At 45.1% G+C, this 115,343-nt stretch carries 107 protein-coding genes (2 of these 107 running past the window's edge); 90 read left to right on the forward strand and 17 right to left on the reverse strand.

The genetic code is table 11. The features are described 5' to 3' along the window. From AC1DM9_RS10585 to AC1DM9_RS10610, 6 genes are all read left to right on the forward strand, one after another. Positions 1 to 97, forward strand: partial view of a GNAT family N-acetyltransferase gene (locus AC1DM9_RS10585; protein WP_339208471.1) — the final stretch only. 359 nt of this gene lie to the left of the window's left edge; the window shows 97 of its 456 coding nt (coding positions 360–456); its start codon lies beyond the left edge, outside the window; the stop codon is at positions 95 to 97. A 198-nt stretch (positions 98 to 295) separates the two neighbouring features. Continuing rightward, the gene (locus AC1DM9_RS10590) at positions 296 to 994 is read left to right on the forward strand and encodes an NAD-dependent epimerase/dehydratase family protein (RefSeq protein ID WP_441882011.1); all 699 of its coding nucleotides are present in this window, start codon (positions 296 to 298) and stop codon (positions 992 to 994) included. A 214-nt stretch (positions 995 to 1,208) separates the two neighbouring features. Next, complete coding sequence (locus AC1DM9_RS10595; RefSeq protein WP_477512618.1) at positions 1,209 to 2,879, forward strand: spore germination protein; 1,671 nt, start codon at positions 1,209 to 1,211, stop codon at positions 2,877 to 2,879. Positions 2,880 to 2,881: 2 nt separating this feature from the next. Further along, positions 2,882 to 3,970, forward strand: a complete 1,089-nt coding sequence (locus tag AC1DM9_RS10600) for a GerAB/ArcD/ProY family transporter (protein ID WP_441882206.1) — start codon at positions 2,882 to 2,884, stop codon at positions 3,968 to 3,970. Continuing rightward, positions 3,967 to 5,259 (forward strand): Ger(x)C family spore germination protein, encoded by a 1,293-nt coding sequence (locus tag AC1DM9_RS10605; RefSeq protein WP_477551624.1) that lies wholly within the window; start codon positions 3,967 to 3,969, stop codon positions 5,257 to 5,259. Before AC1DM9_RS10600 ends, AC1DM9_RS10605 begins: the two co-directional genes overlap by 4 nt. Continuing rightward, positions 5,256 to 5,441, forward strand: coding sequence for a hypothetical protein (locus AC1DM9_RS10610; protein ID WP_441882019.1), 186 nt, complete (start codon positions 5,256 to 5,258; stop codon positions 5,439 to 5,441). The genes AC1DM9_RS10605 and AC1DM9_RS10610 overlap by 4 nt, the downstream gene beginning before the upstream one ends. 70 nt (positions 5,442 to 5,511) lie before the next feature. On the opposite strand, the gene AC1DM9_RS10615 is transcribed toward AC1DM9_RS10610, so the two are convergent. Both AC1DM9_RS10615 and AC1DM9_RS10620 read right to left on the reverse strand, forming a co-directional pair. Further along, positions 5,512 to 5,700, reverse strand: a complete 189-nt coding sequence (locus AC1DM9_RS10615) for a hypothetical protein (protein WP_339208474.1) — start codon at positions 5,698 to 5,700, stop codon at positions 5,512 to 5,514. Positions 5,701 to 5,805: 105 nt separating this feature from the next. After that, positions 5,806 to 6,951 carry an MFS transporter gene (locus tag AC1DM9_RS10620; RefSeq protein ID WP_477551623.1) on the reverse strand — a complete coding sequence of 382 codons (1,146 nt, stop codon included), beginning with the start codon at positions 6,949 to 6,951 and terminating at the stop codon, positions 5,806 to 5,808. Between the two features lie 118 nt (positions 6,952 to 7,069). On the opposite strand from AC1DM9_RS10620, the gene AC1DM9_RS10625 reads away from it, so the two are divergent. Together AC1DM9_RS10625 and AC1DM9_RS10630 are read left to right on the forward strand one after the other, a co-directional pair. Then, positions 7,070 to 7,939 carry a LysR substrate-binding domain-containing protein gene (locus AC1DM9_RS10625; protein ID WP_441882025.1) on the forward strand — a complete coding sequence of 290 codons (870 nt, stop codon included), beginning with the start codon at positions 7,070 to 7,072 and terminating at the stop codon, positions 7,937 to 7,939. Between the two features lie 81 nt (positions 7,940 to 8,020). Next, complete coding sequence (locus AC1DM9_RS10630) at positions 8,021 to 8,539, forward strand: GyrI-like domain-containing protein (RefSeq protein ID WP_441882028.1); 519 nt, start codon at positions 8,021 to 8,023, stop codon at positions 8,537 to 8,539. Positions 8,540 to 8,550: 11 nt separating this feature from the next. Here AC1DM9_RS10630 and AC1DM9_RS10635 read toward each other — a convergent pair whose 3' ends face one another. The 4 genes from AC1DM9_RS10635 to AC1DM9_RS10650 are packed head-to-tail and all read right to left on the reverse strand — an operon-like array spanning position 8,551 to position 12,281. Further along, on the reverse strand, positions 8,551 to 9,603 hold the full coding sequence (locus AC1DM9_RS10635) for a Ger(x)C family spore germination protein (protein ID WP_477579912.1): 1,053 nt from the start codon (positions 9,601 to 9,603) through the stop codon (positions 8,551 to 8,553). Next, the gene (locus AC1DM9_RS10640; RefSeq protein WP_477551621.1) at positions 9,600 to 10,670 is read right to left on the reverse strand and encodes a GerAB/ArcD/ProY family transporter; all 1,071 of its coding nucleotides are present in this window, start codon (positions 10,668 to 10,670) and stop codon (positions 9,600 to 9,602) included. Before AC1DM9_RS10640 ends, AC1DM9_RS10635 begins: the two co-directional genes overlap by 4 nt. After that, positions 10,663 to 12,009 carry a spore germination protein gene (locus AC1DM9_RS10645; RefSeq protein WP_477512623.1) on the reverse strand — a complete coding sequence of 449 codons (1,347 nt, stop codon included), beginning with the start codon at positions 12,007 to 12,009 and terminating at the stop codon, positions 10,663 to 10,665. The genes AC1DM9_RS10640 and AC1DM9_RS10645 overlap by 8 nt, the downstream gene beginning before the upstream one ends. A gap of 56 nt (positions 12,010 to 12,065) precedes the next feature. Beyond that, positions 12,066 to 12,281, reverse strand: coding sequence for an alpha/beta-type small acid-soluble spore protein (locus tag AC1DM9_RS10650; protein ID WP_339208485.1), 216 nt, complete (start codon positions 12,279 to 12,281; stop codon positions 12,066 to 12,068). A gap of 181 nt (positions 12,282 to 12,462) precedes the next feature. Here AC1DM9_RS10650 and AC1DM9_RS10655 point away from each other — a divergent pair, with 181 nt between their 5' ends. From AC1DM9_RS10655 to AC1DM9_RS10705, 11 genes are all read left to right on the forward strand, one after another. Further along, positions 12,463 to 13,011 carry a GNAT family N-acetyltransferase gene (locus tag AC1DM9_RS10655; RefSeq protein ID WP_477551620.1) on the forward strand — a complete coding sequence of 183 codons (549 nt, stop codon included), beginning with the start codon at positions 12,463 to 12,465 and terminating at the stop codon, positions 13,009 to 13,011. Between the two features lie 147 nt (positions 13,012 to 13,158). Next, on the forward strand, positions 13,159 to 13,878 hold the full coding sequence (locus AC1DM9_RS10660) for an MORN repeat-containing protein (RefSeq protein WP_441882043.1): 720 nt from the start codon (positions 13,159 to 13,161) through the stop codon (positions 13,876 to 13,878). 180 nt (positions 13,879 to 14,058) lie between these two features. Beyond that, entirely contained in the window at positions 14,059 to 14,325 is a 267-nt protein-coding gene (locus AC1DM9_RS10665) for a hypothetical protein (protein ID WP_441882046.1), read from the forward strand. Positions 14,326 to 14,515: 190 nt separating this feature from the next. Further along, positions 14,516 to 15,133, forward strand: coding sequence for a cyclase family protein (locus tag AC1DM9_RS10670; RefSeq protein WP_477551619.1), 618 nt, complete (start codon positions 14,516 to 14,518; stop codon positions 15,131 to 15,133). Between the two features lie 63 nt (positions 15,134 to 15,196). After that, a complete protein-coding gene (locus tag AC1DM9_RS10675) occupies positions 15,197 to 15,886 on the forward strand; it encodes a metal-dependent hydrolase (RefSeq protein WP_477551618.1) in 690 nt (229 codons plus the stop codon). A gap of 44 nt (positions 15,887 to 15,930) precedes the next feature. Next, entirely contained in the window at positions 15,931 to 16,137 is a 207-nt protein-coding gene (locus AC1DM9_RS10680) for a hypothetical protein (RefSeq protein ID WP_477579914.1), read from the forward strand. Positions 16,138 to 16,354: 217 nt separating this feature from the next. Further along, positions 16,355 to 17,233 carry a TolB family protein gene (locus AC1DM9_RS10685; RefSeq protein ID WP_477579916.1) on the forward strand — a complete coding sequence of 293 codons (879 nt, stop codon included), beginning with the start codon at positions 16,355 to 16,357 and terminating at the stop codon, positions 17,231 to 17,233. 27 nt (positions 17,234 to 17,260) lie between these two features. Further along, positions 17,261 to 18,013 carry an SDR family NAD(P)-dependent oxidoreductase gene (locus AC1DM9_RS10690; protein ID WP_477579918.1) on the forward strand — a complete coding sequence of 251 codons (753 nt, stop codon included), beginning with the start codon at positions 17,261 to 17,263 and terminating at the stop codon, positions 18,011 to 18,013. A gap of 173 nt (positions 18,014 to 18,186) precedes the next feature. Further along, on the forward strand, positions 18,187 to 18,447 hold the full coding sequence (locus tag AC1DM9_RS10695; protein ID WP_076270117.1) for a hypothetical protein: 261 nt from the start codon (positions 18,187 to 18,189) through the stop codon (positions 18,445 to 18,447). Between the two features lie 135 nt (positions 18,448 to 18,582). Further along, entirely contained in the window at positions 18,583 to 18,783 is a 201-nt protein-coding gene (locus AC1DM9_RS10700) for a hypothetical protein (RefSeq protein ID WP_339208498.1), read from the forward strand. Between the two features lie 635 nt (positions 18,784 to 19,418). Further along, positions 19,419 to 19,838, forward strand: coding sequence for a GreA/GreB family elongation factor (locus tag AC1DM9_RS10705; RefSeq protein WP_076270114.1), 420 nt, complete (start codon positions 19,419 to 19,421; stop codon positions 19,836 to 19,838). Between the two features lie 74 nt (positions 19,839 to 19,912). Here AC1DM9_RS10705 and arfA read toward each other — a convergent pair whose 3' ends face one another. Next, positions 19,913 to 21,424 (reverse strand): arabinosylfuranosidase ArfA, encoded by a 1,512-nt coding sequence (arfA, locus tag AC1DM9_RS10710; RefSeq protein WP_477579921.1) that lies wholly within the window; start codon positions 21,422 to 21,424, stop codon positions 19,913 to 19,915. A 159-nt stretch (positions 21,425 to 21,583) separates the two neighbouring features. Between arfA and AC1DM9_RS10715 the strand changes: the two genes are divergently transcribed. From AC1DM9_RS10715 to lacZ, 7 genes are all read left to right on the forward strand, one after another. Beyond that, positions 21,584 to 22,486, forward strand: a complete 903-nt coding sequence (locus tag AC1DM9_RS10715; RefSeq protein ID WP_477579923.1) for an ArsR/SmtB family transcription factor — start codon at positions 21,584 to 21,586, stop codon at positions 22,484 to 22,486. A gap of 51 nt (positions 22,487 to 22,537) precedes the next feature. After that, the gene (locus AC1DM9_RS10720; protein WP_477512630.1) at positions 22,538 to 24,112 is read left to right on the forward strand and encodes a response regulator transcription factor; all 1,575 of its coding nucleotides are present in this window, start codon (positions 22,538 to 22,540) and stop codon (positions 24,110 to 24,112) included. 3 nt (positions 24,113 to 24,115) lie between these two features. Continuing rightward, entirely contained in the window at positions 24,116 to 25,891 is a 1,776-nt protein-coding gene (locus AC1DM9_RS10725) for a sensor histidine kinase (protein ID WP_477512631.1), read from the forward strand. A gap of 174 nt (positions 25,892 to 26,065) precedes the next feature. Continuing rightward, positions 26,066 to 27,367 carry an ABC transporter substrate-binding protein gene (locus AC1DM9_RS10730; protein ID WP_441882073.1) on the forward strand — a complete coding sequence of 434 codons (1,302 nt, stop codon included), beginning with the start codon at positions 26,066 to 26,068 and terminating at the stop codon, positions 27,365 to 27,367. Between the two features lie 189 nt (positions 27,368 to 27,556). Next, positions 27,557 to 28,396: a carbohydrate ABC transporter permease gene (locus AC1DM9_RS10735; protein ID WP_372239025.1), complete on the forward strand. Its 840-nt coding sequence runs from the start codon at positions 27,557 to 27,559 to the stop codon at positions 28,394 to 28,396. Then, positions 28,389 to 29,213, forward strand: coding sequence for a carbohydrate ABC transporter permease (locus AC1DM9_RS10740; protein ID WP_076270107.1), 825 nt, complete (start codon positions 28,389 to 28,391; stop codon positions 29,211 to 29,213). The genes AC1DM9_RS10735 and AC1DM9_RS10740 overlap by 8 nt, the downstream gene beginning before the upstream one ends. A 77-nt stretch (positions 29,214 to 29,290) precedes the next feature. Continuing rightward, positions 29,291 to 32,323, forward strand: a complete 3,033-nt coding sequence (gene lacZ, locus AC1DM9_RS10745) for a beta-galactosidase, LacZ type (protein ID WP_477579926.1) — start codon at positions 29,291 to 29,293, stop codon at positions 32,321 to 32,323. An 82-nt stretch (positions 32,324 to 32,405) separates the two neighbouring features. On the opposite strand, the gene AC1DM9_RS10750 is transcribed toward lacZ, so the two are convergent. Continuing rightward, positions 32,406 to 33,275, reverse strand: coding sequence for a helix-turn-helix transcriptional regulator (locus AC1DM9_RS10750; RefSeq protein WP_477579928.1), 870 nt, complete (start codon positions 33,273 to 33,275; stop codon positions 32,406 to 32,408). Positions 33,276 to 33,395: 120 nt separating this feature from the next. On the opposite strand from AC1DM9_RS10750, the gene AC1DM9_RS10755 reads away from it, so the two are divergent. The 8 genes from AC1DM9_RS10755 (at position 33,396) to AC1DM9_RS10790 (ending at position 40,632) form a co-directional block, all read left to right on the forward strand. Beyond that, the gene (locus AC1DM9_RS10755; RefSeq protein WP_477579930.1) at positions 33,396 to 34,499 is read left to right on the forward strand and encodes a glycoside hydrolase family 172 protein; all 1,104 of its coding nucleotides are present in this window, start codon (positions 33,396 to 33,398) and stop codon (positions 34,497 to 34,499) included. Positions 34,500 to 34,598: 99 nt separating this feature from the next. Next, a complete protein-coding gene (locus AC1DM9_RS10760; protein ID WP_083682390.1) occupies positions 34,599 to 34,916 on the forward strand; it encodes a Dabb family protein in 318 nt (105 codons plus the stop codon). Between the two features lie 31 nt (positions 34,917 to 34,947). Further along, positions 34,948 to 35,397, forward strand: coding sequence for a nickel-responsive transcriptional regulator NikR (nikR, locus tag AC1DM9_RS10765; RefSeq protein WP_339208511.1), 450 nt, complete (start codon positions 34,948 to 34,950; stop codon positions 35,395 to 35,397). Positions 35,398 to 35,652: 255 nt separating this feature from the next. Beyond that, positions 35,653 to 37,194, forward strand: a complete 1,542-nt coding sequence (locus tag AC1DM9_RS10770) for an ABC transporter substrate-binding protein (RefSeq protein ID WP_477580149.1) — start codon at positions 35,653 to 35,655, stop codon at positions 37,192 to 37,194. A gap of 21 nt (positions 37,195 to 37,215) precedes the next feature. Further along, positions 37,216 to 38,211: an ABC transporter permease gene (locus tag AC1DM9_RS10775; RefSeq protein ID WP_441882088.1), complete on the forward strand. Its 996-nt coding sequence runs from the start codon at positions 37,216 to 37,218 to the stop codon at positions 38,209 to 38,211. Next, complete coding sequence (locus AC1DM9_RS10780; protein WP_441882091.1) at positions 38,208 to 39,068, forward strand: ABC transporter permease; 861 nt, start codon at positions 38,208 to 38,210, stop codon at positions 39,066 to 39,068. Before AC1DM9_RS10775 ends, AC1DM9_RS10780 begins: the two co-directional genes overlap by 4 nt. Before the next feature lie 45 nt (positions 39,069 to 39,113). Continuing rightward, positions 39,114 to 40,037 carry an oligopeptide/dipeptide ABC transporter ATP-binding protein gene (locus AC1DM9_RS10785; RefSeq protein WP_477579933.1) on the forward strand — a complete coding sequence of 308 codons (924 nt, stop codon included), beginning with the start codon at positions 39,114 to 39,116 and terminating at the stop codon, positions 40,035 to 40,037. Next, positions 40,027 to 40,632 carry an ABC transporter ATP-binding protein gene (locus AC1DM9_RS10790; protein WP_477511225.1) on the forward strand — a complete coding sequence of 202 codons (606 nt, stop codon included), beginning with the start codon at positions 40,027 to 40,029 and terminating at the stop codon, positions 40,630 to 40,632. The genes AC1DM9_RS10785 and AC1DM9_RS10790 overlap by 11 nt, the downstream gene beginning before the upstream one ends. Here the strand turns inward: AC1DM9_RS10790 and AC1DM9_RS10795 are convergent. After that, positions 40,629 to 41,471: a helix-turn-helix transcriptional regulator gene (locus AC1DM9_RS10795; protein ID WP_339209573.1), complete on the reverse strand. Its 843-nt coding sequence runs from the start codon at positions 41,469 to 41,471 to the stop codon at positions 40,629 to 40,631. The two genes, AC1DM9_RS10790 and AC1DM9_RS10795, sit on opposite strands and share 4 nt — an antisense overlap. Before the next feature lie 127 nt (positions 41,472 to 41,598). On the opposite strand from AC1DM9_RS10795, the gene fabF reads away from it, so the two are divergent. The 3 genes from fabF (at position 41,599) to AC1DM9_RS10810 (ending at position 45,075) form a co-directional block, all read left to right on the forward strand. Beyond that, on the forward strand, positions 41,599 to 42,837 hold the full coding sequence (gene fabF, locus AC1DM9_RS10800) for a beta-ketoacyl-ACP synthase II (RefSeq protein WP_477511224.1): 1,239 nt from the start codon (positions 41,599 to 41,601) through the stop codon (positions 42,835 to 42,837). 231 nt (positions 42,838 to 43,068) lie between these two features. Then, complete coding sequence (locus AC1DM9_RS10805; protein WP_339208517.1) at positions 43,069 to 44,148, forward strand: AI-2E family transporter; 1,080 nt, start codon at positions 43,069 to 43,071, stop codon at positions 44,146 to 44,148. Between the two features lie 96 nt (positions 44,149 to 44,244). Next, positions 44,245 to 45,075, forward strand: a complete 831-nt coding sequence (locus tag AC1DM9_RS10810; protein ID WP_475448546.1) for a uroporphyrinogen-III synthase — start codon at positions 44,245 to 44,247, stop codon at positions 45,073 to 45,075. Between the two features lie 55 nt (positions 45,076 to 45,130). On the opposite strand, the gene AC1DM9_RS10815 is transcribed toward AC1DM9_RS10810, so the two are convergent. Further along, positions 45,131 to 46,021, reverse strand: a complete 891-nt coding sequence (locus AC1DM9_RS10815; protein ID WP_477511221.1) for a helix-turn-helix domain-containing protein — start codon at positions 46,019 to 46,021, stop codon at positions 45,131 to 45,133. A 162-nt stretch (positions 46,022 to 46,183) separates the two neighbouring features. Here AC1DM9_RS10815 and AC1DM9_RS10820 point away from each other — a divergent pair, with 162 nt between their 5' ends. Together AC1DM9_RS10820 and AC1DM9_RS10825 are read left to right on the forward strand one after the other, a co-directional pair. Next, positions 46,184 to 47,215 carry an alcohol dehydrogenase catalytic domain-containing protein gene (locus AC1DM9_RS10820; protein WP_477579936.1) on the forward strand — a complete coding sequence of 344 codons (1,032 nt, stop codon included), beginning with the start codon at positions 46,184 to 46,186 and terminating at the stop codon, positions 47,213 to 47,215. Further along, complete coding sequence (locus AC1DM9_RS10825) at positions 47,212 to 48,195, forward strand: Gfo/Idh/MocA family protein (protein ID WP_477511219.1); 984 nt, start codon at positions 47,212 to 47,214, stop codon at positions 48,193 to 48,195. Before AC1DM9_RS10820 ends, AC1DM9_RS10825 begins: the two co-directional genes overlap by 4 nt. A 102-nt stretch (positions 48,196 to 48,297) precedes the next feature. Here the strand turns inward: AC1DM9_RS10825 and AC1DM9_RS10830 are convergent, their stop codons facing one another. Then, positions 48,298 to 48,993: a GntR family transcriptional regulator gene (locus AC1DM9_RS10830; RefSeq protein ID WP_430061766.1), complete on the reverse strand. Its 696-nt coding sequence runs from the start codon at positions 48,991 to 48,993 to the stop codon at positions 48,298 to 48,300. Between the two features lie 171 nt (positions 48,994 to 49,164). Between AC1DM9_RS10830 and AC1DM9_RS10835 the strand changes: the two genes are divergently transcribed. Then, positions 49,165 to 50,394: an MFS transporter gene (locus tag AC1DM9_RS10835; protein WP_441882115.1), complete on the forward strand. Its 1,230-nt coding sequence runs from the start codon at positions 49,165 to 49,167 to the stop codon at positions 50,392 to 50,394. Positions 50,395 to 50,659: 265 nt separating this feature from the next. On the opposite strand, the gene AC1DM9_RS10840 is transcribed toward AC1DM9_RS10835, so the two are convergent. Beyond that, a complete protein-coding gene (locus tag AC1DM9_RS10840; RefSeq protein WP_477511217.1) occupies positions 50,660 to 51,541 on the reverse strand; it encodes a helix-turn-helix domain-containing protein in 882 nt (293 codons plus the stop codon). A gap of 158 nt (positions 51,542 to 51,699) precedes the next feature. Between AC1DM9_RS10840 and AC1DM9_RS10845 the strand changes: the two genes are divergently transcribed. The 27 genes from AC1DM9_RS10845 (at position 51,700) to AC1DM9_RS10975 (ending at position 82,492) form a co-directional block, all read left to right on the forward strand. Then, complete coding sequence (locus AC1DM9_RS10845; protein ID WP_441882121.1) at positions 51,700 to 52,779, forward strand: Gfo/Idh/MocA family protein; 1,080 nt, start codon at positions 51,700 to 51,702, stop codon at positions 52,777 to 52,779. Between the two features lie 33 nt (positions 52,780 to 52,812). Continuing rightward, a complete protein-coding gene (locus AC1DM9_RS10850; protein WP_441882124.1) occupies positions 52,813 to 53,649 on the forward strand; it encodes a sugar phosphate isomerase/epimerase family protein in 837 nt (278 codons plus the stop codon). A gap of 227 nt (positions 53,650 to 53,876) precedes the next feature. Continuing rightward, complete coding sequence (locus AC1DM9_RS10855; RefSeq protein WP_477579940.1) at positions 53,877 to 56,261, forward strand: glycoside hydrolase family 95 protein; 2,385 nt, start codon at positions 53,877 to 53,879, stop codon at positions 56,259 to 56,261. 5 nt (positions 56,262 to 56,266) lie between these two features. Beyond that, on the forward strand, positions 56,267 to 59,095 hold the full coding sequence (locus tag AC1DM9_RS10860; protein ID WP_477579942.1) for a glycoside hydrolase family 3 C-terminal domain-containing protein: 2,829 nt from the start codon (positions 56,267 to 56,269) through the stop codon (positions 59,093 to 59,095). 142 nt (positions 59,096 to 59,237) lie between these two features. Continuing rightward, positions 59,238 to 59,591, forward strand: a complete 354-nt coding sequence (locus tag AC1DM9_RS10865; protein ID WP_477579944.1) for a hypothetical protein — start codon at positions 59,238 to 59,240, stop codon at positions 59,589 to 59,591. Between the two features lie 207 nt (positions 59,592 to 59,798). Next, on the forward strand, positions 59,799 to 61,601 hold the full coding sequence (locus AC1DM9_RS10870) for a cache domain-containing sensor histidine kinase (RefSeq protein ID WP_477579946.1): 1,803 nt from the start codon (positions 59,799 to 59,801) through the stop codon (positions 61,599 to 61,601). Further along, positions 61,594 to 63,150: a response regulator transcription factor gene (locus AC1DM9_RS10875; protein WP_477511211.1), complete on the forward strand. Its 1,557-nt coding sequence runs from the start codon at positions 61,594 to 61,596 to the stop codon at positions 63,148 to 63,150. Before AC1DM9_RS10870 ends, AC1DM9_RS10875 begins: the two co-directional genes overlap by 8 nt. A 285-nt stretch (positions 63,151 to 63,435) precedes the next feature. Further along, complete coding sequence (locus AC1DM9_RS10880) at positions 63,436 to 64,395, forward strand: ABC transporter permease (protein WP_441882142.1); 960 nt, start codon at positions 63,436 to 63,438, stop codon at positions 64,393 to 64,395. 12 nt (positions 64,396 to 64,407) lie between these two features. Next, complete coding sequence (locus tag AC1DM9_RS10885) at positions 64,408 to 65,301, forward strand: carbohydrate ABC transporter permease (RefSeq protein WP_430061753.1); 894 nt, start codon at positions 64,408 to 64,410, stop codon at positions 65,299 to 65,301. A 70-nt stretch (positions 65,302 to 65,371) separates the two neighbouring features. Then, positions 65,372 to 67,096: an ABC transporter substrate-binding protein gene (locus tag AC1DM9_RS10890; protein ID WP_339208536.1), complete on the forward strand. Its 1,725-nt coding sequence runs from the start codon at positions 65,372 to 65,374 to the stop codon at positions 67,094 to 67,096. 92 nt (positions 67,097 to 67,188) lie between these two features. Further along, positions 67,189 to 69,213 (forward strand): beta-galactosidase, encoded by a 2,025-nt coding sequence (locus tag AC1DM9_RS10895; protein ID WP_477579949.1) that lies wholly within the window; start codon positions 67,189 to 67,191, stop codon positions 69,211 to 69,213. A gap of 67 nt (positions 69,214 to 69,280) precedes the next feature. Continuing rightward, positions 69,281 to 69,628 carry a hypothetical protein gene (locus tag AC1DM9_RS10900; RefSeq protein WP_477579950.1) on the forward strand — a complete coding sequence of 116 codons (348 nt, stop codon included), beginning with the start codon at positions 69,281 to 69,283 and terminating at the stop codon, positions 69,626 to 69,628. 45 nt (positions 69,629 to 69,673) lie between these two features. Beyond that, positions 69,674 to 70,159: a stage V sporulation protein AC gene (spoVAC, locus tag AC1DM9_RS10905; RefSeq protein WP_076270077.1), complete on the forward strand. Its 486-nt coding sequence runs from the start codon at positions 69,674 to 69,676 to the stop codon at positions 70,157 to 70,159. A 1-nt stretch (position 70,160) separates the two neighbouring features. Further along, positions 70,161 to 71,183, forward strand: a complete 1,023-nt coding sequence (gene spoVAD / locus AC1DM9_RS10910) for a stage V sporulation protein AD (RefSeq protein WP_076270076.1) — start codon at positions 70,161 to 70,163, stop codon at positions 71,181 to 71,183. After that, positions 71,180 to 71,530, forward strand: coding sequence for a stage V sporulation protein AE (gene spoVAE / locus AC1DM9_RS10915; protein WP_076270075.1), 351 nt, complete (start codon positions 71,180 to 71,182; stop codon positions 71,528 to 71,530). Before spoVAD ends, spoVAE begins: the two co-directional genes overlap by 4 nt. Positions 71,531 to 71,670: 140 nt before the next feature. Next, on the forward strand, positions 71,671 to 72,627 hold the full coding sequence (locus AC1DM9_RS10920) for an AAA family ATPase (RefSeq protein WP_076270074.1): 957 nt from the start codon (positions 71,671 to 71,673) through the stop codon (positions 72,625 to 72,627). A 4-nt stretch (positions 72,628 to 72,631) separates the two neighbouring features. Continuing rightward, positions 72,632 to 73,879 carry a DUF58 domain-containing protein gene (locus tag AC1DM9_RS10925; protein WP_339208542.1) on the forward strand — a complete coding sequence of 416 codons (1,248 nt, stop codon included), beginning with the start codon at positions 72,632 to 72,634 and terminating at the stop codon, positions 73,877 to 73,879. After that, complete coding sequence (locus tag AC1DM9_RS10930; protein WP_477511207.1) at positions 73,876 to 76,131, forward strand: transglutaminase domain-containing protein; 2,256 nt, start codon at positions 73,876 to 73,878, stop codon at positions 76,129 to 76,131. Before AC1DM9_RS10925 ends, AC1DM9_RS10930 begins: the two co-directional genes overlap by 4 nt. A 116-nt stretch (positions 76,132 to 76,247) precedes the next feature. Then, on the forward strand, positions 76,248 to 76,772 hold the full coding sequence (locus AC1DM9_RS10935; RefSeq protein WP_076270071.1) for a YqeG family HAD IIIA-type phosphatase: 525 nt from the start codon (positions 76,248 to 76,250) through the stop codon (positions 76,770 to 76,772). Next, positions 76,772 to 77,896: a ribosome biogenesis GTPase YqeH gene (gene yqeH, locus AC1DM9_RS10940; RefSeq protein WP_477580151.1), complete on the forward strand. Its 1,125-nt coding sequence runs from the start codon at positions 76,772 to 76,774 to the stop codon at positions 77,894 to 77,896. The genes AC1DM9_RS10935 and yqeH overlap by 1 nt, the downstream gene beginning before the upstream one ends. A gap of 38 nt (positions 77,897 to 77,934) precedes the next feature. Continuing rightward, positions 77,935 to 78,795 carry a shikimate dehydrogenase gene (gene aroE, locus AC1DM9_RS10945; RefSeq protein WP_477580153.1) on the forward strand — a complete coding sequence of 287 codons (861 nt, stop codon included), beginning with the start codon at positions 77,935 to 77,937 and terminating at the stop codon, positions 78,793 to 78,795. A 60-nt stretch (positions 78,796 to 78,855) separates the two neighbouring features. Beyond that, the gene (gene yhbY / locus AC1DM9_RS10950; protein ID WP_076270069.1) at positions 78,856 to 79,161 is read left to right on the forward strand and encodes a ribosome assembly RNA-binding protein YhbY; all 306 of its coding nucleotides are present in this window, start codon (positions 78,856 to 78,858) and stop codon (positions 79,159 to 79,161) included. A gap of 110 nt (positions 79,162 to 79,271) precedes the next feature. Further along, entirely contained in the window at positions 79,272 to 79,862 is a 591-nt protein-coding gene (gene nadD / locus AC1DM9_RS10955) for a nicotinate-nucleotide adenylyltransferase (RefSeq protein ID WP_477579952.1), read from the forward strand. Next, on the forward strand, positions 79,852 to 80,406 hold the full coding sequence (gene yqeK, locus AC1DM9_RS10960; RefSeq protein ID WP_477579954.1) for a bis(5'-nucleosyl)-tetraphosphatase (symmetrical) YqeK: 555 nt from the start codon (positions 79,852 to 79,854) through the stop codon (positions 80,404 to 80,406). The genes nadD and yqeK overlap by 11 nt, the downstream gene beginning before the upstream one ends. Before the next feature lie 21 nt (positions 80,407 to 80,427). Continuing rightward, a complete protein-coding gene (gene rsfS / locus AC1DM9_RS10965; RefSeq protein ID WP_054027809.1) occupies positions 80,428 to 80,775 on the forward strand; it encodes a ribosome silencing factor in 348 nt (115 codons plus the stop codon). Continuing rightward, the gene (locus tag AC1DM9_RS10970) at positions 80,772 to 81,728 is read left to right on the forward strand and encodes a CvfB family protein (RefSeq protein WP_339208547.1); all 957 of its coding nucleotides are present in this window, start codon (positions 80,772 to 80,774) and stop codon (positions 81,726 to 81,728) included. The genes rsfS and AC1DM9_RS10970 overlap by 4 nt, the downstream gene beginning before the upstream one ends. Further along, a complete protein-coding gene (locus AC1DM9_RS10975) occupies positions 81,725 to 82,492 on the forward strand; it encodes a class I SAM-dependent DNA methyltransferase (protein WP_076270065.1) in 768 nt (255 codons plus the stop codon). The genes AC1DM9_RS10970 and AC1DM9_RS10975 overlap by 4 nt, the downstream gene beginning before the upstream one ends. Before the next feature lie 706 nt (positions 82,493 to 83,198). Here the strand turns inward: AC1DM9_RS10975 and AC1DM9_RS10980 are convergent. Then, positions 83,199 to 83,432 (reverse strand): hypothetical protein, encoded by a 234-nt coding sequence (locus AC1DM9_RS10980; RefSeq protein ID WP_477579956.1) that lies wholly within the window; start codon positions 83,430 to 83,432, stop codon positions 83,199 to 83,201. A gap of 265 nt (positions 83,433 to 83,697) precedes the next feature. Here AC1DM9_RS10980 and nrdI point away from each other — a divergent pair, with 265 nt between their 5' ends. The 11 genes from nrdI to AC1DM9_RS11035 all read left to right on the forward strand — a co-directional run bounded on the left by nrdI (position 83,698) and on the right by AC1DM9_RS11035 (position 93,148). Continuing rightward, positions 83,698 to 84,057 (forward strand): class Ib ribonucleoside-diphosphate reductase assembly flavoprotein NrdI, encoded by a 360-nt coding sequence (nrdI, locus tag AC1DM9_RS10985; RefSeq protein WP_076270063.1) that lies wholly within the window; start codon positions 83,698 to 83,700, stop codon positions 84,055 to 84,057. Further along, entirely contained in the window at positions 84,044 to 86,128 is a 2,085-nt protein-coding gene (gene nrdE / locus AC1DM9_RS10990) for a class 1b ribonucleoside-diphosphate reductase subunit alpha (RefSeq protein WP_076270062.1), read from the forward strand. The genes nrdI and nrdE overlap by 14 nt, the downstream gene beginning before the upstream one ends. 142 nt (positions 86,129 to 86,270) lie before the next feature. After that, a complete protein-coding gene (nrdF, locus tag AC1DM9_RS10995) occupies positions 86,271 to 87,227 on the forward strand; it encodes a class 1b ribonucleoside-diphosphate reductase subunit beta (RefSeq protein WP_076270061.1) in 957 nt (318 codons plus the stop codon). A gap of 157 nt (positions 87,228 to 87,384) precedes the next feature. Next, positions 87,385 to 88,362 carry an ABC transporter ATP-binding protein gene (locus tag AC1DM9_RS11000; RefSeq protein WP_477579958.1) on the forward strand — a complete coding sequence of 326 codons (978 nt, stop codon included), beginning with the start codon at positions 87,385 to 87,387 and terminating at the stop codon, positions 88,360 to 88,362. After that, positions 88,362 to 89,165 (forward strand): ABC transporter permease, encoded by an 804-nt coding sequence (locus AC1DM9_RS11005; RefSeq protein ID WP_477579960.1) that lies wholly within the window; start codon positions 88,362 to 88,364, stop codon positions 89,163 to 89,165. Before AC1DM9_RS11000 ends, AC1DM9_RS11005 begins: the two co-directional genes overlap by 1 nt. 5 nt (positions 89,166 to 89,170) lie before the next feature. After that, positions 89,171 to 89,953 (forward strand): ABC transporter permease, encoded by a 783-nt coding sequence (locus AC1DM9_RS11010; RefSeq protein ID WP_076270058.1) that lies wholly within the window; start codon positions 89,171 to 89,173, stop codon positions 89,951 to 89,953. 42 nt (positions 89,954 to 89,995) lie between these two features. Further along, positions 89,996 to 90,904 (forward strand): HPr(Ser) kinase/phosphatase, encoded by a 909-nt coding sequence (gene hprK / locus AC1DM9_RS11015; RefSeq protein WP_441909840.1) that lies wholly within the window; start codon positions 89,996 to 89,998, stop codon positions 90,902 to 90,904. Positions 90,905 to 91,038: 134 nt separating this feature from the next. After that, a complete protein-coding gene (locus AC1DM9_RS11020; protein WP_076270056.1) occupies positions 91,039 to 91,491 on the forward strand; it encodes a GyrI-like domain-containing protein in 453 nt (150 codons plus the stop codon). Between the two features lie 127 nt (positions 91,492 to 91,618). Continuing rightward, a complete protein-coding gene (locus AC1DM9_RS11025; protein ID WP_477579962.1) occupies positions 91,619 to 92,101 on the forward strand; it encodes a hypothetical protein in 483 nt (160 codons plus the stop codon). Continuing rightward, the gene (locus AC1DM9_RS11030) at positions 92,098 to 92,889 is read left to right on the forward strand and encodes a PhzF family phenazine biosynthesis protein (RefSeq protein WP_477579964.1); all 792 of its coding nucleotides are present in this window, start codon (positions 92,098 to 92,100) and stop codon (positions 92,887 to 92,889) included. The genes AC1DM9_RS11025 and AC1DM9_RS11030 overlap by 4 nt, the downstream gene beginning before the upstream one ends. 4 nt (positions 92,890 to 92,893) lie before the next feature. Further along, complete coding sequence (locus AC1DM9_RS11035) at positions 92,894 to 93,148, forward strand: DUF2164 domain-containing protein (protein ID WP_076270054.1); 255 nt, start codon at positions 92,894 to 92,896, stop codon at positions 93,146 to 93,148. 164 nt (positions 93,149 to 93,312) lie between these two features. Here the strand turns inward: AC1DM9_RS11035 and AC1DM9_RS11040 are convergent, their stop codons facing one another. Continuing rightward, entirely contained in the window at positions 93,313 to 94,485 is a 1,173-nt protein-coding gene (locus AC1DM9_RS11040; protein ID WP_430061726.1) for a GGDEF domain-containing protein, read from the reverse strand. A gap of 123 nt (positions 94,486 to 94,608) precedes the next feature. Here AC1DM9_RS11040 and AC1DM9_RS11045 point away from each other — a divergent pair, with 123 nt between their 5' ends. From AC1DM9_RS11045 to AC1DM9_RS11055, 3 genes are read left to right on the forward strand one after another with little or no spacing between them, the layout of a single operon-like run. Next, entirely contained in the window at positions 94,609 to 95,736 is a 1,128-nt protein-coding gene (locus tag AC1DM9_RS11045; protein ID WP_339208561.1) for a glycosyltransferase family 4 protein, read from the forward strand. Between the two features lie 32 nt (positions 95,737 to 95,768). Further along, positions 95,769 to 97,055, forward strand: a complete 1,287-nt coding sequence (locus tag AC1DM9_RS11050) for a metallophosphoesterase family protein (RefSeq protein WP_477511198.1) — start codon at positions 95,769 to 95,771, stop codon at positions 97,053 to 97,055. 55 nt (positions 97,056 to 97,110) lie between these two features. Beyond that, positions 97,111 to 100,431 carry an AAA family ATPase gene (locus AC1DM9_RS11055; RefSeq protein ID WP_477579967.1) on the forward strand — a complete coding sequence of 1,107 codons (3,321 nt, stop codon included), beginning with the start codon at positions 97,111 to 97,113 and terminating at the stop codon, positions 100,429 to 100,431. A gap of 24 nt (positions 100,432 to 100,455) precedes the next feature. Here the strand turns inward: AC1DM9_RS11055 and AC1DM9_RS11060 are convergent, their stop codons facing one another. Beyond that, positions 100,456 to 101,496, reverse strand: coding sequence for a YkvI family membrane protein (locus AC1DM9_RS11060; protein ID WP_076270049.1), 1,041 nt, complete (start codon positions 101,494 to 101,496; stop codon positions 100,456 to 100,458). Positions 101,497 to 101,709: 213 nt separating this feature from the next. Further along, on the reverse strand, positions 101,710 to 102,423 hold the full coding sequence (locus AC1DM9_RS11065) for a hypothetical protein (RefSeq protein WP_477511196.1): 714 nt from the start codon (positions 102,421 to 102,423) through the stop codon (positions 101,710 to 101,712). A gap of 266 nt (positions 102,424 to 102,689) precedes the next feature. Here AC1DM9_RS11065 and AC1DM9_RS11070 point away from each other — a divergent pair, with 266 nt between their 5' ends. The 3 genes from AC1DM9_RS11070 (at position 102,690) to AC1DM9_RS11080 (ending at position 104,023) form a co-directional block, all read left to right on the forward strand. Beyond that, positions 102,690 to 103,259, forward strand: a complete 570-nt coding sequence (locus AC1DM9_RS11070; protein ID WP_076270047.1) for a xanthine phosphoribosyltransferase — start codon at positions 102,690 to 102,692, stop codon at positions 103,257 to 103,259. An 82-nt stretch (positions 103,260 to 103,341) separates the two neighbouring features. Beyond that, a complete protein-coding gene (locus AC1DM9_RS11075; RefSeq protein ID WP_076270046.1) occupies positions 103,342 to 103,662 on the forward strand; it encodes a hypothetical protein in 321 nt (106 codons plus the stop codon). Between the two features lie 136 nt (positions 103,663 to 103,798). After that, complete coding sequence (locus AC1DM9_RS11080; RefSeq protein WP_076270045.1) at positions 103,799 to 104,023, forward strand: hypothetical protein; 225 nt, start codon at positions 103,799 to 103,801, stop codon at positions 104,021 to 104,023. Here the strand turns inward: AC1DM9_RS11080 and AC1DM9_RS11085 are convergent. Then, on the reverse strand, positions 103,998 to 106,595 hold the full coding sequence (locus tag AC1DM9_RS11085) for a transglutaminase-like domain-containing protein (protein ID WP_477579970.1): 2,598 nt from the start codon (positions 106,593 to 106,595) through the stop codon (positions 103,998 to 104,000). The genes AC1DM9_RS11080 and AC1DM9_RS11085 overlap by 26 nt on opposite strands. 135 nt (positions 106,596 to 106,730) lie before the next feature. On the opposite strand from AC1DM9_RS11085, the gene AC1DM9_RS11090 reads away from it, so the two are divergent. From AC1DM9_RS11090 to AC1DM9_RS11115, 6 genes are all read left to right on the forward strand, one after another. Next, complete coding sequence (locus tag AC1DM9_RS11090; RefSeq protein ID WP_430061718.1) at positions 106,731 to 107,873, forward strand: GntR family transcriptional regulator; 1,143 nt, start codon at positions 106,731 to 106,733, stop codon at positions 107,871 to 107,873. Positions 107,874 to 108,280: 407 nt separating this feature from the next. Next, positions 108,281 to 109,687, forward strand: coding sequence for an ABC transporter substrate-binding protein (locus AC1DM9_RS11095; protein ID WP_076270042.1), 1,407 nt, complete (start codon positions 108,281 to 108,283; stop codon positions 109,685 to 109,687). Between the two features lie 68 nt (positions 109,688 to 109,755). Continuing rightward, the gene (locus AC1DM9_RS11100) at positions 109,756 to 112,707 is read left to right on the forward strand and encodes an extracellular solute-binding protein (RefSeq protein WP_477579972.1); all 2,952 of its coding nucleotides are present in this window, start codon (positions 109,756 to 109,758) and stop codon (positions 112,705 to 112,707) included. A 111-nt stretch (positions 112,708 to 112,818) separates the two neighbouring features. Continuing rightward, positions 112,819 to 113,703, forward strand: coding sequence for a carbohydrate ABC transporter permease (locus AC1DM9_RS11105; protein ID WP_256711010.1), 885 nt, complete (start codon positions 112,819 to 112,821; stop codon positions 113,701 to 113,703). A 4-nt stretch (positions 113,704 to 113,707) separates the two neighbouring features. Beyond that, positions 113,708 to 114,580, forward strand: coding sequence for a carbohydrate ABC transporter permease (locus AC1DM9_RS11110; protein WP_076270040.1), 873 nt, complete (start codon positions 113,708 to 113,710; stop codon positions 114,578 to 114,580). A 17-nt stretch (positions 114,581 to 114,597) separates the two neighbouring features. Then, on the forward strand, positions 114,598 to 115,343 hold the beginning of the coding sequence (locus AC1DM9_RS11115; RefSeq protein ID WP_477579974.1) for a YIP1 family protein. Its footprint extends 1,312 nt past the window's final position; the window shows 746 of its 2,058 coding nt (coding positions 1–746); it begins with the start codon at positions 114,598 to 114,600; the stop codon falls past the right edge of the window.

The raw sequence follows: 115,343 nt of genomic DNA on the forward strand, positions 1-115,343 counted from the left end.
GAAGCTTTACTCAAAAGCTGGTTTTAAAGAAGAAGGTTATGCTCCTTGGGGAGAAGTACTTGCGAAGTATAGCTTCAAGCAAGCTGTTCACAAATAACGAGAATAAAATTTCGCACAGCAAAGGCTGCCGTCCTAAACGAGACGGCAGCCTTTGCTGAGTTCATATGAAAGAATGTTTAAGAATTATGATACCTAAATCATAATATCGATATGATTATTGAGGATGGATCGTTTAATATAAGCATAGGAGTGTCGAAGCTGTAACCAGCTCTGATTTTCAAGAGGAGGAATTGTGATGTCCATGCCGACTAGCGATACATTGGCGAGAAAGAAAGTTAGAGCCATTATTACTGGTTCTACTGGAATGGTGGGAGAGGGGGTGCTCCATGAATGCCTTAATCACTCTGAAGTGGAGCAGGTATTAGTCATAAATCGCAAGCCATGTGGCGTAACCCATCCAAAACTAAAAGAAATTATATTACCGGACCTCTTTGATTTATCTAGTATTGAATCCAGGTTAAGCGGCTACAATGCCTGTTTCTTTTGTCTAGGCGTATCGTCTGTAGGTATGAAAGAGGCTGAATACAGCAGAATTACATATGATTTAACCTTATATATAGCTAATCTGCTCTCCGAATTAAACAAGGATATGACCTTTTGTTATGTAACCGCGGGAGGAACAGACAACACGGAACAGGGCAAAAGCATGTGGGCACGGGTGAAAGGGAAAACGGAAAATGATCTTTTGAAACTGCCCTTCAAAGGAGCTTATATGTTTCGACCAGGCTACATACATCCGACAAAGGGATTAAAAAACGTCCATCGCTTTTATGGGTTGTTAACTTGGCTGTACCCTGTTTTGCGGCCTATTTTTCCGAAGCATGTCATTACGTTAAGAGAACTGGGCATAGCGATGATTCATATCGTTAACGAGGGTTATGAGACTTCCATATTAGAGAGTAAAGATATGGCGAAGGCGGCTAAATTGAAATAATGCTTTATGGATGTATAAACGAGAACGAAGCTGAATACATATTGGAAAACTTCCCTTCTGGCAGCATAGAGGGAAGTTTTTTTTGAGCTTCTATCCTAAGAGGACCTTAGGTCAGAGCAGAATAACAATATCTGTAATTGTACATACTACGCTCATCTTAGACTGGGAAACTTAGGGGAACCACCTAAAGTCTTCCGTAAGGGAGTGGAATGAAATGAAAGCCAAAGGGAAATTAGGGAAATATTTTAGAGCTGATTTGTCTTTTGTCCAAAATGACTTTTCACTTGGAAACTGGGGTGGAGAAGCGGATCAAAATCTTGAGACCACGGAAGGCGCCACAATGCCTCAGATAAGTGATTACACTCAAGATTATGGACGTCTATCCCGAAGCCTCGCTGAAAATCTAGAATGGTTTAAGGCTCATTTCACCTATCCTCGCAATCGTGGTCTAATCGTTCGTGAAGTGACAGTAGGACAACATGGGCAAAAGGGTGCAGTTCTTTTCATGGATGGACAAGTAGATTGGAAGCATCTGGATCGTTGTGTCATGGTACCTATAATGAATATAGAGATGAAGCATGTTGAAGATCTGGATATAGATGTTCTGATGGCTGATACATTTAAAGATGGAAAAGTCACCTCAAAAGTGGATCTAGGAAGAATTACAGATAGTATATTGGCAGGCTCCGCTGCCATTTTATTTGATGACGTAGCTGAAGCGATACTCGTTGTGGTAAAAGGATGGGAAAAGAGAGCCATCGATACCCCGAGAACGGAGGTTGTCGTACGCGGTGCAAATGAAGGGTTTACGGAGGAACTAGAAACAAATTTATCGATGATTAGACGAAGACTGCGGACGCCAGACCTCATCGTGGAGACTGGTTTTGTAGGCACGCTCTCGCGGACAGAAATAGCGATTGTTTATATTAAAACGATTGCAAACGAAGAGCTTGTAGCCGAGGTTAGAAAACGTATTGCAAGCATTCGATATGATTACATCGGCGATAGCGGCACGATTGAACAATTAATTGAGGAGCATTCGAATTCGATTTACCCCAATATACTCAGCACCGAACGACCAGACTGGACCGCAGCACATCTTGCCAATGGTTATGTAAGTATTATGGTGAACAATTCACCATTCTCTCTTATCGTCCCAGCTCATTTTCCACTTTTCCTGCAAACGGTAGAGGATACTTATCTTCGTTGGCCATACAGCAGCTTTATCCGTACGATTCGCGTAATCGGTTTTTTTGTTGCACTCTATTTGCCAAGTATTTATGTGGCAGTCGCTAATTTCCATCAAGAAATGATACCGACGACACTTATGCTTGCTATTGCCGGTTCACGCGAGGTTGTCCCGATTCCGCTAGCTGCAGAAATATTTATGCTGGAATTGATGTTCGAAATCATTCGTGAAGCGGGCGTCCGGATTCCGAGCGTTATCGGTCCGACGATTGGTATCGTTGGGGCATTGATACTGGGGCAAGCCGCCGTACAAGCCAATATTGTAAGCCCGATCGTTGTCATTATTACGGCAACAACAGCGCTAGCTTCTTATACGATTCCGAACTATAACATGCAGTTCGCCACACGTATGCTTCGTTTCATTTATTTGCTTGCAGCGTCTTATCTCGGCTTGGTTGGCGTTGTTTTACTGTCATTATTGCTTTGGACTAAGCGAGCAGCGGAAAATTCGTTCGGCGTTCCTGTACTAGCTCCTTTTACACCTCATAGACCTAGCAGCGATTCATTTTTGAGAAAAGCAATCGATAAGCAAATTTATCGTCCGTTTTCGATCCGTCCCAAAGATGCGAATAAAATTCCGAGCAGTAAAGCGGCAGAAAGCGATGAGACGAACAAACAAGGGGATGCGCAGAAGTGAGAATGCATCACATTGGATTAAGAGAGGCTACTGCAATCGGCATTATTTTTATCATCACAAAAATATTTTTGCCTTTCCAAAGGTCTTTGGCAGAAGAAGGGGGCACCGCAGCTTGGATTATTATTATTATTGCGATGCTGTTCTGTCCGCTTACTTGGTGGGCAATTAGAGGGGTGATAAACAATGGTCCAGAAAATAGTACATTAATTACGGCTACGGAAGACATATTAGGCCCGATTTTGGGAAGTGCAGTTAATCTGATGTACTGCACTTTTTTCTATATGATTACATTCATCGTGCTTCGTGAATTTTCAGAAATCATATCCTCTGAAATTTTGCCTAGAACACCTCTTATGGCTATTCTACTTGCGCTTTTATTACCTATTGCCTTTATCGCACATACAGGAATCGAAGCCATTGGCCGAATCAGCTCCATAACTGTATTCCTCATTGTAGGAAGCGTTTATCTATTGCTAATTGGTGGTTTAATGACACATATGGAGCCCAAAGCTTTATCACCCTTATGGGGTACTGGTCGTTCTCATGTGCTTTTTTTGGGTGTTATTAAGAGCTCTTTATTTTCCGAGCTGCTTGTACTCGGATTTCTTCTGCCAAGAATGCGACATCAGAAGGACTGGGGAAAAGTGGCTTGGTGGTGTATCATCGTTTCGTCTGTCCTGCTGCTCAGCACAACGATATGTTATTTATTTATCTTTCCCTATCCAACAGCTTCGAGAATTAACGTGCCATTAATGGAAATTAGCAAGCTGATTGTATATGGACGATGGCTGCAGCGCTTGGAAAGTTTGTTTCTCATCGTTTGGTTAATCAGCACAGTCGTTAAATTAGCGGTGGGCTTATATTGTACAGCTTCAGCGTTGTCTCAAATTTTTCACTTGCCAAGACATCGGCCGCTCGTTTTTCCGCTGACGATAACGATATTCAGCTTTGCCATGCTGCCAGACAGCGAGATGACGGCCATCGCTTGGGATCGGGACATTCTTAGAACCTATGGTTCAATCATTTCGATTGGTTTGCCTATGCTGACATGGCTGGTAGGCATCATCCGTAAAGGGAGGAGACCAGCGTGAGACGCTCATTTCGGATTGTAAACACCATAGTGGTTACAGTAACGAGCCTGATTTTTTTATCGGGCTGTTGGGATCGGCTGGACCCGGAAAATATGGCTTTTGTGATCGCAATCGGTGTGGATGAAGGCCCACAAAATGATTTCTTATTTAGTTTTGCTATTGCGGTACCAAAGCTCAGTGATATGGGTCAAAGCTCAGGCGGAGGGGGAAATAAAGTTGTCATTGTACATACCATTGAAGGCTCCAATATGGCTTCTGCACTCGCTCTTAGCCAAAGCTTTATTGCTCGCAGATTAACGCTTATTCACTCTAAAGCGCTCATTATAGGCGAAGGGCTGGCCAGAAAGGGCGTCATGCCTCTATTAAGCGAAGCGGTTCGTAATCGGGAATTTCGGCGTACCGTTAATATGATTACGGTAAAAGGGAAAGCAAAGGACTACCTGCAATTTGTTCAACCAACGACTGAACAGGACGTTAGCTTCTGGTTTGAACTTGAATTAGATCCCAAAAATCAAGGCGGCACCATACCGAAGCAAGCGCGTTTTCATGAATTTATTATGGATGTCGAAAGCAAAGGCACAGGTGCTATTTCTATATTATCAGCTCCTAGGCCTGATGTTAAAAAAGGCAAAGCAAACATTTCTTCTGATGAGAAAGATCTGAATCCAGATGCCAAACAGCCTATTGTGAGTGATCAATATGCAGGGAAAATAAAACGTACAGGTGATGTTCCTGTAGAATTTTTTGGCAGCGCCATATACAAAAGCAGCTCTTTGGTTGGTTATTTGAATGGATCAGAGACACGAATACTAAATATGCTTCGCGGGGAATTGGAGGAAACGACTTGGGATTTCCATGACCCTTCTGATAAGAAGCTCAATTTAAGCATGACAATGAATGCCGATAGACAAGCAAAACTGAAAATAAAAAGAAAAGGTGATCAAGTTACCGCAATCTTCGATGTTAAATTGGAAGGAGAACTGATCAGCGTGCAAACCAAAGTGAATTATACCCAGCCGAATAATCGCGAAAAACTGGAGAAGTCCATTCAAAAACAATTGCATGAGGACGCCCTTAAATTGTTGAACAAGACCATTCATCAATGGAATGTCGATTGTTATCGGATCAACAATCGAGTGGTATCCACTTTTTCATCGGTGCAAGAGTGGGATGCTTTTAATTGGAGCAGTCATTTGAAGGAAATGAAGTATGAAGTTAACATTTCCTTTGTCATGCGGCGATATGGTGGTCAAGTAGGGCCTGCGATTGAAGGTGATCAGGTTTCATGAGCAAGCATGTTGTGTTGTTTACTATTTTAGGTTTATTCTCGATCTGGGGCTGCGTATATGTGGGAAGCCTTGCTCCTTCGCTTTGGAAGCAGAAAAATTTTAGAGGAGCGATTGGTGTAAGTATATTAGCGGGCATCACGTTAGTAGTTCCTGTTTTAGTCAGAATAATCGGAGAGGAATAAAAAAATAAGGCCTTTGCTAACTGCAGAGGCCTTATTTATATGGTTGCCGCAACATTAGTAAGCAATTTCTTTATCCAGTTACAGCATCTACTCGTGATTGATCAGCATTAATGCAGCGTTTGCATACCGTGATCGATGAGCCGTTTTTTGTCGCTCGCGGATAAAGCAATTTGATTCTAGTACGATTGCAAGTAGGGCAGGTGCCTCTGCCGCGAGATGGGAGGTTCCAAAGCGTCCGTCCTCTTTTTGATTTTGCCATCGATTATTCCTCCTTTCCGTTCAAGTAATGGTTAAAACAATTTGTTTCAATAACTGTATTTTAATTCCTGTTCAGGTAGGTTTGAAAGATAATAAATGACTATAATTAAACTGTTTCTTTTTTGTCGCCTATCTTCAAACTAGCAGCGAGCAAAATGAAGATGATGATCATTAGCATGGCTAGCGCCGGAGCAAAGTTATCAAATAGATCGGATGTGAAGCCGATAAATAGAGGGCCAATGCATCCTAATAAGTAACCGCCAAATTGCATGACAGCTGATAATGATGTGGCTTCTTCCGCACTTTTAGCCTCTTGAATTGGAATAAGGATTGCTAGTGGAAACAGACCGCCAGCACCAATACCTAGAAAAACAGCAGCAAACCATGGAGAAAAATGCAAAAGCAATAAAACAATTCCGATCAGTTCCGAAACACCGCATACGAGCAGCCAAGTTTTTCTACGGCCAGTTTTACTTACAAGCATTGGAATGAAGAAGCTAATAGGAATTTGAATAACAGTAAATAATGTAAGGACAAGACCGGATTGCGAATGGCTTAAACCTAACGATTGAGCAATAGGAGCGAGCCAAGCAATTATCGAATAAAAAATAGCGGCCATACAACCAAAAAACAAGGTAAACAACTGTACACGTTTATTTTTGACGAACAAGGATGAGATCGGAATAACGGTACTATTTGTTCCTTTTTTCTTTAAAAGCGGGAGAAGCAATAGAGAAGCGGGCAGTGCTAGAATGCTCCAGAAGCTTAAAGAGTTCTGCCACGATTCATTTAGTTTATGGAATAACGGCACAGAGAAGCTGGACGCAATCGCAGCTCCAATGACCATAGCTACAGAGTATACGCCTGTTATACCCGGCTTATTTGGAAAGTGTTTTTTTATAAAGCCTGAGATTAATGGTCCTGCAATTCCAATTCCAATACCCGTGAATAGCGATGTCGTAATTAAGAAAAGACTGCTATTTGCGAATACACGAAGGGAAGTGGCTGTCAGGATCAAGAGCATAGCCGCAAGCAATGACTTTTCTATTCCTAAATGGGAATTCAACTTTATCGCCAAAACAGCAAATATCCCCATACAAAGAACGGGCAGTGTCGTCATCAAACTTACGGTGACCCCGCTCATTCCTAAATGGGATTGAATAATATCAAATAATGGACCGACCGAAGTAATCGATGGTCTTAAATTCAAGGATACAAGAAATATAACTAAAATAAGATACATATAACGCATAGGAAACATCCCCTTCTTGGTTGTTGCACTCATTATAGTTTTGTATTTATAATAGTTCAATACTATATATTCTATAGAAACGATAGCATTTAACTATCATAAAAGAAGGGATGTTACTATGGAAATTAGACAATTACAATACTTTCTTATGTTGTGCAATGAATTGCATTTCTCTGAAGCGGCATACAAATTAGGGATTTCACAACCGACGTTAAGTCAACAAATACGGGTGATGGAAGATGAGCTAGGCGTTCCTTTATTCGATCGGATTGGTAAAAAAACGGTTAAAACCGAGGCGGGAGAGCTTCTTGAAAGCTATGCTTTGAACATTGTTCAACAATTAGAAAACGCCAAAAAGGCGGTATCCGATCTTACCAATCTGGATGCTGGTCAATTGCGAGTAGCCGTGCTGCCATCGGATCTCGATTATCGATTAACTTCATTGCTCGTTGATTTCCACAGGGAACTGCCAAATACAAAGGTTCAAGTTATACCATCGATTGATATTTCAAATAAAGTGCTGAACAATGAGGTTGATATTGGTGTTGGTCTAGCGATTCAGTCAGATCCAAGGTTAACTCGTATTCCTTTCTATACCGAATCGTACAGCCTATACGTAAATAAAGAACATCATTTGGCAGCGCAGGATATTATTTTGCCAGAACAATTATTAGAGATCCCTTTTGTAATGTTCCCCAAAGGTTTTTATGGGCGTGATTTAATTGACACATGGTGCAAAGAGCAAGAAATATCTATACACACCATTATGGAGACAGGGTCTGTTACATCTTTGTTTCAGCTCGTAACAGAAGGAATTGGGGCTACCATACAACCAAGCCAATTGATTGAAAGCTTCCGTTCGATGAATATCTGTGCGATTCCGATTAAACATTCACCGACGCGAGAGTTAGAAATTTTTTATCGCAATGATCGATATTTGAGTCGTGCGGCTAAAGTTTTTATGAAGCGGTTGGAACTGTTTTTTTGAGGAAGTAGTTGCAATTACGTTTACTTTTATGTAAAAATTTAGATGGAATTATTGATTGATAGGCTGAGAGGAGAGGATCATTTGAAAGAGGAAACTGAAATAGAGATGGTCGAAGTAGCGCCATTTAAGGCGCTGGCAGTGCGGACAGGAATGACGCCAGACAAGAGTGGTACAAGGGTGGCTTGGAGCAAGCTGACTGAACATGTGCCGCTGGACGATGAACGGCTGACTTCAGTACAATCAGCGTTTGTATTCATCCCTCAGCAGCAATGGGATAAGGAAGTGGATACACTTTGGGTCGGTCTTAAGGTTAAAGAGTTTGGCATCGTGCCTGAAGGCGTTGAAGCGCTTGAAGTTAGCGGTGGACTGTGTGCTAGCTCTCGCGTGTATGGCGATGAGACGAGCATGTGGGGTGTATACGAGAAGATGTTCTCCTGGCTGGAGCAGTCACCGGATTACGAGCTAGATAAACGTGACGGTATACTCGGTATGGAGACGGTTCCGCTCAAGCCAATCAATGCGTTGACCATTCCTTATTCAGACATCAAGACCTTCGATTTCACGATGCTCTATCCGGTTCGGAAGAAGCTGATCAAGTAACAGCTATTGCTTTATTTGATATCACCGCTGTCTCTAATAATCACTTTAACGGTAAACTCTTGTTTTAACTTAGGAAACCATACTGTTTTCCAGTTTTCACTTTGATTCTCAGTCATCTTATTACGGTAATATTGTCCCAGCCCCAAAATATCTGATTTATGAGCTTGAAGTCTGCTGAGTAGATTAGAGTATCTCTTAAGCATTAAAGCTTCCAGCTCTTTTTCAACCTCTGCATTCGTAGGGTTTCCCTCCTCTTCTTCAATAACGCCTATTAGTTTCATATGGCTCTTGATGTTTGGAGTGGAACCAGACCAACTCGCTTCATTGTGAACACGAGCACTATCGATCATAACGGTTGCATTATTCATGAGTTCAACCGTTCCTCCTGAATATTGGCCTTGGTAAAGGTTGTATATTAGAGTCTCTTCAATTGACATTTTCCCGACCATACGATCCCTGTTCATTATGGCAGAACCGAGGGACATGAAGGGCGTAGTAACCCCTTTCGCAATAAGAGGGATTGCAGTATCCTCTGTTTGTACATACATTCCGCGGTAGGCTTCCCAAATGTGAATAATGGAAATATTCGGTGTCCAACCAGACTCCTTGCCAAAAAAATCATAAGCGGATAAACCGATATTCACCTTTTTCTTATCGTGCATTAGCTGTGAGAAATCTCCAGATACAATAGCGACTAATGCTTTCGGTGAAATTTCTCTTGAACGGATAACAAATTCGATGGCGTCTTTAATGCTTTTTCTTGCCGTGGTTTCGCTTATGAGCAGCAGTTTTAAGTGTAATAAATCAACACTCTCCTCTGCATGGGTTCGGAGCATGTCAACAGCCTTGTCGATTGATTTGGCTTCCGCTTGCAGCGTTCTTGTTGAGTTGTTTTGTTGGCTTGGAATACGTAAAAAAACTTGAACATTGCCCTCCTTGCCTTCCGTTATTCCCATAATGACAGGCAGCATACGTTTATTAATGTCTTTATTATTCCAGCAGCCTCCTAATACGGTGAAGCTGCAGCATAATAATATGAATGCAATAAGAGGCTTATATCTCATGCCAGATTCCTCCTTTTTACCATACCCATAATGAAAATAGCTAAAGGTATCGCGAAAATACAGTAAAAGCGGAACCATGTATCCATATTGATGAGAACTTGAACAGCATTCCAAGTGGGGAGAAACCCTGCAAGCGCAACGACTGAAATAGCGAGAATGATCACGATGACGGGTATAGAGGAAATGAGATAAAGCTTTTGAATTAATTGGATCATCATCCAAAGTAGAAGAGCAGCATAAACAAAAACAGAAATGAGCGTACAGGTAATAAAAAATAATGTTAGTCTATCAAACATAATCCAACTGATATCGATGGAATCCATGGATATGATGGTTGGGAATTGAAAGCGAGACGAGGTTTCGCGGCCGAATATAAAAAGCGGAATATAAACGAGAGCAATATAAAAAAATAGCAAACTCACATAAGTTAAAAAAATGGATTTGCTTTTTTTTAATATTGGATATTTATAGAGAGGGATAAATCCTAAGAACAAAAATCCAGAGTGTGCAATAAAACTCGAGTAAAAATCAGCGCTGGCCATGAATGAAAAGGTTTTATCTAACAGCGGATAACCATTCTTTAAATCAAAATTGCCAAACGAAGTGAAAAACGAAAAAAGTGTCACTGGCATACAAATGATAAAAAGAATAAGAGTTGCTCTTATGATCGTAAGAATTCCTTTCCAAGCCGCATATAGAGGCACGAGTACCAATAATGCAAGTGACCATAGCGGATATTCTGGAAGGAAGGTCACGGTCAGCATTTCGGAGTGAACCCGGAGAATGACACAAACATCGATAAAGAAGAACAGGAGCAACGGGGCAAGAATGAAGCGTGCAGCCCATTTTCCTGTTATTTCATTAAAAATATCGACAAGATCCATTTTTGGAAAACCAGCAAGACCTTTTAGATACAGCCACATTAAGATCCATTCCAACATAAATCCGATTAAAATAGGCTCCCAATGACCGCTTTTTGTAGACGCGATCGTTTTTTCAGGGAAAACTAAAAGAATGGTAGCAATATGAACTAAAAAAAATGTAGTTAATGGTGCGAATTTACTCATTAGAACCTCCAGATTTTATACTCGAGTTCACATACGGGTAGTGGAAAGTAGTCATACTTGATAAGTAAAAACAAATCCAGACGACCCCAACGAGCGTGCCTAGCAGGCCATAAACCGCGCTGATTAACAAAACAACGTATTTTAGGATTCGAATCATATACGCATTTTGGTAGCTGACTAACGTGAAATTGGCGATTGTTGTCGCAGCTAAAATAATGATTAATAAATTACTGACCAATTTTGCCTGAACAACGGCTTGGCCAAGTATAATTCCCCCTACCATCGTAGTGGTGGGTCCTATACTCTTTGGAAGTCTTATGCTCGCTTCGATAACCATCTCCAAAATGCCAAGCATGAACAAAGCTTCGACGAGTGCGGGATAAGGTACACCTTCTCTGCTTAGTGCCACAGATAAAGCCAGTTGAATACGAAGAACCTCTGGATTGACCGCAACCAAGGCAACATAAAGACCTGGTGCTAGAAGGCTTACGAACAATCCGAGAATCCGTACCATGCGTATGGTAATCATATAAACGAATGGATAGTTGCGATCCCCTTGCATACTCCAAAGATCGGTCACAAAACCAGGCATAGCCATTGCAAAGGGATGATGATCCAAAAAAATGATGATGCGGCCTTCCATTAAATGCCGAACGGATTCTGAAGGAAGCTCAGTTGAAAGGAATGGAGGGACAAGGCTGTACTTTGGCAATCCTAGCATTTTTGATAAATCTTGAATGCTTTCAATTTCAGTGTCTTTATGTTTCTCCAAAAGGGAGTTGATATGGTTTACAAATTTTTTTTGAGACCTGCTTTTTATGTAAAACATGCTGACTTGGCGGGGATTAAACGAGCCTACTGAATAAGAACTGACGATTAAATGATTGGCTGTTATTTTGGATCGCAACATGCCGATATTCGTATTGATATCTTCCGTAAACGCATCGAATGATGATAATAGTACACTTTCAGTTTGAGGGGGGCTGATCGCTCGGGAGATTTGCGGATGCAATAAATTAAGCATTAAAATGGTGGAACCGTCTTCAGAAAAGAGGCCAATTCTCCCTCGTAATAATGATTGTGCGATCTCATCTAGAGATTTCACATAAGCCCCTCCAAAAGTAGAAAAAATCTGATCGAAAACATCGATCGATTCATTGGAATAGAGCTCGAGCAGAAGCAAAGAATTTCTAGACTCATTAATGTTTACTAGAGATTCAAAATAGCAAAGTTGAATTTTTCTGTTATGAATGAGAAAATCCTCTTTGACGAAGTCTGAGCTTTCTTCGAAATATTGGTTTACTTGATCATATAAGTTCATGGATAATGGTTGATTCATGGTTTACCACCCCGTAGTTAAGGCCCTCCACAAAGCGGAGGGCCTTTGGCTGTTGTTTAGAAGTTGCGTTGACCTAATTGTTGTTCAGCAATTTGGACGAGCTTCTTCGTAATATATCCACCGATTGAGCCTGCATCACGAGTCGATAAATTACCGTTATAACCATCTTGCGAGAACTGTACACCTAATTGCTGTGCTGCCTCTGTTTTCATTTGAGAAATGGCTTGTCTTGCTTGCGGTACGACTAAAGTATTCGAACTTCTTCTGCTCATGTTTTATCACTCCTTCATGGGATGTAAGGTTATTATGGTTTGTAAATTGTAAATGTATGCAAGTTTAAAAACAGATTTTTCGAAAAAATTACAATGCTTATAAAGATGAGTATAATGAGTATTGCATTGATGCGGAAAATGGCATTTCATACACAAATAAAAAGCTTAGGAGTGATGGTTTGTGAAAGGTGAGAAAATATATCTGTCTCCATTAGAAATAAAGGATACCGAAGAGCTGCTTGCAATTAGACAAAGGAATTTTCATTTTTTTCAGCCATTTGAGCCTATAAGGCCAGAGCATTATTTTACGGTCGAAGAACAGAAAAAAATGATTGAATCAAGCCTGCAAGCTGCGGCTAATGATCAAGGTTTTGTGTTTGGCGTGTTTCATAACGAGTCGAATAAGCTTATAGGGAGAATCGAATTATCAGGCATCGCGCGAGGCCCTTTTCAAAATGCGTATCTGGGTTACTTCCTTGATCAAGAGCATAACGGCAAAGGTTATGCGACTGAAGCCGTATCATTATGTGTCAAATTTGCGTTTGATCAAATCGGCTTGCATCGTATTCAAGCTGGAGTGATGCCAAGAAACTTGCCATCGATCCGAGTCCTTACGAAAGCTGGCTTTAGATACGAAGGATTTTCCACTAAATATTTGAAAATTAATGGCGTTTGGGAAGACCATGCGATTTATGCGATTATTACTGAGGATAGGGATGCTGCTCAGTAGAAATCCATCAAATAAAATGGGATTAAAAAGAGAAAATGATCCGCTTAGCCGAACATCATTTTTGGGAAATGTTTCAAATTCGCATAGGGTGTGTATTAGCCTAATAGAATGAATTTAAACAAACAAAGAATGGGGTAGTGATGTTCAATGAAAAAAATGTGTTCACTTATGCTAAGTTTGTTTCTGGTAGTCGTTGTTTTTGCAGGAACAAGTGGAGGAACCACCGCAGAAGCCGCTGTTAAAAAAGAGTATCTTGAAATTTCAAAAAACGTCGTCTATTACGGACAATTGAAAAACGGCAAACCGCATGGAAAGGGAACAATGTCCTGGTACCAAACAAAAACGTATTCAGGTGATTGGGTGGACGGCAAACGAAGCGGGCTTGGTAAATTTGTGAGCAGATCTACAAGCGAAGGCACAGAAATTACATACGATGGCGCTTGGAAAAACGATATTAAATCAGGCAATGGTTCATTGAATACGAAGATTATCCGCTCGGATGGCAGTGTACAATCGCATAAGATCCAATTCGGTCAGTTTACGAATGACAAGTTCACAGCAGGATATTCCGTATTGCATGTGAAAGATGAGCCAGCATATAGCTTTAACTACAAAGATGCAACGATGAATCTTCAAGTGATCGGTACGAATGTGAAGATGAAGGAAGCATGGAAAAATGGTACTTTCTCAACCATTCAGTTCATGAAGGGCAAAGTGATGAAGCATTACGCTGTCGCATTCAACGAAAACCCTTCTTTGGTAAAACAGAACAAAGCGACACTTAAATATTTACAAGGCATTCAATCACAAGTAAACACGCATTTGATTAAGTTTGAAAGCTTAGCTAAGCGGGTGCCTTTGGCTTAATGCATAATAGATTTTAAGCGGATGGCTCCTTATTTGAAGGGGCCATCCTTTTTTTAATCCTCCTTCACGTTTGTCAAGTACTACAGAAACATGGTACTAGGTGGATGGTGAGGTGTTGTGTATAGTTAATTTATCCATACAACGCGTGGAAAAGGTACTTCAGGAGGGTGAATAGTTGCTGTGAATACGACATTAATAAGAAATGGTGAGCTGCAATGGAAAGCATCCATCCTGAAGCAGCATGAAACATATGCCTATCAAGCGGCTTATTATTTGCTTGAAGATGAGTTCCTTGCAGCCAAAGCAGCGATGGATACACTTGCAGCATTGATTCGTGATGAAGCTTTTTTTGTTAAGGAAGCCGTGCTTCAGCAGAAGCAATTGAAACAATTGGTTATGAAAATATCGCTGGGCATTAAAGCTTCACACCTGCAAACTTCAATTTAACCAAATAACAATAAACCTCAAACTTATGCTTCACTCTCCTCGTTACTTGATCTAAATCAAATCAATTCTACTCCAAGTCCATTTTGGATTTTTTCTCTCCCTGCCGTTAAAGCTCATTTTCGTAATCAACTCTGATATGATATAGTTTTTATGTAAGATAAAGACAATTCATGCAGGAGGATGTGGCAGTATGATCATAGACTTGACGCATATGATTCATGACGGAATGCCGGTATTTCCGGGGCACATAGAGACGACTCTGGTGCAAAGCAATCATTTTCAAAGTGATGGGTACAATAATCACCAATTATCGATTAATATGCATGCAGGCACTCATATCGACGGCCCGATGCACTTATTGGACATTCAGAAATATATGACAGAAACCTCAGTCGAGCAATTTGTTGGAGATGGCGTGCTGCTGGATGTAACTGGAGCTGCAGTAGTCGATTACAAAGAAGAGTACGAAACACGTATTCATGAGGGACAGATCGTTATTTTACATACTGGGCACGGCGATTTTTATGGGAAACCTTATTATTTCAGCGATTATCCGGCTTTGACCGCCGATTTTGTTGATTTGCTTATTCGAAAAAAGGTGAAAATGATCGGTTTAGATACCCCTTCGCCTGACCGCTATCCTTTTTCCATTCATAAAAGCTTGTTTGGCAGCAATATTTTTATTATAGAAAATTTAGCGAATGTAAAGCGGCTGATCGGCATTCAAGCTTTTGAAATTATAGCACTGCCGCTTCTTATTCAAGCGGATTCATCCATTGCACGAGTGATCGCACGCGTAAAAGAATAACGATATAATGAGACGTAAAGCAAGCCCAAGCTTTCAACTAAAACGAAGGAGGATGATGTTTTTATGGATATTATTTATCATGGACACTCTTGTATTCAATTGATCGCGGGGGACAAATCACTTATTATAGATCCCTTTCTGAGAGGCAATCCGCTTGCCACTACGAAAGCGGAGGAGATAAAGACGGATGCGGTACTCCTCACTCATGCTCATATGGACCATATTTTAGATGCGGATCAGATTGCATTAAACAATGATGCTCCTGTTGTTGCGAACCCGGAGCTCGCGGCTTATATGTCATGGAAGGGTGTAAAAACGATGGGCATGAACATTGGCGGAACGTTAGATTTGGGATTTGCCAAAGCTAAAATGGTACAAGCGTTCCATTCCTCAGGAATCGTTGTCGAAGAGGACAAAACCATTTTGTACGGTGGCATGCCTGCCGGTTACATTGTAAATATGGAACAACTAAATGTTCTTCATGCAGGCGATACCGCATTATTTGGCGATATGAAAATGATTGGTGACCGTCATTCGATCGATATCGCTTTTATTCCGATTGGCGATCATTATACGATGGGGATAGATGATGCGCTTCAAGCAGCAATCTGGTATAACGCGAAGCTGGTTGTGCCTGTTCATTACAATACTTTTCCTGCCATTCGCCAAGAGGCTGAAAGCTTCGTGCAGCAGCTGCAAGAAAGAGGGATTAACGGAAAAGTACTGAAACCAGGCGAGAAAATAACGGTATGACTAGGCATGTCATTTACATTGTCACATGTGTTTTTATAATCGTAATGTCAGTCTGTTTACTTTGGTACGCGCTATGGGATGCGAGTCAGCCCAAAACCGGACCTGTTGGCAACGGCGTTCATATGCCTACTTTCCAAGACTTATGGCCGATATACAGTATGATGGCAATGGGTGTTTTGAATTTGCCTGTGGCCATTATGCGTTATTTGGAATATAAGAAGACACAAGTGAAAGATGATGTAATGAAATAAGGCGTTTGAGAGTAAAAAGGATTGACAGCGATTTCACGTTTTGTGTATGATGTACCTGTTAACGCGTGTTCATAATGATCAAAACAACATAGAAATAAGTCCTATTTAAGAAATAGGATTTTTTTTAATATGTATAAACACGTGTTCACGAATGAGGTGTCGTGATACAAGTGAATGCAGATTTTAGAAATTATACTTATAAGGCGGTAGATATGAGATGGAAGCTGCACAAGAATCCCGAAATAATGAAGAGCGCACATTAGTCAGCATGCTTGAAAAGATCGATGTGAAAACTGGCGAACGCAAAGTTTTGGCTGAATTTAATCATTTAATTGAAGCGCCAAACTGGACCAAAGACGGCAACCATCTTATTTATAACAGCGGAGGTTTGCTCTACACCTTTGAGCTAGCAACTGGGGAAAGCAAGCTGATCGAGTCGGGGTATGCCAATCATTGCAACAATGATCATGTTTTGTCACCTGACAATACACAATTAGCGGTAAGCCATCACACGCAGGAGGATGGAAAATCACGAATTTATATATTCTCACTATCTGAAGGTTTGCCTGCCCTAATTACACCGTTAGCGCCAAGCTATTTGCACGGCTGGTCTCCTGACGGCGCCTCGCTCGCTTACTGTGCAGAAAGGAATGGTCAGTACAACATTTATACGATACCGGCTCACGGCGGGATCGAAGCACAGCTGACCGATACGCCTGGTCTGGATGATGGACCGGAATATTCGCCGGACGGCCTACATATTTGGTTCAATTCGACAAGAACTGGCTTGATGCAAGTATGGCGCATGAACGTTGATGGAAGCGAGCAGACTCAAATGACATTTGATGAGAGCAATAATTGGTTTCCACATGTGTCTCCCGATGGTGAATCCGTTGCTTATATTACATACCGCAAGGGTGATGTTGAGCCGAACGATCATCCTGCCAATAAAGATGTTGAAATTCGTCTAATGCCAAGCAAAGGCGGACCACATGCTGTCATTGCTGAATTATTTGGCGGCCAGGGCACAATCAATGTGAACTCTTGGTCGCCGGATAGCCGCGAGCTCGCTTTTGTTAGCTATAAATTTATATAATTATTTTAGTTTGAAGGAGAGTTATTCATGGTTAACATAAATGGGAAATGGGCGCTAATTACAGGTGCGAGTAGAGGTGTAGGTTACCAGACGGCAATTTTTATGGCGAAACAAGGTTGTAATTTGATTTTGCATAGTCGAAATATTGAACATACAAAAGTGGTGGAACAAGAGGTAAAGGCACTTGGTGTAGAAGCGTATTGCGTCCAAGCGGAGCTGGCTAATCACGAAGAAGTAGTTGCTATGCTTAATGAAATCGAAGCTAAGGATACGGCTGTAGATATCGTTTTCAACAATGCTGCAGTTCAAATCGCCTACCGTACCAATTACTGGGAAACACCAATTGAAGATTTTGAGATGAGCTTCCGTATTAACTTCATTTCACTAGCAACAATCTGTCACCGCTTAATTCCTAAGATGATTGAACGCGGATTCGGACGTGTCATCAATACGACAAGCGGTATTAAAAATGAGCCGGAGCAGGCAGGTTATGCTGCAAGTAAAGCTGCTCTTGATAAATTTACGAAGGATTTGGCTTCGAGACTGGAAGGAACCAACGTCATGATTAATATAACAGATCCAGGCTGGTGCAGAACGGACCTGGGAGGTCCTCATGCACCTAGCTCAGTAGACACGGTTATTCCTGGTATTGCAGTTGGTGCCTTTGTAGATGATAAGAAAAACGGTAGATTCTTTCATGCGCAAAATTTTGTAGGAATGACGTTAGAAGATGCGGTTGCAAAAGCTGAACAAATGGTAGCGAATCCATATATCATTTAGAACGAATATATGCTTATAGTTGCATGACAATATTCCTGCTCTTCTCACTAACCGTGAAGGAGCGGGATTTTTGTTGTGAAATATTTTTTTTCGACTTCTTACTTCGACAACGTTTTATTATTCATGAAGCTATACTAAACAGGTGCTATTTTATTGACAGCGGAGGGTTGCTCATGACTAATTCGAATTTCAGAAAGCGGATAGTTTGGTTCATTAACAGTGAGAGCGAACGAGTGTTAAGTAATTTGAAGAGCGGGGCAGTTAATAAAGAGAATGCATTAGGAAGCTTTAACACGCTGTATCAGATCGCTTCATCAACAAGAGATACGGATACGATGGTAAGCTTGTGCGAAATGATCGACAAGGTAAGAGAATCGAATCATCGATCTGGATTATTTCATTTTACTGAGATGCGCAAAGGATCATTTTATTGACTCTATATCGTTTTCATAGGCGATTTCAAAGAAAAGAGACCGATTTCGGTCTTTTTTTGTTGATTCAATTATTTTCTGCGGGGGTAAGTATTGTTTAAGAATAATCATACAACGAAGCTGAAGGGAGCACTGAGCATGAATAAACCTACAAAAAAGCTTAATAAATTGCTTTTGATAACGATGATGAGCATCGTTGTTATTTTCACCGCTTCCGCATGCAATAATGATAAGGATGTTAATAACAATGGCAACAGCAATGTGATTGAAGACGGCGCCAATAACACCCCTGATACGACGGATGATGCCATAACAAACGATGATGCTACAACACCTTAAATACGCATTTCTATGTAAAAGTGAACAAAGAGAGAGCCTCTGAAAGAAGGCTCTCTTTGTCTTTCACTATTTTTTTGATTTTTTCTTTTTTGCTCTCGAAATATAGGATCTCTCGCTTTTATTGCGTTTATGCGAACGGTTTGATCTGTTTTCTTGTTCGCCACCTACTTGATTTTCATCAACATAGCAGTATTGATAAAGGTGTTTTTCACAAGGAACACAGTGATGACGTGTAACAACGTTTACTTGGTGAACTACCTCTACGATTTGTGGATGGAAAACATCTCTGGTAACCGTTACTGGAGGATCATATACCCGGACTGTCGGACAAAATGGTCTGCAAGACAATATTGTCAGCTCCTTTCCTAGTAGTCTTGTATACAATATGAAACTCCCTTATACAATGCTTGTGCTACTGCCTTGCGAGACAAATGAGGATAGAGAAGCGCTAGGTTAATTCAATGGTTCGATCAAAAAAAACTAGAGATTGGACTTCTGATTGAAGTCTGATAATATGGGAGCAAGGCCTCTACTCTTAGAGGCCTATATTTTTATAAGGAGGAAGCAGCAAATGATGCGAATCATCGTCCAAACCTTGCCGCTGCGCAATACGTCTTTAGGGGGTGAAGTATACTATGAACCATAGTCTTCCCTTAGATACCCTTAGAGATCAACTAAGGCTTCAGCTCGTAGTTTTGGGTGAAGAGAAGCAAGCTTTTCTTGATGCGCATGCGCCCAAACAGGAGTCAGAGCGTAAGCAAATCTATCAATTTATTACCGAATATGTACAGTTTGTCGAGAAAGAGCTGAAATCATCGGATGAGCGATTGCCATCAACCGTATTTATAGGCTGCGAGGTTACCATTTCTTATTTGGATGACGCTACCTCAGATACGTTCAAAATTGTTTATCCACATGACGCAGATCCGGAGCAGAATAACATTTCGTTCCTCTCTCCTGTCGGAAGACAGCTGCTGATGAGCCGCATAGAAGATATTATATCGGTTGAGACGCCAGCTGGAGCTATGCGCATGCGAATGCTTCATATTCAATAGAACTAGAAAAAAACCGCTGAAGCTATAGCTTCGGCGGTTTTTTAGTATGCTTTCTATCATTCTGAGAGGCAGAATTAACCTCTGTTAGTTTGAAGTCTGATCACGTTCCAAGATGCTTTGCCGAGCAACGCTTTAACGTTTCCATTATCAGCTTTGGCAGTGCCGCGGTTATGAGGTACGACGTTGCTTGGGTTCGTTTTCGTATTACTTGCTTTCAGGTCATCATGCTCCAGAACGATATGCTCGATAATGCTTACACCGCCGAAGCTGCGCACATCTACATCAAGCTCAAGTCCTTCGGATAAATGACGATTGACGGCGAAAATAGTAATTTCGCCTAGCTCCTCATTGAAAACGCTGATTGCTTCTAAATAAGGAACGTCAGTGAAATCCTTGGAATCGTATTTCGGTGATGAAATAATCGGATGAAGCACGGTTCCTCTTCCATAAATGGAAGCGTGAAGATAAGGATAATAGGTCGTTTGCAGCCATAATGGCCCGCCGGTCTCTGTCATTATTGGGGCGATGACATTAATCAGTTGAGCGATACATGCCATTTTTACGCGGTCCGCGTGTTTGAGCAGCGTAATCAGGAAACAGCCTACAGCCAGTGCATCCTCAAGTGTATACACATCCTCGAATTCAGGTGGAGCTACTTTCCAAAGCTCTTCTGCTCGGCTTGAGCCGATCGAGTTCCATACATTCCACTCATCAAGCGAGAGCATCAGCTTTTTCTTGCTCCGTTTCTTTGCCTTCATATAATCGCAAATGGCTGTTACGCTGTAAATGAACTGATCCATATCAAGCGATTTTGCCAAGAAGTTGGAGGAATCGTTTTCGTTATTGTTGTAATACGTATGAAGCGATAGGAAGTCCACTTGATCATAGGTAAGGTCAAGCACGGTTGCTTCCCACTCCGCGAAAGTGCTCATGCCGCTGGATGAGCTGCCACAAGCAACAAGCTCGATGGATGGATCGACCCAGCGCATTGCTTTGGCCGTTTCATTCGCAAGTCTTCCATATTCCACAGCAGTTTTTGCCCCGATTTGCCAAGGTCCGTCCATCTCATTCCCTAAGCACCATGTTTTAAATTTATGAGGCTCTTTATAGCCATGTGAAATGCGAAGATCGCTGTAGTAAGACCCTGATGGATGGTTACAATATTCAACAAGGTTTCTAGCCGCATCAATGCCGCGTGTTCCAAGATTTACAGCCATCATCACTTCTGAGCCGACAAGCTTCGCCCAATCTGCAAATTCGTTTGTTCCTACTTCATTCGTTTCTGTTGTCCACCATGCAAGATCAAGAAGACGTTTGCGCTCGGATTTAGGCCCGACGCCATCCTCCCAATTATAGCCGGATACAAAATTTCCTCCTGGATAACGTATAATTGGCACATTCAAAGAGCGAATGGCCTCCAATGCATCGCCGCGGAAGCCGTTTTCATCTGCGGTAGGATGGCCGGGCTCGTAAATTCCCCCATATACCGCTCTGCCTAAGTGCTCAATGAATGATCCATAGAGCCGTGGGTCGACTGCGGAAAGTGTGAAGTTTTTATCAATATGCATGGTAGATTTCATAGACATGAATAATTTTCCTCCTAGTTGAATTAATGTATTAACTAATTCATATTTGTTGATTTAATATCTAATATTTATCATAATAAATAAATACATTCAATACGATTGTTGTGAATTGCTTTAGGATTAACTAAATTACTAATTGTAAAAGCGGGTGAGTTTCACATGTATTTATCAACCGATGCAGCGTCGCTGCGTGTATACGAAGCGCTTGCGAGTGAAGTGCGCTTGCAAATTATTGATTTGCTGAACAACAAAGAGATGCATATAAAGGAGCTTGCTGCAGAGCTGTATTTGAGCAGCGCAATTGTAAGCACCCATGTCAACAAGCTGCAAAATGCCGGCCTAGTTAGTTATAGAATGCGCAGAATAAATGGAGGCACTTATAAATATTGCTCCTTGTCGACGGAGTATCTCCAAGTTAAACTGTCTAAATATGCAGAGAGTTCTAGAAAATATAAGGAAGTGTCCATGCCGGTTGGACATTATACGGATATTGAAGCTGCTCCGACCTGCGGCATTGCATCGACGGAGAAGATGATCGGGCATTATGACATGCCCACTTATTTTATGGATCCTGAGCGTGTTCAAGCAGGGATTTTATGGTTCACTAGAGGTTTTGTTGAATACAAAATTCCTAATTATTTATTTAAGGATCAGGTCGTACAGGAAATTGAAATATCATTTGAAATTGGATCAGAGGCACCCTATGTCAATGAGAATTGGCCGTCAGATATTCAATTTACTCTGAATGAGCAAAAGCTTGGCATGTGGACGAGTCCTGGCGACTTCGGCCGGATGAGAGGCCGTTATTCACCAGATTGGTGGCATTCTGACGTTAATCAGTATGGCTTATTAAAGGTGCTTCGAATAAATAAAAAAGGTTCCTTTATCGATGGTCAGCAAATTTCTGATATGACGATTGATGATGTATCATGGAATCGTTCGCAGTGGACATTCCGCATAAGGGCGGATGATACGTCGCATGGCCGCGGCGGTCTCACCCTTTATGGAAAAGGTTTCGGGAATTATGACCAAGATATTGTTATTCGCAGCTATTATGAATGATTGCCTTCTTATTTGATAGAAAAAAATGACGGGGATGGCGGAGGTTTACGAATGGAAATTTCATGTCGTGTTGTTATTGTAGATGACGAACTATTAGTCAGGCAGGGAATTAAGCATCTGTTAAATTGGGAGCAGGAGGGCTTCCAGATTGTAGGAGAGGCATCAAATGGAAAAGAGGCGCTTGAGCTGATCGAGCGCGTCGAGCCTCATATTGTGATCACTGATATCGTTATGCCAGTTATGGGCGGAGAAGAGTTAACTCGTGCAATAAAGGCAAGATATCCAGAGATTGAAGTCATCATATTGAGCAGTTATGGTGAGTTTGATTATGTGAGATCGACCTTTCAAAGCGGCGTAGTTGACTATATTTTAAAACCTAAGCTTGAAGCTATTCAGCTATTAGACACGGTGAAACGAACGGCGCAAAAAATTCCGTCTCTGAAGCTAGTGGAATCAACTAACGAGGCTTTATCCATTAAACATATTGTAGAGAAGCTAATATCCGGTTACGAGATCGATGTGGATGACCACGTCCTTGCAGAAGCATTTCCTCATAACAGCTATCGGCTGATTGGGGCAGATTTGAAGTCTCTGAACAGCATGAGCAGGGAAAGATATGATGATTCCTATTGGCTCGACAAAATGAAAGCGGTACTCAGCAGCGAATGTCCGCAGGCGGTTTATTTTGCACTGCCGGTAGAACCTAATATGGCAGCTCTACTCGTCAATATGGATCAAAGCGAGCAGCATAGCTTGGTAAGAGCAGGCAGGGAGCTTGCTGCTTGGTCGGGAGAGCGGCTGAATGAGATTGGATGGACGATCGGTGAGACATTTGATGATTTGAGGCAGCTTGGTTCGAACTACAAGAACAGTTTTCTGAAATTAAACTCCTACCGTTACTTTCTTCCGCCCTCCAATCGTTTGATCGTACATGGCGAACTTCCAAAAACCTCGGATGAAATTGATGTCTTCAACATGAATCAATTTACTGAGCATTTGAACAGACGGCAATTCGATGAAGCGTTTGGCGAGCTGCTCAATTATGTGAATAGCCGTTCAAGCCAATATAAAACCGATGTTTTCGAGTTTAAATCCTTTTTAGGCAATGTCATTTTCAATATAACGATTTTATTGGGGCGCTTAGACCCAGCGATGAAAAAGCTAGATGAAACGAAGTATGCCTATTTCAAATCCATTGGTGAATCTTCTCATCTTAACGAGGCAGCTGCGCTCTTACAAGCATTTATTAACGAAGTGAATGACGTGGTTCAGGTGAGAGGAACAGCAAGCAGCAACCCGAATATGACGCTGCTGCTGCAATTTATTCGGGAGAACTATGCTGAGCCGCTTAGTCTGACGGAGATTGCCAAACATTTTCATTTTAATCCATCGTATTTGTCTAGTTATTTCACAGCGCATAATAAAGAAGGCTTTAGTGAATATTTGAATAAAATCAGAGTGGAGAAAGCGGCTGAGCTGCTGCAGCAAGACGCAGCGTCCATTTCTGAGATTAGCGGCATGGTTGGTTACTCAGATCACAGTTATTTCACGAAAGTATTTAAGAAGCTGACAGGTCTGTCGCCTAGTCATTATAGAAAACAATACATGGGCAAGAAGAGGGATTAGGTTATGAGAGTTTTTTTGGACAAATTTAAATATCACGGCCTATTTATAAAAATGTTTACGGTTACGCTTGTCAGCATCATTGCCGTGTCGCTGCTTACCTCTACCGTCATGATACAAATGTCAGAGAAGCTGTTCATGAATACCTTCAGCATTACAAATTCCAAAATCATCAGTCAAATTAAAGCGAACTTTGAATCCTTCAACTATTCGATCGTCACCGCCTCCAATAATGTGCTGCAAAATGGTTCGATAAAAGGTTTCCTCACAAAGCCGGATAAAAACGCTATTTCGTCGGTTAGCAGTTATTATGAGGCCAGCATGCAAATGAAACGGATTCAGTCCAATGTCGCTGCATACCCCGTCACCATTACGATCACAGGGATTAATGGTAAAAACCATTCGACAGACAGCTATTATTGGCCGAGTTCCTTGGAGAAGCTAAGAAATAGCCGCTTAACCGAGAATACGCTAGTCGCGCCAAAGCGGTTAATCTATCAGTTGGATATTGAGAACATGGTTGATACGTCAGCAGAAGATCCGATTATCGTTGCATCCAGGGCACTTATGGAAAAGACGAGCGCGAAAAAATACGGCATTGTTTATTTTGCAATAAAGGAAAGTGAATTTAAACGGTTTTATTCAAGCTTCACAAGCAGAGGCAATGATGTCGTTATTTTGGATCGATCTGGTTTGGTCGTTTCGAGCAATCGTCATGAGCTTATAGGAAAACAAGAAGATGCTCTGCTCGGTTACGCCAAAGAAATTGACGAGCAAAAATTAGATTTTAAAGATGTAAGCGTAATGGGGAAAAGCAACTTGGTGCTCTCTCAATATCTGCCCGTTTATGATTTTTATCTCGTTAATTTAATCGACAAGCAAGCAGTGCTCAGCGAGATGGTTGATTTTAAGACTGTCGCGCTTATTTGCATTGCCATTGTTTTCAGTGCACTTATTATCGTATTTCTTATATCAAGAAGATTGACGAAATCGTTGACGATGCTCGCTAGACAAATGTCGCGTATTACGGCCAATCACTTCGATAATTATATTAACGTCACAGGCAGCTATGAGATTAAGCAGCTCGGAAATGCTTACAACTATATGTTGGATGAACTAAATGATTATATTAAGCAGCTGATTCAGACGCAGAAGGATCAGCGCAATGCAGAGCTTTCAGCACTGCAAATGCAAATTAATCCTCATTTTCTTTATAACACATTAGCATCCGTCAAAATATTAGTGCAGCAGGGCAACAAGGAAAAAGCAGCAGCCACGATCAATTCACTTATTTCATTATTGCAAAATACAGTAAGCAACATCAGCGAAACAATCAGCGTAGCGCAAGAGCTCGTCAATTTAAAACACTACGTTTTCATTAACCATGTTCGTTACGGCGAGCAAATTGTCGTCAATTATTTTGTTTCGAATGATTGTTATGGGTATCATTTACCGAAGCTCATCATCCAGCCATTTATTGAAAATGCCTTTTTTCACGCCTTCCAAGAGCGAAATGACGGACATATTTATGTGCTTTTCTCGCGCGAGGAAAATGCATTAGTGATTGAAGTCGTCGACAATGGGGTTGGCATGAAGGATTATGACCATGAAAATCAGGACAACAGCTCGAGCAGCGGCAGCCATTTTTTCTCTGGAATTGGCATTCGAAACGTTCAAGATCGGATCGTTTTGCTCTATGGTGAGGAATTTGGCGTTGAAATTGTGAGTGATATCGGTGAGGGAACACGGGTGAAAATTAGGATTCCGCTCAAATCCTCCTAAAAAAAATACCAATAAACAAAATAAATCACAATTACATAATAACGATTGGAAAGGTAACAATAGAATGACAAAAGCACACAAATATATTGCTAACGGGTCAATTTATCGAGTTGATATAATTAAAATCGTTAGCCGGCAAACGCTTTCAAATAAGTATCCAAGGGGTTGAATGAATTGAAAAAACTACTTGCAATTATGTTGGCCAGCTTCGTACTGCTGACCGCATGTTCTAGTAAAGAAAACAATGTTCCTAACAATGGCGGTACACCTGCTGAGGGGACGAAGGAAATTACAGTATGGGCGTGGGATAAAGCTTTTAACATCGGTGCTATGGAGCGCGCAAGCGAAGCCTACAAAGCAAAAAATCCGGATTCCACTCTAAAAGTTAACATCGTTGAAAATGCGCAAGCGGATATTATTCAAAAATTGAATGCTGGTTTAAACGCAGGTACAACAAAAAGCTTGCCAACAATCGTGTTGATTGAAGATTACCGTGCACAAAGCTTCTTGCAAGCTTACCCAGAAGCATTTTTCGAATTAACAGATTTCATTAAGCCAGGCGATTTTGCCGATTACAAAATCGGGCCAACTAGCCTAGATGGCAAGCAATACGGCGTACCATTTGATACGGGCGCTGCAGGCTTGTACGTAAGAAAAGACTACTTAGAAGAAGCAGGCTATAAGCTAGCTGACCTTCAAGATATTGACTGGAAGAAGTTTATCGAGATCGGTAAAGCTGTGAAAGCCAAAACAGGCAAAGCACTTCTTACACAAGATCCGAATGACCTTGGACTCATTCGCATGATGATCCAATCTGCTGGCTCATGGTATTTGAAGGAAGACGGTACTACACCTAACTTAGCAGGCAACGAAGCGCTTAAAGAAGCTTTTGAAACATACAAAGAAATTATGAACGCTGACATCGTGAAGGTTATTTCTGACTGGAGCCAATTTGTTGGTGGATTCAATAGCGGTGATGTAGCAACGATCCCTACCGGCAACTGGATTACAGCTTCCGTTAAGGCTGAAGCATCACAGTCCGGCAAATGGGCAGTCGTGCCATTCCCTAAACTAACGAACAACCCGAATTCCGTAAATGCTTCTAACCTTGGCGGCAGCTCATGGTATGTCATGAACGTTGACGGCAAAGAAGCAGCGGCAGAATTCTTGAAACAAACATTTGGTTCGGATGTAGATCTTTATCAGAAGCTTGTAACAGAGATTGGCGCAATCGGTACACTTAAAGCAGCAGCTGCTGGCGATGCGTACAAGCAATCGGATGAATTTTTCGGCGGACAAAAGGTCATTGAAGATTTCGCTAAATGGACAGAAAAAATTCCAAAAGTGAACTACGGCATGCACACGTACGCGATTGAAGATATTCTCGTTGTAGAAATGCAAAATTTCTTAGGCGGCAAAACAATCGATAAAGTGTTAAGCGATGCTCAAGCACAAGCAGAAACGCAAGTTAAATAAATCAGAGCATACGGCAAGTGAATAAAACCTGGGGCTTCTCCTACTCCTGATTCGCATGTTCGGCTTCCGGCAGCAGGAGCTGGAGGAGTCTAAAGGTTTTATTTTTTCCGTAAAGAAAGGGGTTAGGCTAACGTGAAAGCAGCGAGGCCTGGCGTGAGTATTCGCACGAGAGCCAACTTAACTGGATGGATGTTCGTTATACTAGCCGTCATTATGATTGCGGCGTTCTATTTCTATCCGATGATTCAAGCGCTCATTTTATCGTTTAAATCCGGTAAAGGTATGAATCTATCATTTACAGGATTTGATAACTACGTTCGGCTATTCAGCGATAAAACGTTTTTGACTGCCGTTAAAAACACATTTATTTATTTGATTATTCAAGTACCCGTTATGATTGTTTTGGCTATGTTTATTTCTGTATTACTAAATGACAGCAAGCTGAAATTTAAAGGTTTTTTCCGTACGGCAATATTTTTACCGGCCGTTACCTCACTCGTTGCTTATTCCGTTATTTTTAAATACTTGTTTGCTACAGACGGATTGGTCAATAAAATGCTGACTAATCTCCATTTGGTCTCGACACCGATTCAATGGATCACGGACCCTTTCTGGGCAAAAATAACAGTTATCATTGCAATCACATGGCGCTGGACTGGCTATAATATGATTTTCTACTTGTCCGCGCTTCAAAATATTGATCACTCGATTTATGAGGCAGCAAAAATTGATGGCGCCTCCTCTACGAGACAGTTTTTTGGCATTACGGTGCCATTGCTTAAACCGATCATATTGTTTACATCCATTACTTCAACGATCGGAACCTTGCAGCTGTTTGATGAAGTTGTCAATATTACGAAGGGTGGACCAGGTAATGCGTCGATGTCCATTTCGCAATATATTTACAATTTGTCATTCAAGTATTCGTCCGATTTCGGCTATGCTGCAACCGTGTCGTATTCCATCGTCATCATGATCATCATATTGGCATTTGTACAGTTTAAAGCGGCAGGTGATAAAAATGGATAAATTAAAACGCATTTTTGTTTATATTTTTCTAAGTGTCGCTGCGTTCGTGTCCATCTTTCCATTTCTTTGGATGATTATCAGCGCTACGAATAAGTCGGCTGACGTAACGAAGGGAAGATTGCTTCCCGGCAGCCAGCTGTTTGAAAATTTAAGTCAGTTATTTGAGACGGTAGATATTGTTCCAGCATTGTTGAACTCGGCAAAAATATCGGTCACAACAACCATATTGGCCATGGTTATTGCCTCACTCGCTGGTTATGGCTTTGAGATTTATAAGAGCAAAGCAAAGGATGTTGTATTTAACATCCTGCTGTTATCCATGATGATACCTTTTGCGGCTATCATGGTACCGTTGTATCAAATGTTTGCAGGCATATCGCAAGCTGTTCCCTTTCTCGGCATAGACACGTTGTCTGGTGTAGTCCTTCCGACCTTTACCACAGCATTTCTTATTTTCTTCTTCCGTCAGAACACGAAGATGTTTCCGCGGGAGCTGCTGGAGGCGGGCCGAATTGATGGGCTTAACGAAATCAGTCTTTTCTTCCGTATCTTCATGCCTACAATGAAAACGACCTATGCAGCGGCAGGAATTATTACGTTCATGTCGAGCTGGAACAACTACTTATGGCCGCTCATTGTATTGCAATCGCCGGAGAAGAAAACAATTCCGATGCTCATATCCAATCTAGGATCGAGCTATTCACCGGATTACGGCATTATTATGACAGCGATCGTTATATCCACGATTCCAACTGCGCTAGTGTTTTTCCTAATGCAGAAGCATTTCGTAGCAGGGATGACGGGTTCAGTAAAATAAGCATAATCAGAGTCAGGCGGGCTGCTTGTTTCACCGCAGCCCGCCTGACTTTTAAATCCATTTAAGGGGAAAATAAAATGAATGAAATGAAACCGACGATAAATTGGCTTACCGATTTAAGCGTATTTGCTGTGAACCGGCTGCCAGCACATTCTGATCATCGCTATTACGAATCAATAGAGGAAGCAGCCGCTGATGACCAAATGGCACTTCGCTATGATCTAAACGGAAGCTGGAAATTCAGCTATGCCGTGAAACCGGAGGATCGTCCAGAGCGATTCTACCAATTGGATTATGTTTGCGATAGCTGGGGAGATATTAACGTGCCGGGACATATCCAAATGCAGGGTTACGGCAAGCCGCAATATGTAAACACGATGTATCCCTGGGACGGTCATCATGATATTCGTCCACCAGCTATTCCGGAGGATCATAACCCTGTCGGCAGCTATGTTAAATATTTTAAGGTACCAGCTAATATGCAGCAAAAACCAGTCTACATTTCGTTTCAAGGTGTGGAGTCAGCGTTTTATGTATGGTTGAACGGTGAATTTGTTGGATACAGCGAGGACAGCTTTACGCCAGCGGAGTTTGATTTATCGCCTTATTTGGTGGATGGCGAAAACAAGCTTGCGGTTGAAGTTTATCAGCGCAGTACGGGCAGCTGGCTGGAAGATCAGGACTTCTGGCGTTTCTCAGGCATTTTCCGTGATGTTTATTTGTATTCCGTTCCAAGTATCCACGTCCGTGATCTATTTGTTCATGCAGATTTAAATGATGACTATACTAATGGCAGTATTCAAGCAGATATGAAACTCGAAGGACAGCAGCCATCGAGAATAAGGATGGAACTAAAGGATGCAGACGGTTTAACTGTTGTGACGGTTTCCTCTGATTCGGTCGAAGGTCCATCCTTATCCCTTTCATTGGATGCAGGTGTAGTGATCCCTTGGAGTGCAGAAAAGCCTTATTTGTATATGCTTTATATTACGGCTTATGATCAAGCAGGTCATCTCATTGAAGCGATTCCTCAAAGGGTTGGCTTCCGCAAATTTGAAATGATCAATAAAATCATGCATCTAAATGGCAAGCGTATCGTATTTAAGGGCGTTAACCGCCATGAATTCAATAGCCGCAAAGGAAGAGCGATTTCGAAGGATGATATGCTTTGGGATATTGCAACGCTCAAGCGCAACAATCTGAATGCGGTGAGGACCTCTCATTATCCGAACCAATCGTTATGGTATGAGCTATGTGATATTTATGGCGTATATGTCATCGATGAGATGAATTTGGAGACGCATGGCTCATGGCAGAAAATGGGCGCAGTTGAGCCTTCGTGGAACATCCCGGAAAACAAGCCGGAATGGCAGCCTATCGTGATGGATCGTGCGATTTCCATGGTTGAACGCGATAAGAACCATCCATCTATTCTGATTTGGTCAGTGGGCAATGAAGCTTATGCAGGCGAGGTGCTCTTGAACGTATCGAATTATTTCCGCGAGACGGACCCTAGCCGTTTAGTTCATTATGAAGGTGTATTCCATAACCGCAAATATAACGACACAAGCGACATGGAGAGCCGGATGTATGCTAAGCCCGCTGATATCGAAGAGTATTTGAACGATGACCCGCAAAAGCCATATATTAGCTGTGAATATATGCATGCCATGGGCAACTCAGTAGGCGGCATGCATAAATACACGGAGCTTGAACAAAAGTATCCGATGTATCAAGGCGGCTTCATTTGGGACTATATTGACCAGGTCATCGTGAAGAAGGACCGCTATGGTAAAGAGTTTCTTGCTTACGGCGGAGACTTCGATGATCGCGCGACGGATTATAACTTCTGTACGAATGGTATTGTTTATGCGGATCGCAAGGAATCACCGAAGATGCAGGAAGTAAAATTTCTTTATCAGAACTTGAAGCTTATTCCTGATCGCCATGGCGTGACGATTAAGAATGAGAATTTGTTCGAGGGTACGGATGCATATGATTTAGTTGTTTGCCTCCATCTTGAAGGAAAAGAAATATTCCGCAGTACATTATCCGTAGATGTGGCTGCACAAAGCGAATCATATGTGAAGCTTGAGCTTCCTGAGGCAGCGGAGCAAGGGGAATATGTACTGCATGCTGCGCTCACATTGAAAGAAGATCAATTATGGGCACAAGCGGGCTATGAGATTTCCTTCGGACAATTTGTGTTTGTAGTGGAAAATCGTGTGGAAGCCGTGCATCCGGAAGGTTCGCTTCGAGTTGTCGAAGGTGATGTTAACATTGGCATGCATGGTCGCGACTTCAGCATCATGTTCTCTAAGCAAGCAGGCACGCTCACATCGGTCAATTATGCGGGAAGAGAGATGATTGCTATCCCGCCGGCGCCTTTATTCTGGCGTGCAACAACGGATAACGATAAAGGCTTCTCGCTTGGCTTCGATTCCGGTGTATGGTTTGCGGCAAGCCTGACACGTAAATGTACTCAAGTTGAACTTACCGAGCAGTCTGGAAGTGCAACCGTTACCTTCCAGTACAAGTTGAGCATTAGTTCGGAAGTGCTTGTCACCATAGCGTATACCGTGTTCGCAGACGGCAGCTTGAACGTCAAATCCCGCTACAAAGGAGCGGAAGGGCTGCCGAAGCTGCCAATATTCGCATTATCATTCAAGGTTCCCGCAGATTATAGCCATTTGGATTGGTATGCCATGGGGCCGGAAGAGAACTACATTGACCGGGCATTTGGCGCAAAGCTTTGTGAGTTCAGCAACAATGCCGCAGACAATGTATCCGGCTATGTCGTGCCGCAAGAATCAGGTAATCGCACGGGCGTTCGCCGTGTAAATATTACGAATGATTATGGTCGCGGCATTCGAATTACAGCGCCTGCAGCGCAGCCGGTAGAATGCAATATTTCGCCTTATACAGCATTTGAGCTTGAAAGTGCCAGCCATCATTACGAGCTGCCGAACGTGCATTATACGGTAGTTACTGTAGCCGGCAGACAAATGGGTGTTGGCGGTGACGACAGCTGGGGTGCGCCAGTCCATGACGAATATCTCATTCCAGCAAATCAAGAGCTGGCGTTTGAATTCAATATTCACCGCGTATAAGTTATGTTTATGAACAAGATTATGTAAAATGAAGTGAGGCTGTCCCCAATGTAGATCATTCTACTTCAGGGGCAGCCTCTATTTATTTTTCCTGCCGGTACTTGGAAGGACTGCAGCCTTCACTCCCTTTGAATGCACGGCTGAAAGCATGAATGTTCGAATAGCCGAGCTGCTCAGCGATATCCTGCACCGGCAAATAAGTAAACTGAATCATCATTTTAGCTTTTTCTATACGGATCTGCTGATGATATTGAATCGGTGTTTTCTGAAACATGTTTTTGAACAAATGAATCAAATGGAATTTGCTTATATGGAATCGCTCAGACAGCTCATCCAGCTTGATGCAGCGGTGCACATTATGCTCGATGTATGAACGAATATCCGTAAGCAGCCCCAGCTGTCCATCACTTTTCGTTTTGCTGCCCCAATATTGCTCTCTCATGATGAGGGACAGAATCGCCAGCAAACAGCCTTTGATACGGATCTCATAAAAGGGAGGTTTCGTTTCGAATTCGCGAATCAATTCGAAGAGCGATTGTTCCAAAGGAAATGGGTCTCCAAGGCGAAAATGAGTAGGCATAAGAAACGGTGATTCGGATAGCTCATGATCACGAAACCAGCCCTTCTCCTTCGTATTCATCTGATGGATCGGTTTAAAGGAAACGCCAACATCTTGGCTGTCAGGCTGAACATACAGATCAAAATGAACATGGGGCTGGCGCACTCTCGTTCCGCCAATATTTTGAATAGCGTGTCTTTGCCCGGGCTTAAAGAAGAAGCAGTCTCCAGCCTTTCCGTGATAGTCAACATCCTCCACGGTTACGAGCATTTGACCCTCCATGAGGTATAGCAGTTCATAATCCCAAATAACACGCTCATCCATCTTCCACGTAGGCTCCAGCATACTGTCCATAGCCACCCGAATATAAGGGGACAGTTTATCGACCTGCATATCGATCACCTCAGCAATTTATGATAAACAACTTAACAATAAAAGGTAAGGGATAATCATATCTATCATTATATAATAGGCTCGATAATAAACAATAATTGATACATGAGGTGATGGACTATGCTGCAGCAGCACGGACTAGGATTTGGTTTATCCTCCGCTCCGCTCGTCACGAATGCGCGTACCCGATCCATTTCAGCAGAAAATGTGAATGGTGAGAAGGGGCAAGGCGGTAAAGAAGCGAGCAACTTGGGCATTGGAAGAAAAGGCAGGCCTGCCATAACACTGGGTCAAGGTGAAGAAGTGACGCTTGCCCATATTCAAGGGACGGGAGTAATTCAACATTTCTGGATTACTGTCGCGGACAAAACAGGCAGAGGGCATGCGGCACAATACGTGCTTCGTGATCTTATTCTGCGCATGTACTGGGATGATGAGACGAGCCCATCGGTGGACGTTCCGCTCGGTGATTTTTTCTGCAATGGCTTCGGTGTGCGAACCAACGTTCATTCCCTTCCAATTGCTGTCGTTCCGACGGGCGGCATGAACTGTTATATTCCAATGCCGTTCCGGAAATCGGCGAAAATCACGATTGTAAATCAGCATGCCGCTAACATAGATGGTTTTTTCTATACGTTTAATTACTCGCTCGTTGATGAGCTGCCCGAGAATGCAGCGTATTTTCACGCGCAGTGGCGCCGTGAGAAAGTGACGGAAATAGGCAAAGACTATACGATTCTGGATAATGTCAAAGGTGCAGGACAATATATCGGGACATACCTTGCATGGGCCGCACTCGAGCGGAACTGGTGGGGAGAAGGCGAGATCAAATTTTATATGGATGGCGATCAAGATTGGCCTACGATTTGTGGAACGGGCACGGAGGATTATGTGGGAGGCGCATGGTGTTTCAGCAATACGCGGACAAACGAACCCGAATCGTATTCCACGGCGTATTTGGGCTATAAGTTTTACAAGGAAACGACGGAGATCGACCCTTGGTATGGTCATAATGTACCCATGCACGGCATGTACCGCTGGCATCTGCCCGATCCGATTCGATTTGAAAATGATCTGCGTGTGACGATTCAGCAAATCGGTCACGACCATACGAAGCTGTTCGAACGCTCCGACGACATTTCATCCGTAGCCTATTGGTATCAGATGGAGCCGCATGCCCTATTTCCTCAGCTGCCCCCGGCTAATGAGCGATGGCCGAGGTAAGCATAAGGCAGTGAATACATTCGAGATAACAATAGAATAGAAGTCCATGATATGATAGGGTGAACGTCGTATTTTACAAAAGAAAGGAGTTATTCGAATATGTACGAGCATCTCGTATCATTTAAGTTTAAAGAGAAGCTTTCTAGCACCAAAGAACAAGAGCTGCTGAGCGCTCTTTATTCCTTGCAAACAGAAGTTCCAGGCATCATTGAATTGACTGCAGGCTGTAATGCAACGACAGAAACGGATAATATTCAAGGTTACACACTGGGCTTGCGAGTTACCTTTAAAGATCAGCAGTCTTTGCTCGACTACGGTCCACATCCTGCACATCAGCATTTTGTAGGTTTGCTGGACGGGCTGCTTGATAACGTAATCGTTGTTGATTATCCTATCTTGAATAAACCGATCAACTAGATGTCGAATCTGAAGCAGGCAGGGTGAGCAAATGGCTGAAAAGGAAGAGCTGGTTCGGTTTGGCGTGTCCTTTCCGGCACCGCTGATTGATCAATTTGATCGATATACAGACGAACTTGGCTATCATAATCGATCGGAAGCCATTCGTGATTTGGTTAGGCGAGCCTTGCTTGAGCCAACCCGAATGAACGGTCAGGAGCATGTTGCAGGTACAATTGTTCTCGTATATGATCACCATGTCAGTGATTTACCCGTTGTTCTGATGGAGGTGCAGCATCGCTTTCATCACGATATTATTTCCAACATGCATGTCCACTTAAACCATGATCAATGCTTGGAGGTCATCGTCGTGAGAGGACAGCTGTCGCGCCTGCGGTCGCTGCATCAGCAGATTCAAGCACAGAAGGGCGTCATTTATGCCGAGCTCTCCGTTACTTATGCGGATAAACATGATTCTGCCAAAGAGCATACTCATACTTGAGATCGGAAGCTGTTATATTTGAATCTATCAATAGGGTTGTACAAATAAGAGGATTTCTAACATGTCGACGCTGTCGATGTTAGGTCCTCTTTTTTTTTCTGGCGTTTTTTGAGCGAATTTTGAAGAAAAAGGATGAAAGTCTATCAATGTCGTGTTACACTATCACATAATCGTGTTACTTAATGTAACGCCACAGGAGGGGTTGGGTTGAAAACTATCGTTTCAGCTATCACTTATGCAATCATTGTTGTATTCATCATCACAGGATGCAGCGGCGTGAAGCCGGCAGACACTACTGCCAAAACAGATGAGCTAATTGTTGCGGTAGGATCAGAGCCGGACACCGGTTTTGATCCGATTAAGGGCTGGGGACGGTACGGCTCTCCACTGTTCCAAAGTACACTGCTTAAACGAGATGATGATTTGAATATTGTGAAGGATTTGGCTGCTGACTATCACGTAAGCGAGGATGGCAAGTCGTGGACGGTCAAGCTGCGGGAGGATGTCGTATTCTCCGACGGAAAGCCGTTAACCTCAGAGGATGTGAAGTTTACATTTGATACAGCTGCCAGCAATGGAGCTGCGATTGATCTCACTAATTTAGCAAACGTAGAAGCAGGAAATAACGAAGTTGTGTTTCATTTAAAGAAACCGCAATCGACATTTGTTTATTATCTTATAACGACAGGTATTGTACCTAAACATGCTTATTCGAGCAGTTATGCGGAAAACCCGATCGGCTCAGGTCCGTTTACATTCGTACAATGGGATCGCGGACAGCAGCTAATCGTAAAGGCAAACGCAAACTATTACGGAGACAAGCCGTATTTTCAGAAGCTGACTTTCTTATTTTTGAATGAAGACGGCGCATTCGCGGCGGCAAAGGCTGGAAGCGTTGATCTTGCTTATATACCGTCCACGTTTAGCAAACAAAAGGTTGCTGGCATGCGGATTGAAGCAGTGAAAACAGTAGATAACCGCGGAATAGCATTCCCCTTTGTCAAAGCAGGCGGCAAAACGGAAGAAGGTTATCCCATTGGAAATGATGTAACCGCAGATAAAGCAATACGCCTGGCTATCAATACGGTAATCGATCGTCAGCAGCTGGTCGATGGCATTTTGGACGGACATGGCTCACCAGCCTATACAGCGAATGATGGACTTCCATGGTGGAATGACGAGACGAAGATCAAGGATAATGATGCTGCTGCAGCCGCAAAAATATTAGCGGATGGAGGCTGGGTGGACAGCGATGGTGATGGTATCGTCGAAAAAGGGACGTTAAAAGCACAGTTTACACTTCTGTATCCTTCAGGTGACGTTACACGGCAATCGTTAGCGCTGGCTGCGGCGGAAATGGTGAAAGCTGCCGGCATTCACATTTTAGTTGAAGGTAAAAGCTGGGACGAGCTTGAGAAGCTGATGCATTCGAATGCTATGCTGCTAGGCTGGGGAAGTCATGACCCGCTCGAAATGTACAATCTATACAGCAGCACATTTGGTGGCGTTGACTATTACAATACTGGTTATTACAGCAACCAGACCGTGGATCAGCTGTTTGAACAAGCATTGGACGCACGTACGGAGGAAGAAGCACAGGCCTATTGGAAAAAAGCGCAATGGGATGGACAAACGGGACTGAGTGCAAAAGGCGATGCTCCATGGGCATGGCTCGTAAATATTGATCATTTGTTTCTCGTGAAGGACAAGCTTAATATCGGAAAGCAGCGTATTCAGCCGCATGGTCACGGATGGCCTGTAACGGACAATATTGAGAGCTGGCGCTGGGAAGAGTAACGGGCGGGAGAGGTTGTCAGCATGCTACAGGGGGTTATTGTTTTTGTAGGGAAAAAGTTTATCCGATTAATTGCGCTGCTTGCATCGGTCAGCATCATTACTTTTGCGCTTGTTGCTTTATCGCCGATTGATCCCGTGCAATCGTATATTGGAGCAGATGTCATGCGTGTCGGTGCAGAGCAAAGGGAGCAGATTGCTGCTTATTGGGGACTTGATCGACCATTCGCTGAACGATTTATAAAATGGGCGTCTGCTCTGCTGCAAGGAGATATGGGCACCTCAATGATATACAGAGAGGCTGTAACGAAGGTGATTGCGGATCGTTTCTTGCACTCGGTACTGCTCATGGCATTCGCATGGACGCTGTCAGGCATTATTGGGTTTGCCGCTGGCGTGGCCGCAGCTATAAAGAAGGATTCATGGTTGGATCGGTTGATCAAAAGCTATTGTTATACGCTGGCTTCGACGCCTGCCTTTTGGATCGGCCTGCTGCTTATGATGGTATTTGCTGTATGGCTCGGCTGGCTGCCAGTAGGGCTTGGTGTTCCTGCTGGGGTATTGGCAGGGAGCGTAACGGCTGCCGATTATATTCGTCATATGATTTTGCCAGGTATTACTCTGAGTGTCGTGGGCATCGCACCGATTGCACTCCATACACGCCAGAAGCTGATTGATGTGATGGAAAGCGATTATTATTTGTTTGCCAGAGCACGAGGTGAATATGGTGTGAGTTTGTTTCTTAGACATGGTCTTCGCAACATTGCATTGCCTGCGATTACGCTGCAGTTTGCTTCATTTGGCGAATTGTTCGGTGGAGCTGTTCTTGCAGAGCAGGTGTTTTCTTATCCGGGACTCGGTCAAGCGACGGTAGAAGCGGGTCTTCGCGGTGATGTGCCGCTGCTTATGGGGCTTGTCTTATGCAGTACGATCTTTGTATTCACTGGCAATGCGATAGCTGATTATTTTTACCGTATGGTTGATCCAAGGCTGAGGTACGGGAAGGAGGCGCAAGGATGAATCAGCTTACGATTTTACAGAAACCAGCTGCTCGGAAGCGTTCAAACGAACGGCGACGAATGCTTATATCGGCAATAGGTGCAGCGCTTCTGCTTGTAAGCATTGGCATAGGCAGCTGGCTTCTTGATTCATCGGGACTTTCAGTTCAGCTGAATAATCGGAACTTGCCTCCCTCGCTAACTCATTTGTTCGGAACCGATTGGCTGGGGAGGGATATGCTTTCCCGCACCGTAAAGGGACTGGCACTTAGCATTCAAGTTGGGCTGCTCGGTTCGATTTCCAGTGTATTTATTGCAGCGATGATGGGATTGATGGCGGCAACGCTTGGGAAGACAGCTGATCGCATTATTTCCTGGCTTATTGATGTTTTTCTAAGCGTACCTCATCTCGTATTGCTTATATTGATAGCTTTTGTTTGCGGGGGCGGCCTTAAAGGGGTAGCCATCGGCATCATGCTGACGCATTGGCCAAGCCTTGCTCGAGTGATTCGCGCGGAGGCGATGCAGCTCATGTCAGCGGAATATGTGCTAGTTGCGAGGAAGCTCGGAAGATCACGTTTGTCTGTTGCTGCGAGGCACTTATCACCGCATTTATTTCCGCAGTTGTTGGTTGGTTTTCTGCTGTTGTTCCCACATGCTGTGCTGCATGAAGCGGCGATAACCTTCCTTGGCCTTGGCATGTCACCGCATCAGCCCGCAATAGGAATTATCCTTTCTGAATCCATGCGTTACTTATCGACGGGAATGTGGTGGCTTGCGTTATTTCCGGGACTCGGATTGCTGCTGACTGTACGCGCGTTTGATAAGCTAGGCAACCATTTGCGGCTGCTCATTGACCCGCGGAATGCTCAGCTATGACGCTAAAGGAAGGCAATATTGATCAATATGGAGGGAGGTGCCCATATGCCGCTGCTGGAGGTGAATAAACTATCCATTTCCTTTATGCACTATGTGAAAGGCAGCTCGCAGGAACAGGTTTCGATTATTGATGAGCTGGATTTCGCGATAAATGAAGGTGAAATCGTAGCCGTCGTTGGAGCGAGCGGATCGGGAAAAAGCCTGCTCGCTCATGCGATTATGGGCATTTTGCCTAAAAATGTTGTGATGACCGGAAGCATCTCATACGGCGGAGAAGTGCTGAATGAAGCTAAGCTTAAGCGCTACCGCGGTAAGGAAATTGCCTTAGTACCGCAATCGGTAAGCTTCCTTAATCCGTTAATGCGAGTAGGCAAGCAGCTGCGCACGCGCGAAGAGGGCGCTGAGCAGCTTCAGGAACGGAGAGGGTTATTTGCGCGGCTTCAGCTTGGAACACATGTGGAGAGGCTGTTTCCCTTTCAGCTCTCAGGAGGCATGGCTCGTAAGGTGCTTGTCTCTACGGCAGCGCTGGAAAGAACAAGGCTGATCATTGCAGATGAACCTACGCCAGGCATGCATCCGGATGATGTTACAGAGGCGCTCGGCCACTTCAAGCAGCTCGCTGAAGGCGGCTGTGCCGTGTTGTTTATTACACATGATATTGAAGCGGCTCTTCGAATTGCCGATAAGGTCGCTATATTTTATGCGGGAACCGCTGTTGAGGTCGCTTCGGCCAAAGATTTTCACGGAAATGGTGAGCAGCTTAGGCATCCTTACAGCCGCGCCTTGTGGCGTGCGCTTCCTCAAAATGGTTTCGAACCGCTGGCCGGGACGCAGCCTGCAAGGAGTTCTGCGATTTCAGGCTGTCTCTTTGCTGAACGCTGCAGCTTGGCTACAGAACGATGTGTTGACAGCAGGCCGGCGGCTCGCAGCCTTCGAAGTGGAATGGTGAGGTGTGTTCATGCGACTTGAAGGAAGGAATCTCGGCTGGCGTTATGCGGACGGTCCTTGGTTGTTTAAAGATTTTAGCATTTCGATACAGTCAGGAGAGGTCGTCGGCCTTATTGGACCTAGCGGGAGCGGAAAAACGTCGTTAGGCCGATTATTGGCTGGTTATTTGAACCCTATTGCAGGAGAAGTGTCGGTTGATGGACGGAGTAAGAGTAATAAAGGCTCTGATCCTGTCCAAATGATTTTTCAGCATCCAGAGCGCGCGGTTAATCCAAGATGGCGGTTGGCAAAAACAATGACTGAAGGTTGGTCCCCGGATGCTGCGCTGCTTGAAGCGTTAGGCATTAAGGAACAGTGGCTGCGTCGTTATCCAAATGAGCTGTCAGGCGGAGAGCTCCAGCGCTGCTGTATTGCGAGAGCTCTCGGACCAGATACCAAATTTCTCATCGCAGATGAAATGACGACCATGCTTGATGCAATTACGCAGGCGCAAATATGGCATAAGATGCTTGAAATTGTCCGAGCTCGCCAAATGGGCTTGCTTATCATTAGTCATGATCATGCGCTTGTAAACAAAATTTGCAATCGAACGATTTCATTTCCAAGCCAGCGCTAATCTTGTCCGCCCATTAGTCTGCGCAGCTTAGCTTCGGTTGATGTTTCAGGTGCAGGCGTATAGACGCTGCATCGTAGATCGGTATTTCCCTTTACTTGAAATGAGGTCAGGTGAAACAACATCTTTCCGACTCGTGCATGTCGAAATTCCAGCAATACATCTGGAGCAGAGCTGACCTGGCTTTGCTCCCAAAGATATTGAAACTCCGGATGGCTTCGCTTCATTTCATCAATAAACCGCTCATACCAATCATCCTGCACATATTGACCGTAATAGGCGCGAAAGATAGCTAGAAATCCCCCTACAAAATGCTCCCAATTTCCCGCTAGCCTGCGGAATTCTTTCCTTGTGAACAATAACTCAATCATATTTCGCTGTTCAGCTGGAATTTGGTCAAAGTCCATAAACACATGCGAGGCGGCCTCGTTCCAACCGACGATTTGGCAGCGCCGATCGGATATTATGGTTGGACAGAAGCGGAGCTCCTTTAAAATTCTTTTTAAAGAGGGCGTAATTTCGGTCTGCTCCTCATTAATAGGCAGAGCGCTATAACCGGAACCGAGGGCGAGGGCGTACAAATATTCCCGTTCATCGTCATTTAACTGCAGAGCCGCCGCAACACAATCCAGAACAGACGCCGATACTTGAATATCTCTGCCTTGTTCTAGCCAGGTATACCAAGTTGTGCTGACGCCAGCAAGCTGAGCGACCTCCTCACGTCGTAAACCAGGTGTTCTCCGCCGTGTTCCGATAGGGAAACCAACGTCCTCCGGCATGATTTTGGCACGCTTTGATTTTAGAAAGGATGATAATGCTTGTAGTCTCGTCTCTCGATTAATCATGATTTCCATCTCCGTACTCTCTTTATAGTAGTACTCATTATACTATAATAAACAACAACTTGTAATAGGATAAAGAGTATGACAAACTACTACCCATAAAGGATTTTGCGAAGGAGGAAATAAGATGGAACGTGTCGTCATTACGGGGATGGGTGTCATCTCGCCGCTAGGGAACAGTGTGGAGCGTTTTTGGGACGGATTGGTGCATGGACAATCTGGTATTTCCACGATTGATACATTTGATGTAAGCAAACATAAATCGAAAATTGCAGGTGTCGTAAGAGATTTTGATGGAGAAGCTTTATTTGGGAAAAAAGAAGCCCGTCGGATGGATCGGTTTAGCCAGTTTGCGATAGCAGCTGCTGAACAAGCGCTGGAGGATGCAGCACTTAAGGTTGAAGAGACAGATCGGGAACGTGTTGGTGTTTATGTAGGCTCTGGCATCGGCGGCATACAGACGCTGCTTGACCAAGCTGAAGTGCTGCATGATCGAGGGCCAGATCGTGTTAGTCCAACGCTTGTTCCGATGATGATTGCGAATATGGCAGCGGCGATGATCAGTATTCGGTTCGGTACGCAGGGGCCGTCAATGGCGCCAGTTACCGCATGCTCGATTGGTAATACCGCAATTGGTGAGGCTTGGCGGCTTATTCGATCAGGCAGCGCAGATGTCGTTATTGCAGGAGGAACGGAAGCGGCAGTGACGGATATTTCGCTAGCGAGCTTCGGCAATGCAACATCGGTATCAACGCGGAACGAAGCGCCAGCTTCGGCAAGCAGACCCTTTGATGCAGGACGCGACGGCTTTGTTATGGCCGAAGGAGCAGGCATTCTCATACTCGAATCACTGTCACATGCGCAGCAAAGAGGAGCCCGCATTCATGCGGAGGTTATCGGCTATGGCGCAAGTTCAGATGCGTATCATATGGTCGCCACTCATCCCGAGGGAATTGGTGCTTATCAGGCAATGAAGCATGCGCTGCGGGAAGCTGGCTTGGAGCCTAATCAAATTGATTTAATAAGCGCACATGCCACCAGTACGGAAATCGGAGACCGTTCCGAAACGGCAGCCATTAAGAAGCTGTTTGGTGACCTCGCGTATCAAATTCCGGTGACAGCAAACAAATCGATGACAGGTCATATGCTTGGTGCAGCTGGCGGAGTAGAGGCTATCGCACTCGTGAAGAGCATGCAGGAGGGGATAATCCCGCCAACGATCAATCAAGAACAACCAGATCCAATTTGTGATCTTGATTATGTGCCAAACGTTGCGCGCGAAGCTGAGATTAATATAGCGATGTCCAATTCCTTCGGCTTCGGCGGTCATAATGCCGTAATTATTTTGAAGAAATTTCAGGCTTAAACATGATGTAATGAAGTGAATTTTCTTAATACTGAGAATAAAGCAAGAAGCTGGGTCGGCGGATTACTGCCGTTGACCCAGCTTTTTTTATTTTGTAATAAATTCGAGTGTGATTGCGGGCAGCAGGGAGAAAAAACCAGTACTCCAAACGATTCAATTCATGAGAGGAAGGGTAAAGGTTATGTAACCTATAGATGACAAGATCAGTTAAAAAGAGAAGAAGGTGCAGGCATGGCCAGACATAATCGATTTTTTAGATGGTGTTTCACGATTATTTTGGTATTAATTATTATTTATTTGGGGTCGCGCGTTTCATTTATATTTAAACCTGTGCTTTCCTTATTCAGTATGATTATCGTTCCGCTTATGCTGGCAGGCTTTTTTTATTACTTGCTGCGCCCGCTCGTCAATGTGATGGAGCGGCATAAGGTTAATCGTACGCTCGCAATTTTACTTATTTATTTGATTTTCGCCATTATGATGGTTGGCTTCAGCATCTTGGTATGGCCTTCCTTGCGTACGCAGCTCAATAATTTGGTTGAAAATGCACCCGCTTTGTTTACTACTTTAAGCGAGCAAGTTGCAGAGCTTGAGCATAATGGGTTTTTATCGTCCTTTTTGCCGCAGGATTCGAATCTGTTATCTAAGCTTACGGAGTATTTGAACAAAGGCTTTACGGTATTTACAGAATATTTGACCGGGCTCTTTTCTTTTTTCTCAAATTTCGCGATTGTGCTCATAACGTTCCCGATTCTACTGTTCTATATGCTGAAGGAAGGCGGGAAGTTTGGTGAACAAATTGTAAGCTTTATACCCAAAAGGTTCCGTATCCACGGTAAAGAGGTCATGGACGATATCGATCATATGCTCAGCAGCTTTATCGTTGGCAGAGTTATCGTGAATGTAGCACTCGGAGTTCTCATGTATGTAGGTTTTCTAATTATTGATTTGCCTTATGCGATGCTGCTGACCGTAGTTGCCGTCATCTTGAACTTTATTCCGTTTATCGGATCATTCCTATCTTCCATCCCGATTGTCATCATCGGCTTCATCGAAGCGCCGTCAATCGCGATCTGGTCTATTGTCATTATTACAGTAGCGCAGCAAATTCAGGATAATCTTATATCGCCCTATGTTTTCGGGAAGCAGCTTGATATTCATCCGATGACGACGATCATCTTGGTGCTCATGGGCGGAGATATTGCAGGAATTTTAGGCATACTACTTATTATTCCGGTGTATATGATTTTGAAAATCGTTTATAGCAAAGTTTACGAGCTGTTCTTCAAGCAGAAATGGGAAAATGCTTAACTGAGATTGTCACATAATGGGTGCGTATTATGGCATCATCTGTTATAATGACGTCGGCTAAGGCAAATTTACCGAAAGTACGGTGGCTTGATAACGATGGGGATAAACGCATTGCAAGGGAAACAAATCGTAATTGCTGGATCTCGGAAAACGGATGAGATGTGCATGGTTATTGAAAAACAAGGCGGCGTTCCAATTGTGCGTTCGCTTCAAGGCTTGACGATGTTTGATGAAGCGCTGTTGGAAGAGCCATTGCGAAACTTCGCTGAGCAGGGCGCGGATTGGGTTATTTTGACGACAGGCATGGGATCGGATCAGATCGTCAACACAGCCGACAGCATCGGCATTAAACAAGCGGTGCTTGGTAGGCTGGCTGAGGCGAAAATTGCGACAAGAGGCTACAAAACGTCTGCATTTCTTAAACGTTCAGACCTGAAAGCGATCGTTAGCACGGATGATGGAACGATGGATGGACTCATAGAAAACCTCGAAGCCTTTGATTTTGAAGGGCAAAGGGTGTGGATACAGCTTCATGGCGAGCCAGCTCCGAAACTAGTGCGTTTTCTCGAAAATAAGGGTGCTTCGCAAGTAGAAGCGGTGCTGCCCTATAAGCATGTTCCGCCGGATGCTGCTACAGTCGAGCTGCTGCTTAGCGAGCTTTCTGCCGGCACGGTCGATACGGTCTGCTTCACGACTGCGGTGCAGGTGCACTATTTGTTCAAGCATGCAATCGAATCGGGCCGCAAGGAGCTTTTGTTGAACATCTTTAATCAGCATATCGTGGCTGCCGCAGTAGGTAAAGTAACGGCTGCAGCTTTGAAGGAGTACGGCGTGGAAAGAATCATCGTTCCCGAGCTGGAGCGAATGGGCGCATTAGTAATTGAAATTGGACGTTATTATGAGCGTACTGAAGGCAAGGAAGTATAAATATATTGAAGAGGCAGTCTCAAACACGTAATCGGTGTTTTAGACTGCCTTTATTTTATGAAAAGGATTTTTCTTGCGCATTTCTGAATTCCCTTGGTGATAGGCCATAACTTTTCTTGAACGCTTTCGAGAAATGTGAGGCGTTGGCGAATCCGCAATACTCCGCAATTAAGTCGAGCTTAAGTCCGGTTGTGGCTAACAGCTCGCTTGCTTTCTCCAAACGTAAATGAACGAGAAACTGATGGGGCGTTGCTCCAAAATAGTGATGAAAAATAACGTTGAAATGGGATTCGGAATATCCTGCATGCTTCGCCATCGACTCCACCGTGATTGTTCCAGATAGGTGAAAGGAAATAAAAGCTTTCATCTTTGTTACGAACTGCTGATCCTCGAATGCCAAAGAGCCTGTCGTCTCAAAGTCGCCGATTAATAGAAGGAGCAGCTCCATTGCCAGCTTTTGGGCATGCAGCACGTTTTGTATGTCGTTGTGGCTAAAATGCTCAATCATTTGGTTCAGCAGCTTTTTGAACGATTCTGGATGTCGCGGCTTCAGCTTGACGGGCAGCTGCAGGTTTGGAAATTCGTTTAACTGCGGCTGCTTCAAATCCGAATACGGCTCCAAGTTTGTCTGGCCGGGCGTCGTTACAAAGCTTCTTTCTCGGTTCGGATTATAAAAAAAATCAAGATGAGTGTTTGGTACTACGCAGCTCCCATATCCTCTCGTTGTGAAGAGCATTCCAGGCTGAATAAGTGCAAAGTCGCCAGGTAGCAGCTCATATTCAACCCCCTCAACCGTAAGCAAATAACGGCCTTCTTCCATATATAAAAACAAATAATCGAGCAGACGCCGTTCACCTTGAAAAAATGACGTTTCTTTAAAGCGATAGCAAAGCCGTATAAACGGCAGCACGGGATGGTCATTCCAGTTATGCAGCTGCGTATTCATTCCTAATTGCCTCCAATTCATACGATTAGTGAGATCATTATCATTGTTTTTGACAAGTTATTTCGATGTTTTTTACATGATTACCTTTATTATTAGCTTTATTATAGAGGTAAGCAATAGAAACTATCGAGGATAATGACATGAAAATGGAGGGGTATACGAATGAGCTTAATGATACCTGACGTGATGAGTGCACCAAGATTTTTGGGAAACGGGAAAATTGACTATATCGAGAAATCGGTGCCTGCCCCTGGACCAGGCCAGCTGCTGCTCCAGGTCAAAGCAAACGCTTTATGCGGATCAGAGCGTGGACAGTTCTACAGCGGTTCTGAAGCGACGCCTGGTCATGAGGCAGCAGGCATCGTTGTCGCAGCAGGCACAAATACCAAAACGGATCTAGGTACACATGGCGTTGTTTTCTTAATGGATTTTTGCGGGCAATGCCGCAGCTGCAAGCGAGGGTACACGAACCAATGCTTAAGCAAGCGTGCAGATTATGGCTTCTCTCATGATGGCGGTTACGGGCCTTATATGGTCGTGAACGAAAATGTGTTTTTTGCTGTGGATGCTGCCATTCCGTTGGCAGAAGCAACGATATTGCTTGATATCATGGGGACAGGCGGTCATGCGATTCGCAGAGCGCAGCTTGTGCATGGTGATATCGAATCCATCCTTATTGCCGGTGCAGGTCCGATTGGTCTAGCGGTGCTGGCGATGGCGAAGCTGCTGCTGGGCAAAGAGCTGCCTGTATTCATTATGGATTTTACACCGTATCGTTTAGAACTCGCAGAGAGAATGGGTGCTATTCCGATCCATTTGGGGGAAACAACACTTGAAGCGGGATTGGCAGCCGCAGGCTTGGGCCGTATAGATGCAGCATTCGATACGAGCGGTAGAACAACAGCTCGCGAAGCAGCTTTGCATGCACTGAATCATCGCGGTGTACTCGTATGCATTGGTCATGGCGAGCAGCTAAATTTGCAAGTATCCTCCGATTTGATAGCAACAGAGAGAGCCGTGCTTGGCAGTGAGTATTTTCCGTTTAGCGAGCTAGAGGCTAATCATCGTTTGATGGGTGAACACCTGCCATACTTAAGTCAAATCATCACGCACCGTTTTGGACCACAATCGATGCAAGAAGCATTTGAGTTGTTTTTCAAAGGGGATACGGGAAAGGTGGTCATTGAGCAATGAGCAGTGAGGGGCGAGTGAAGGTTGCCTTAATCGGAGCTGGTGGCTGGGGATACCACCATGCTCGTATTTTTAATGCGCGTAAGGATGTTGATTTTTGTGCCGTTGTTGGACGAGATGCTGACCGAACCAGGGCAAGAGCAGATGAGTTTGGGACAAATGCCTATACGAGCATCGCGGAGATGCTGGAGACGGAACGGCCTGACCTCGTCAGCTTATGCTTGCCGAATCAAGGACATTTTGATGCGACCTTGCAGGTTATTCAAGCAGGTGTTCCATTATTGGTGGAAAAGCCGCTCGTATTTGATCTAGGGGAAGCTGATTTATTGCTTGCGGAAGCAGCGAAGCGGGAGCTGTTTTTTGCGATTAATTTTAATCACCGCTATGCGACAGCTGTTCATAAGGCTAAAGAAGCGATGGATGCGGGACAGTTAGGAGAGCTTATATTCGCTTCTTGGCGATTTGGCGGTGAAGGAACAAGTGATCATCCGCACGGCAACTTAATCGAAACCCAGTGTCACGGATTTGATATGCTTGAGCATTTATGCGGCCCGATTGCATCGGTGATGGCACAAATGACAGATAAAACCGGAAACGGTTTCTCTACCATGGCATTAGCACTGCAATTTCAATCCGGCGCAGTAGGAACACTGCTCGGATCTTATGACTCCTCGTATGCATACGCACAGACTCATGCGATGGAGCTTAATGGCTTAAAGGGCAGAGTGACCATTGAAGATACAGTGAAGAAATTTACGTTTCAACGCTCGGGCAGCGAAACAGCCGAAGTATGGCAAGCGGGTTACTTCAATGATAAGGAGCGAGAATTCCATCTTACGTTCGACAAACATTTTGAACATTTGCTCGGTGCATTTCGTGCGGGTGAAGCACCGCCAATTCACGCTGCGGCGGGGCGCAGAGCGCTTCAGCTAGCCCATGCAGCGATTGAATCATTCCAGACGGGGCAACGGATTCAGACGTAGAGCATGCTATGGAAGGATCGGTTTAACTAAAAAAAGTGATTAAGCGACTTACTGGTCGGCTTAATCACTTTTTTGGTTATCATCAGATGTGGTACGGATCGCTCAAAGAATTTTGTCCAGATGCTCAAGAGGCCTATTTAAATTAAGCTTCATCAAACGTGAGGCTTCTTCACCATTACGTGCTTCAAGCGCTTGGATGATGTACTCATGATCCGCTGCAGCCGTATGGGTCTCCCAGCTCGGACGTTTGAAGAAAATATATTTGTATCTTCTTATATGTAATTGAAGCGAGGAGCAGAAGGTGAGTATATGCTGATTATTGGCAATTTGCAGTATCGTTTCATGAAACTCTTCATCATATTCCATCGCTTCATAGAGCTGCTCTTCACTAACTTTTTCATTAAAGCTGGCATTAATAGCACGCAGCTGTTCAATATGCTCTGGTTGAATATTGTCGGCAGCAAGCTCAGCTGCTAATGCTTGAAGGGCTGTAAGGGGCGCATACAGCTTAAGGATATCTTCCTTGGCTAGCGTCGTGACTCGCGTCTCTTTTCCAGGAAACATTTGAATGAGTCCTTGAACCTCAAGCAATTGAAAGGCTTCCCTAATCGGTGTGCGGCTGACGCCAAGTGCCTCGGCAAGCTCTGAATCGTTAAGCTTCTCACCGGGCTGAAGCGTGCCGTCGATAATCCATTTTTGCAGCTGGCTTAAGGTACGCTCCTTGGCGGATAGTCTAACGGGTGTTGAATAATCAGTTGGAATAGGCAGAGGGGATCCTCCTTTATTTTTTGGTTTCATTATGAAAGTGATAGGATAACAGTTTCGACAATATATAATATATCGCAGGATCATTCATTGAAGCAAATGCCAAAAATTTTAAAAAGGAATTTATTGCTTTTATTTGCTTAAGGAAATATAATATGCGATATATTACATATTACATTCTATTTGGAGTAAGGAGAAAACTGTATGTCTAGTACTCAAGCTTCAATCGCAACATCACCGTCCGCTTTAAAAACGATATACCCACTGTTGTTTGCCATTAGCTTCGTGCATTTGATTAATGACACGATTCAATCGGTCGTACCGGCATTATTTCCTATTTTGAAGGACTCGCTTTCACTGAGCTTTGCTCAAATTGGATTGATCTCTTTGATGATTAATTTAACTGCAGCGCTGCTGCAGCCTGTTGTCGGCATTTTATCTGACTCGCATCCGAAGCCGATGCTGCTGCCTATTGGCATGCTGTTCACAATGGGGGGCGTTGCTGCTCTTTCGTATGCTTCGCAGTTCTGGATGGTCATGGTCGCTGTTATGTTAATTGGAATTGGTTCAGCCGTTTTCCATCCAGCTTCTGCGCGGGTTTCCTATTTGGCGGCTGGGACGAAAAAAGGTACAGGGCAGTCGATCTTTCAATTTGGCGGAAATATTGGACAATCGCTTGCACCAATCATGACTGCTGTTCTGTTCGTGCACACAGGTCAGCGCGGTGTGATCTGGTTTGCTCTGGTCGTTACGATTGGAATTGTCATTCAATTTAATGTAGCCAAATGGTACGGCAAGCAGCTCGCTCTTGAGCCAAGAAAGAGTACGAAGCAAGCGGCAAAGCCGGTTTCCAAACTTAATGTGTCCTCCGGTAAAGTTGTATTTGCCATAACGATTTTAATGATTCTTGTATTTTCCAAAAACGTCTATATTTCTGCGATCAGCAGCTATTACTCGTTTTATGCCATCGAGCATTTTGGACTCTCTGTCAGTCATGCTCAAATCGTATTGTTTGTCTTTCTTGCAGCGAATGTTATTGGCTTGCTTCTCGGCGGGGTGCTCGCAGATAAGTTCAGCCGTCGCAGCTTGATCTGGTTCTCGATCCTAGGAACTGCACCATTTGCGCTGCTGCTTCCTTATGCTAATTTAACATTTTCCGTTATTTTAATCTTTTTTGCCGGTTTAATCTTGGCCTCGGCATTTTCTGTTATTTTAGTTTATGCGAACGAATTGCTTCCTGGGCGGGTTGGCCTCGTATCAGGTGTGTTTTTCGGAATGGCGTTTGGTCTCGGGGGCATTGGTTCGGCGGTGCTCGGCAATTTGGCAGATTCCATGGGTATTGAGTTTGTCATTCGCTGCACGTCCTATTTGCCTTTGCTCGGCATGCTGACGATTTTGCTGCCATCGGATCGCAAAGCCAAAGCAGCCGTTTAATCCGAGTGGACGATTTTCTCATTAGGACAATTTCCGCGCATTCCCCGCCCACATACAATGTTGGTGTATAGCCTAATTGGTGCTGGGAGGGGAGTAACGCTGTGAATAAGCGGACTTTAATGATCGTTTCGCTTGTCATTTATGTCATGCTAGCTATCTTATTCCTCATTTTGTCTATTTTTCATTAAACACATAACAGAGCAAGGGCTGTCCTAGAAGTAGATTGATCTACTCTAGGCAGCCCTTGTTTGTTTATTAGCCTCGGCTACTTGCCTGGCTGCTCCTGACTAAGCTTCATTTTACGGTAATCCTTCGGAACGATGCCCTTGGTTTCACGGAAAATACGGGAGAAGGTTTTGTATGAGCCATAACCAACCTCCAGCGCAATTTCAGCGACGCTCATATCGGTAGAAACAAGCAGGCTGCAGGCATGCCGCAAGCGCAAATCATGCAGGAAATGTACGAATGTTTGTCCAGTCGTTTGTTTAATTACTTCACTTATGCGAGACATGCTCAGTGAAAAGCGGCTTGCAAGATCAGATAGCGCAAGCTCGTCTTGATAATGTTGATGAATATAATGAATGATCGGCCAAACCGAGGCACTCGATTTGGAAGCAAGCCTTGAGGCTGGAACAGACGGCGCAATATTGCGGCGATAACGATCAAAGAAAGCTAATATTTCCTTCAACCGCACTTGCAGCATCGTTCGGCGCCAAGGCTCCTGCCCCGCATACTCACGAAACATATCTTCTATTAAATGCTTCATTCGTTCATTATCAGCACCGCTAAGTTGAACAGATGGCGGCAGAGTATTCTGATCGATGAGGTCCATAAGGCCTTCCTCTTGTCCAGGCTCCATCAGCAAGTCCATGCTAAACATACAATTATAAAGAACAAGTGTACTCCCGGGCTCGGTAAATAGTTCATGCACCTGATAAGGAAGCACAAACGTAAAAGTGCCGGGCAGCATTTGATGTTTTGCATCGTTGATCGATTCAGAGCCTCTTCCGTCTATAACATAAGAGAACTCCAAAAAGTCATGGCGATGCGGCCTAAAGCCATGGTAAAGACGGTTTAGGCTAATATGGAGGGGAGAAGAGGTATTCATATTTGGATACGTTTTCAAATAGTCAGGTATGTAGGTCATGAATGAATGCATTCCTCCGAAAATCTGAGACTTTTATCGAAAAACAAGCACGATTTCTCATCCCGTTTATTCTAACATAAATGAAGAGATCAAGCGTTACGAAAAACGAGTGCTTATTGCTGAGCAAGGGTTCATTCAAAATTATAGGAGGAATTTCATTGACTACAGAAAATAAGATTAGAATAGGTATTATCGGTGCAGGAAATATTGGCAACGTCCATGCAGGAGAATTTTCTAAGCTTGGCGAAGAGTGTATCATTACGGCGATTACTGATCTGGATTTGAATCGGGCAGAGAAAGCAGCCAAGCAATATGGTATTGAGCATGTTGCGGCTTCCAATGAAGAGTTGATTCAGCGAGCTGACATCGATGCGGTCATCATCGGTGTTCCTAACCAATTCCATGCTCCGCTTGCCGTTCAAGCTCTTGAAGCGGGCAAGCATGTGTTGATAGAGAAGCCGATGGGCATTAACAGCGATGCTGCTCGTCAAATATTGAGAGCAAGCGAAGCAGCAGACCGTGTCGTCATGGTCGCTCATCAAATGCGCTGGGAATCTGTTGCGATGCAAATTAAAGAGCAAATCGACCGTGGTGAGCTTGGCAAAATTTATACAGCCAAAACGGGCTGGTTTCGCCGCAAGGGCATTCCGGGCTGGGGCACATGGTTTACACAAATGGATCAATCGGGCGGCGGCCCGCTTATCGATATCGGCGTTCACATGCTTGACCTTGCGCTGTATTTGATGGGCAATCCAAAGCCGGTTTCCGTATATGGATCAACCTATGCAGAGTTTGGCCCAAACCGTAAAGGGATTGGCACATGGGGTACACCGGATTGGGACGGAACGTATGATGTTGAGGACTTGGCTACGGCGCTAATCAAAATGGAAGACGGCAGTACACTCTCGCTTGAAGTGAGCTGGGCTGTTCATATGGATACGGACAATTCACCGTTTATCCATGTAATGGGCTCAGAAGGCGGCGCAAGCTATCGCGGTGCTGAAGGCAAGCTGCTTACAGAAAAATTTGATCGCCCGATTGAAAGTGTTTTGAGCAAAGCAGACAATGATGAAGGTGAGCGCGCTCGTCTTAGCCGTCACTTCCTTGCATGTATTCGTGAAGATAAACAGCCAATTACTTCCGTATTGACTGGTTTGACGAACAATCTTGTGCTTGATGCAATTTATGAATCATCGCGCACAGGCAATGAAGTGAAGCTGGACTGGAATCTAAATTAATTATAATTAATTGTAGAATGAGGAGGAATTTGTATGTTGAGAGGTTTAACTGGAGCGGGTCTTGGTCGAATCGAAAGTGATGAGCATCTAATTAAGCTCGCTGGCGCGTATGGATTTCAAGCTGTAGATTTGGATGCGGCGTCGCTAATTAATCGTTATGGTGTAGAGCAAGCGCGTGAGCTTCTTGCAAGCAATGGCGTAGTAATTGGCTCCATTGGTCTTCCAGTAGAATGGAGAACAACGGAAGAAGCTTTTCTTGAAGGATTGGAGAAGCTGGCTTCCTCAGCGGCTGCGGCTGCGGCTCTAGGCTGTACAAGCTGCTGCACCTATATTTTGCCTTCAACAGATTTGAAAGCAGCTCGCTTCATGGCACTTGCAACTCGCAGATTGCGTACTTGCGCTCAAATTCTAGGCGCTTATGGCATTCGCCTTGGCCTTGAATTTGTTGGCCCGCATCATTTGCGGACGCGTTGGGAAAATCCATTTATTTGGACGCTCGAGGAAACATTGGAGTGGATCGACGCAATCGGTGAGAGCAATGTAGGATTGTTGTTTGATGCCTATCACTGGTATACGAACAGCCTGACTGTTGCTGATATTGAAGCGCTTCGTCCAGAGCAAATCGTCCATGTTCATATCAATGACGCGCCGGACGTACCGGTTGAGGAAGCACTCGACAACGGCCGCGTATATCCTGGTGAAGGTGTAATTGATTTAGTCGGATTCCTGCAAGCACTTAATCGTATTGGCTATAAAGGTGCTGTGTCACAGGAGATCTTATCATCAGAAGCGGAATTGCAAACGCCGGAAGAGCTGGCGCAGCGCTCCAAAGCAGGCTTTGATAAAGTATTTGGCGCAGCTGGTCTGTAAGAAATACTCCTTCAAATATAATATGACTGTGAATTACATCGCTGCAAGCACACATCATCGTGCTTGCAGCGATTTTTTATTATTTAGCGAGAAATCGAAAAACGCTAATTTTGACATGATTTTTCATGAAATGTATTGGGTACTGTTGAGCAGGGCTATTCCGTTATGATGAATAATAACTGTTTTTTTAAACGCTGTGAACAGAGCGATAATAGGAGACCAAAAACATGGGATATAAAGCAGAGCAGCTTCATCCGTTAAACCTTTGGTATAGGCAGGCGTCTTCACGATGGGAGGAAGCACTGCCCATTGGGAATGGCCGGTTAGGCGGTATGGTATTTGGCGGCGTGGAACAAGAACGCATTCAATTAAATGAAGATACATTGTGGTCAGGCTTTCCGCGGGATACGAACAATTACGAAGCGCTGCGCTATTTAAAGCGAGCCCGGGACTTCATATCAGATAAAAGATTTGTTGAGGCGGAGCAGTTAATCGAGGCGAAGATGCTCGGAACAAACACAGAGTCCTATCAACCGATGGGCGACTTGTTTATAGAGCAGCATTTTGAAAACGCCCTTGATCAGGCTCCAGATTACATTCGCAAGCTTGATATCGATGCAGGCATCGTTGCTGCACGGTTTCAAGTGGGTAAAACGGTTTACTCGCGCGAGATGTTCGTTAGCGCGGTGGATCAAGTATTATGCGTTAGATACGAGTCAGAAGGAGAAGATCTGCTAGAGCTTACAGCAGCGATGACTTCCTCCGTACAGTATGGAATCGAGATAGCAGGCAGCGACGCTATCGTACTTCACGGTCGTTGTCCAAGTCATGTAGCAGACAATTATTTGGGCGATCATCCGCTGGCTGTACAGTATGAGAATGATCGCGGCATTACGTTTCAAGGAAAACTGATGGTCAAGATAGAAGGCGGCAAACTATCGATAAACAGCGATAAGCAAATAAATATTCAAGGGGCAAGCTCGGCTATATTTCTATTAAGCGCAGCAACAAGCTTTGTGAATTTTGATGTTCAGCCAGACAAAACTGCTGCTGAACTGGCCGAGCAAAACGATCGCCTACTGGAGAAAGCATTAACATTTAGCTATGAACAGCTTCGAGAGCGCCATGTAGAGGATCATCGAAGCTTGTTTCAACGCGTGCAGCTCGATTTGGGGCGGACGGCACAAGCTCAATTGCCGACAGATGAGCGGCTGGAAAACTATAAGCAGGGCAAACAAGATCCTGCATTGGAAGCGCTATATTTCCAATACGGCCGATATTTGCTTATGGCAAGTTCGCGGCCAGGCACGCAGCCGGCTAATCTGCAAGGCATATGGAATGACCGGGTTCAGCCGCCTTGGAACAGCGACTATACGACGAATATTAATACGCAAATGAATTATTGGCCGGCGGAAATAGGGAATTTGAGCGAATGCCATGAGCCTTTGTTTCGCTTGATTGAGGAACTCAGCATCACGGGAGCCCGTACCGCGGCTATTCATTACAACAGTGCAGGCTGGGTAGCGCATCATAATGTGGATTTATGGCGGACATCAACGCCGACAGCCGGCCATCCAAGCTGGGCTTTCTGGCCGCTTGGCGGCGTTTGGCTGACGCAGCATTTATGGGAGCATTATTTATATCATCCGAGTGAAGCCTTTTTGAGAGAAAAAGCTTATCCCTTAATGAAGGGCGCAGCTTTATTTTGTTTGGATTGGCTTCAGGAGAACAGCAAAGGGCAGCTGATGACTTCGCCATCCACGTCGCCAGAGAATAAATTTCTGACCGCACAAGGCGAGGTTAGCAGTGTTGCTGAGTCATCTGCTATGGACATTACTTTAATTGGCGAGCTGTTTGATCATTGTGCAGCAGCTGCGAGCTTGCTCGGAATCGATGCATCTTTCAAGCAGCAGCTAGAAGCAGCGAGGAGCAAGCTTCCTCCGCTGCAAATTGCGCCTAATGGACAATTGCAGGAATGGCATGATTATTTTGAGGAGCATGAGCCTGGGCATCGTCACGTATCTCATCTATATGGCTTATATCCAGGTACGTCCATCAATCAAGAAACAACTTCGGAGCTTGTGGAAGCGGGCCGCCTTTCACTTGAGAGCCGCATAAACCACGGAGGCGGCCATACAGGCTGGAGCTGTGCGTGGTTAATTAACTTATTTGCGAGGCTGAAGGATTCGAAGTCTTCTTATCATTTTATCCATACTTTGCTTGCACGCTCTACGCATCCGAATTTGTTCGATGATCATCCACCGTTTCAAATCGATGGGAACTTTGGCGGTACGGCGGGCATTGCAGAGCTTCTTCTGCAAAGCCATTTGGGTTATATCGAGCTTCTGCCAGCGCTTCCGGGTGCATGGCCGGCAGGTTGCGTGAAAGGTCTTAAAGCGCGTGGAGGGTTTGTTGTCGATATGGAATGGACAGATGGCAAGCTGACGGCTGGCCGTATGCAATCCACACACGGATCGATTTGCAGCTTGCGATCGAAGGAATCCATTACCGTTGTTGCTTCTGACGGTACAGCTATCGATGCGTCAAAGCCATTTTCAACAAACAAAAATGAATGGTATAGCATATTAACATCCACGATAGAGGGGGAGTAAGCGTTATGACGACCAGTATACGTTTTCCATTTGAAAATTTAGAGCTTCCGCTTGAAGAACGGGTAACCGATCTTGTTTCACGTTTTACGCTAGCTGAGAAAATTGAATCGATGGTTCAATACCAGCCTGAAATAAAGCGATTAGGCGTAAAGCCGTACAAACATGGGACGGAAGCAGCTCATGGAATGGCGTGGTTAGGCGAAGCGACCACGTTCCCTCAGCCCATCGGGCTTGGCTGCACTTGGAATCCCGTGCTGCTGAAGGAAGTAGGTTCTGCAATCGGTGACGAAGCACGCGTTTACTTTCAGCGAAACCCGGCCATCAACGGCTTGACGCTGTGGGCGCCAACGGTGGATATGGAGCGAGATCCGCGCTGGGGAAGAACAGAAGAGGCTTATGGAGAAGATCCTAAGCTGACAGGTGAGCTAACAGCCTCGCTGGTACAGGGCATTCAAGGCGATCACCCGCTGTATTTTAAAGCGGTAGCGACCTTGAAGCATTTTATCGGCAATAACAATGAAATCAATCGCGGCAGCTGCTCGGCAAGCATCGATCCGCGCAATATGAAGGAATATTATCAAGCAGCGTTCAAGCCTGCTTTCGTCAAGGGCGGCGCTCATTCGATGATGACCTCGTACAACTCGGTTAATGGCACGCCTACTATTTTGCACGAGGATGTAAACAAAGTAGTGAAAGCGGAATGGGGCATGAACGGCTTCATCGTCAGCGATGCGGGAGATTTGCTTGGTATCGTCAACGATCATCACTATTATGATTCTTATAAGGAGGCAGTAGCTCATTCCATCAAAGCAGGCATCGACAGCATAACGGATGATAAAGAAAAATCATGTGCGGCTATTCGCGAAGCTTTGTCAGAAGGGCTGCTGTCAGAGCAGGATTTGAATAAAGCACTCATTAACACCTTCCGTGTACGTTTCCGCTTAGGAGAGTTCGATCCCGCTGAAGGGAATCCATACGCGGATATGCCGGAATCGAAACTATGTGCGCCGGAGCATGGACAATTATCGCTGCGAGCTGCACAAGAGTCGATTGTTTTGCTCAAAAATGAGAACAAAACGTTGCCGTTGAATAAAGAAAAGTTAAGCCGTGTAGCAGTGATCGGGCCGCTTGCTGACGTTGTATACCGAGACTGGTACTCTGGATCACTGCCGTACAAAGTAACACCACTTGAAGGCATCAAGAGCAAGCTTGCCGGCAAAGAAGTAACATTCAGCAGCGGCAATGATCGCGTTCGATTGAAATCAGCTGCGAATGGAAAAGTATTGCGCACATCCACAGACCATGCAAACCGCCTGCAAGCGACTGATTTGGATGAGGAAGGCGATACATTTGAGGTGACGGATTGGGGCTGGGGCAGTTATACGCTAGAGAGCATGGATTCCGGCAAGCTGCTTACAAGCGCAGATGATGTCAACATTGCAGCAGCTGCAAGCGAAGCTTTTGGCTGGTATGTGAAGGAAGTGTTCAAGCTTGATGAGCAATCCGAAGAGAAATTTGCGATACGAACTTGGAACGGCAAGCTGGTCACTGCTCCTAATGGCGGCGCAGATTCCCTTCAAGTTACGGAATTAGCGGATATTGGAGCAAGCGAGCTGTTCTCTAAAGATGTCATTACGAACGGAATTGCAGAAGCGGCAGCTGCAGCCAAAGCAGCAGAAACGGCAATTGTTTTCGTAGGCAATAATCCGCTTATTAACGGGAAAGAAGAAATCGATCGTCCAAGCCTTGACCTTGCCGCTTCGCAAAATGAATTAATTAGCGCGGTATTCGCTGCTAATCCGAACACGGTCGTCGTAGTTATTGGAAGTTACCCATTTGCACTTAATAAAGTAAACGAGCAAGTTCCAGCGATTGTTTATTTATCACATGCGGGTCAAGAGCTGGGCAATGCCATTGCTGACGTTTTATTCGGTGATTATTCGCCGGCTGGACGCTTGAATATGACTTGGTACAAATCAGAAGAGCAGTTAACCGATCTAATGGATTATGATATTTTGAAAGGAAAACGAACATATCTTTATTTCGATGGTGAACCGTTGTATCCATTTGGTTATGGTCTTAGCTACGGTTCATTCCGATACGGTCCGCTTGAGATTACGAATAACGCTGCGAGTATGAACGGCAGTGTAACGGTGAAACTGCAGGTTACAAATGAGAGCGACATCGCAGCGGATGAGGTTGTCCAATTATATGTACGAGTGGAGGGCTCAAGGGTACAGCGTCCGCTTAAGAAGCTGGTTGGCTTCACGCGGATTGCATTCCAGCCTGGAGAGACGAAGCAAGTAGAACTTGTAGTTCCAGCAGAAGAGCTTGCTATTTGGGATGTAACACGGGACCGTTTCTGCCTTGAATCGGCGGCTTATACGTTTGCAGCTGGTGCCTCCTCTGCACATCTCCTTACTGAGGGTACAATAACAATCGAAGGCGAGACCATTCCACAACGTCAGTTATCCTTGCAGACGCGCGCGGAAAACTATGATGATTATGCGCATGTTTATTTGGATGAGAGCAAGGAAGGCGGAACGGCAGTCCGTTTATCGCAAGCAGAGGGCTGGATCAAATTTAATGATGTTGATTGGTCAAACGGCCCAAGTGTATTTGAAGCTCGCGTTAGCGGCGGCGCTCAAGGCGGAGAGTTGTCTATTCAGATGATCAGCCCGTCCGCTGTTTTTAGAGGCTCATGCTCGGTTGAGTCAAGCGGTGAGCAAGAATGGCAAACGATTCGTATTGATCTGCCAAGCTGCAAGCTGAGAGGCGATCTGGTAATTGGTTTGACGGAAAGTGTGAAGCTGAGCTTCTTCCGCTTCCAATAATAAGAGCAACTTCATACGGAGCTGTCTTCAGGTGCTGAATAGCGCTTGTTGCAGCTCCGTTTTTGCGGTTATGGTTGCTTTTTATGTAATGCCGCTTTATTCTTTAAATGAATAATGAGCATCGACAGAGGAGCTAGTCCATATGGCAAACGACATTGAAATCAACTTGTATAAAGATTGGATAAATACGGTGAAAGAAATCTTTCGGGGGTCAGGACATCCCTTGCCTGAATCCATTAGTGATCGGGAGGCAGCAGTTGCTTACTTCTCGCAGACCGCACAATCGGAAGAGGAAGCAGAGCAGCAGGCGGATGCCAATGAAGAACGCCTTGCCTCGCTGCAGCAGACGATCATCGATCATTTTGAAACGGTTATTGTGCCGGATATTCGCAGCAGAACAAATTATGCAGGCGATCGTTTTGCTTTCAAATGGTTGTACAACAAAGGCGAGCATATCGTTGAAGAGCACTCATCCTACCGAATTCCGCTCTCTTAAGAGCGGGATTTTTGCATCGTATAGGCAGCGCTTCCATTTTGTCTAATTTTCATATGATAAAATATTGAATTAGTGATGTAGGCACGGCAGATTACCAGCATTATAATGTAGATGCCTTAAAATTTTACGCGAAAAAGTAAACGCTTACCTCAGCCGATACTAACGAATGAAGTTTGCTGCGCAAAGCTTTAAGGAGGAGCCGATTGTATGAAGAAGAGCATTCGAACAATGGGGCAAAGAATGAACAATATTCGAATTAAAAAGAAACTTATTATTTCTTTTATTCTCGTTGTTTTTGTACCGGTGCTTATCGTAGGCATTTTTCTTACCGTCGCTTTTAGGCAAAATGTACTTGATCAAGCGACCCAGCAAATTACGAATAACGTCGAGCGAATTAAGAAGCAGACCTTGGATATTATACGCATGCCAATCGAAATTTCCGACAAGCTGCTGGTCGATAGCAGGTTAACGAACGTCGTCAACACGCAATACAGCTCCACGTTTGATGTCGTTAAGGCGTTTTGGGATTACCGTGATTTTAAAGATTACATTAAACTATACAGTGAAGTCTACAACATACGCTTTTATACGACGAATATGACGATACTCGACAATTGGGAGTTTCTGAAAGTTACCGATCCCATTGCGGAAACAGACTGGTATAAGTCAGCAATGAAGCGCGACGGCATTCACTGGGAATACATTAAGGATGAAACCAAAAATAACCGCCGTTATTTGAGTCTGATTCGCAAGATCACGTTCCCAACGTATCGGACAAGCGGCGTACTAGTGATAGGCGTGAATCAGGATGAGCTTAATGCGATGATTAGCCAAGAGCCGTTTGATACGATGATTATTGATGACAATGGTTATATGATTGCAGCGAAAAACCCCGAATGGGTAGGTAAAAATATTGCTGAATTAGACTTTGCCAGTAAACTGACGAATAAAGCAGCAGGCACCTATGAATTCAAATACGAAGGAAAACCTTCGAAAATTGTTATCGAGGATCTTCAGCCTGAATCAAGCTTTAATCGTTTGAAAATCGTATCGGTATTTACAATTGATAGTATTGTAAGTGGAGCTAATCGCATAAGCTTGCTTGGGCTAGGCATTATTTTACTAAGCTTAGTTATAGCCTTCGTTATGATTTATATTTTTTCTGCGATTATATCGAAACGGATGCTGGTCCTGAATAAAGATTTGAACAAAGTAGCGATGGGAGATTTGAACGTGATTTCGCATGTGACAGGCAATGACGAGATTGGCATCCTGTCCAAGCAATTCAACAACATGGTCGTAAGTATTCGCGGCTTAATGGACGAGGTAGCGGAATCGCATAAACAACAGGCCCAGCTGCAGCTTAGACAGAAGGAAATTAAGCTGAAAATGATGGCCAGCCAAATCAATCCTCATTTTTTGTTTAACGCGCTTGAATCGATTCGAATGAAGGCTCATATCAAGGGCGAGACAGAGATTTCTTCAATCGTTCGTATGCTTGGTAAAATGATTCGTCGAAATTTAGAAATAGGCGCGCGCAAAATTGCATTAAAGGATGAACTGGAAATGGTGCGCTGCTATTTGGAAATTCAAAAATTCAGATACGGTAACGATCGATTGACGTTTCGCCTGGATATCGATGCTAACGGTCAGGAGATCGAAATTCCGCCGCTTATTATTCAGCCTCTCATCGAGAATGCTGTTGTGCATGGTCTTGAAAATGTTGCTGAGGGCGGATTCGTATGGTTAAAGACAGAGGTCAGTGATCATATGCTTCGGGTTGAGGTATCCGACAATGGCGTAGGAATCAGCGATGAAAAGATTAATGAAATCAATGAATCGCTGCATGATATGGAAGAAGAGGAAGAATACCGAATCGGGCTGCGCAATGTCCATCAGCGGCTGGTCATGATCTATGGGGACGGATATGGCTTGACGCTGAAGAGCGAGCTTGGAGCGGGTACACGCATTACTTTTGAAATTCCAATAGGGGGTCATTCGCTTGCATAAAGTACTCATTGTAGACGATGAACCGATGATTCGAGAAGGACTGCAAACATTAGTTGATTGGAGCAAATACGGATTTGCCGTCGCAGGGACAGCATCCAATGGACGCGAGGCAGTCGAGAAGCACGGCGTGCTGAGTCCTGATTTGATTCTGATTGATATCCGCATGCCTGGCATGGATGGACTACAAGCGATTGAGGAAATAAGGAAAACAGACAATAGCTGTCATTTTTTAATTTTGAGCGGCTATGCGGAGTTCAATTATGCTAAGCAAGCGATCGCGCATAATGTGGATGGTTATATTTTAAAGCCGATCGATGAAGATGAGCTGGAGAGCTATGTCGAACGTGTCTCTGCTCAGCTCCAAAGTCAGTCGGAGCAGCGCCAAAACACAGAGCAATCGGTTGCTTTACTGCGTGAGGAGATGCTGTATCAGCTCTCAAGCGGGAAGCTGGATGCAAATACGGCTAACAGTCACGAGCTGAAAACATTATTGGGTGAGCCTGCGAAATATTACCAGCTGATGTTGATCGAGCTCTACAGCAGGGAACATTCCCTTACACTGAATGCAACACTCAAGAAGAAGCTGACAGACATTGTTGAAGAGAAGCAAATCGGCTGGGTTTTTTCTGCCGAGCCTTATATTGGGATATTGCTTAAAGATTATATGCTCCAAAATGGCTCGCGCGAGCAAATGAAGCTGTGGATCGAGGAATGCTGCGGAACGAAGGTGAAATTTGCAGCTGCGGCAAGCGAACCCGTTCGCGAACCCGCGGAGCTGCAAAAATGGTCCATGCCCATTCACGACTTATTGAAGCAGCGGTTCATGCTGCAAGGACAGTTCATCCATATGGCGTCTTTAGCCGAGGAAAGACAGCAGGCGGAGGCTAAGCTTAGCAATCAATTATCAATCGAAAGCCTTGCTCAAAAGATTTATTATATGCTGGATATCGGGAGCAAAGAGGGAATGGACAACGCGATGCAGGAGGCGTCCAATCAAATTATCGCTTATGATTGTTCCGAGCCGTTCGTCAAATCGAGCTGGGCGCAGCTTCTCACGATCGTACTAAATAAAGCGGCCTTGTCTAATCCGCAGCTATCGCTTCATGAGGATCTGTCGATGATTACCGCCCTGTACCTTGCCCATCATTATGAGGAAATGATTGCGCAGCTGCAAACCCGTCTGTCGGAGCTGGCGATGAAAACTTCGAAATCAGACAGCTTGTCGGTCATGAAACAAATGACTGACTTTATTGAACGTCATTATAGCGAAAATATTAAGCTGGAAACGCTGGCTGATCTTTTTAATTACAATAGCGGCTATTTAGGCAAAATGTTCAAAAACTATACGGGTGAGCATTTCAACACGTATTTGGATCAAGTGCGAATACAGCATGCCATTGGGCTGCTGCAGGAGGGGCTCAAGGTTCATCAGGTGTCGGAACGGGTCGGATATGCGAATGTTGATTATTTCCATAGTAAATTTAAAAAGTATAAAGGGGTATCGCCCTCATCCTTTAAAAGTATTTCTGGTAGAACGGCTTTGGAATAGGAAGCTGTTGTTCCTATAATCTTATTATTACAAACATCTATTTCACAGGACTGATAGAGTCGCTGGCGAGCTAGATGTTTTTTTTATTTTTTTTATATAACCAACGGTTATGAAAGCGCTTGAAAGAACGTATTTTCATATGATTTTAGGTCTAATTATATGGGTGCCGGAGGATAGGTTCTATCGTTTATGATAAGTACAGATAAGAGAGGGTAAGCTACTCACCACCTAAGGTAGCTTGCGAAGACGTTTTTGCACGAAGCAGAAACAGTAGGAGGAGCAGCTATGAAACCGCTAACAGATAGTCCTAAGCAGTTAAGGGCGACAAACAAAAGGAATCGATTTTGGTTCAAAGCCATTCAGCAGCGTTACTTGTACATGATGTCGCTGCCATTCGTCATCTGGATCTTCCTATTCAGCTATGTGCCGGTATGGGGCTGGTTGACCGCATTTCAGAATTATAAGCCGAAAAACGGGATATTGAATCAAAAATGGGTAGGCTTTGACAATTTCGTAGAGCTGTTTCAAGACGAAAGATTTTATATCGTTTTGCGAAACACGCTGGCAATGAGTACGATGGGGCTTATCGTAGGGTTTACGATTCCAGTTATTTTTGCTCTATTGCTGAATGAAATAAGAGGGCAGTTTTTTAAGCGCTCAGTACAAACCATTTCATATTTGCCGCACTTTGTATCTTGGGTTGTTGTTGCGGGGCTTGTAACGAAGATGCTGTCAACAGACGGCGGTGCGATTAATCAATTATTGATGTATCTTAACATCATTGATACGCCGATTCAGTTTATGGCCAAGGGCGAATGGTTCTGGAGCGTCGTAACCTTATCGGATTTGTGGAAGGAAATGGGCTGGAATTCCATTATCTTTTTAGCTGCGATGGCGGGAATAGATCCTGAGCTTTATGAAGCATCGACTGTCGATGGGGCAGGCCGATTCCGCAAAATGTGGCATATTACATTACCGGGAATTAGAACAACCTTTATGGTGCTATTCATATTATCGATCGGTCATTTAATCAGCATTGGCTTTGAGAAACAGTTTTTGTTAGGAAATCCTCTTGTATCCGATTTTTCAGAAGTGCTCGATCTTTATGCGCTGAAGTACGGTATTCAAATGAGCCGATATTCGTATGGTACGGCAATCGGTATCTTTAACTCCGTCGTCAGCATCCTATTAGTGTTTATCGCGAACGGAATTTACAAACGAGTCACCAAAGAATCAATCATATAGGAGGTGCGGTACATGCAAGGAGCTATGAGAAGAAGTACAGGCGATAAAGTTTTTGACACATGCATTTATGTATTCATGATCATCGTTGCTATCGTAACGTTGTATCCGTTCCTGAATGTACTAGCGATATCATTTAATGATTCGGTAGATACGGTAAGAGGCGGTTTAACTATATACCCTCGCGAATTTACACTCAAAAATTACGAGACGATTTTCGGCTTTGAGGGACTGCTTGTAGGCTTCAAAAACTCGGTTATTCGTACCGTTTTGGGAACGCTCATTGGGGTGTTGTCGGCATCCATGATGGCTTACACCTTAAGTCGTCCAGACTTCCAAGCAAGAAGATGGATGTCCGTCGTATTCGCACTCACGATGTATTTCTCAGGCGGTCTCATTCCAGGGTTTCTGCTTATGAAAAACTTAGGTTTGATTGGTACGTTTTCGGTTTACATCATTCCTGCTATTTTGAGCGTTTGGAACGTGTTCATCGTCCGCTCTTATATTGACGGGCTTCCGTATGCACTCCAAGAATCAGCCAAAATTGATGGGGCAAATGATTGGACTATATTTTGGAAGGTTATCCTTCCGCTTTGTCAGCCTGTACTCGCTACAATTGCTTTGTATATTGCTGTTGGACACTGGAACGCTTGGTTTGATACTTACTTGTTCAATAATAGGAGTCCAGAGAATACGACACTGCAGTATGAGCTGATGAAGGTGCTGCTATCCACGCAAACGGGCAGTAATTACCGTGACCCTAATGCGCAGCAAACGCTGGCGTCGGTTTCACCGGAGTCTATCAAGATGGCGATTACGATCGTCGTTACGGTACCGATTTTGCTAGTTTATCCTTTCCTTCAGAAGTATTTTGTCAAAGGCATGACGCTTGGCGCAGTAAAAAGTTAATATTGGTAATAGCAGGTTTCCTGTTATATACACGAGCATGATGAACGAGAAAAAGGGAGGCTTTCAAGCAATGAAAAGAAAAATGCAAATGGCTTTAAGCTTGGTATTGGCACTTGTATTCGTATTTGTCACGGCATGCGGCAATTCGAATAATGAAGGCGGCAAAAATAAAGAAACGAACGCACCAGGCAATTCCACGAATTCACCAACAAATGCAGCAGAGCCGGAGAAGGGTGATCCGATTACGATTCGTATCGCTTCTGGCGACGCGAACCCGAGCTGGGATGATATGAAGTCAGATGTAGGGCAATTTATTGTAGATAAAACAGGAATTACGATTAAACAAGAATTCCCTGTCGGCGGCAGTGACACAGATATGTTTGCCCTTATGGTAGCAAGCGACGAGTTTCCAGATATGGTTATGCCAAAAGGCAGCGCAGGCAAACTGGTTGATGCTGGCGCACTGATCGATCTTCGACCTTTGATTGAGGAGCACGCACCGAACTTGAAAAAGATTTACGGCGAATACTTTAATCGTCTTCGTTGGAGCAAAGATGACGACGCGATTTATGTGCTTCCTCAAGACGGCGTAGGACAAACCTACTTCGAAGCAGGCGGCGGTTTCCAATTGCAGCATCAAGTGCTTGAAGCTGCAGGTTATCCAGAAATCAAAACGGTACAAGACTATGAAGCTGCAATCAAAGCTTATATTGAGAAGAACCCTAAAACAGCTGATGGCCAGCCGACAATCGGCATGTCGCTTAACGGCGGTGAATGGCAAATTCTAATTTCAGTTACAAACCCGGCTTTCTATGCAACAGGTGCTCCAGATGATGGCGAGTTTTTCGTTAATCAAGACACACATGAAGCGATCATGCATTACCAGCGTCCTGAGGAAAGAGAGTATTTCCGTTGGCTGAACCATATGAACGATATCGGTTTGCTTGATAAAGAAAGCTTCGTTCAAAAATATGATCAATATAAATCAAAAATTGCTTCCGGCCGTGTGCTTGGACTGATTGACCAAAACTGGGATTATGGCGAAGCAGAAAACGCTTTGAAAGCAGCTGGCAATTTTAAATCAACTTACGCTCGTTTTCCTGTAACGCTGAATGATACATTCCAAGATCACTCCTTCCAAGGCACAGGTTACCTATCTGGTTATGGAATTGGGATTACAAAGGATGCCAAAGATCCAGTACGCTTAATCAAATTCCTTGATTACCTTGCATCAGATGAAGGTCAAGTATTAGTGAACTGGGGTATTGAAGGCAAGCATTACAATGTAGAAGGCGGAAAACGTGTTATTCCTGCAGATGTTCAAGCTCAAAAATCAAATGACGGCAATACATTCAAGAAAACGACAGGTATTGGCAACTACTTGATTTCTGCTCGCTACGGCGATGGCGTGAAGGATCCTTCTGGAAACTACTATACGACGACATTCCCTGAGCAAATTCAAACGGCTTATTCCGAAGAAGACAAGAAGACGCTAGCGAAATACAATGCGAAAACGTACAGAGACCTATGGCCTGCTGACGATGCATTCCCTGTTCGCAAATATGGCGCAGCTTGGACACTTCCGTTCGAGACGGGCTCGCAAGCAAACGTTATTTTCCAAAAAACACAAGATATTATGAAAAAACGTATCCCTGAAGCGATTCTTGCTAAACCAGCAGACTTCGATAAAATCTATGATGCATTTCTAAAAGATCTTGATGATGCAGGTGTAGCAAAACTGAATGCTGAATTTACAAAAATGGTGCAGGATCGTGTGGAACTTTGGTCGAAATAAGACTCAAAGTGAATTGGCAGGGAGAGGGCTCATCTAATGAGCTCTCTCCCTTGCTGTTAATTAACATAAACTGAAGGGAGATTGAAATAAAAATGATAAACGAGAAACTTCCGAAAATATGGTACGGCGGAGATTACAATCCGGAGCAGTGGGATGATGAGACGATGACAGAGGATCTTCGCATGTTCAAGCTTGCGAACATTGATGTTGCAACGGTTAACGTTTTTTCTTGGGCGCGGATTCAACCAAGTGAAGAAACCTATGATTTCACTGAGCTGGATAACATAATTGACAGACTTCATGGCGACCAAATCGCTGTTTGCCTTGCTACAAGTACGGGGGCTCATCCGGCATGGATGGCGAAGAGATATCCGGATGTCACTCGTGTCGAATATGAGGGCCGCAAACGTAAATTTGGAGGACGCCACAATTCCTGTCCGAGCAGCCAAACCTACCGGCAGCATTCGGGACGCATCGCTGGGAAGCTGGCTGAGCGTTATAAGGATCACCCTGCGATTGTCGCTTGGCATATTTCGAATGAATATGGCGGCTACTGTTATTGCGATAACTGCGCCGACGCTTTCCGAATATGGCTGCAAAAGCGTTATCACACGATTGAACAATTGAATAAGGTTTGGTATACAAATTTCTGGGGCCATACTTTTTATGACTGGGATGAAATTGAACCGCCTAATGCGCTTAGCGAGGAATGGGGCGGCAATCGAACCAACTTCCAAAGCATATCGCTTGATTATCGCAGATTTCAATCGGATGCTCTGCTTGATTGTTATTTAATTGAACACGAAGAAATTCGCAAGCACTCGCCCAACATTCAAATTACGACAAATATGATGGGTACTTACCCTGAGCTTGATTATTTCAAGTGGGCAAAACATTTGGATGTCATCTCGTGGGACAATTACCCGTCGATCGACACTCCCGTAAGTTATACAGCAATGACGCACTCGCTTATGCGCGGTTTGAAAAGTGGACAGCCCTTTATGCTGATGGAGCAAACGCCGAGCCAGCAGAACTGGCAAGCCTACAACGCTTTGAAGCGCCCTGGCGTCATGCGGCTTTGGAGCTATCAGGCAGTAGCGCATGGCGCGGATACCGTCATGTTCTTCCAGCTGCGCCGCTCGATCGGAGCATGCGAGAAATATCATGGCGCTGTCATTGAGCATGTGGGCCATGAGCATACGCGCGTGTTTCGTGAGTGCGCGGAGCTTGGCCATGAACTGACGAAGCTTTCGGATAAGCTGCTTGATTCGCGAATTGATGCAAAGGCAGCCATCGTATTTGACTGGGAAAACCGCTGGGCAGTTGAGCTATCCAGCGGTCCAAGCGTAGCTTTAAAATACGTGGACGAGGTTCATAAGTATTACGATGCCTTGTTTGAATTGAATGTTCAAACCGATATGATCAGCATTGAAGAAAATTTCGAGCAATATGATCTCGTCATTGCACCGGTTATGTATATGATTAAACCGGGTTTTGCGGAGAAGGTTGAAGCGTTCGTGGAGCGCGGGGGCACCTTCATTACGACTTTTTTCAGCGGCATCGTTAATGAGAATGATCTCGTAACTACGGGCGGCTATCCAGGCAAGCTGCGCAAGGTTCTTGGCATTTGGGCGGAGGAGATCGACGCGCTGCTGCCAGGCCAACACAACCAAATGGTGATGAAAAAAGTTGATGGGGCTCTCAGCGGCACCTATACATGCAGTCTGCTATGTGATTTGATCCATTCTGAAGGTGCTGAGGTTATTGCTGAGTACGGCTCAGATTTCTATAAAGGCATGCCAGCGGTTACCGTTAATAAATTTGGCAGCGGGGAAGCTTGGTATATAGCTTCCAGTCCTGATAAAGAGTTTCTGCAGTCGCTGCTCACGAACCTATGCAAGGACAAAGGGATTGAGCCAATCTTGTCCGTACATACAGGGGTCGAAGTAACACGCAGAAATAAAGATGGGAAATCCTTTACTTTTATTTTGAACCATAACTCTGAGCCTTCCGAGCTTCAGCTTGGCGCTCAGCAGCGAACAGAGCTTCTCACGGGTGAGATTGTCAGCGGCACTTACAGCTTATCTGCTAAAGGCGTTATGATTATTGAACAATAAAACATTTGCCTATTGAAATCGTTATTGAAATCGCCCCGGATAAGCTCCGCAGCTGGGTGTTTGGCATATGCTGTTGATAAAAGCCCGGTGTGAGGGGAGCTGCACTTTTGTCTACGAAGCGGCAACGTCATTTATTGAGCTTGCTCGTGCTCATAATGTATGTTTTACTCGTTCTTTTGTTATTAGCCATATTTCTTTAAATAAAGGGTTGCCTGCGACTAAATCATTAGTCGGGGGCAATCCTTTTTTTAATGTAAGAAAGAATATTATTTGCTCCAGATTATCTTGTATATCTCCGTCAAAGCTGATGCAGCATTCAGAGGACATTGATGGCGTTTTTGTTTGTGTTGGAATATTGCAACCTGCTATTACAAATAATGAACCAGAAGAAAGCAAAGCGGTTACGGAACTTTAGCTTCAGGCATAGAGAAAAACCGTAGCGGAAAAGGAGGATGGTTTTGTGGCGACCAAAAGCAAAAGTCATTACAAAAAAATGTCCATGTCACCAAAAGAATATCAATCGTTCGCAAAAACGATGGAGCCGCCTCGATCTGTACTTGGAAATTGTTTGAAAGCATTCGTTTTCGGCGGGGCAGTATGTGTATTTGGACAGGTTATACAGGAGCTTTATGTCCATTTGATGGGAATGAGCGAAGAAGCGGCAAGCAATCCAACCGTTGCAACGCTTATTTTGATATCCGTTATTTTAACGAGCCTAGGCGTGTACGATAAAATTGCGCAGTGGGCTGGTGCTGGCTCAGCAGTGCCTGTAACCGGATTTGCCAATTCCATGTGTTCGGCCGCTTTGGAGCATCGGAGCGAGGGTCTTGTGCTCGGGGTTGGCGGCAATATGTTTAAGCTGGCTGGTTCAGTTATTGTTTTCGGTACAGTCGCAGCTTTCTTCGTAGGTATCGCTCATCTTATTCTCGGAACTGGGGGTCAGTAATATGCTGCGAGGGAAACAATCATGGTGGTTTGAGAAACGCCCGGTAATAATCGGCGAAGCGACCGTGGTCGGTCCTGATGAGGGAGATGGTCCGCTTGCAGCCGATTTTGATCTCGTCCATCCTGAGCTAGACATGCAGCAAAAAAGCTGGGAGAAGGCAGAGCGGCTGCTGCTGGAGCAAGCCTCGGAGTTTGCGATTCAAAATGCCGGCATCGAACGCGACCAGCTACAGTTTTTTGTCGGCGGAGATCTCATGAATCAAATTATTAGCAATAGCTTTGCTGCTCGATCACTAGGAGTACCGTACATTGGCGTATTTGGCGCATGCTCCACCTCGATGGAATCATTGGCGCTTGCATCGCTCTTCGTGAATTCAGGCTCAGCCACTCATGTGCTGGCAGGCACTTGCAGTCACAATTGCACGGCTGAGAAGCAATTCCGTTATCCAACGGAATATGGCTCACAGAAGCCGCCTACCGCACAATTTACGGTTACGGGCTCTGGCGCAGCTGTTGTCGCTGCAGAAGGTGACGGCCCAGTCGTGGAATGTGCAACCATCGGAAAAGTCATAGATCTTGGCATCACAGATCCATTTAATATGGGAGCTGCAATGGCACCCGCGGCTGTAGATACGATACAAGCCCATTTTAACGATACAGGCCGATCTCCTCGTGATTATGATTTAATTGTAACGGGTGATTTGGCTGGAGTAGGGCATCCCATTGCAAAGGAATTGCTTATGAAAAACGGCGTTCCGATGAACGAAACAGTGTTTGGCGATTGCGGCCTTATGGTATATGACGTTCAGAAGCAGAAGGTACAGGCAGGGGGCAGCGGATGTGGTTGTTCAGCCGTCGTTACTTACGGACATCTGCTCAAACGAATCAAGAAAGGCGAATTAAACCGAATTTTAGTCGTGGCGACGGGCGCATTATTATCGCCGCTCTCGTTCCAGCAAGGCGAGAGTATTCCATGTATAGCACATGCTGTTGCCATTAGCGCAGGAGGGAGCAAGCATATATGATCTTTTTGTGGGCTTTTTTAGTTGGTGGAGGAATTTGTGTGATCGGTCAGCTGATGTTTGATGTTCTTAAGCTGACTCCTGCCCATACGATGTCGACCTTAGTGGTCATTGGCGCTATCGTTGATGGTTTTGACTTATATGAACCGCTCGTCAAGTTTGCTGGAGCGGGAGCTACGGTTCCGATAACAAGCTTTGGTAATGCCCTCGTACACGGCGCATTAACCGAATTGCATACGCAAGGCTGGATTGGCGTTATATCGGGTATCTTTAAAGTAACTAGTGCCGGCATTTCGGCAGCGATTATATTTTCCTTCTTGGCAGCACTTGTCGTCAGGCCAAAAGGATAACCATTTATGCACTTAAGTTGGAGGGTCCTGTGGGATCTTCCAATTTTTTTTGTAGCGAAAAAATTTGTGTACTGTAAAGGAAGTACTGTAAAATAGTAGTATTGAATACTAACTCATGCGTTATTTCGGGAGGTTATGAAATGGATATTCGTCCTGCAGACATGCAATTATGTTCTACTATTCTCCGAAACTTAGAATCTTGTATCCTCGGCAAACAGGAAGAGATCCAAAGATTGTTAATTGCCGTCGTTGCAGGTGGACATGTTCTGCTTGAAGACGTGCCAGGCACGGGCAAAACACAATTAGTGAAAGCGTTGGCAAAGTCAATAGGCGGCCAGTTCCGCCGGATACAATGCAATCCCGACTTGCTGCCAACTGACATAACAGGCGTTTCCATTTACCATCCCAAACAAGAAACCTTTTTATTTCGTCCGGGTCCAATTATGGCCAATATATTGCTAGCCGATGAAATCAATCGCGCAACAACGAAGACACAATCTGCACTGCTTGAGGCGATGGAAGAAGGACATGTAACGGTTGATGGCGATACATATGAGCTGCCTCGTCCGTTCGTTTTGCTCGCTACCCAAAATCCAATTGAATTTGAAGGCACTTATACGCTTCCGGAGGCGCAGCTGGACCGGTTCATGATGAAGCTGTCGCTCGGGTATCCAAGTGAAACAGATGAGCAGCAAATGGTGCTCTCTAATGAAGGAATACATCCATCTGATCGCATTCAGCAAATGATTAATATATCCGATATGATCCAAATTCAGGACCAAGCGCTTAAGGTGCATATTGATGACGCCGTAGGCAAATATTTAGTTTCATTAATAAGAGGAACGAGAGAAAACGCGAATGTAATGCTCGGTGCAAGTCCTCGTGCAGCGCTAGCGCTGGCAAGAGCGGCTAAAGCGAGCGCTTATATTCAGCAGAGACAGTTTGTAACGCCTGATGATGTGAAGGAACTTGCTCCATACGTGCTTTCGCACAGACTTCTTCTGAGAATGGAAGCTAGAATGAACGGTCTTAAAGCGGAGGATATCATCGAGCAGGTGATTCAGTCCACGAAAGTACCGGTTCGGCTAGAGCGTTAGTCGTATGACAGCGGCCAAATCTTCGAAGCTGCGGATGCAGCTTGTCGCAGTCATTTATTTGACCAGTCTGTTCTACTTTTTATTTCAAGGCGGCAAAACCGCGATGATGCTCTTCATGATTTTGAATTTATTAATTATTTATTTAGTGCTTGGCAGGTGGAGCGGAATTAACAAGGTGACGGGCAGCAGAGTGTATGCGATGCCTGGAGCAACAACAATCGATCAATCTTTATCAGCAGGCAGCACGCTAGAAGTAAGCCTTTCCATGAAAATACCTGGCTATTATCCGCTTCCATACGTCATTGTTAGAGATCAGCTGCATCGTCATAATGGACAAAGGCTGGCATTCGAGACTTCCTTCGTGCCGAATTGGAAGCGTGCGGGCCATGTCGTGTATCAAACGCCTCCGCTGCAGCGCGGCGAGTACCGATTTACTCATACAGAGTGCTTGTCTTATGATGTTTTCGGTTTGTTCGAGCATTCAGGGAAATTCGGATCAGAGACGGTGCTTAATGTGCTGCCTCAGACAGTTCCGCTTAGGCAGTGGAATGGCATTCAGCGCGGGATTCGCGGTCCTTACTCTCATGCCATCGCGTCACGCTCAGCGAAGGAAACGACACAAATTAACGGCGTTCGTGAATATTTATACGGAGACCGTTTGTCACGTGTCCATTGGAATGCGACGGCGAAGACGGGCGAGTGGAAATCGAAAGCTTTCGAGCGTGAGTCATTGCCGCGTACGCTAGTCATCCTTGATCGACATTCAAGCAGCTACAAAGGTGAACTCGCGACTCGCTTCGAATTAGCCGTATCCGTTGCAGCTTCATTGCTCGAGAACGGTCTCAAAAGTGATACGGCAATGGGGCTGCTCTCCATTGGAGACTCCATGACATTCGTTACACCCAAATCAGGCATTGATCAACGAAATATGGTGATGAGGCATTTAACCTTTGTAGATGCAAATGCAGCGAGGCCTTTGTATCCGTCGCTTCAGCAAGCTGATTCTACGATTGAAGCCGGAAGTTTTGCAGTCCTCATTACTCCTGAGACTGGCGCGGATGTCATTCGAAGCATGGAGTGGCTCTCACGCAAAGGAATTACCCCTTGCTTGATTCATATCTCCTCGTCGGTTGATTTATTAAGCCATAATACTTCTTGGAAACGTGTATTGCGCGAACGCGGCTGGCCTGTATTTGAAGTTCGTCAGCTGCAAGAGCTCCCAACGGTATTGGAAGGGAGCGGAATTGCATGAAGCAAATGATGAAATCAATTGGTGTGTATTTAACGACGAACTGGTTTGAGAAGCTGAGATCTATATTTATTGCCATTATTTTAGCGAATGTAATTACAATATTTGAAGGTTATTGGTGGGACGAAACGTACGCCATTGCCTACTACACTTTATTTGCGGCGGCAGCAATTGATATATTGCTTCCTCCCCGCTGGAAATTTCTGAAGCTTCTTTTTCAAGTAATGGCAGCTATTTTTATTACAACGCAATGGGCAAGAATGGAATGGATTGTTGCAAGTCCACAGGGCTGGCAAGAGTGGCTGTGGTGGCTGCAGGTACATCTCGTTCAGCTTAATCCATTTATATGGATAAGTGGGGCGATGCTTATGCTCTACGTGCTGTTTGGAATATGGACGATCACAAGAGTTCGAATGTTCGGATTTGTAGGCGTAAGCATTTTGGTGTTAACCATCGCAGATTCCTTTACGCCGATCTGGCTGTGGGATGAAGTAGGGATGGTCGTCTTTATTGGTTTGCTCTGGATGGTCGCTGGCCACTTGTCGAGGCTGAAGCGCGAGCATCCGAATAGCTGGAAAGAGCTAATCGAGTATCCGCTGCGATTAATGGTGCCGATTGCACTCGTTTTATCTATTCTCATGATTGTAGGATTGAATATGCCCTCAATTGCTCCTATTCTTCAGGATCCTTATACGATCTGGAAGGAAGCTAAAGGGGAGAGGGTTCAGGTGTTTTTAGGCGATAAGGGCACAGATGTGATATCGCCGAACCGATCAGGCAATGCGAGCTCCGGATATAGTCGAAGCGACGATAAGCTTGGTGGTGGATTTGAATTTGATTATTCACCGATGATGACCGTCACGACCTCGCATCGCAGCTACTGGCGCGGGGAGTCCAAAGCTTTTTACACGGGTGACGGATGGATTGATGTAAGTCCCAGGCTTGCTGGCGAAGAAAATATTTCAGTTGTAAAGGGAGAAGTATTCCCTTCATTAGATGATCCGCCAAAAGCTGGGGTTAAGCAAGTCAATCAGATTGTTACAATGATTCGAAAGGATGTTTATCCGGTTCTTTTTGCTGCTGCACCACTTTCGAAGATCAATTGGATTGAAAATGAAGAGGCAGCTATTCCAACCAGCTTGAGATGGGAGCCTAGCTCAGGCGAGCTGCGGCTGCTGAACTGGTCCATGCAAAACCGCAAATACCCGCAAACGTATTCGGTTACGTCGTCAGTACCTGTTTTAGATGAAGCGCTGCTGAGGACATCCAAAGCTGGCTGGTCAGATAAGGGAGAGGCTTCACGCCATTCATTTTACTTGCAATTGCCTGAATCATTGCCGGATCGAGTCAAACAGCTTGCAGAGCAGGTCACCGCTGGAGCAGCTAATGATTATGATAAAGCTAGATTGTTGGAGTCGTATTTAAGGCTCAATTACAACTATAATAATTTGCCCGATGAATCGAAGCTCACAGGATCTACCAGCGATTTCGTTGATCAATTTCTGTTCGAGCTAAAAGAAGGCTATTGCGATTATTTTTCCACTTCAATGGCCGTTATGGCGCGTAGCTTAGGCCTTCCGACGAGATGGGTTAAAGGATTTGCTCCTGGTGCGCTTCCAGCTAGTGACTTCGGCCCTCCAGGCGGTTATAGGGAGGAAGAAGTAAATCCAAGCGGAGCAGGCACCTACACCGTTCGAAATTCAGATGCTCATTCTTGGGTAGAAATTTATTTTGAAGGTACTGGCTGGATACCGTTCGAAGCAACAGCGGGTTTCTCATTCCCGTATACGCTGCCTGAAGAAGAGGTTGCTGCTTTGCCAGATCTGGAACTAAGCGATAACGATGCTGCAGCAGCAGGAGATACAGAAGGCTCATCAAGCTCGCAGGTTTGGTTATGGAGCTCCATATCACTACTCATCGTTGCTGCAATTGCATGGCTCATTATTCGTCGTGACAAGCTTATCTTTTCTTGGAGAAAGCTCCGCCATGGATCATACACAACAAATGATCGAATCGTGCTTGAGACGCAAAAGCTGCTGCGCATTTGCAAAAAGCGTGGAATGGAGCGCGAAGACCATGAGACGCTGCGCGAGGCCGTATTGCGCTGGTCGCAAAATCAGAAGCGGTTGCGTGAAGATTTTAAAATTGTACTGAATGGGTTTGAGCAAGCGAAATACAGCCCCGTTATGGCGTCATCTGAAGAAGCGGATCGTTTCGTCGTTAAAGTACGCTCACTCATTGATCAATTAAGATAACATACGAACAAATACCGCTCGCCAGAGAAATTGGTAGCGGTATTTTTTTGCAACAAATTTAGTTTGTATGGTATAGTTTCGTAAGATAGCAAGCAGAAAGCAGAGGGATATCCATTATGTTTGAACGGCTGTTGCCGCATATGCGCGTCAATACAGTATATGAAATTAACTTAGATGAGCTGCATGCAAGAGGCGTTCGCGGCATCATTACGGATTTGGATAATACGCTTGTCGGTGCCAAGGAGGCGTTAGCTACGCCTGAGCTTGTGCAGTGGCTTGATTACGTACGTTCTCGGGGCTTTCAGGTTGTTATCGTATCCAATAACAACGAGACACGCGTCGGGAAGTTTGCTGCGCCGCTGAATATTCCATATATTCATGCTGCTCGCAAGCCAGCTGGCAAATCGTTCAAGAGAGCGCTTAGTGTACTCCGCCTTGCACCTGAGGAAACCGTCGTAATCGGAGATCAGATGCTGACGGATGTGCTTGGGGGTAACCGTATGGGGTTATACACCATCCTTGTCACGCCAATCGCTCCTGCTGATGAAGGTATAATGACACGAGTGAATCGTCGTATTGAACGAATAGCGTTAGTGCGTTTAAGGAAAAAAGGGTTATGGTATGAGGGGGAAACAAAGTGATGGAACAACAACTTAGTCAGGCATATGGATCATGTGCGGGCTGTGGAGTGGCGCTTCAGATTAAAAGTTCTGATTTGCCAGGTTATTTGCCGGAGGCGGCTGTCGGTCGCGAACCGGTTATTTGCCAGCGATGCTTCCGAATTCGCAATTATAATGAAGCTTCATCCGTAGCGGTTGATCAGGATGACTTCTTAAAGCTGCTTGGCAGCATCGGAAATACGGATAGCCTCGTTGTGCATATTGTCGATCTGTACGATTTTGAAGGAAGTTTGATTTCGGGCTTGCAGCGTTTTGTCGGAAACAATCCAGTGCTGCTTGTCGTGAACAAAATTGATTTGCTGCCGAAAGCGATGAACGTCAATCGACTTCGGAATTGGGTTCAGAAGCAAGCAAAAGAAGAGGGACTGCGCACAGTCGATGTGGTCCTATGCAGCGCGAAGCGGAATATGGGCTTCGAGCGGGTTATTGAAGCGCTTGAGCAGTACCGGAATGGCCGAGATGTCTATGTGGTTGGCGCGACGAATGTCGGCAAATCAACCTTGATTAATCGTCTAATTCGAGATTACAGTGACATGGAACGTGAGCTGACTACTTCTCGTTATCCGGGAACAACGCTTGATGCCGTTAATATTCCGCTTGAGGATGGGAAAGCGATTATTGATACCCCAGGTATCGTCTATACGACACGTATGACAGAGGTTGTACCGCGGAGCTTCCTAGGCTCACTATTGCCGGACAAGCCAATTAAACCGCTCGTCTATCAATTGAACTCGGGTCAATCGCTGTTTATTGGCAGCCTTGTTCGATTCGATTTTGTTGAGGGTGATCGCCAATCCTTTACGTTCTATGTTTCAAATGCGCTCAACATGCATCGTACGAAGCTGGAGCGGGCGGATGAGTTGTATGCAGATCACCGTGGGCAATTGCTCGGAGGACCATCGCTTGAAGAACTAGAAACGATTCCGGCTTGGACAAGGCATTCACTGCGCGTTAAGCGCGGCTTGAATAAGGATGTATTTATATCCGGTCTTGGCTGGATACAAGTGAACGGTACTGGTGGAGCTGTGATTGACATTTATGCGCCGAAGGGCGTTAAGGTCATGCTTCGCGACTCGATGATCTAAACACATGTCACTTGGAAGGGGAATTCACTGTGACGACTATGGGCGCAGGAAACCAGATTGACAGCAATACTCTTCTGTTCGGCGTCATCGGCGATCCGATAAGGCATTCGAAATCACCTATTATGATGAACCGTGCCTTTCGGGAAACGGGAATTAACGGTGTATACACTGCTTTTCATGTTACGAGCGATCGTATCGGAGATATTGCCGCTGGTGTTCGTGCAATGGGCATTCGCGGTGTCAATGTTACGATCCCCCATAAGCTGGACATTATGTCCGTGCTTGATGAGATCGATGCAAGCGCGCAGGCGATTGGCGCGGTTAACACGATTGTCAACGACGCTGGCCGTCTAATCGGATATAACACCGATGGCATTGGTTATGTGCGTTCGTTGAAGGAAGAAGCGGAGCGTGAGCTTGCCGGGAAACGAATCGTCGTTATCGGCGCGGGCGGCGCAGCCCGCGGCATCATTTATGCTCTAGCAAGCGAGAATCCTGCGCGAATTACGGTGGCCAACCGTTCCGTAGACCGGGCAAAAGAGCTTGCAGATTCATTGCAAAATAAAGTAGATATTGAAGCGATTTCGAATGATGAGCTGCAAACCGCATGCGAGCAAGCCGATATCGTGATTAACACGACATCAGTAGGCATGTTCCCTCATACGGAGGAGACGCCAATTGATGCAAGCTGGCTGAAGCTGGGCGCGGTTGCAAGTGATTTAATATACAATCCTTTGAAAACGAAATTTTTGCAGCAAGCAGAGCTGCGCGGCTGCCGCATTCATGGCGGGCTTGGCATGTTTATTTATCAGGGCGCATATGCGTTTGAATATTGGACAGGCCAGCCAGCACCCGTCACAGCGATGCGCGAAACGGTACTTGCTTCATTGCAAGGCTAAACTTATTTATTGAAGCAATCAAACAGACGAATTATTGAGATGAAAGAAGGAACACTTATTATGCTTACAGGCAAACAAAAACGATATTTAAGAGCTCTAGCCCATCATTTGACACCGATTTTCCAAGTCGGAAAGGGCGGCACTAACGATCACCTCGTTCGTCATATCGAGGAGGCGATTGAGTCGCGCGAGCTTATCAAAGTTTCTGTTCTTAACAACTGTCTAGACGATCCTAAGGAAATCGGCGTTGAAGTTGCTAAATCAGCTGGCGCGGAGCTTGTACAAGTGATCGGCAAAACGATCGTTCTATACAAAGAATCCAAGGACAACAAACAAATCGAGCTTCCTACAGCTGCTCGCAAATAATATGGACCGAGACTTGCGCGGCGAATGCAGCTTTTTGTCATAAAGGGCATACTAGAAGACACGATAGCTGTTAACGCTTCGACTTTGCTTGATAGGGAGGCGTTCAACAAGTGAGTAAGATAGGAATTATGGGCGGCACCTTCGATCCCATCCATATCGGTCATTTGATTGCTGCAGAAACCGCACGAGAGCAGAGCGGCTTGGACGAGGTGTGGTTTATCCCGTCATACGGACCACCGCTCAAGGCGAATGAGCCAGGCGTTAGCGGAGAGCGGCGCTACGAAATGGTATGCGATGCTATCGAGAGCAACAAGGCCTTTCGAGCGCTTGATGTTGAATTGCAGCGTGGTGGTGTGAGCTATTCCTACGACACGATCGTAGAGCTGCAGGGACGTTATCCGAACCATTCTTTTTCCTATATTATCGGTTCAGATCGCATCAACGACCTGCCGAAGTGGCATGAAATCGAGCAGCTAGCTGCTCGGATATCATTTATTGGATTAGAGCGTCCAGGCAATCCGGTCAATATCGCTGCACTTCCGTTTTATTTGCAGGAGCGGGTCAGCTTGGTCCACATGCCTGCCATTGCGATTTCTTCAACAGTGATTAGGAGCAAGGTGAAAGCTGGGCAGTCTGTTCAATACTTAGTGCCTGATTCGGTGAATAGCTACATGAGGAGGTACAACCTGTATGAATCGTGAGCAAATGATCGAAAAAGTAAAAGCGGAAATGCCTGAGCGAAGATGGCTGCATACACAGGGAGTTATGGAAACCGCGGTCATATTAGCTAATAGGTTTGGCGAAGATGCTGTACGAGCTGAGCTTGCTGCCATTTTGCATGATGTTTCTAAGTACTGGAATGTCGATCGTATGCAGAAGGTCATTCGCGATCAAGCATTGCCAGCAGAGCTTTTGCTTTATGATAAAGAATTATGGCATGCACCCGTTGGGGCGTGGGTAGCCGAACATGAATTTGGTGTGGCGGACACCGAAGTACTGGATGCTATTCGCTACCATACATCTGGTCGCCGCGGCATGTCGAAACTTGAGAAAATTGTTTGCCTTGCCGATTATATGGAACCAGGGCGAGAGTTTCCAGGAGTAGACAAAATTCGCGAGCTTAGCGAGCATTCATTGGATCAAGCATTGCTTGCTGGCTTTAACTCTACAATTTCCTTCTTATTAGAAAAAGGAAAACGAATATTTCCGCTAACATTAGAAGCAAGAAATAGTTTATTAGAATAATATTTAACAGGAGGCTGAGCTATGGCGTTACATTCGGATCAATTGCTTCAAATCACAGTCGCAGCAGCAGAAGACAAAAAAGCGGTGCGCGTTGTTGCTTTGAACTTAAAAGAAATTTCCTTGGTGGCGGATTATTTCGTCATTTGCAGCGGTAACTCGGATACACAAGTACAAGCTATCGCAACAGAAATTCGGAAACAAGCTGAGAAAAATGGCAATCGCGTGCGCGGAATCGAAGGTATGGATTCGGCAAGATGGGTGCTGATTGACCTCGGCGACGTTATCGTTCACGTATTCCATCGCGATGAGCGTGAATATTACAACATTGAGCGGCTATGGTCCGATGCGAAGGTTGTGGAGTTTGCATGAGTTTTGTAGCCGGAACTACTTTGACTTTAAGGGTGGCACGCGAGGTGTCGCCCTACGGCTATTTTTTGAGCGATGAAGAATCGGATGTGCTCATGCATTATACCGAGCTTGTAGGCTCTAAGCCAAAAATCGGCGATGCAGTGGAAGTATTCATTTTTTACGATTCCGAGGATCGATTGGCTGCTACGATGAAGAAGCCGCTTCTCCAGCTAGGTGAGCTTGCTCGCCTGAAAGTAGCGGACGTTCATCCAAGGCTTGGCTGCTTCCTAGAAATGGGGCTTGGCAGACAATTGCTGCTTCCGCTTTCGGAGCTGCCGGAGAGCATTGAATACAGGCCTCTTCCTGGCGATGAAGTATTTGTTGTGATGAAACATGACAAAATAGGAAGACTCGTAGCTAAAATTGCTTTTGAAGAGGAACTCTCGGAGCTTGTCTTCCATGCACCTGAGAGCTGGAATAATCAATGGGTTGAAGGCTGGGTAACAAAAACGCTGCAGCTCGGCTCGTTTGTCATGATTGATGGCGGTGTTGTAGGGTTTGGCGTTTATGGGCTTATTCCAAGCGCAGAACGAATCCGTCCGCTTAGACTTGGTGAGCGTGTAAGCGCTCGTGTAACCTTCATTCGTGAAGATGGCAGAGCTAACCTCTCCATGGCGCAGCGTAAGGAAGTAGGACGATTGGAGGATGCTGATCGACTGCTTGCCTTCATTAAAGAACGACCAGGCGGCGGAATGCCATACTCTGATCAGACAGATGCCGACATTATTAAACAAAAATTCGGGATTAGCAAAGGTGCATTCAAACGCGCTTTAGGCAAGCTGATGAGAGAAAGGCTTGTCACTCAGAAAGGCAGCTGGACTTATTTGGCTGAACCGTCTGATGCGACGACGGAGCAAGCAGGAGAGCAAGCGAACGCTTCAGGCTCCTCAGCTGAAGGAGCTGACGGGCAATGACACGCTCTTATGGACAGTTCGCTACTGTCTATGATCAGCTGATGGAGGATATGCCCTATGCAGAATGGCTGGGCTTCGCAAGGGCCGGCTGGTCGCGCTATGGCATGCCTGCTACTGTCGTAGATCTTGGTTGCGGTACAGGGAGCATCTCGATTCCGTTAGCACGCTCGGGTTTCCATGTGTATGGAATTGATTTGTCATCGGACATGCTTACCGTCGCGCGCAGCAAGTGGGATGAGACGCCTCAGGCGGTTACGAGACCGCGCTCCGGTTCGATTCGGTGGCTGCAGCAGGACATGCGTGAATGGGAGCTGCAAGAGCCCGTTGATGCGGTCATTTCATTTTGTGATTGCTTGAACTACTTGACGGAGGAAGAGGATATTGAGGCGGCTTTCCGCGCTACCTATGCTGGCCTTCGCAGCGGCGGTTCCTTTTTATTCGATATGCATCCGCCAAAGCAGCTCATTCGTTATGCGGAAGAACAGCCCTTTGTGCTTGATGAGCGTGATGTAGCCTATATATGGACATGCGACTTTGAAGAGGAGCGCTGCGAGATTGAGCATAACCTAACGATATTCTCGCGTGACCGCGATTCAAAGTTTTATCGGTTTGAAGAATCACATGTGCAGCGCGCTTACGATCCAGACTGGATCGAGTCAGCTCTGTACCGTGCGGGCTTTAAAACGGTTGACCGTTACGCAGATTTTGAGCTGAAGCCAGCTGACAGCGAGTCAGAGCGTTTGTTCTTCGCAGCAATCAAATAATATGATCCACTAGAGATGGGTGTCTCATAGAGTCTAACTAGACTTTATGGGAAACCCTTTTTTGATCTGTCCGGCTATTCGCAGAAAACGTCGCTATATAAGAGACGACAATAGGAGACTGTGGTGCGTTAGTACCTATACGTGCTTATAGAGTGGAATCGTCATGAGAGTACGCTTGGAAGTTCGCTGTAAGAACACTTATGCGCTTATAGAGGAAAAGCAACCCTGGTTTGTGGTGGTTAAGCACACATATGTGCTTAATGAGTGGAATCGTCGTGAGATCACGCTCGAAAGTTCGCTGTAAGAACAAATATGCGCTTATAGGGGAAAAGTAACTCTGGTTTGTGGTCTGTAAGAACACATACGTGCTTACAGAGTGGGATCGTGGTGAGAGTATGCTCGAAAGTTCTCTGTAAGAACACATATGCGCTTATAAAGGAAAAGCAACCCTGGTTTGTGGTGGTTAAGCACAGATATGTGCTTAAAGAGTAGGATCGAAGTATGAGTTGGTCTGTATAGATGTCGATTGCAATGTCGAAGTAGAAACATTGCAATCGACATCTATATCTAGTGTGAGTGTCGAAGTTTGACGAAAAGTATTCTGATTGTAAAATTTTATCAACAGCGTTTTGGTGAACGAGAAGTGCTATCGATTTCTTGAATTATTCGCTTGTATATATCTAGATCTTGTGACTCGTATATCCGATTATTCCCGAAGCGCATCTTTTAATCGGCTATTCATGCCTGCGGAAGCAGATGCTTTTCGTATCGATTCAAGCTTCATTTTCTTGATTGTTTCGGCCATTAGATCTTGATCTTTTTCAAGTTTTTCGATGTATTCAAGCAGCTCCGGCACTGTATATCCGGCATCTTTGAACAGTTTTTCTAGCAATGCTCTTATTTGTTCTGCAGTTGTGTTTACGATTTTCAGGACCCCCAAAATAGCAATAAAATGTCACTATCACATCATATCCTCATCTGTTAAAATAGTCGAGTGCGCCAAAAAAATAGATTAATATTTTCTCCATAATTTTCATTGACTACTCCTATATATTGATGTAGAATCAAAAACATCAACTACATATTGATGTGGATTGGTGCCTTCAACGATTACCAGCGGTATATCTTGAACAAGCGCAGCTGACGGAATTGCTAGTCAGAAGCGCTTTTTAATTGCTTGATTACAGTAAGGGAGCGAACGTGTTATGCTAGTCGTCTATGATTCCAAAACAGGCAACGTCAAGCGTTTCATCAAAAAATTGAATATGCGGGCGGTGCCGATTGATGAGAGGGAAGAAGTTGACGAGCCGTTCGTGCTAGTAACATACACAACAGGGTTCGGCCAAGTTCCAGAGAAGGTAACTTCGTTTCTAGAAAGCAACTCTGGCATGCTCCGCGGCGTTTCTGCGAGCGGCAACCGCAACTGGGGAACCGGGTTCGCAAAAAGCGCGGATACGATCTCACAAATGTACGATGTTCCAGTGATTTTGAAGTTTGAATTGTCAGGTACGAATCAAGATACGCAACATTTTGTCGAAAGGGTGCGAACCATTGAAGCATATTGAATTGAATAACGAATTGATGCAGCGCGGTGCAGACGGATTTTACCAGCTTGATAAAGATAAAGAGGCTGTCGCTGCATTTATGGAAGAAGTGGCTGAGAAGAGCGTGAAGTTCGACTCCCTCAAACATAAGCTAGAATACTTAATCGAAAACGATTATTACGATAATGTATACGAAAAGTATACATATGAGCAGGTTGAAGCTGTATTTACACTAACGGCAAACAGCGGCTTTGAATTCCAATCCTACATGGCTGCATCGAAGTTCTATAAGGACTACGCGATGAAGACCAACAATAAATCGCAATACTTGGAGCAATATTCCGATCGTGTAGCCATCGTTGCCTTGCATTTGGGCGAAGGCGATGCAGCTAGAGCACTTCGAATTGCGGAAGCGATGATTGACCAACGTTTGCAGCCAGCTACCCCTACCTTCCTCAACGCAGGCAAGAGCCGCCGCGGAGAAATGGTTTCCTGCTTCCTGCTAGAAATGGACGACTCTCTTAACTCCATCAACTATGTACTCGGCACATGTATGCAGCTCTCCAAAATCGGTGGTGGCGTAGCCGTCAACCTATCGAAGCTTCGTGGACGCGGTGAGCCTATTAAAGGCGTAGAGGGCGCAGCAAAAGGCATTATGCCGGTGCTGAAGCTTATGGAGGATGCTTTCTCCTACGCAGACCAAATGGGACAACGCAAAGGTTCTGGTGCAGGCTACTACAATATTTTCGGCTGGGATATTATCGAATTCCTTGATTGCAAAAAAATTAACGCAGACGAAAAAGCACGTATTAAAACTCTTTCGATCGGCCTAATTATTCCGAATAAATTTTATGAGCTAGCTGCTCAAAACAAACCGCTATTCGTGTTCGGTCCACATTCCGTTCAGAAGGCATACGGCAAGCATCTCGACGATATGGATATGGACGAGATGTACGAAGAGCTGCTGGCTAATGAGCTGGTAACGAAGAAAAAAGTAATGAACGCACGCGACATGTTGACAAAAATCGCTTCGATTCAACTAGAATCTGGCTACCCATATATTATGAACAAATCGAATGCTAACAGCGTTCACGCTTTGAAGGATATCGGCTCTATCAAAATGTCCAACCTGTGCACAGAAATATTCCAGCTTCAGGAGACATCGGAAATTAAGGATTACGGCTACGAGGATGTCATTAACCGTGATATTAGCTGCAACCTTGCTTCCCTTAATATTGTTAACGTAATGGAGCACAAAAAGGTGAAGGAATCGGTACATGTTGGTATCGAAGCTTTGACGACGGTTAGTGATTTGTCCAATATCGACAATGCACCAGGCGTTCGAAAAGCGAATGAGGAGCTTCACTCCGTAGGACTTGGCGCGATGAATCTGAATGGATACCTTGCGAAAAACAAAATCGCTTACGAAAGTGAAGAAGCGAAAGATTTTGCCGGCGTATTCTTTATGATGATGAACTACTACTCCATTGAGCAAAGCATGGAAATCGCCAAAGAGCGCGGGATTACTTTCAAAGACTTCGACCGTTCGGAGTATGCGAAGGGCACATACTTCACTCGTTATGTGGAAAATGATTACCGTCCAAAAACAGACCGCGTGAAGGAATTGTTCGACGGTATGGAAATTCCATCACCTGAGGACTGGGCTGCACTTAAAGTAAAAGTCCAAGAACACGGCTTGTACCATGCTTATCGTCTGGCGATTGCGCCTACACAAAGCATTTCGTATATCCAAAATGCGACTTCAAGCGTAATGCCGATTGTTGAGCATATCGAAACACGTACGTATGCAAACTCAACTACTTATTATCCAATGCCTTATTTGGCGCAGGAAAATTACTTCTACTACAAATCGGCTTACAACATTGATCAGTTCAAGCTGATTGATCTTATTGCAGAGATCGGACAGCATATTGACCAAGGTATTTCGACTGTACTGCATGTTAACAGTAATGTGACGACTCGTGAGCTGGCGCGCTTCTATGTTTATGCTGCTCAAAAAGGTCTTAAATCGCTTTATTACACAAGAACGAAGCGGCTTTCCGTTGAGGAATGCACGAGCTGCGCAGTTTAAAATATAAGAAAGTATATGTTTTTCATATACTTTTCTTATATTTCTCCGCGAAACGAAAGCTATGCCTCTAAAAGACGGCATAGCCGTTTACGCTTGAGTACTATTTAAATGACGCTTACGTAGCAAAGAAGGAGCTCACCAAATGAAAGCAGTAAACTGGAACCGCCCAGATGACGATTTCACGTTAACATTCTGGCAGCAAAATGTAATGCAATTTTGGACGGATGAAGAAATTCCGTTATCAGATGATAAAATGGACTGGATGGAAATGACGGACGCGGAGCGCACGCTGTACAAAAACGTGCTCGGCGGTCTGACTTTGCTTGATACGATTCAAGGCGGCGTCGGCATGCCGAAGATTTTGGAGCATGTTGATGGCTTGCAGCGCAAAGCAGTATTGTCATTTATGTCGATGATGGAGCAAATCCATGCCAAATCGTACAGCAGCATCTTCACTACACTTGCTTCTGGCGAAGAGATCGACGAAATTTTCCTGTGGGTTGAGCAGAACGAACAGCTTCAGAAGAAAGCAAACTTGATTTCTTCTTGGTATTCGAACATCACTGGCCCGAAAGAGCTTTACAAAGCGATGGCTGCTTCTGTATTCCTGGAGAGCTACTTGTTCTATAGCGGATTCTTCTATCCGCTTTACTTGGCTGGACAAGGTAAAATGACGAGCAGCGGCGAAATTATCGATTTGATTTTGCGTGACGAGAGCATCCATGGCTTGTACGTTGGCGTTCTAGCACAAGAGTTGTTCCAAACGTTTAGCCCTGAGGAGCAAGCACAGCTGGAAATCGAAATTTATGCATTGCTTAACGAGCTATACGAGAATGAGATTGTGTATACAGAGCATCTTTATGCGCCGCTTGGCCTTGCTGAGGAAGTAAATGTATACGTCCGCTACAATGCGAACAAAGCGCTTATGAATCTTGGTATGGAGCCGCATTTCCCTGAGGAAGCGGTAAACCCAATCGTGTTCAATGGTATCAGTACCCATACGAAGCAGCATGATTTCTTCTCCAAAAAAGGTAATGGCTACGTACGTACAATTCACGTTGAGCCGCTTAATGATGATGATTTTGTTTTCAACTTCTAATAAAACTTAATTTAAATGCAACATACGAGTCGCTCTTTATTCAGCCTTCTAGGCAGAAAAAGAGCGATTTTTGATTTTTTTATTGAGGAAACAATTGACACATTATTCTTTCGATGTTAGTATTTCCCTCTCAAAACTTGCGCGGAGGTAAAAAATAGTGATTACAGTTCATGGGATAAGTAAATCGTATCAGGTTGCTAAACGCTCTTCAGGCGTTAAGCAAGCAGTAAAGGCATTATTCAAAAGGGAATACAAAGTTGTGGAAGCGCTTAACGATATTTCATTCACGATTGAGCCGGGTGAAATTGTAGGGTACATCGGACCTAACGGGGCGGGCAAGTCAACGACCATTAAAGTGATGAGCGGCATTCTTGTGCCAGACAGCGGTACATGTACGGTTATGGGTTATACGCCGTGGAAGGATCGGGTCGCGTATGTGAAGCATATTGGTGTTGTTTTCGGTCAGCGTTCTCAGCTGTGGTGGGACGTGCCAGTCATCGATTCCTTTGATCTGCTGCGGGATATTTATAAGGTGCCAGTGCAGGAGTATCAAAGCACATTAGCATTGCTTACAGAAACGCTTGAGCTGCAGGAAATTATTCAGATGCCAGTAAGACAGCTTAGTCTTGGACAAAGGATGCGCTGCGAAATTGCGGCTTCCCTGCTGCACAGCCCAAGTGTACTATTTCTGGATGAGCCCACAATTGGCCTCGATGCCGTATCCAAAATCGCTGTGCGCCGCTTCATTAAGACGATAAATGAAGAGAAGGGCGTTACGATCATTTTGACCACTCATGACATGAATGATATTGAAGCGCTGGCGAACCGGATTATTCTTATTGGCAAAGGAAAGCTGCTTTATGATGGCAGCCTAAGTGCGATACGCAGCCAGTTTGGAACACAAAAAACGATAACCGTCGTATACAGCCACCGGGCTGAGCCGCTTGAGATTGCTGGTGCTGTCGTTGTAGAATGGTCGCCTGAGCGTGCTGTGCTAAGCGTCGATACAGCTCAGGTTGTCATAAGCGATGTGCTCATCCGTCTGTCTGAGCAGGTGGAGCTTCTCGATGTCACGATTGATACCTTGCCTATTGAAGATATGATCGTTCAGCTGTATAAGGAGCATCAAATATAATGAAAGCGTATATTTCGGTATTTAAGCTGCGTCTCACATACGGATTGCAATACCGTACCGCAGCGCTGGCGGGAGTTGCGACTCAATTTTTTTGGGGTTTCATTATCATTATGGTGTTTGAGGCGTTTTATAGCGGGACAACGACTCCGCCTCCAATTTCATTGAAGCAGCTTATCACATATGTATGGCTGCAGCAGGCTTTTCTTTCGTTCGTTATGTTGTGGTTCCGTGACAATGAGTTATTCGGACTTATAACGACAGGCAATATTGCTTATGAGCTTTGCAGACCTAGCGGCATATACGGATTATGGTATGCCAAGCTTATTGCACAGCGGCTCTCGAGTGCCATTCTAAAAAGTATCCCTGTTTTGATAGTAGCTTTTTTTCTGCCAGAGCCTTACCGGATGCCGCTGCCAGAAGATCCAGCAGCCTTTGTTTTGTTTATCGTTGCATTATTGCTTGGACTGCTTATGATTGTTGCCCTTTCTATGTTGATGTACATATCCGTGTTCGTTACGCTTTCACCGGCTGGTTCGCTGCTCATGTTTGGTGTAATCGGCGAATTTCTGGCAGGCATGGTTATACCCGTGCCTCTTATGCCCTCATGGCTGCAAAACATTGTATATGTGCTGCCGTTTCGATGGACAGCGGATTTCCCATTTCGAGTTTACTCGGGACATATTGCTAAGGAAGAAGCGCTCATCGGCATCGGTGTTCAACTGCTTTGGTTTGTTGTACTAGTGGGCTTAGGCAGGCTGGCAATGGCAAAAGCATTACGTAGAGTTGTGGTGAATGGAGGGTAACCCATATGAGATTGTTCGGTAAATATATTTTGATCATGTTTAAGTCGCAAACGCAGTACCTTACCTCATTTTGGCTGCTCTCCTTAGGTCAATTTTTTGTCCCATTTTCTGTTTTTGCTGGATTATATTTCATGTTTGAGCGATTTGGCCAAATTGAGGGTTGGAATTTTCAAGAAGTAGCGTTATGCTTTTCTATTATTCATATGTCATTTGCGATTAGTGAATGTTTTGCACGCGGTTTTGATTCGTTCTCTACGTTGGTCGTTAACGGAGATTTTGACCGTCTGCTGGTTCGGCCGCGCAGTACCGTGCTTCAGGTACTCGGCTCGAAATTCGAATTTTCACGTGTGGGACGGCTGCTGCAAAGCGTAATCATCTTGACGTGGGCTTTAAGTGAGCTTACGATCGAGTGGACATTGCTTAAAACAATAACTCTTATTTTTATGATTTTAAGCGGTGTCTTTGTTTTCTCTGGTATCTTTATACTCGCTGCAACGATGTGTTTTTGGACGGTTCAAGGTCTTGAGATTGCAAATATATTTACGGATGGAGGGCGAGAGATGGCCCAGTATCCGTTAAGTATTTATAAGAAATGGGTGACTCGTTTTTTTACGTTCGTCATCCCTTTCGGAAGTGTCAATTATTTGCCTTTGCTCTACTTGTTAGACAGAACCTCTGGGAATGAACTGCTCTATATGATTTCGCCAATAGCTGGCATCCTCTTTATTTTGCCTTGTCTGCTTGTATGGAACATCGGTGTTCGTCATTATCGCTCGACAGGCTCTTAATATGAACAGCACTTTATGATAACAGCAAAGGAGCGTAATGTTATGAAATCAATAGCGGTACGGGAATTAGCAGCGCAATTATCATTAGAAATATTAGCAGGAGCCGATAAGCTCGATCGACAGATTGCTAAAGCAAGAGCCTATCGACCAGGACTTGAATTTGTTGGATATTACGATTTTTTCCCACAGGAGCATGTTCAAATTTTGGGCAGGAAGGAAATTACATACCTGCACTCATTAAGTGAAGAAGAACGAAATCATCATATTGGCAATATTGTTAAATATCATCCGCCTTGCTTTGTAGTTACTGCGGGTCAGGAAGGTCTAAAATATTTGACCAAATATTGCGATCAAGAAGGTATTCCTTTGCTGCGAACGAAGCTTCCAACGGTGCAATTGCTTGGCATGCTGGATGCTTATCTGCTCAAAACGCTTGCTCCGGAAATATCGATTCATGGGATTTGCTTAAATGTGCTTGGCATTGGCGTGCTGCTGCGCGGCAAGTCAGGCATTGGCAAAAGCGAAACAGCCCATACGCTCATCAAACGGGGCTCTAGGTTAGTTGCTGATGATATCGTTGTACTAAAAAAGCTGAGTTCACAAACGCTGCTTGGCACGCATAATGAGAAAACAAAGGAGTTTCTAGCTCTGCGCAGCATTGGTCTTATTAATGTTGTGAGATTGTATGGCAGACAGGCGTTTCAAGACGAGACGAGAATTGTACTCGATATTGAATTAACGAAGTGGCGTGATAATGAACTCAATAATGATTTAGAGCTGGAAACCAAATTTACAGATTATATGGGTGTGAAAATTCCTCATATTGAAATCCAAGTGCAGCCGGGCAGAGACGTTGCAGGTTTAATTGAGGCAGCCGCGAATAATTGGTACTTAAAGCAGCAAGGCTATAGTGCGGTAGAAGAATTTATGAAACGGCTGGAGCAAGGCTAGCGGCTTTGTCAATAATCCCGATAAAGGATTAACATGCAAACGACTATCCAAATACTTGCAAATCATGTTACACTATGGGCAGAGAAAGCTCATCCTAGCGCACAAGTCCTGACAGATTCGAAGGAGGAAATCGCGTGGAAAACTGCTCAATCGTAACAAAACCTGCGCTTCATTTGGCGGGTATCAGCTACTGCGGTCCATATTCATCCTTTCCGGATGAAGCGATTCGGCTGCAGACCGAGTTTTTGACACGCAAGCACGAGTTGAATGATGCAACAAAATCGACCGTATTGTACAGTCCGTACTTCGGCAATGAAGTGTTTGCTACCTACTGGGCTTGTTATGAAGTCCAGCATCTGGAGGAATTGCCTCCTGGTATGGTACAATTCACGATTCCTGAACATCGTTATGCGATGGTCGCTTGCTCCAATAAAAGAATCGGCGAAGGGTACGAGCAGCTTCATGCTTGGATAAATGAGTTGCGGCTAGAGAAGCAAGAAAACGCCGTATCGCTGGAGTTGTTTTATATTGACGAGCATCATTTGGAGGAAGAGCCGGTAGAGCTGCTTATTCCGCTCAAAGGATAACCTATATGAAGTGCTTGCACACAAACGAATCGGAGTATGGAATGGATAACATTCGAGCCGGATCATTTTGTGACAGCAAGCACTTTTTTGTTTGGGATTGAAACAGATTCAGAGAAGAGGATTTCAAATGTCAGCTATGAGAGATGGGAATAAGCGCTCGTTTCTGCAGTATGTCAGCAAGCTAGTTATTGCTGGTATTGCGGCTGGTGCTGTGAGTGGAATCGTGTTAGGCTTTACGATGAAGCTGCTTGAGCACCTTACCGGATCAGCGGTATATGTATTGCTTCTTAATATTGATTTCATAGAATGGCTGCCTTATAAACGAACGGAGACGCTTGAATTTATCCTTCATATGGTTGTTGCGCTTCCACTCGGTATTATTTATTTATCCCTGTTGTCGCTTTGGAGAGCTCCGATAGGACTAAGCCTTGGCATGAGTATAGCAGTCGCATGCTGTACGTGGATTCCACTTACACAGCTCTCAGAGCGTACTCCAGCGACTAGCGATGTACAAGCTCTGATTTGGTGGTTGCTTGGTCATCTCTTATATGGCGCTGTACTATCGTTGTTTGGCGTGACATGGAGTAAGAAAGGAATGTTGGAAAAATGAATTATGCGTTATATATTGTAGATGCATTTACGAATGAAAAATTCAATGGCAATCCTGCCGCCGTTTGCATTGTAGACGAGCCTCAGTCTGAACGCTGGATGCAGCAGGTGGCAGCGGAAATGAATCTCTCAGAGACGGCATTTATTGAGCAGGGAGCAGAGCATTATGAGTTAAGATGGTTCACACCGATTGCTGAGATTGATTTGTGTGGACATGCTACACTTGCTACAGCACATATATTATGGGAAACAGGAAGACTGCCACAGCACGAAACGGCACGATTTATGACGAAAAGCGGGTTATTGACCGCTGTGCATAAAGGGGACTGGATGGAGATGAATTTCCCTTCCGAGCCACCGGAAGCAGCTGTTGCACCTGAGGAGCTCATTCAGGGTCTGGGTCTCATTCCGAGATATGTTGGCCGCAATCGAATGGACTACTTTGTAGAGGTAGACAGTGAGGATACACTGCGTACGCTGCGGCCTGACTTTGGGATGCTTGCCCGTCTGAGCGCCCGCGGAATTATCGTTACAAGCCGTTCAACAGATGCTGCGTATGACTTTGTATCTCGGGCTTTTTTTCCTGGTACAGGGATCGATGAAGACCCCGTAACGGGATCGGCCCACTGCGCGCTCGCGCCATATTGGGCGAAGAGGCTCCGCAAGCAGGAGTTAACTGGCTATCAGGCATCGGAGCGCGGAGGGATTGTGAAGGTAAGACCGGAAGGCGAGCGAGTGTATTTGCAAGGACAAGCAGTGACCATTCTGAGAGGACAACTGGAGGGTTAATAATATGTTAATGTTGAAGCTGCCAAAAGAGCAGAAGGAGCAGTTGATTGCTAGCATTCAGCAGTATTTCGAGCTGGAGCGTTCGGAGACGCTGGGATCGATTGCGGCGGAGCAGCTGCTTGATTTTATGATACAAGCGGTTGGGCCGCATGTTTACAATCATGCGATTAAAGATGCTCGCCAAACGGTGCTTGAGCGGATGCAAACGCTGGAAGACGAGCTTTATTCATTAGAGAAGCCAACTGCGGCAAAGCGATAACGATAGGGCTTGGCAGCTGTTAGGTACAGCGAGAAGGCAGGACAGCTATTGAAAATTGTAAGCATATGACGAATATTGAGTACTTACGCTTTTCTCAGAAGCAAACAAAAAAAAGGCACTGACCATCAAGGCTAAACGCCTTATGATCAGTGCCTTTTCATTGTTTATGCTTTTGATTTTTTGGAAGCAGCTGATGATTTGAACGGGGTTACTTTATTTTTGCCCGTCGTTTTGGAATAGTACATCGCTTCGTCAGCCTGCTTAATCATTTCTTGAACAGCCTTGCTTTCTTTGGAGGTGCTGAAGCCGACACTTATTGTAACCATCGTTTCCTGCTCGACTCTGCGCCGAATGGATTCAGCTACAATTTCAGGTTTTACGCGCTCCGTGCTAATGCAGCTTAGCAGCTCTTCTCCGCCATAACGGCCCGCTGATCCGATGCCGCTCGATTCTTCCTTAATAATCTCGGAAACCTGCTTCAGTACGCCATCGGCTTTATGGTGGCCATGGGTATCATTCAATTTCTTGAAGTTGTCGATATCGCAAAAAATAATAGCCATCGGCTTGTTGCTCTGAAGCAGCTGCTCCGCCTTCGAAGAGAAATGGCGCCGATTATACAATCCAGTCAAGCCATCCATAATAGACGATTGATAGGTAAACATCAACCTCTCGATTACCCACTCGAACAAGAGGATAAACAATAGGGTATAATACACAATCGGCAGCAGCTGGCTAATCGTCAGCAACCAAGTCAATGAGCCATGAAATACATAGGCATTCGACAGCCTAGCAAGCTCGCTTGCAAAAAACACGATTAAGCTCGCGTAATATTTGGAGCTCATGTGGGCGCTTCTCGTATCAAGCATAATCATGAAAATAACGATTAATCCATAGAAATCGAGTGCCGGGTATGTAAAAGCTTGCGCATGAACGACCGTGTCCATCGAATTGGGCATAATCGCAAATTGTATGCCTGCAATAACGAATGTCATCATACTCATAATGATAAAGGGAATGACTTTAAGCTGTGCCGTTCGATGAGTATATAATTTCATGAAAACAAAGTTTATAATAATAAAAGATAGGATTTGAAGTATGGTAAAGGCTAAATGTAGAAATGGTGATAATGACCAGCCTGGATAAGCAAGCACGACGAGCAGGCATTGCTTAATAATAATGATTGGGATGGCTGTAATGAGCAAGCGATAAATTCGTTTGTTGCGGTAGCTTACATAAAGCCGAACCGACATGAAGAGCATTAAGATCAGAATGACGATGACCGCCGATGAAGAGAGCAGTTGTCCATTTGGGCCTGAAAGCCATTGTGTAAGAGTCATGAGTTACCCACCGTTATCTAGTATTAGTTTCAATAGCTTTACAGAAACATATGTTCTAATATATCATGTTTTACGGTGAACGAATAGTTGGAATACATGTTTTACGTTGAAAGGATGGGACACATGAATATTTTACAAGCGTTATTTTTTCCACCGGAGCAGCCGGGCGGAGTTTCTTCCATGATCCCGTATATTCAAGATAGATTCATTAAGTTTGGTTGGCAAATGGAATTGTTCTCTCTGCCTAAGCGGGTAAGAAGCAAAGGGCAGGAAGAAGTGACATTCGAAACCTTTGATCATACGATCTACAGCGGAAATGTAATGGTCGATAAATATATTCAAACGTATAAAGATTACGTATGGTGGACAAAGATGCGGATCAAAAAACCATACGATATTATACATGCGCATCATCCGATTGCTGGACTTGTCATGAAGCAGCTATTTCCAGATACTCCGCTTGCGATGACGATCCATTCCAGCTATGAACGGGAGCTTATTCTAAACGGCAAGATTAAAGAGGGCGGACCTGAACACCGGTTTCTTATGAGTCTTTATGGCGAGCTGGAGGCGAAGGCGGATCAATTGCTGACCGTTTCCGAGTCCTTCCGTACCTATATCGCTCCTCATATCAAGCATCCAGAGAAAATAAAGGTTATTCCAAATGGTTTTGACGAGAAACGATTTAAACCGATATCCCATGAGAATGCGGTAACGCAGCTCATTACGGTGTGCAGGCTCGTCCCTGCCAAAGGACTTGATGTTCTGCTGCGCGCATGTGCAGAGCTTAAGCAAAAGGGTCATCCGTTTGTTCTTCATATCATTGGCGATGGACCGATTCGCGAGGAGCTTGAAGCATTAGCAGTTGAGCTTGATTTGTATGATGATATTATCTTTTACGGCTATATGCTGCATCCGGAAGAGTTTATGCCGTTTTTTGATGTATTTGTATTGCCTTCTCGCGCTGAGGCCTTCGGCTCTGTGTTCGCAGAAGCTGCTTTATGCTCGCTTGCGCTTGTCGGCACGAATGTAGGAGGCATTGCCGAGCAAATCGAAGATGGCGTTAATGGATTGTTAGTACCGCCGGAAGATGCGACAGCTCTTGCTGATGCGCTGGAGAAGGTCGTAACCGATCCCACTTATCGCTATCATCTGGCAAGGTCTGGTTCAGATAAAGCCAAAAAGGTATATTCACTTCAACGAGTGATTGCACAGCTGAAAAAAGTTTATATTCATATGAAGCCGGAATAACGGCTCATTCTATCGGAATAGGCGGTTATAAAATGTCGGTACCTTTTCGATTTATCCATGCAGCAGATTTGCATTTAGACAGCCCTTTCCGAGGGCTTGCGAAGGCTCCGGATCAGGTGCGAGAGGTGCTCAGCGAGTCCACCTTTGCAGCGCTGCGTCAGCTAACGCAGACCGCCATTCGCGAGCAGGTAGATTTTATCGTGCTGGCTGGCGATTTGTTCGATGAAGCAGACCGTTCGCTCAGAGCACAGCTTATGCTCGTACGAGAGTGGCAAAAGCTGCAGGAGCATGGAATATCCGTATATGTAATCCATGGAAATCACGACCCGTTAAATGGCGAGCGAGCAGACTTAGAACTGCCGGCAAACGTGCATATATTTGGAGCGGATCAAATGGAATATCGGCCGGCTTACCGTACTAACGGTGAGCTGGCTGCATTTGTTTACGGAAGGTCATACGGAAAACGCGTCGTCTCGGAAAATATAGCTGCGGCTTATCAAATACAGCAGGAAGCGCCCTTTCATATCGCGCTGCTGCACGGAAATGTTGATGGCGATGGAACGCATGACCCGTATGCTCCATGCTCGCTGAGCGAGCTGATCGGTGGCAAGGGCTTCGATTATTGGGCGCTAGGCCATATCCATAAACGAAGGGTGCTGCATGAATACCCTCATGTCGTATACGCAGGCAACACACAAGGAAGAAATCCGCGTGAAGTAGGAGCAAAGGGCTGTTACTTGGTGGAGGTAACCGCTGCAAGAGCGGTAGAGCTGACCTTTATGCCGCTGGATGAAGTCAGGTGGCACGAGTATGACTGCTCCATCTCTGAGCTGAGTACAGAACAGGAGCTTTTGCAGCAATTGGAAGGTTTAATTGACAGAATATTAGCTGAAGCGGAAGGCCGCTCGGTTATGCTTCGACTTTGTTTGACAGGTCGCGGGCTGCTGCATCAGAAGCTCTCGGAGCCAGCGATTGTTCGAACGCTGCTTGAGCAATTGCAGGAAGGCAGGGCGATATCATCAGCTGAACCATGGATCTTCGTGCATGGGCTAGAGGTGAATACAGGGGCTGCGATCAACTGGGAGGAGCTGGCGGTGGAAGACAGCTTTACCGGAGAGCTCGTTCGATTTAGCGCAGCATTAACGGAGGATGAGAAGTTATGGCAGGATTTTGCCAAAAATGCTGTGAGCCCGGCAGCAGGGCATGCGAAGCTTGGCAGACTTATGTTTAATCATTGGGACGAGCCTCCCGAGCGATGGCTAGAGCAAGCGCGCGAGCTGACGCTTGGTTTGCTTCATGATCATGAACGTGGCGGATGATGATAGGGCGAGTGCAGCTTGTATCTGCAAAAGCCTATAGGAGATGACAGGAAGCATGAAGCTTTTGAAGGCTGAAATTGACGGTTTCGGACAGCTATATAGGAAGCAAATACCGCTCGATGCGGCGGTCATTATCGTATATGGTCCAAATGAAGCGGGAAAAAGCACGATGTTCGGCTTTATCCGATCGATGCTTTTTGGTTTTGCCAAACGCGGACAGTCGAATGAGCGGCAAGAACCGGTGAATGGCGGCAAGCATGGCGGTCGGATGTTTTTTCAAAGTGCAGAAGATGAAGCATACGTGGTTGAGCGATATGCGGCTGACGGATTAGGCAAGCTTAAGCTGCGCGCTCTAAGCCATGCAGCTGGCAATGACGAATTGTTAAATGATCCATTCATTAGCGTCATTGCTGCAGCAGATAAATCTCTCGAAGAAGCAGCGCTCACACAAACGGAATGGGAACGGCAGTTTCTAGGAGGCATTAGCGAAAAATTGTATCGACAGTTGTTCGCTATTACGCTGACTGAACTGCAAGAAATCGGCGCATTGTCGGGAGAAGAGCTTGGACAATATTTGTATCAAGCAGGGTGGGACAACGGAAAATCGATAGCAGCAGCTGAGAAGCGTTTAGCACAGGAGATGGATCTTCTCTTTAAGCCTCGCGGAGCTAATCAACAAATTAATCAACATTTGAAAACGCTTGAGCAAATAGATGCTCAGCTTCGGAAGCGCGCAGATGCCATTGTCTCCTATAATCAGTTGACGCAGCAGACGGGCCAGCTGGATGCATTCTTGCAACAGCTGGAATTGGAGCTGCCAGCAAAAGAAGCAAGGCAAATGCTGCTTCATAAAGCTTGCACCACTAGGCCATTGTGGATTCGCAAGCAGCAGCTGATGATTGAGCGCGAGCAAGTCGCTTACGCTGCAGAGCTCTCGCCGCATGCGGAGAAGGAATGGGACGAGCTGCAAAGGCAAAGAGCTGAGCTGCGCGAAGAAGCTGAGAAGCAAAGGCAGAAAGCGCTGCTAATGGAGCTGCAGCTTGAAGCGATAAGTTATGATGAGCAGCTTCTCCGTATTGGAGATGAGACGGAAGCTCTGCTTCAGGCAGCTGAGAGTATGCGCCAGCTGAAGCAGGACAGCATAGAGCTGGAATCAGAGCTGCGCGAGCATGATGAGATGATTGCGAGGCTCGTTACCAGCATCGCGCCGGAATGGACAGAGCGTCAGCTGAGGGAGCTTCACGTTACGATAGCCGATCGTGACTTTGTGCGCAGCGCTAGGCAGCAGGAGCTGGAGCACGCGCGAGGAGAGGAGCGATTCGCGGCTGAGCTTGAGACGCTTAAGCAGCAGGAGCAGGAAGCGTCTATCGCTTTGGAGGAGGCGAGGTCAGCCGCCGCACGGGAGAAGGAGCGCAGCGAGCAGGAGGGCGGCACCGGATTTGAGGTGCTGCCGCGCACGCGAGATGCGCTGAAAGGGGCGTGGAACGCCCTCGATAGCGCGCTGCGCGAGTGGGAGCTCGAGCGCGCGCGCTCTGCCGGAGCCGCTGCAGCCGCAAGCGATAGCGAGTCGGCTGGCCGCGGCGCGGCAGCTTCGGGCCGAGGCGGAGCCGGCCCTTGGTGGGCTGCTGCGGCAGGAGCGGGCGGAGCCGCGCTGGCGCTTGGAGCTGCCGCGCTTGGCGGAGCAGGGCGCGGTGCAGGTATTGCTGCGCTGGCGCTGGCGGGAACGGCGCTTGCGTTTGTTGTTGTGGCGCTGCTGCGGAGTCGCGGCGCTGGGAATGCAGCAGCAGGCGAGAGCAGCGATCAGCTGCGTGGACGCGGGCGTTCGCGAGGGCGCGGCGGTGCAGCCGTGCTCACTGGCACGGAACTTAATGAACGAGAAAAACGAGTGCATCAAGCTTTAGAGATGATTGTACATAATCCGCAAGAGGCAGCGGCTGCCCTGCTTGCGGCAAAGCATTACAGCTCGCCAGAGCATCTGCTCGCTGCGGAACAAGCGCGCACACAGCTGCGCGCCGCAGTCGAAGCCCGTCTCGAGGCGCTGCAGCGCAGCGAGCGCCTCATCGACCATAGCAGCGAGCTCGCCCGCCGCCTAGAGCGGCTGCGCGCGCACGCTGCAGGACGCAGCGAGGCTGCCGCCGCTGCTGCACAAGCAAGGCAAGCCATCGCCCATCAGTGGGCTGACTGGCTTGCAGCTCGCTCACTGCCGGCGGGAATGTCGCCGGCCGCTGCGCTCGAAGCATTCGAGCTTGCCGAGCAAGCTTTGCAGCGGCTGCAGCATTATGACCGGCTGTCGGCGAAACAAGCCGCCGCAGGCAAACAGCTGGCTGCTTTCGCTGCGCAAGCAGCTGAACTGTGCGGGCATTTCAAGGAAGCGGCCGCAGCAGCGGCTGCTGACCCAGCCCTCGCGCTGCGCCTGCTGCATGCCGAAATTCGCCGCCATGCTGCAGCCAAACAAGAAGCGCGCGCTATTATTGCGCGCCGCGATGAGCTGCGCATGTCGCAGCAGGCTGCTGAATCCCGGCAGCTTGAGCTAGAGAGCCAAGTGTTGATTGCAGTGGAAGCGGCTGGTCTATCAAGTGAAGCCCAATATGAGCTGGCTATTTCGCATCATAGCATATGGACGGCGCTTGAGCTTGAGTTGTCGAAGCTTGCGTTGGAAATAACGGCTGGCATGTCAGCGGAGAGAATTTCCGAGCTCGAGCATTTATTTGGCTGCTACGATGAAGAGCAGCTGCAGCAGCTGCATTTGGAGTCGCAGACGGAGCTGAAAGAGCTGGAGCGGCAAAAGCAGGAACAGCTTGAAAAGCGGGGGAGAGTGCGGCAGTCGCTAGACCATCTTCTGCAGGAAGCGGAGCATCAAAGGCTGCTTTCTGATAAAGCGATGACGGTTGCCCAGATCGAGAAGGATGCAGAGCGGTATGCGGTTCTTTCTATTAGTGCAGCATTAATTAGCCGAACTAAACGTGTTTATGAAGAAGAGCGTCAGCCTGTCGTGCTTCGCAATGCATCGCGCTTTATGATGGAGCTGACAGGTGGAAAATATATTCGAGTACTTACAACGCCAGGAGAACCGGGAATCAGGCTGGAAACAGCGGAGCACCGTCTCATCGACAGCGGAATGTTAAGCAGAGGAACAGCGGAGCAGGTTTATTTGGCGATGCGCCTTGCTTTGGCGGAGGAAGCAACAAGTGGAGCGAAGCTTCCTCTTATGCTGGATGATGTGTTTGTTAATTTCGACAAAGGCAGGCTGCATGCAGTAACCAAGCTGCTCGCATCCTTATCGAGTGAAAGGCAAATGATAGTTATGACTTGTCATGAGCATGTTCGAGACGCAATGCTCGAGCATTGCGAGGGTGCGTTACTCGTACAAATATGATGATTTATAGCAGCCAGCTGCTCTCTAATGAGTAATAACACGTTTGCGGATAATTAAGATGAGCCAGCCCAAGCTGACCAAGCCGAATAACGGATAAAGAGTGGATAGAAGCGGACCAAATCCGATTTGGCTGGCTACATAACAAATCGCGAGGATAAGTAGTACAATCAAGCTCCGAGCCCATTTCAAACGCTCATGAAGCTGAAGGGTGAGGCCGTAAATGTCTGCAATGAGTGTCGTGAAGATTTCAGCGAAAATAATGAAAACGTAAATAAACTGTACGCTAGGCCCTAGCTGCCTAGCAATCCCGCCCATCGGTATTGCGAATTGTTGAATGCCTGGCATATGAACGGAAAGCGCGATGTGACCAGCCAGCAGCATGAACCCAATTCCGATTCCTCCGACCCATGAGCCAGCAATAATGACCTTGCGGTCACGAATTTCTGCTCCCAGCGGTACAAGCACAGCTTGCGACATTGAGAGGTTGAAGGCGGTATATAAAAAAGGTGAAGCCCAAGCGGCCCAGATGGAATGGTCGCTTGATAAAGTAATGAACTTGTCTGCGCCTGGCGTTTGAAATGTATTGATTATGATGAGTACAGTGAACAGCAGCATAACAGGGACGACGATCGCATTGACCGTCAGAATAGCATTCATTCCTTTGCGGAGCAAAAAATAACAAGCGGCAATCGTAATAAGCAGACCTGATTGATAAGAAATATTCCAATGCTCATAAAAGATGGTGCCGGCACCTGCGAGCATAACAGCGGTTACGCCAAGGAGTACGACTAACATGAAGTGGCTGATAAGTCGTCCATATTTGTCGCCGAACAATGCTTTATTTAAGTCTTCGTACGACTTTGCTCTAATTTCACTTGCAATGAGCATCATCTTGGTGCCTAGCCAAATGAACAAAATGGTAGATATAACAATCGTGACCGTACCCCAGTAACCGAAGCGGGTAAAAAACTGAAGTATTTCTTGGCCGGTGGCAAAACCGGCCCCCACGATTGTCCCCATGTAAGTTGAAGCGATTTGCAATACTTTCCCAGTACGTTTCCACATCGTCTACCGTCCTCCGTTCGAAAACCCTCTATAATTAGAAGGTATGTCCAAACGGGGACAGGCATGACTTTTTTCAAAATATTACGAATTTCTACGGGATATTTAGAAGCAGAGAGGGCCTTCATTCTAGCAGCGGCGGTAGTGCTGTGGTGTATTTCATTCAATGGCAGCCTTGGTTTGCTCTTTACATTAGTTACGCATGTTAAATTCTGTCTAGCTGGTAGCGAGAAGCTTAATGGAAATGATTTCATTATGCTCGGGATCAAGATCCAGCTTAAGCAGCGCTTTGTTTGCTTTGTAAGTGAGCAAATATGCGGTTTGCTTCTCAGGCTTGCCGAGTGCAAGCAGTGCAGCTTCCGGATTGTCGCCGATTTGCAGGCCGCTTAGGCCAGCTTGAATGTTTTTTTCAAAAAGCTCTATAAATTGTGTTTTTTTCTTAGCATTGATTCCAACTGCAAATCCGTCATATTCAAGCACGGTAACAGGATCCGTCTCTTCCTCAAGCTTGTAGCTGTCTTGCGGATTGCCAAACTGCTTAACAACAGAAGCATGGGTATCGCCAATTGCTACGCCATGGAGAAGAGGCGCGTCTGCTTGCCACAATGCATCCTCACTTTCGGTTTTTACCGGCGCTTTGGGATTCTCTGACTTGCTGACTGCTGAGGTTTCAGCGTTTGTATTGCTGCTCGTATCCACCTTGTTCATATGAGGCTCGTCCATTTGAATCTCATTTTCCGTTAGCTCAGAGTAAGAGTTCTGAGGGCTGTTAGGCTTGCTCGTCTGTTTGGTCAGAAGAGGAGCTGTGTCATCCGTGTAAGTATCAGGCGTGGTTGTCGATGCGCTCTGGCAGCTGGCAAGCAATAAAGCAAGCGTTGAAGTTGCCGCGACCATAGCCGCTTTTTTCGTAAATAATCGATTGGTTTTCAAGGTTTTCACTCCTTTCCCTATAGGAAATATCATCGGTATAATGAACCATATTTATAAATGTGCTGCTAAATTCGTTCAAAAGTTATGTTATTAAATTAGACGTGTAAAATGTGGTAAAAGTTTCTCTATTTTACTGTAGATATGAAATTTCTCGCTCGAATTCGCTTGATTTTTTTGGGATTAAAAACGATCCCTTCAATAGGGTTGCACTTTTTGCCTGACCTATGGTACGGTATCAAAAAGGATTTTGGTGGAGGTAATGAAAGATGGAAAGTTTAAAACAACGTATTTTAGCAGAATCATCCGTATTGTCTAGCAATGTACTGCGGATGGATGCTTTGATCAACCACCAGGTCGACCCAGCATTGACAATGGAAATGGGACAAGAGTTTGCAAGGCGCTTCGCGGAGGAGCAAATTACGAAGGTGATAACGGTGGAGTCGTCGGGAATACCCGCTGCCTTTGCAACCGCATATACTCTAGGCGTACCGCTCGTTTTCGCTCGCCGCAAGAAGACATTAATTGCTGATCCGGATGCTTATGTGGAACGTGTTCCTTCCTTTACAAAGGGAATGGTGACTGATATTATGGTGTCCAAACAGTTTCTAACGGCTGAAGATCGGGTACTCTTTATTGATGACATTATTGCCAACGGCGATGCAGCGCGTGGATTGATAAAAATTATTCAGCGCTCGGGAGCAGCTTTAGTTGGACTTGGCGTCGTTGTCGAGAAGTCATTTCAAGCTGGAGGAAGAACATTGCGGGAACAAGGAATTCGTGTGGAGCCGCTCGTTCGCATTTCATCGCTTGATAACGGTGAAATTAAATTTGAGTAATAAGTTCCAGTGCAAATGTTCTTTTCGCATCCGGCATTATCGCTTATAATGGTACAGAAGTGATCGAGGGGAGGCACATACTATGGGGGAAATGTCTGCAGAGTTTATGTATACAAAGCTAAGCGATGCTAAAGTCCACTTTGAGCGTGCACTAGATTGTAAACATACGGAATTTGATGATTTATATCCTTATATGATTGAGCATCCGCAATTTTTCTGGTACAAACGTTATGTCGCGTGGTCAGAGCTGCTCACTATCGTGAAGCTTTGCGATGAATTGTCTATTGAATGGCGGGAGCAATTCACTGACCGTCAAGGCGAATATATCGGCAAACGGGTGATGTCATCACGCGTGCTGGATGAGTGGTATGAAACGAACGACGCGAAAGAGCATGCAGGTTAACGTAAAGAATGATATAAGTATAAGTTAAACCTTATTATTATTTTATATTTTGAAGTAAACCTCAATGTGATGCGTAAGCATCCATTGAGGTTTTTCAATAATCATACGGGTTAGAATAGAAGCAGGAGGAATTGCAATGATAAGTGAAGAGCAATTGGATCAATATCGCGTAAGCGGTGAGACGATAAGAGTTGTAAGAGATGCAATCGAAGCAAATGATGTTAAAGGTATCGTTGTAGCATGGGACGAGTCCTCTGTCGTTATTCGCAGACCAAATCGCCGAGTAGTGAAGCTAAGCCGTACATATAGCTACACACCAGCATCCGAGGATCGGCTTAATCTTTTTCCTGATGAGAATTAGCAATCGCATGAATGGCATCAAGCGCTTCTTTGCCGGTTCCGAGCTTGTATCCCTCTGACATGTAACGGATTCGTCCTACATTATCCAAAACAAACAGGATGGGAAACTGTTCCATCCTCTTCGGCACGATCAAGGGCTGAAAGAGGTTAAGGCCAGTGTATGACTGGTCAAGGTGGAAAGAAGCGTTTCGGGGCAAGGCAGCATCTTGTTCTAATGAGAAGGATGCGGTCAGCTTATCTTCACCCGCTGTCAATATGACTTGGCCATTCCATGCCTCAAATGCAGGAGCCAGCTCTCGAAGCTCTCTCAGCAGATGTTTTGAAGGCTCACGGTCTGGCTCGATCCAAGCGATGACTGCGCCGCGAGGCTGAACGGCTGCCTTCATGCTAATCTGTGGATAGAATAACTCCTTATCCATGGCATCAGCGGAGAGTGAGGCTAGAATTGGAATTTCCATATCCTTGCTGCGGAAGCTCAATGTCAATTTTGTTGTAGCTGATGGAGAAATGTCGAAATAAGCAAGCCGGACCTTTACAGTACCATTTGGAAGTCTTGTTCCGGTTATTAGCCGATATTGTCCGCATACCAATTCGATTGGCGCGTCGAATACGTCCTTTTTGCCAAAGGGGAGCATCTGTGTGTGATACATGCCCTTAGTAAAGCGCGCAATCGTGAAGTTATTGAAATAGGCGGCTTCTTCTACATCTGCTGCTATGTCTTTGATGAAATGAACAAAACCTAGAGCTGGCGCTGAGGTGCCCTCCGAACAAAAGTCAGTCCAATGGCTTAGCATAAAGTATTGCGGCCTTAAATCAGTTGGTTCAAGGCGAGCTGGTATTCCTATGCTTCTTGCTGTTGCGATTAGAAGAATGTGGAAGCAAAGCCGATCGCCTTTTTGTAATTCAAAGCTGCCTAGCGGCGTGGCAGAGCCGTTATAATGATTCATGCCTTCGATAATATCAAATTCACCGGCAAGCCGCTCGTACATGGCCTCAGGTTGACCGCGATACAGCTCCTTTTCTGCCTCAGAGTAATGCTCTTGGAAACGATGCTTGTAGGGTGCAATCATCTCATAATGTATACGCGGACAAAGTAGAAACTTGCTGGTAAAAGCTTTATCTAAATCGGTATCCTGACTTTCAATCAGGGGCAAAGAACCAAGTAGATGATCATCTAACGAGATTTGAAACGTATCTGTCAAATCCTTTTCATGAAGTGATTCCAGCAGCAAAAGCGGCCATTCTCCATATAAAGGCGATTGATTTTGTAAAAAAGCATAAATCTCATGGCTGTTGCCTCTAGCTTTTTGAAGGACATTCCATACCCGATCTCCATTTAGGGAGAGCTGATCAGCTAGCTGAGAAGACTGCTCCAAGCTAACAAATGTTGCTTCATATGCAGCACGAATTTGGGAACCCTCTTGAATTCGCTCACTATTTTTCTGCTTCTCCTGCTCAGTGGCGGCTGAAGTCAGCTTGCTGTCCACAGATGGCGGGGGGATCATCTCAATATCTGAAATGCCGCCTCGAACTTCCTCTTTGCTCATAACCATTGTAAATTCGTTCGCATCTCCCGTATGGATAAGTATAGAGCCCCAGCCTTCTTCGCCAACAGCGTGTATATATAAGCTGCCAAGTCCAGTTGTAAGGGTAACTTGCCCGGCTTGATCTGTCGTCTTTGTCACAATAGTAGAAAACTCGGCGTAATTATACAGCTGGAAGTGTACCTTAGCACTAGATGGGGAACCAGCTTGATTAAGTACTTTGATCGTAATGGTCTTGTTTACGGCATAGTTGTCTAGTAAATTAATTTCGGTATACCAAGGATGCTGCAGCGTAATTTCCTCGGGGCCTGCATAGTTGGAAGGAACTCTCGTATTAACGAGCATAGCTCTTTGGGCAGGAGCGCTAAACCAGCCTTGGTCTAGCCTTGCTTCTGGCTCGCAAGCACCGAGAAAATGCCAACGACCGTCAGCCCAAGCTTCAACCCAAGCATGATTGGAATCACAATGGGCCCAGCGTGGTGTATAGCACTGCCTTGCAGGAATTCCGATGCTGCGGAGTGCAGCAACTGCAAGTGTGGACTGCTCTCCGCAGCGTCCGAGAGTGGTACGGATAATGGTTAAAGGAGATACGGTGCGCTGGTCGTTTCCTATGTAGGTAGCTTTTTCATGGCACCAGTAGTTAGTCTCCAAAATGGCATCTTCCATGGACAGTCCTCGAACGCGCTCGAACAATTCATTAAACAACAAGCTTCGAATATCCTCGATGTTCTCGTTATTGACCCGATATGGGAGAACAAAGTGGTAAAATAAATGATCGGACACCGTGCTGCCCCATGGCACTTTATTCCGAATAGCAAGGGAAGCCCGTACATGGCTAAGAAAAAGTTCACCATTATAATCAGCTAAGTCATTAAGAGGCATGTAGGCATATAAAAATTGCAGCGCAAACTGCTCATCCGCGCTTAAGGGCTGCTGAAAAACGCTGAATAGCTGCTCTTCACGCAAGCTGGCTAGGCTCCTTTTGTAGGCGAATTTTTCTAGAACCTGTGTTGTCCAGTCTGAATTCATAATTATGATCATCCCTCTCCTAAAAACTGCAGGTATACTCGAATGAAGTTGGTATATTTAATTTGCATTATAAAGAATTGATTTGGTATAATCAATACAAGAAATGCATTACGGATAGACTGGAAGTGAATGAGCATGCAGTCCGATAACAAACCTTTGTATATGGTCATTCTTGAGGATCTCAAGGAAAAGATAAAATCGGGAGAATATTTGCCTGATCAACAACTTCCAACAGAAGTGGAATTGGCGGAGAAGTCAGGGGTTAGCCGCATTACATCGAAGCGCGCATTAATCGAGCTGGAACGGGAAGGCCTAATATACAGGAAGCGCGGAAGCGGGAGCTTCGTCAAAAAACAAGAGATTTATATCGAATCCGATACAGGCACCTCAAATGCCAATCGGATTATTTCAATGATTCTTCCTTATATGGCGACACATGAATCGGACTATATAACCGGAGCATCGGACTATTTGGACGATAAAGGTTATTATTTAAGCATTCATAACAGCAATTGGAGCAGGGACAAAGAGAAGGAGCTGCTCGTTCGAATTCCTAAAAACGGTTCAAGCGGCATCATATTGTATCCCATCAGCACCATTAGCAATATCGATTTAATCAATGCTATTTATTGGAACGATTACCCGATTGTAACGATTGATCAGTACTTTGAAGGCATTCCGATTACGAGCGTTACTTCAAATAACTTTGAAGGCGGTTATGAGATCGCGAAGCAGCTGCTTGAGTTTGGCCATGAGCGAATTGCTTTTGTTTCCAGCATCAGCATCGAATTTCGCAGTTCGGTGCGCGACCGGTATCAAGGCTACTGCAATGCGCTGAAGGATTACAAAATTCCGATTGATCCTGACTTAATCGTTTCGGATTTCTATAGACAAGTAGATGAAACAAATAGCAAAACCTTCTATAAATCAATGATTGCTTCGCTGATTCAGGCTGGAGTAACAGCGATTCAAGTTGAGCATGATCACCTTGCCGTCGATCTTCTTAAAAACGCGATTGAAATGGGATTGCAAGTTCCAGGACAGCTTTCAATTGCCGGCTTCGACGATCATATCATTGCGCAGCATGTAGAGGTTCCGCTTACGACCGTAGCCCAAGATTATAACGAAATAGGCCGTAAAGCGGCTGAATTAATCGTTAATCGAATTGAACGAGCTGATTTTTCACCGCAAAAATTACAGGTTCCCGTTCGTGTGGTAGAAAGAGAGTCCATTGGCATGCAGACGGTAGATGATCAAGCCTCGGTCAAATCGGTATAGGCAATCTATTGTTCTGCGTCATTCATTTTAGTGTAAAAAGCTGGCCATAATGGCCAGCTTTTTTATTTGGTATAATCAATAATGTATTTTACTATATTAAGTATATTCATTGTTTACAAAAAATAGTATTGCGATTATAATAACTTTTGTAAGCAGGCTAAAAGGTATATCTAATTACATAGCCAAATCGGTTTGTAATTAAAGTGATACACCTTGAGAACGAACCGATTGTACAAAAATGGATATATCGGTTATTTTTGCTTGCGAAGAATGTAAGCGCTTTATAACTGGTTTTATTATGCCGTTAAGGAGGGCTGTTCGGTATTTCTGTCTAGAGCTTGGTTAAAGCGTTTCGTAATCATGTCTTTTTAAAATTTCAATCCAATATGAATGATGGGGGATTTTAAATGAAAAAGCTAAAATTACGCTCGTTTGCAGTCATTGCATTAATACTCATGGTTTCAATTGTAGGATGCTCCGGAAAAAATGGTGCTAACAGCAATCAAGGGAAAGAAACGAATGCAGTTTCTCCGACAAATGCTGAACCAACAACAGAAGCGACTGTGGCGCCGGAAGAGAACAAATACGATTTAAAAGGTCAGACGATTAAAATCGGCGTTTGGTACGACGGAGCAGATCCAAGATTAGTAGAAGAAAAAGGTCCCGCAGAAGAAGCACAAATCAAATTGATTGAAGATGCGGAGAAAAAATATAACGGCAAAATTGAATTTGTAAAGTTCGGCGACTATGGAAAGTATATTGAAAATTTCACGACGACCTCTCTCTCAGGCACACCGTTTGCGGATATCGTTCGGATCGAGCTTTTCTGGGCGTTTCCACAGCTTGTGAACAAACAGTTCATTCAGCCAGTTGATGAATTTTTGGATTTGAATGATCCGAAATATATTAGCTGGATGAAGGTTGGAGGAAGTTATGACGGCAAGCAATACGGGATGACGGATTCAGCTCCTTCTCCGTACGGCATGTTTTATAACAAAACGCTCGTTCAGAAGCTTGGCCTAGAGGATCCATACGAGCTTCAACAAAAAGGCGAATGGACATGGGATAAATTCCGTGAATTTGCAAAAACAGCAACGAAGGATACAGACGGCGATGGAAAAACAGATGTATTTGGCGTAACCGGGGCTTACGGTAAAGTTAAAGCATTTGCAGAGCAAATGGTCTACACGAACAACGGGGCTCTGGACAAGGATGCAAGTGGAGAATACAAATTCGCTATGAATAGTGAAAATGCGATTGAGTCCTTGCAGTTCATTTCTGATCTCTACAACACAGATAAATCGATCATGCAGCCGGTTCCTGAGGATGCAGCGAAAGAATTCATCGCTGGCAAAGGCGTTATCTATGCAGGATTCAGCTGGGAGCTTGGCACGTTTGTCGATAGTATGAAGGATCAACAACTTGGTTATGTTTTCTTCCCGAAAGGCCCTAAGGCTGATCGCTATGTTTCCTACACACCGTTTGGCAATATGTTCATGGTAGCTAAATATTCGAAAAATGCTGAGGTTGCTGTGAAAATTCTTGATGAGATTAGTCTTCATGAAGAGGGCAGAAAGCTAGCCAATGAGTCATGGGAAACTTCTTACCCAAGTAAGGAGTCGCTCGATACTCGGAAACAGATGGCCGACAACATTGAGTATATCTCCTACTATGGCATTCCAGATGGCGAGAAGCTCTTTGAAGGTGTCGTCAAAGAAATTACAGAAGGCAAAGTATCGCCGTCCACTGCAGTTGACAAAATCAAACCGCAGTTTGAAGCGAACATGAACAAATTGCTTCAAGACAACAAATAAAATTTTGTCAAAAACTCTCGGCAGGCTCCTATTTTAATAGAGAGCCTGCTAGGGAGGAGGGGGAAACGATGCGGCGACCAAGCGTTAAAGTCATTTCGTTATTGCTTCTGTCACTAGCTGTTTGTGTCTCCTTGTTTTTTCAGGAGTCCGCACTAAATGGCACGGTTACTGCTGAAGGAACATCGGCAAGCAATCGGAATACCCATTCGACGGCTTTAGATGCGCCATATGAAAAGGGTGGATATGACGAATACTTGTCTAAATATGATCCTATTCAACTGGCTGCTAACGATACGATTGTAATCGAAGGGGAGAGCTACAGCGAAGTTAAGGGAATGGAAGTTTCTATCGTTGAGAATAGAGCGGGCAACGAGGGGCAAGCGGTTCTCACGGAAGATTCAGGTGCGATTTCCTGGGCATTCGAGGTTAAGCAAGAAGGACTATACAATCTCGGTATACATTTTTATAGCGAGCCGGGCAAGGATTCAGATATTGAAAGGGAGCTGTTAGTGGATGGGGAATCGCCATTTAATGAAGCTAGAAGCATAACCTTCAATCGAATATGGAAAAACGAGAAGCAAAGCTTCGATCGCGATGCAAGGGGAAATGATCTGCTGCCTAACCAAATCGAAGAGTATATGTGGCAGGAAAGCTTAATTAAAGATAACACGGGCTTTTATGAAGAGCCTTTTTTATTTTATTTCTCGAGAGGCCAGCATACACTGACGCTGACTTCGGTTAAAGAGCCGCTCGTCATCGATTGGTTGAAGCTGTCTGCACCGGAAATTGCTCCTACATATGCAGAGGTTGCCAGCAAGTATAAAGAAGATGGGCTAAAGCAGGCTGCAGACGTTTCGATCAAGCTTCAAGCAGAGCAAGCTTTATACAAATCTACGCCAAGCTTGCTGCCTTATAATGATCGTTCTTCTCCCGCGGTCGAACCTTACCATGTATCAAAGCTTCGCAATAATGCAATGGGTGGATGGGCATGGAGAATGCCGGGACAATGGATTGAATGGGAAATTGAAGTAGAGCAAGAAGGGCTCTATCAAATCGCTTTGAAAAACCGTCAAAACTATTTGAATGGCATGTCTGCGCTGCGCTCCATTTATATAGATGGGAAGCTGCCCTTTAAGGAGTTGAAAGAGGTTCAGTTTCCATATAACCATTCTTGGCAAATGAATGTTTTGGGAACGAGCAAAGATGAGCCTTATTTATTCCATCTCACTAAAGGCAAGCATCGGTTGCGGATGGAAGTGACTTTGGGCGAGCTGGCGCCAATTCTGCGATCGGTGGAAACGAGCATTCTTGAGCTAAATGCCATGTATCGCCAAATCATCAGCTATACAGGTACCGTTCCGGATACCTTTCGTGATTACAATCTGGAACAGCGCATCCCTGAAATGATTGAAGTGTTTGAGAAACAAAGCGAGCTGCTTTATAGCATTGCGAGCAGTATGGAAGGGCCATCCGAGAGTGGAAATGACCGTACAGCGATTATTAATAGACTAGCGTATCAGCTTAAGGACATGGCGGGCCGCCCGGAATCCGTGCCATCACGGATCGAAGCATTTAAGACGAATGTTGGCGCGCTTGGCTCATGGATGCTTACGATCAATGAACAGCCGCTTGCTTTGGATTATTTGATCGTTAGCTCGCCAGAAGCAAAGCTTCCGAAGCCCGAAGCAACCAGATGGGCAAAGATGTTAACAGGGATCAAATCGTTCGCAGCATCCTTTAGTGAAAACTACGATGATTTCTCGGATGAAGAAGAGACGAAGCAAAGCGTTACTGTATGGGTAACATCGGCTCGTGACCAAGCACAAGTCATTAAACGATTGATAGATGATCGTTTTACGAGTACGACGGGCATACATGTGAATTTAAAACTAGTAAGCGCGGATGTGCTTCTACCGTCAACCGTCTCGGGGAAAGGGCCGGATGTTGCTTTGCAGGTTGGCAACGACTTGCCGATGAATTACGCGAGCCGCAGCGCTCTTCAGGATTTATCTGCGTTTCCAGATTATCCGGAAGTTCAGCAGCAGTTTCTAGCAAGCGCCATGGTGCCTTATGAATATAAAGGAAGCTATTACGCATTGCCTGAGCAGCAAACGTTTCCGATGATGTTTTTCCGAAAAGATATATTGGAGGATGAGCTGCATTTGAAAGTGCCGGAAACGTGGCAGGATGTCTATGATATGCTGCCTACGCTCCAGAAGCATAACTTGCAGTTTGGTTTACCGCAAAAACCGCTTGATTCCATAGGCAATGAGCTTGCAACGACGAATATTATGACGCTTCCGCCCAATCCTGCATTTGCGATGTTTCTGCTTCAGCAAGGCGGCCAGTTTTATAAGGACGGTGGTAAATCGAGTGATTTGGATTCAGAGACATCGATTTCGGAGTTCAAGAAGTGGACCGATTTTTATGTCAATTATAAAATTCCAATCGCAGCTGATTTCGCAAACCGCTTCCGAACAGGCGAAATGCCAATCGGTATCGTCGATTATACGATGTATAACAAGCTGACTGTTTTTGCACCTGAGATCAAAGGGCTGTGGTCATTTGCGCCTGTTCCAGGCGTTGCTGCTGCCGATGGTTCCTTCCACCGCGAGGTAGGCAGCGGAGGCTCGGCATCGATTATGTTCAAGCAAGCGAAAAACAAAGAAGAGGCGTGGACCTTCTTGAAATGGTGGATAGGCAAAGACACGCAGGTTGCTTTTGGTAGACAAATGGAAATTCGAATGGGTGCTGCTGCTAGATACCCAACGGCAAATATGGAAGCGTTAGCTTCACTTCCTTGGCCAACGAAGGATTTTCAAATGCTGCAGGAGCAAATGAAATGGGTTAAGGGCATACCAGAGGTTCCCGGTGGATATTTGACAGGCAGAAATATCGATAATGCATTCCGCCGTGTTGTCGTTCAAGGAGAAGATCCGCGTGAAACGATGGACAAATATGTAAGGGCGATGAATGAGGAAATTACATTAAAGCGCAAGGAATTTAATCTTCCTTATTAGAAACGAGGGGCTTAAATGAAACAGCAGTTAGCAGCCCGCCCCGTAACGAGGGGGAAAGGCGATTCACGTATTCTAGCTTACGGGAAAGAGCTGAAGCCAAAATTAACGCGCATGTTTGTTGAAATGAAAAAAAGTAAACACGCTTATGTGCTGCTGGCACCATACTTTATTATTTTCTGCACATTTACTGTACTCCCTGTGCTATTATCGCTGCTGCTTAGCTTTACGAATTTTAATTTTCTTGAGAAGCCTAGGTGGATTGGCTGGCAAAACTATTCAAGATTACTCGTTCAAGACGATATTTTTCTGATTGCGGTAAAAAACACGTTTTTGTTCGCGGCCATTACGGGGCCGATTAGTTACTTGGCATGCTTCTTATTTGCATGGCTTATTAACGAACTAAGGCCGAAGATAAGAGCTTTTCTTACGCTCGTCTTGTATGCGCCATCGATTGCGGGCAATACCTATTTGATTTGGCAGCTATTGTTCGCAAGCGACTCTTATGGTTATGCGAACTCCTTTCTAATGAAGTGGGGCTTCATTATGGAGCCGATTCAGTGGCTGCAAGATACGAGGTATGTGCTGGGTATTCTCATTCTCGTTCAGCTATGGCTAAGTCTCGGCACATCCTTTCTAGCCTTTATCGCAGGGCTGCAAAATGTAGATCGCACCCTGTACGAAGCGGGAAGCATTGACGGCATTCGCAACCGCTGGCAGGAATTATGGTTCATAACACTGCCTGCTATGCGTCCACAGCTGATGTTTGGTGCGGTTATCCAAATTACGTTGGCGTTCTCCATCGCAGAGATCTCCATCTATATGATCGGTTTTCCAAGTGTGGATTACGCAGCACACACGATTGTTACACATTTGGTTGATTACGGATCCATTCGGTATGAGATGGGCTATGCGTCGGCGATTGCCACGGTATTGTTCAGTATCATGCTCCTTACAAATCTCTTAACGCAGAAGCTGCTCGGAAAAGTGGGTGAGTAGAGGGATGAAACGATCTTTTAAAGTGTCAAAGAGGCTGAATCGTTCCTTGTCAGTTGATATACTGCTGTTTCTGCTGCTTGGCGGCGTCGCTTGTTTTATGGCATTGCCGCTTGTGTTTACGATCAGCAATGCATTTAAGCCGTTGGATGAAATTTTCTCCTTTCCTCCAAAGCTGTTCGTTCGAAATCCTACTTTCAAAAATTTCAGAGATTTGCTTGGTATATTCAGTGATTCATGGGTGCCCTTCTCAAGATACGTATTCAATACTTTTTTCATTGCTATCGTGGGCACCGTGGGGCATGTCATTTTTGCTTCGGCAGCGGCTTACCCTCTTGCCAAGCTTAAATTTCCGGGGAAACGAGTGTTGTTCTCGCTCGTTGTACTCTCCCTGATGTTTACCGCCTATGTTACACAAGTGCCGAACTACATGATCATATCGTGGCTTGGTCTAATTAATACGTATTGGGCGATCTTGCTGCCTGCTTTCGGCATGACTCTCGGATTGTATCTCATGAAGCAATTCATGGAGCAAATCCCGGATGCTCTGCTAGAAGCAGCCAAAATTGACGGAGCGAGCGAATACCGAATTTATTGGCAAATTATTATGCCGATCGTTAAGCCAGCTTGGCTGACGTTAATCATTTTCTCCTTGCAAAGCTTATGGACTAATGGCTCAGTAACGAGCCACAAGTATATTTACAGCGAGCAATTAAAAACGGTAGATTACGTTTTTGGCCAAATCGCAAGCGGAGGACTTGTTAGAACAGGACCGGTAGCTGCAGTAACACTGCTGATGATGCTTGTGCCGATCACCGTATTTATCGTAACGCAGAGCAATATTATTCAAACCATGTCTACATCAGGCTTGAAGGAATAACAGGAGGGAAGCAACGGATGAAGAGAATCATCGCCGCGTTATTTATCGCATCGCTCATGATCGGTGCGGCCGCTCCTGTTGCAGAAGCCGCAATAGATACCTATCAGTATTCCTATTGGGGAGATGCTGTGCCCTCGCCGAATGCATACAAAATGGAGCAAGTCATTTACGGTGACAACTGGAGCAGTGGACGTCTTGCTTCGCCAATGGATATGTTCGTTGGCAAGGATGAGCGAATATACATTGCGGATACGGGCAATAACCGAATCATTATATTGAACAAGGAATTTCAAGAAGAACGGGTCATTTCCAAATTTGATAATGAAGGAAAAGAAGATGCGCTGAATAAGCCGGAGGGGGTATTTGGCACAAACGATGGTCTCATCTATGTGGCAGATACACTCAACCGAAGACTTGTCGTATTTGATACTGCGGGTAAGTTCATACGAGCAATAGGCGAGCCTAAATCAACGCTGCTGCGGCCAGGGTTTCAGTACGCGCCAATTAAGGTAGCCGTTGATAAAGCGAAGCGAATATTAGTCGTTAGCCGCGGGTCTTACGAAGGAATGATGGAGTTTGACGATGAAGGGCAGTTTATCGGCTTTATTGGAACGAACCGCGTAAAGTTCAGCCCGATTGATCTGTTCTGGAAACGGATATCGACCAAAGCACAGAGACAGCAAATGGAGCAGTTCATACCGCTTGAATTTAACAATCTCGATCTTGACGAGGACGGGTTCATCTACACCTCAACCTCAGAAGA

The organism is Paenibacillus sp. 01T431 (genome assembly GCF_056398625.1).

Coding starts and splice junctions, on each gene's coding strand:
- AC1DM9_RS10590 (WP_441882011.1), top strand. CDS start 296: ATGTCCATGCCGACTAGCGATACATTGGCGAGAAAGAAAGTTAGAGCC.
- AC1DM9_RS10595 (WP_477512618.1), top strand. CDS start 1,209: ATGAAAGCCAAAGGGAAATTAGGGAAATATTTTAGAGCTGATTTGTCT.
- AC1DM9_RS10600 (WP_441882206.1), top strand. CDS start 2,882: ATGCATCACATTGGATTAAGAGAGGCTACTGCAATCGGCATTATTTTT.
- AC1DM9_RS10610 (WP_441882019.1), top strand. CDS start 5,256: ATGAGCAAGCATGTTGTGTTGTTTACTATTTTAGGTTTATTCTCGATC.
- AC1DM9_RS10615 (WP_339208474.1), bottom strand. CDS start 5,700: ATGGCAAAATCAAAAAGAGGACGGACGCTTTGGAACCTCCCATCTCGC.
- AC1DM9_RS10620 (WP_477551623.1), bottom strand. CDS start 6,951: ATGCGTTATATGTATCTTATTTTAGTTATATTTCTTGTATCCTTGAAT.
- AC1DM9_RS10625 (WP_441882025.1), top strand. CDS start 7,070: ATGGAAATTAGACAATTACAATACTTTCTTATGTTGTGCAATGAATTG.
- AC1DM9_RS10635 (WP_477579912.1), bottom strand. CDS start 9,603: ATGAGATATAAGCCTCTTATTGCATTCATATTATTATGCTGCAGCTTC.
- AC1DM9_RS10640 (WP_477551621.1), bottom strand. CDS start 10,670: ATGAGTAAATTCGCACCATTAACTACATTTTTTTTAGTTCATATTGCT.
- AC1DM9_RS10645 (WP_477512623.1), bottom strand. CDS start 12,009: ATGAATCAACCATTATCCATGAACTTATATGATCAAGTAAACCAATAT.
- AC1DM9_RS10650 (WP_339208485.1), bottom strand. CDS start 12,281: ATGAGCAGAAGAAGTTCGAATACTTTAGTCGTACCGCAAGCAAGACAA.
- AC1DM9_RS10660 (WP_441882043.1), top strand. CDS start 13,159: ATGAAAAAAATGTGTTCACTTATGCTAAGTTTGTTTCTGGTAGTCGTT.
- AC1DM9_RS10670 (WP_477551619.1), top strand. CDS start 14,516: ATGATCATAGACTTGACGCATATGATTCATGACGGAATGCCGGTATTT.
- AC1DM9_RS10675 (WP_477551618.1), top strand. CDS start 15,197: ATGGATATTATTTATCATGGACACTCTTGTATTCAATTGATCGCGGGG.
- AC1DM9_RS10680 (WP_477579914.1), top strand. CDS start 15,931: ATGTCAGTCTGTTTACTTTGGTACGCGCTATGGGATGCGAGTCAGCCC.
- AC1DM9_RS10685 (WP_477579916.1), top strand. CDS start 16,355: ATGGAAGCTGCACAAGAATCCCGAAATAATGAAGAGCGCACATTAGTC.
- AC1DM9_RS10690 (WP_477579918.1), top strand. CDS start 17,261: ATGGTTAACATAAATGGGAAATGGGCGCTAATTACAGGTGCGAGTAGA.
- AC1DM9_RS10695 (WP_076270117.1), top strand. CDS start 18,187: ATGACTAATTCGAATTTCAGAAAGCGGATAGTTTGGTTCATTAACAGT.
- AC1DM9_RS10700 (WP_339208498.1), top strand. CDS start 18,583: ATGAATAAACCTACAAAAAAGCTTAATAAATTGCTTTTGATAACGATG.
- AC1DM9_RS10705 (WP_076270114.1), top strand. CDS start 19,419: ATGAACCATAGTCTTCCCTTAGATACCCTTAGAGATCAACTAAGGCTT.
- arfA (WP_477579921.1), bottom strand. CDS start 21,424: ATGTCTATGAAATCTACCATGCATATTGATAAAAACTTCACACTTTCC.
- AC1DM9_RS10715 (WP_477579923.1), top strand. CDS start 21,584: ATGTATTTATCAACCGATGCAGCGTCGCTGCGTGTATACGAAGCGCTT.
- AC1DM9_RS10720 (WP_477512630.1), top strand. CDS start 22,538: ATGGAAATTTCATGTCGTGTTGTTATTGTAGATGACGAACTATTAGTC.
- AC1DM9_RS10725 (WP_477512631.1), top strand. CDS start 24,116: ATGAGAGTTTTTTTGGACAAATTTAAATATCACGGCCTATTTATAAAA.
- AC1DM9_RS10735 (WP_372239025.1), top strand. CDS start 27,557: ATGTTCGTTATACTAGCCGTCATTATGATTGCGGCGTTCTATTTCTAT.
- AC1DM9_RS10740 (WP_076270107.1), top strand. CDS start 28,389: ATGGATAAATTAAAACGCATTTTTGTTTATATTTTTCTAAGTGTCGCT.
- lacZ (WP_477579926.1), top strand. CDS start 29,291: ATGAATGAAATGAAACCGACGATAAATTGGCTTACCGATTTAAGCGTA.
- AC1DM9_RS10750 (WP_477579928.1), bottom strand. CDS start 33,275: ATGCAGGTCGATAAACTGTCCCCTTATATTCGGGTGGCTATGGACAGT.
- AC1DM9_RS10755 (WP_477579930.1), top strand. CDS start 33,396: ATGCTGCAGCAGCACGGACTAGGATTTGGTTTATCCTCCGCTCCGCTC.
- AC1DM9_RS10760 (WP_083682390.1), top strand. CDS start 34,599: ATGTACGAGCATCTCGTATCATTTAAGTTTAAAGAGAAGCTTTCTAGC.
- nikR (WP_339208511.1), top strand. CDS start 34,948: ATGGCTGAAAAGGAAGAGCTGGTTCGGTTTGGCGTGTCCTTTCCGGCA.
- AC1DM9_RS10775 (WP_441882088.1), top strand. CDS start 37,216: ATGCTACAGGGGGTTATTGTTTTTGTAGGGAAAAAGTTTATCCGATTA.
- AC1DM9_RS10780 (WP_441882091.1), top strand. CDS start 38,208: ATGAATCAGCTTACGATTTTACAGAAACCAGCTGCTCGGAAGCGTTCA.
- AC1DM9_RS10785 (WP_477579933.1), top strand. CDS start 39,114: ATGCCGCTGCTGGAGGTGAATAAACTATCCATTTCCTTTATGCACTAT.
- AC1DM9_RS10790 (WP_477511225.1), top strand. CDS start 40,027: ATGCGACTTGAAGGAAGGAATCTCGGCTGGCGTTATGCGGACGGTCCT.
- fabF (WP_477511224.1), top strand. CDS start 41,599: ATGGAACGTGTCGTCATTACGGGGATGGGTGTCATCTCGCCGCTAGGG.
- AC1DM9_RS10805 (WP_339208517.1), top strand. CDS start 43,069: ATGGCCAGACATAATCGATTTTTTAGATGGTGTTTCACGATTATTTTG.
- AC1DM9_RS10810 (WP_475448546.1), top strand. CDS start 44,245: ATGGGGATAAACGCATTGCAAGGGAAACAAATCGTAATTGCTGGATCT.
- AC1DM9_RS10815 (WP_477511221.1), bottom strand. CDS start 46,021: ATGAATACGCAGCTGCATAACTGGAATGACCATCCCGTGCTGCCGTTT.
- AC1DM9_RS10820 (WP_477579936.1), top strand. CDS start 46,184: ATGAGCTTAATGATACCTGACGTGATGAGTGCACCAAGATTTTTGGGA.
- AC1DM9_RS10825 (WP_477511219.1), top strand. CDS start 47,212: ATGAGCAGTGAGGGGCGAGTGAAGGTTGCCTTAATCGGAGCTGGTGGC.
- AC1DM9_RS10830 (WP_430061766.1), bottom strand. CDS start 48,993: ATGAAACCAAAAAATAAAGGAGGATCCCCTCTGCCTATTCCAACTGAT.
- AC1DM9_RS10835 (WP_441882115.1), top strand. CDS start 49,165: ATGTCTAGTACTCAAGCTTCAATCGCAACATCACCGTCCGCTTTAAAA.
- AC1DM9_RS10840 (WP_477511217.1), bottom strand. CDS start 51,541: ATGACCTACATACCTGACTATTTGAAAACGTATCCAAATATGAATACC.
- AC1DM9_RS10850 (WP_441882124.1), top strand. CDS start 52,813: ATGTTGAGAGGTTTAACTGGAGCGGGTCTTGGTCGAATCGAAAGTGAT.
- AC1DM9_RS10855 (WP_477579940.1), top strand. CDS start 53,877: ATGGGATATAAAGCAGAGCAGCTTCATCCGTTAAACCTTTGGTATAGG.
- AC1DM9_RS10860 (WP_477579942.1), top strand. CDS start 56,267: ATGACGACCAGTATACGTTTTCCATTTGAAAATTTAGAGCTTCCGCTT.
- AC1DM9_RS10865 (WP_477579944.1), top strand. CDS start 59,238: ATGGCAAACGACATTGAAATCAACTTGTATAAAGATTGGATAAATACG.
- AC1DM9_RS10870 (WP_477579946.1), top strand. CDS start 59,799: ATGAAGAAGAGCATTCGAACAATGGGGCAAAGAATGAACAATATTCGA.
- AC1DM9_RS10880 (WP_441882142.1), top strand. CDS start 63,436: ATGAAACCGCTAACAGATAGTCCTAAGCAGTTAAGGGCGACAAACAAA.
- AC1DM9_RS10885 (WP_430061753.1), top strand. CDS start 64,408: ATGCAAGGAGCTATGAGAAGAAGTACAGGCGATAAAGTTTTTGACACA.
- AC1DM9_RS10890 (WP_339208536.1), top strand. CDS start 65,372: ATGAAAAGAAAAATGCAAATGGCTTTAAGCTTGGTATTGGCACTTGTA.
- AC1DM9_RS10895 (WP_477579949.1), top strand. CDS start 67,189: ATGATAAACGAGAAACTTCCGAAAATATGGTACGGCGGAGATTACAAT.
- AC1DM9_RS10900 (WP_477579950.1), top strand. CDS start 69,281: ATGCTGTTGATAAAAGCCCGGTGTGAGGGGAGCTGCACTTTTGTCTAC.
- spoVAD (WP_076270076.1), top strand. CDS start 70,161: ATGCTGCGAGGGAAACAATCATGGTGGTTTGAGAAACGCCCGGTAATA.
- spoVAE (WP_076270075.1), top strand. CDS start 71,180: ATGATCTTTTTGTGGGCTTTTTTAGTTGGTGGAGGAATTTGTGTGATC.
- AC1DM9_RS10920 (WP_076270074.1), top strand. CDS start 71,671: ATGGATATTCGTCCTGCAGACATGCAATTATGTTCTACTATTCTCCGA.
- AC1DM9_RS10925 (WP_339208542.1), top strand. CDS start 72,632: ATGACAGCGGCCAAATCTTCGAAGCTGCGGATGCAGCTTGTCGCAGTC.
- AC1DM9_RS10930 (WP_477511207.1), top strand. CDS start 73,876: ATGAAGCAAATGATGAAATCAATTGGTGTGTATTTAACGACGAACTGG.
- AC1DM9_RS10935 (WP_076270071.1), top strand. CDS start 76,248: ATGTTTGAACGGCTGTTGCCGCATATGCGCGTCAATACAGTATATGAA.
- yqeH (WP_477580151.1), top strand. CDS start 76,772: ATGGAACAACAACTTAGTCAGGCATATGGATCATGTGCGGGCTGTGGA.
- aroE (WP_477580153.1), top strand. CDS start 77,935: ATGGGCGCAGGAAACCAGATTGACAGCAATACTCTTCTGTTCGGCGTC.
- yhbY (WP_076270069.1), top strand. CDS start 78,856: ATGCTTACAGGCAAACAAAAACGATATTTAAGAGCTCTAGCCCATCAT.
- yqeK (WP_477579954.1), top strand. CDS start 79,852: ATGAATCGTGAGCAAATGATCGAAAAAGTAAAAGCGGAAATGCCTGAG.
- rsfS (WP_054027809.1), top strand. CDS start 80,428: ATGGCGTTACATTCGGATCAATTGCTTCAAATCACAGTCGCAGCAGCA.
- AC1DM9_RS10970 (WP_339208547.1), top strand. CDS start 80,772: ATGAGTTTTGTAGCCGGAACTACTTTGACTTTAAGGGTGGCACGCGAG.
- AC1DM9_RS10975 (WP_076270065.1), top strand. CDS start 81,725: ATGACACGCTCTTATGGACAGTTCGCTACTGTCTATGATCAGCTGATG.
- nrdI (WP_076270063.1), top strand. CDS start 83,698: ATGCTAGTCGTCTATGATTCCAAAACAGGCAACGTCAAGCGTTTCATC.
- nrdF (WP_076270061.1), top strand. CDS start 86,271: ATGAAAGCAGTAAACTGGAACCGCCCAGATGACGATTTCACGTTAACA.
- AC1DM9_RS11005 (WP_477579960.1), top strand. CDS start 88,362: ATGAAAGCGTATATTTCGGTATTTAAGCTGCGTCTCACATACGGATTG.
- AC1DM9_RS11010 (WP_076270058.1), top strand. CDS start 89,171: ATGAGATTGTTCGGTAAATATATTTTGATCATGTTTAAGTCGCAAACG.
- hprK (WP_441909840.1), top strand. CDS start 89,996: ATGAAATCAATAGCGGTACGGGAATTAGCAGCGCAATTATCATTAGAA.
- AC1DM9_RS11025 (WP_477579962.1), top strand. CDS start 91,619: ATGTCAGCTATGAGAGATGGGAATAAGCGCTCGTTTCTGCAGTATGTC.
- AC1DM9_RS11030 (WP_477579964.1), top strand. CDS start 92,098: ATGAATTATGCGTTATATATTGTAGATGCATTTACGAATGAAAAATTC.
- AC1DM9_RS11035 (WP_076270054.1), top strand. CDS start 92,894: ATGTTAATGTTGAAGCTGCCAAAAGAGCAGAAGGAGCAGTTGATTGCT.
- AC1DM9_RS11040 (WP_430061726.1), bottom strand. CDS start 94,485: ATGACTCTTACACAATGGCTTTCAGGCCCAAATGGACAACTGCTCTCT.
- AC1DM9_RS11045 (WP_339208561.1), top strand. CDS start 94,609: ATGAATATTTTACAAGCGTTATTTTTTCCACCGGAGCAGCCGGGCGGA.
- AC1DM9_RS11050 (WP_477511198.1), top strand. CDS start 95,769: ATGTCGGTACCTTTTCGATTTATCCATGCAGCAGATTTGCATTTAGAC.
- AC1DM9_RS11055 (WP_477579967.1), top strand. CDS start 97,111: ATGAAGCTTTTGAAGGCTGAAATTGACGGTTTCGGACAGCTATATAGG.
- AC1DM9_RS11060 (WP_076270049.1), bottom strand. CDS start 101,496: ATGTGGAAACGTACTGGGAAAGTATTGCAAATCGCTTCAACTTACATG.
- AC1DM9_RS11070 (WP_076270047.1), top strand. CDS start 102,690: ATGGAAAGTTTAAAACAACGTATTTTAGCAGAATCATCCGTATTGTCT.
- AC1DM9_RS11075 (WP_076270046.1), top strand. CDS start 103,342: ATGGGGGAAATGTCTGCAGAGTTTATGTATACAAAGCTAAGCGATGCT.
- AC1DM9_RS11080 (WP_076270045.1), top strand. CDS start 103,799: ATGATAAGTGAAGAGCAATTGGATCAATATCGCGTAAGCGGTGAGACG.
- AC1DM9_RS11085 (WP_477579970.1), bottom strand. CDS start 106,595: ATGAATTCAGACTGGACAACACAGGTTCTAGAAAAATTCGCCTACAAA.
- AC1DM9_RS11090 (WP_430061718.1), top strand. CDS start 106,731: ATGCAGTCCGATAACAAACCTTTGTATATGGTCATTCTTGAGGATCTC.
- AC1DM9_RS11095 (WP_076270042.1), top strand. CDS start 108,281: ATGAAAAAGCTAAAATTACGCTCGTTTGCAGTCATTGCATTAATACTC.
- AC1DM9_RS11100 (WP_477579972.1), top strand. CDS start 109,756: ATGCGGCGACCAAGCGTTAAAGTCATTTCGTTATTGCTTCTGTCACTA.
- AC1DM9_RS11105 (WP_256711010.1), top strand. CDS start 112,819: ATGTTTGTTGAAATGAAAAAAAGTAAACACGCTTATGTGCTGCTGGCA.
- AC1DM9_RS11110 (WP_076270040.1), top strand. CDS start 113,708: ATGAAACGATCTTTTAAAGTGTCAAAGAGGCTGAATCGTTCCTTGTCA.